The organism is Paraburkholderia sp. GAS199, from assembly GCF_050436585.1.
Classification (GTDB): Bacteria; Pseudomonadota; Gammaproteobacteria; order Burkholderiales; family Burkholderiaceae; genus Paraburkholderia.
This window is the reverse complement of the sequence record NZ_JBNDMM010000011.1, coordinates 171,284-275,158: the sequence shown is the minus strand read 5'-3', so window position 1 is coordinate 275,158 and position 103,875 is coordinate 171,284. Positions and strand designations below refer to the sequence as shown.

The 103,875-nt window shown below is 62.5% G+C and carries 87 protein-coding genes and 1 rRNA gene (1 of these 88 running past the window's edge); 55 read left to right on the top strand and 33 right to left on the bottom strand.

The window, feature by feature from the left end:
• Nucleotides 1-172 precede the first annotated feature (172 nt).
• Nucleotides 173-285, top strand: a 5S ribosomal RNA gene (rrf, locus tag P3T18_RS33410).
• A 100-nt stretch (nucleotides 286-385) separates the two neighbouring features.
• On the opposite strand, the gene P3T18_RS33405 is transcribed toward rrf, so the two are convergent.
• From P3T18_RS33405 to P3T18_RS33395, 3 genes are all read right to left on the bottom strand, one after another.
• Nucleotides 386-1,489 (bottom strand): lipocalin-like domain-containing protein, encoded by a 1,104-nt coding sequence (locus P3T18_RS33405; RefSeq protein WP_429304248.1) that lies wholly within the window; start codon nucleotides 1,487-1,489, stop codon nucleotides 386-388.
• A 125-nt stretch (nucleotides 1,490-1,614) separates the two neighbouring features.
• Entirely contained in the window at nucleotides 1,615-4,185 is a 2,571-nt protein-coding gene (locus P3T18_RS33400) for an FtsX-like permease family protein (RefSeq protein ID WP_429304247.1), read from the bottom strand.
• On the bottom strand, nucleotides 4,175-4,906 hold the full coding sequence (locus P3T18_RS33395; protein ID WP_429304246.1) for an ABC transporter ATP-binding protein: 732 nt from the start codon (nucleotides 4,904-4,906) through the stop codon (nucleotides 4,175-4,177). The genes P3T18_RS33400 and P3T18_RS33395 overlap by 11 nt, the downstream gene beginning before the upstream one ends.
• A gap of 671 nt (nucleotides 4,907-5,577) precedes the next feature.
• Between P3T18_RS33395 and P3T18_RS33390 the strand changes: the two genes are divergently transcribed.
• The 5 genes from P3T18_RS33390 (at nucleotide 5,578) to cyoD (ending at nucleotide 11,348) form a co-directional block, all read left to right on the top strand.
• Entirely contained in the window at nucleotides 5,578-7,131 is a 1,554-nt protein-coding gene (locus P3T18_RS33390; protein WP_429304245.1) for an NADH-quinone oxidoreductase subunit M, read from the top strand.
• A 370-nt stretch (nucleotides 7,132-7,501) separates the two neighbouring features.
• Nucleotides 7,502-8,401 carry a ubiquinol oxidase subunit II gene (gene cyoA / locus P3T18_RS33385; protein WP_429304244.1) on the top strand — a complete coding sequence of 300 codons (900 nt, stop codon included), beginning with the start codon at nucleotides 7,502-7,504 and terminating at the stop codon, nucleotides 8,399-8,401.
• Between the two features lie 2 nt (nucleotides 8,402-8,403).
• Nucleotides 8,404-10,389, top strand: coding sequence for a cytochrome o ubiquinol oxidase subunit I (gene cyoB, locus P3T18_RS33380; RefSeq protein WP_429304243.1), 1,986 nt, complete (start codon nucleotides 8,404-8,406; stop codon nucleotides 10,387-10,389).
• A complete protein-coding gene (cyoC, locus tag P3T18_RS33375; RefSeq protein WP_429304242.1) occupies nucleotides 10,389-11,006 on the top strand; it encodes a cytochrome o ubiquinol oxidase subunit III in 618 nt (205 codons plus the stop codon). Before cyoB ends, cyoC begins: the two co-directional genes overlap by 1 nt.
• Complete coding sequence (cyoD, locus tag P3T18_RS33370) at nucleotides 11,007-11,348, top strand: cytochrome o ubiquinol oxidase subunit IV (RefSeq protein WP_429304241.1); 342 nt, start codon at nucleotides 11,007-11,009, stop codon at nucleotides 11,346-11,348.
• Nucleotides 11,349-11,457: 109 nt separating this feature from the next.
• Here cyoD and P3T18_RS33365 read toward each other — a convergent pair whose 3' ends face one another.
• Nucleotides 11,458-11,718, bottom strand: a complete 261-nt coding sequence (locus tag P3T18_RS33365) for a hypothetical protein (protein WP_429304240.1) — start codon at nucleotides 11,716-11,718, stop codon at nucleotides 11,458-11,460.
• Between the two features lie 287 nt (nucleotides 11,719-12,005).
• On the opposite strand from P3T18_RS33365, the gene P3T18_RS33360 reads away from it, so the two are divergent.
• Complete coding sequence (locus tag P3T18_RS33360; RefSeq protein WP_429304239.1) at nucleotides 12,006-12,398, top strand: carboxymuconolactone decarboxylase family protein; 393 nt, start codon at nucleotides 12,006-12,008, stop codon at nucleotides 12,396-12,398.
• 89 nt (nucleotides 12,399-12,487) lie between these two features.
• Here P3T18_RS33360 and P3T18_RS33355 read toward each other — a convergent pair whose 3' ends face one another.
• The 5 genes from P3T18_RS33355 to P3T18_RS33335 all read right to left on the bottom strand — a co-directional run bounded on the left by P3T18_RS33355 (nucleotide 12,488) and on the right by P3T18_RS33335 (nucleotide 18,303).
• The gene (locus tag P3T18_RS33355) at nucleotides 12,488-13,174 is read right to left on the bottom strand and encodes an HAD family hydrolase (RefSeq protein WP_429304238.1); all 687 of its coding nucleotides are present in this window, start codon (nucleotides 13,172-13,174) and stop codon (nucleotides 12,488-12,490) included.
• Nucleotides 13,175-13,277: 103 nt separating this feature from the next.
• The gene (locus tag P3T18_RS33350) at nucleotides 13,278-14,615 is read right to left on the bottom strand and encodes a sensor domain-containing diguanylate cyclase (RefSeq protein ID WP_429304237.1); all 1,338 of its coding nucleotides are present in this window, start codon (nucleotides 14,613-14,615) and stop codon (nucleotides 13,278-13,280) included.
• A gap of 392 nt (nucleotides 14,616-15,007) precedes the next feature.
• Nucleotides 15,008-16,282 (bottom strand): MFS transporter, encoded by a 1,275-nt coding sequence (locus P3T18_RS33345; RefSeq protein WP_429304236.1) that lies wholly within the window; start codon nucleotides 16,280-16,282, stop codon nucleotides 15,008-15,010.
• A gap of 25 nt (nucleotides 16,283-16,307) precedes the next feature.
• Entirely contained in the window at nucleotides 16,308-16,862 is a 555-nt protein-coding gene (locus P3T18_RS33340; RefSeq protein WP_429304235.1) for a flavin reductase, read from the bottom strand.
• Between the two features lie 49 nt (nucleotides 16,863-16,911).
• Complete coding sequence (locus P3T18_RS33335) at nucleotides 16,912-18,303, bottom strand: LLM class flavin-dependent oxidoreductase (protein ID WP_429304234.1); 1,392 nt, start codon at nucleotides 18,301-18,303, stop codon at nucleotides 16,912-16,914.
• 288 nt (nucleotides 18,304-18,591) lie between these two features.
• Between P3T18_RS33335 and P3T18_RS33330 the strand changes: the two genes are divergently transcribed.
• Nucleotides 18,592-19,161: a helix-turn-helix domain-containing protein gene (locus tag P3T18_RS33330; protein WP_429304233.1), complete on the top strand. Its 570-nt coding sequence runs from the start codon at nucleotides 18,592-18,594 to the stop codon at nucleotides 19,159-19,161.
• A 60-nt stretch (nucleotides 19,162-19,221) separates the two neighbouring features.
• Here P3T18_RS33330 and P3T18_RS33325 read toward each other — a convergent pair whose 3' ends face one another.
• The gene (locus P3T18_RS33325) at nucleotides 19,222-19,590 is read right to left on the bottom strand and encodes a BON domain-containing protein (protein WP_429304232.1); all 369 of its coding nucleotides are present in this window, start codon (nucleotides 19,588-19,590) and stop codon (nucleotides 19,222-19,224) included.
• A 210-nt stretch (nucleotides 19,591-19,800) separates the two neighbouring features.
• On the opposite strand from P3T18_RS33325, the gene P3T18_RS33320 reads away from it, so the two are divergent.
• Entirely contained in the window at nucleotides 19,801-21,153 is a 1,353-nt protein-coding gene (locus P3T18_RS33320) for an MFS transporter (protein ID WP_429304231.1), read from the top strand.
• Between the two features lie 60 nt (nucleotides 21,154-21,213).
• On the opposite strand, the gene P3T18_RS33315 is transcribed toward P3T18_RS33320, so the two are convergent.
• The gene (locus tag P3T18_RS33315; RefSeq protein ID WP_429304230.1) at nucleotides 21,214-23,043 is read right to left on the bottom strand and encodes an acyl-CoA dehydrogenase; all 1,830 of its coding nucleotides are present in this window, start codon (nucleotides 23,041-23,043) and stop codon (nucleotides 21,214-21,216) included.
• A 266-nt stretch (nucleotides 23,044-23,309) separates the two neighbouring features.
• On the opposite strand from P3T18_RS33315, the gene P3T18_RS33310 reads away from it, so the two are divergent.
• From P3T18_RS33310 to P3T18_RS33280, 7 genes are all read left to right on the top strand, one after another.
• A complete protein-coding gene (locus P3T18_RS33310; protein ID WP_429304229.1) occupies nucleotides 23,310-24,083 on the top strand; it encodes an SDR family oxidoreductase in 774 nt (257 codons plus the stop codon).
• 65 nt (nucleotides 24,084-24,148) lie between these two features.
• Nucleotides 24,149-25,843 (top strand): long-chain fatty acid--CoA ligase, encoded by a 1,695-nt coding sequence (locus P3T18_RS33305; protein ID WP_429304228.1) that lies wholly within the window; start codon nucleotides 24,149-24,151, stop codon nucleotides 25,841-25,843.
• Between the two features lie 146 nt (nucleotides 25,844-25,989).
• A complete protein-coding gene (locus P3T18_RS33300; protein WP_429304227.1) occupies nucleotides 25,990-26,301 on the top strand; it encodes a hypothetical protein in 312 nt (103 codons plus the stop codon).
• Between the two features lie 443 nt (nucleotides 26,302-26,744).
• Nucleotides 26,745-27,923, top strand: a complete 1,179-nt coding sequence (locus P3T18_RS33295) for a quaternary amine ABC transporter ATP-binding protein (protein ID WP_429304226.1) — start codon at nucleotides 26,745-26,747, stop codon at nucleotides 27,921-27,923.
• The gene (choW, locus tag P3T18_RS33290; RefSeq protein ID WP_429304225.1) at nucleotides 27,916-28,818 is read left to right on the top strand and encodes a choline ABC transporter permease subunit; all 903 of its coding nucleotides are present in this window, start codon (nucleotides 27,916-27,918) and stop codon (nucleotides 28,816-28,818) included. The genes P3T18_RS33295 and choW overlap by 8 nt, the downstream gene beginning before the upstream one ends.
• A 7-nt stretch (nucleotides 28,819-28,825) precedes the next feature.
• Entirely contained in the window at nucleotides 28,826-29,833 is a 1,008-nt protein-coding gene (locus P3T18_RS33285; protein ID WP_429304224.1) for a GlxA family transcriptional regulator, read from the top strand.
• Between the two features lie 67 nt (nucleotides 29,834-29,900).
• The gene (locus P3T18_RS33280; protein ID WP_429304223.1) at nucleotides 29,901-30,836 is read left to right on the top strand and encodes a choline ABC transporter substrate-binding protein; all 936 of its coding nucleotides are present in this window, start codon (nucleotides 29,901-29,903) and stop codon (nucleotides 30,834-30,836) included.
• Between the two features lie 46 nt (nucleotides 30,837-30,882).
• On the opposite strand, the gene P3T18_RS33275 is transcribed toward P3T18_RS33280, so the two are convergent.
• The gene (locus tag P3T18_RS33275; RefSeq protein ID WP_429304222.1) at nucleotides 30,883-31,167 is read right to left on the bottom strand and encodes a hypothetical protein; all 285 of its coding nucleotides are present in this window, start codon (nucleotides 31,165-31,167) and stop codon (nucleotides 30,883-30,885) included.
• Nucleotides 31,168-31,187: 20 nt separating this feature from the next.
• On the opposite strand from P3T18_RS33275, the gene P3T18_RS33270 reads away from it, so the two are divergent.
• The gene (locus tag P3T18_RS33270) at nucleotides 31,188-31,688 is read left to right on the top strand and encodes a hypothetical protein (protein WP_429304221.1); all 501 of its coding nucleotides are present in this window, start codon (nucleotides 31,188-31,190) and stop codon (nucleotides 31,686-31,688) included.
• Between the two features lie 180 nt (nucleotides 31,689-31,868).
• Here P3T18_RS33270 and P3T18_RS33265 read toward each other — a convergent pair whose 3' ends face one another.
• Nucleotides 31,869-32,951: a GlxA family transcriptional regulator gene (locus P3T18_RS33265; RefSeq protein WP_429304220.1), complete on the bottom strand. Its 1,083-nt coding sequence runs from the start codon at nucleotides 32,949-32,951 to the stop codon at nucleotides 31,869-31,871.
• Nucleotides 32,952-33,258: 307 nt separating this feature from the next.
• Here P3T18_RS33265 and P3T18_RS33260 point away from each other — a divergent pair, with 307 nt between their 5' ends.
• From P3T18_RS33260 to P3T18_RS33230, 7 genes are all read left to right on the top strand, one after another.
• Nucleotides 33,259-34,671: an L-serine ammonia-lyase gene (locus tag P3T18_RS33260; RefSeq protein ID WP_429304219.1), complete on the top strand. Its 1,413-nt coding sequence runs from the start codon at nucleotides 33,259-33,261 to the stop codon at nucleotides 34,669-34,671.
• A gap of 73 nt (nucleotides 34,672-34,744) precedes the next feature.
• The gene (locus P3T18_RS33255; RefSeq protein ID WP_429304218.1) at nucleotides 34,745-35,989 is read left to right on the top strand and encodes a sarcosine oxidase subunit beta family protein; all 1,245 of its coding nucleotides are present in this window, start codon (nucleotides 34,745-34,747) and stop codon (nucleotides 35,987-35,989) included.
• A gap of 28 nt (nucleotides 35,990-36,017) precedes the next feature.
• Entirely contained in the window at nucleotides 36,018-36,332 is a 315-nt protein-coding gene (locus tag P3T18_RS33250; protein ID WP_429304217.1) for a sarcosine oxidase subunit delta, read from the top strand.
• Nucleotides 36,329-39,331 carry a sarcosine oxidase subunit alpha family protein gene (locus tag P3T18_RS33245; protein ID WP_429304216.1) on the top strand — a complete coding sequence of 1,001 codons (3,003 nt, stop codon included), beginning with the start codon at nucleotides 36,329-36,331 and terminating at the stop codon, nucleotides 39,329-39,331. The genes P3T18_RS33250 and P3T18_RS33245 overlap by 4 nt, the downstream gene beginning before the upstream one ends.
• Nucleotides 39,321-39,977: a sarcosine oxidase subunit gamma gene (locus P3T18_RS33240; protein WP_429304215.1), complete on the top strand. Its 657-nt coding sequence runs from the start codon at nucleotides 39,321-39,323 to the stop codon at nucleotides 39,975-39,977. The genes P3T18_RS33245 and P3T18_RS33240 overlap by 11 nt, the downstream gene beginning before the upstream one ends.
• A gap of 82 nt (nucleotides 39,978-40,059) precedes the next feature.
• A complete protein-coding gene (locus tag P3T18_RS33235; protein WP_429304214.1) occupies nucleotides 40,060-40,323 on the top strand; it encodes a hypothetical protein in 264 nt (87 codons plus the stop codon).
• Between the two features lie 170 nt (nucleotides 40,324-40,493).
• On the top strand, nucleotides 40,494-41,912 hold the full coding sequence (locus P3T18_RS33230) for an MFS transporter (protein ID WP_429304213.1): 1,419 nt from the start codon (nucleotides 40,494-40,496) through the stop codon (nucleotides 41,910-41,912).
• A gap of 93 nt (nucleotides 41,913-42,005) precedes the next feature.
• Here the strand turns inward: P3T18_RS33230 and betA are convergent, their stop codons facing one another.
• Genes betA through betI form a run of 3 tightly spaced genes read right to left on the bottom strand, consistent with a single transcriptional unit; the run spans nucleotide 42,006 to nucleotide 45,817 of the window.
• Nucleotides 42,006-43,703: a choline dehydrogenase gene (betA, locus tag P3T18_RS33225; protein ID WP_429304212.1), complete on the bottom strand. Its 1,698-nt coding sequence runs from the start codon at nucleotides 43,701-43,703 to the stop codon at nucleotides 42,006-42,008.
• An 11-nt stretch (nucleotides 43,704-43,714) separates the two neighbouring features.
• Nucleotides 43,715-45,184: a betaine-aldehyde dehydrogenase gene (gene betB / locus P3T18_RS33220; protein ID WP_429304211.1), complete on the bottom strand. Its 1,470-nt coding sequence runs from the start codon at nucleotides 45,182-45,184 to the stop codon at nucleotides 43,715-43,717.
• A gap of 48 nt (nucleotides 45,185-45,232) precedes the next feature.
• Nucleotides 45,233-45,817 carry a transcriptional regulator BetI gene (gene betI, locus P3T18_RS33215; RefSeq protein ID WP_429304210.1) on the bottom strand — a complete coding sequence of 195 codons (585 nt, stop codon included), beginning with the start codon at nucleotides 45,815-45,817 and terminating at the stop codon, nucleotides 45,233-45,235.
• 254 nt (nucleotides 45,818-46,071) lie between these two features.
• Here betI and fdhA point away from each other — a divergent pair, with 254 nt between their 5' ends.
• A complete protein-coding gene (fdhA, locus tag P3T18_RS33210; RefSeq protein ID WP_429304209.1) occupies nucleotides 46,072-47,271 on the top strand; it encodes a formaldehyde dehydrogenase, glutathione-independent in 1,200 nt (399 codons plus the stop codon).
• 76 nt (nucleotides 47,272-47,347) lie between these two features.
• On the opposite strand, the gene P3T18_RS33205 is transcribed toward fdhA, so the two are convergent.
• Nucleotides 47,348-48,355: a GlxA family transcriptional regulator gene (locus P3T18_RS33205; RefSeq protein WP_429304208.1), complete on the bottom strand. Its 1,008-nt coding sequence runs from the start codon at nucleotides 48,353-48,355 to the stop codon at nucleotides 47,348-47,350.
• 435 nt (nucleotides 48,356-48,790) lie between these two features.
• Here P3T18_RS33205 and P3T18_RS33200 point away from each other — a divergent pair, with 435 nt between their 5' ends.
• The 10 genes from P3T18_RS33200 (at nucleotide 48,791) to P3T18_RS33155 (ending at nucleotide 61,353) form a co-directional block, all read left to right on the top strand.
• A complete protein-coding gene (locus tag P3T18_RS33200) occupies nucleotides 48,791-50,065 on the top strand; it encodes a serine hydroxymethyltransferase (RefSeq protein WP_429304207.1) in 1,275 nt (424 codons plus the stop codon).
• A 49-nt stretch (nucleotides 50,066-50,114) separates the two neighbouring features.
• Nucleotides 50,115-51,086, top strand: a complete 972-nt coding sequence (locus tag P3T18_RS33195) for a dipeptidase (protein WP_429304206.1) — start codon at nucleotides 50,115-50,117, stop codon at nucleotides 51,084-51,086.
• Between the two features lie 45 nt (nucleotides 51,087-51,131).
• Nucleotides 51,132-51,668 carry a DUF5943 domain-containing protein gene (locus P3T18_RS33190; RefSeq protein WP_429304205.1) on the top strand — a complete coding sequence of 179 codons (537 nt, stop codon included), beginning with the start codon at nucleotides 51,132-51,134 and terminating at the stop codon, nucleotides 51,666-51,668.
• A gap of 45 nt (nucleotides 51,669-51,713) precedes the next feature.
• Nucleotides 51,714-53,777, top strand: coding sequence for an FAD-dependent oxidoreductase (locus tag P3T18_RS33185; protein WP_429304204.1), 2,064 nt, complete (start codon nucleotides 51,714-51,716; stop codon nucleotides 53,775-53,777).
• Nucleotides 53,778-53,779: 2 nt separating this feature from the next.
• Nucleotides 53,780-55,693 carry a (Fe-S)-binding protein gene (locus tag P3T18_RS33180; RefSeq protein ID WP_429304203.1) on the top strand — a complete coding sequence of 638 codons (1,914 nt, stop codon included), beginning with the start codon at nucleotides 53,780-53,782 and terminating at the stop codon, nucleotides 55,691-55,693.
• 4 nt (nucleotides 55,694-55,697) lie between these two features.
• On the top strand, nucleotides 55,698-56,906 hold the full coding sequence (locus tag P3T18_RS33175) for an electron transfer flavoprotein subunit alpha/FixB family protein (protein WP_429304202.1): 1,209 nt from the start codon (nucleotides 55,698-55,700) through the stop codon (nucleotides 56,904-56,906).
• Nucleotides 56,903-57,691: an electron transfer flavoprotein subunit beta/FixA family protein gene (locus P3T18_RS33170; RefSeq protein ID WP_429304201.1), complete on the top strand. Its 789-nt coding sequence runs from the start codon at nucleotides 56,903-56,905 to the stop codon at nucleotides 57,689-57,691. The genes P3T18_RS33175 and P3T18_RS33170 overlap by 4 nt, the downstream gene beginning before the upstream one ends.
• A 73-nt stretch (nucleotides 57,692-57,764) precedes the next feature.
• Entirely contained in the window at nucleotides 57,765-59,075 is a 1,311-nt protein-coding gene (locus tag P3T18_RS33165) for an aromatic ring-hydroxylating oxygenase subunit alpha (protein WP_429304200.1), read from the top strand.
• Between the two features lie 33 nt (nucleotides 59,076-59,108).
• On the top strand, nucleotides 59,109-60,344 hold the full coding sequence (locus P3T18_RS33160) for an FAD-binding oxidoreductase (RefSeq protein ID WP_429304199.1): 1,236 nt from the start codon (nucleotides 59,109-59,111) through the stop codon (nucleotides 60,342-60,344).
• Nucleotides 60,345-60,495: 151 nt separating this feature from the next.
• Nucleotides 60,496-61,353 (top strand): glycine betaine ABC transporter substrate-binding protein, encoded by an 858-nt coding sequence (locus tag P3T18_RS33155; protein ID WP_429304198.1) that lies wholly within the window; start codon nucleotides 60,496-60,498, stop codon nucleotides 61,351-61,353.
• 78 nt (nucleotides 61,354-61,431) lie between these two features.
• Here P3T18_RS33155 and purU read toward each other — a convergent pair whose 3' ends face one another.
• Nucleotides 61,432-62,307: a formyltetrahydrofolate deformylase gene (purU, locus tag P3T18_RS33150; protein ID WP_429304197.1), complete on the bottom strand. Its 876-nt coding sequence runs from the start codon at nucleotides 62,305-62,307 to the stop codon at nucleotides 61,432-61,434.
• Between the two features lie 168 nt (nucleotides 62,308-62,475).
• A complete protein-coding gene (locus P3T18_RS33145; protein WP_429304196.1) occupies nucleotides 62,476-63,390 on the bottom strand; it encodes a choline sulfate utilization transcriptional regulator in 915 nt (304 codons plus the stop codon).
• A 156-nt stretch (nucleotides 63,391-63,546) separates the two neighbouring features.
• Here P3T18_RS33145 and betC point away from each other — a divergent pair, with 156 nt between their 5' ends.
• The 5 genes from betC to P3T18_RS33120 all read left to right on the top strand — a co-directional run bounded on the left by betC (nucleotide 63,547) and on the right by P3T18_RS33120 (nucleotide 68,485).
• A complete protein-coding gene (gene betC, locus P3T18_RS33140; protein ID WP_429304195.1) occupies nucleotides 63,547-65,085 on the top strand; it encodes a choline-sulfatase in 1,539 nt (512 codons plus the stop codon).
• A 42-nt stretch (nucleotides 65,086-65,127) separates the two neighbouring features.
• The gene (locus P3T18_RS33135; RefSeq protein ID WP_429304194.1) at nucleotides 65,128-66,078 is read left to right on the top strand and encodes a choline ABC transporter substrate-binding protein; all 951 of its coding nucleotides are present in this window, start codon (nucleotides 65,128-65,130) and stop codon (nucleotides 66,076-66,078) included.
• Nucleotides 66,079-66,387: 309 nt separating this feature from the next.
• Entirely contained in the window at nucleotides 66,388-67,536 is a 1,149-nt protein-coding gene (locus tag P3T18_RS33130; protein ID WP_429304193.1) for a porin, read from the top strand.
• Nucleotides 67,537-67,640: 104 nt separating this feature from the next.
• Nucleotides 67,641-67,979: a YbjQ family protein gene (locus P3T18_RS33125; protein ID WP_429304192.1), complete on the top strand. Its 339-nt coding sequence runs from the start codon at nucleotides 67,641-67,643 to the stop codon at nucleotides 67,977-67,979.
• Nucleotides 67,976-68,485 (top strand): DUF1697 domain-containing protein, encoded by a 510-nt coding sequence (locus P3T18_RS33120; RefSeq protein WP_429304191.1) that lies wholly within the window; start codon nucleotides 67,976-67,978, stop codon nucleotides 68,483-68,485. The genes P3T18_RS33125 and P3T18_RS33120 overlap by 4 nt, the downstream gene beginning before the upstream one ends.
• Nucleotides 68,486-68,489: 4 nt before the next feature.
• On the opposite strand, the gene P3T18_RS33115 is transcribed toward P3T18_RS33120, so the two are convergent.
• Together P3T18_RS33115 and P3T18_RS33110 are read right to left on the bottom strand one after the other, a co-directional pair.
• Nucleotides 68,490-69,758 carry a glycosyltransferase WbuB gene (locus tag P3T18_RS33115; protein ID WP_429304190.1) on the bottom strand — a complete coding sequence of 423 codons (1,269 nt, stop codon included), beginning with the start codon at nucleotides 69,756-69,758 and terminating at the stop codon, nucleotides 68,490-68,492.
• A 143-nt stretch (nucleotides 69,759-69,901) separates the two neighbouring features.
• Nucleotides 69,902-70,636 carry a hypothetical protein gene (locus P3T18_RS33110; protein WP_429304189.1) on the bottom strand — a complete coding sequence of 245 codons (735 nt, stop codon included), beginning with the start codon at nucleotides 70,634-70,636 and terminating at the stop codon, nucleotides 69,902-69,904.
• A gap of 956 nt (nucleotides 70,637-71,592) precedes the next feature.
• Between P3T18_RS33110 and P3T18_RS33105 the strand changes: the two genes are divergently transcribed.
• From P3T18_RS33105 to P3T18_RS33065, 9 genes are all read left to right on the top strand, one after another.
• Complete coding sequence (locus P3T18_RS33105; protein ID WP_429304255.1) at nucleotides 71,593-73,032, top strand: mannose-1-phosphate guanylyltransferase/mannose-6-phosphate isomerase; 1,440 nt, start codon at nucleotides 71,593-71,595, stop codon at nucleotides 73,030-73,032.
• Nucleotides 73,033-73,056: 24 nt separating this feature from the next.
• Nucleotides 73,057-74,469, top strand: a complete 1,413-nt coding sequence (locus P3T18_RS33100) for an undecaprenyl-phosphate glucose phosphotransferase (protein WP_429304188.1) — start codon at nucleotides 73,057-73,059, stop codon at nucleotides 74,467-74,469.
• A 77-nt stretch (nucleotides 74,470-74,546) separates the two neighbouring features.
• Nucleotides 74,547-76,766, top strand: coding sequence for a polysaccharide biosynthesis tyrosine autokinase (locus tag P3T18_RS33095; protein ID WP_429304187.1), 2,220 nt, complete (start codon nucleotides 74,547-74,549; stop codon nucleotides 76,764-76,766).
• Between the two features lie 91 nt (nucleotides 76,767-76,857).
• On the top strand, nucleotides 76,858-77,826 hold the full coding sequence (locus tag P3T18_RS33090; protein ID WP_429304186.1) for a hypothetical protein: 969 nt from the start codon (nucleotides 76,858-76,860) through the stop codon (nucleotides 77,824-77,826).
• A gap of 79 nt (nucleotides 77,827-77,905) precedes the next feature.
• Nucleotides 77,906-79,087: a glycosyltransferase family 4 protein gene (locus P3T18_RS33085; protein ID WP_429304185.1), complete on the top strand. Its 1,182-nt coding sequence runs from the start codon at nucleotides 77,906-77,908 to the stop codon at nucleotides 79,085-79,087.
• Entirely contained in the window at nucleotides 79,084-80,445 is a 1,362-nt protein-coding gene (locus P3T18_RS33080) for a hypothetical protein (protein ID WP_429304184.1), read from the top strand. Before P3T18_RS33085 ends, P3T18_RS33080 begins: the two co-directional genes overlap by 4 nt.
• Nucleotides 80,442-81,545 carry a glycosyltransferase family 4 protein gene (locus tag P3T18_RS33075; RefSeq protein ID WP_429304183.1) on the top strand — a complete coding sequence of 368 codons (1,104 nt, stop codon included), beginning with the start codon at nucleotides 80,442-80,444 and terminating at the stop codon, nucleotides 81,543-81,545. Before P3T18_RS33080 ends, P3T18_RS33075 begins: the two co-directional genes overlap by 4 nt.
• A 190-nt stretch (nucleotides 81,546-81,735) precedes the next feature.
• The gene (locus tag P3T18_RS33070) at nucleotides 81,736-83,049 is read left to right on the top strand and encodes a lipopolysaccharide biosynthesis protein (protein ID WP_429304182.1); all 1,314 of its coding nucleotides are present in this window, start codon (nucleotides 81,736-81,738) and stop codon (nucleotides 83,047-83,049) included.
• A 49-nt stretch (nucleotides 83,050-83,098) separates the two neighbouring features.
• On the top strand, nucleotides 83,099-86,566 hold the full coding sequence (locus tag P3T18_RS33065; RefSeq protein WP_429304181.1) for a hypothetical protein: 3,468 nt from the start codon (nucleotides 83,099-83,101) through the stop codon (nucleotides 86,564-86,566).
• Between the two features lie 10 nt (nucleotides 86,567-86,576).
• On the opposite strand, the gene P3T18_RS33060 is transcribed toward P3T18_RS33065, so the two are convergent.
• The gene (locus P3T18_RS33060) at nucleotides 86,577-87,617 is read right to left on the bottom strand and encodes an acyltransferase family protein (protein ID WP_429304180.1); all 1,041 of its coding nucleotides are present in this window, start codon (nucleotides 87,615-87,617) and stop codon (nucleotides 86,577-86,579) included.
• Nucleotides 87,618-87,712: 95 nt separating this feature from the next.
• A complete protein-coding gene (locus tag P3T18_RS33055) occupies nucleotides 87,713-88,918 on the bottom strand; it encodes an acyltransferase family protein (RefSeq protein ID WP_429304179.1) in 1,206 nt (401 codons plus the stop codon).
• Between the two features lie 271 nt (nucleotides 88,919-89,189).
• Between P3T18_RS33055 and P3T18_RS33050 the strand changes: the two genes are divergently transcribed.
• Complete coding sequence (locus P3T18_RS33050; RefSeq protein WP_429304178.1) at nucleotides 89,190-89,627, top strand: hypothetical protein; 438 nt, start codon at nucleotides 89,190-89,192, stop codon at nucleotides 89,625-89,627.
• A 24-nt stretch (nucleotides 89,628-89,651) separates the two neighbouring features.
• On the opposite strand, the gene P3T18_RS33045 is transcribed toward P3T18_RS33050, so the two are convergent.
• Together P3T18_RS33045 and P3T18_RS33040 are read right to left on the bottom strand one after the other, a co-directional pair.
• On the bottom strand, nucleotides 89,652-90,512 hold the full coding sequence (locus tag P3T18_RS33045) for a transporter substrate-binding domain-containing protein (RefSeq protein ID WP_429304177.1): 861 nt from the start codon (nucleotides 90,510-90,512) through the stop codon (nucleotides 89,652-89,654).
• A gap of 52 nt (nucleotides 90,513-90,564) precedes the next feature.
• Nucleotides 90,565-91,353, bottom strand: a complete 789-nt coding sequence (locus tag P3T18_RS33040) for a HalD/BesD family halogenase (protein ID WP_429304176.1) — start codon at nucleotides 91,351-91,353, stop codon at nucleotides 90,565-90,567.
• A gap of 122 nt (nucleotides 91,354-91,475) precedes the next feature.
• Here P3T18_RS33040 and P3T18_RS33035 point away from each other — a divergent pair, with 122 nt between their 5' ends.
• A complete protein-coding gene (locus tag P3T18_RS33035; protein ID WP_429304175.1) occupies nucleotides 91,476-92,396 on the top strand; it encodes a LysR substrate-binding domain-containing protein in 921 nt (306 codons plus the stop codon).
• Between the two features lie 31 nt (nucleotides 92,397-92,427).
• Here P3T18_RS33035 and P3T18_RS33030 read toward each other — a convergent pair whose 3' ends face one another.
• The 5 genes from P3T18_RS33030 to P3T18_RS33010 form a co-directional block, all read right to left on the bottom strand.
• A complete protein-coding gene (locus P3T18_RS33030; RefSeq protein ID WP_429304174.1) occupies nucleotides 92,428-93,162 on the bottom strand; it encodes an SDR family NAD(P)-dependent oxidoreductase in 735 nt (244 codons plus the stop codon).
• A 95-nt stretch (nucleotides 93,163-93,257) separates the two neighbouring features.
• Nucleotides 93,258-94,052, bottom strand: coding sequence for a type 1 glutamine amidotransferase domain-containing protein (locus tag P3T18_RS33025; protein WP_429304173.1), 795 nt, complete (start codon nucleotides 94,050-94,052; stop codon nucleotides 93,258-93,260).
• Between the two features lie 158 nt (nucleotides 94,053-94,210).
• Entirely contained in the window at nucleotides 94,211-95,008 is a 798-nt protein-coding gene (locus tag P3T18_RS33020) for an SDR family NAD(P)-dependent oxidoreductase (RefSeq protein WP_429304172.1), read from the bottom strand.
• A gap of 145 nt (nucleotides 95,009-95,153) precedes the next feature.
• Nucleotides 95,154-96,068, bottom strand: coding sequence for a LysR family transcriptional regulator (locus P3T18_RS33015; RefSeq protein WP_429304171.1), 915 nt, complete (start codon nucleotides 96,066-96,068; stop codon nucleotides 95,154-95,156).
• A gap of 93 nt (nucleotides 96,069-96,161) precedes the next feature.
• Complete coding sequence (locus P3T18_RS33010) at nucleotides 96,162-97,091, bottom strand: LysR family transcriptional regulator (RefSeq protein ID WP_429304170.1); 930 nt, start codon at nucleotides 97,089-97,091, stop codon at nucleotides 96,162-96,164.
• 292 nt (nucleotides 97,092-97,383) lie between these two features.
• Between P3T18_RS33010 and P3T18_RS33005 the strand changes: the two genes are divergently transcribed.
• Both P3T18_RS33005 and P3T18_RS33000 read left to right on the top strand, forming a co-directional pair.
• Complete coding sequence (locus tag P3T18_RS33005) at nucleotides 97,384-98,355, top strand: GlxA family transcriptional regulator (RefSeq protein WP_429304169.1); 972 nt, start codon at nucleotides 97,384-97,386, stop codon at nucleotides 98,353-98,355.
• A 203-nt stretch (nucleotides 98,356-98,558) separates the two neighbouring features.
• Nucleotides 98,559-99,935 carry an NAD-dependent succinate-semialdehyde dehydrogenase gene (locus P3T18_RS33000; RefSeq protein WP_429304168.1) on the top strand — a complete coding sequence of 459 codons (1,377 nt, stop codon included), beginning with the start codon at nucleotides 98,559-98,561 and terminating at the stop codon, nucleotides 99,933-99,935.
• Nucleotides 99,936-100,000: 65 nt separating this feature from the next.
• On the opposite strand, the gene P3T18_RS32995 is transcribed toward P3T18_RS33000, so the two are convergent.
• Both P3T18_RS32995 and P3T18_RS32990 read right to left on the bottom strand, forming a co-directional pair.
• Nucleotides 100,001-100,699 carry a flavin reductase family protein gene (locus P3T18_RS32995; RefSeq protein ID WP_429304167.1) on the bottom strand — a complete coding sequence of 233 codons (699 nt, stop codon included), beginning with the start codon at nucleotides 100,697-100,699 and terminating at the stop codon, nucleotides 100,001-100,003.
• Nucleotides 100,700-100,803: 104 nt separating this feature from the next.
• Nucleotides 100,804-101,664, bottom strand: coding sequence for an NAD(P)-dependent oxidoreductase (locus tag P3T18_RS32990; RefSeq protein WP_429304166.1), 861 nt, complete (start codon nucleotides 101,662-101,664; stop codon nucleotides 100,804-100,806).
• Between the two features lie 204 nt (nucleotides 101,665-101,868).
• Here P3T18_RS32990 and P3T18_RS32985 point away from each other — a divergent pair, with 204 nt between their 5' ends.
• Entirely contained in the window at nucleotides 101,869-102,420 is a 552-nt protein-coding gene (locus P3T18_RS32985) for a TlpA disulfide reductase family protein (protein ID WP_429304165.1), read from the top strand.
• Between the two features lie 41 nt (nucleotides 102,421-102,461).
• On the opposite strand, the gene P3T18_RS32980 is transcribed toward P3T18_RS32985, so the two are convergent.
• Nucleotides 102,462-103,508, bottom strand: a complete 1,047-nt coding sequence (locus tag P3T18_RS32980; RefSeq protein ID WP_429304164.1) for a LacI family DNA-binding transcriptional regulator — start codon at nucleotides 103,506-103,508, stop codon at nucleotides 102,462-102,464.
• A 190-nt stretch (nucleotides 103,509-103,698) separates the two neighbouring features.
• On the opposite strand from P3T18_RS32980, the gene hisD reads away from it, so the two are divergent.
• Nucleotides 103,699-103,875, top strand: the start of a protein-coding gene (gene hisD / locus P3T18_RS32975) for a histidinol dehydrogenase (RefSeq protein ID WP_429304163.1). Its footprint extends 1,137 nt past the window's final position; the window shows 177 of its 1,314 coding nt (coding positions 1-177); the start codon lies at nucleotides 103,699-103,701; its stop codon lies off the right edge, out of view.

Genomic DNA, 103,875 nt, shown 5'->3' with positions numbered 1-103,875 from the left:
TTAGTGCTTCAGCACTTACTCAGGTCAACCCCCGAAGGGGGCAGGAAACACGCACGGTTGAGATCAGTGTTGTGCCTCGAACAACACAACCCCCCCTCTGGTGAGCATCACCAGAAACTACTTCTTCCAGATTGGTCGTACTGCTCCTTGAGCACTGCGGCAACAAGTCATGCCTGATGACCATAGCGAGTCGGTCCCACCCCTTCCCATCCCGAACAGGACCGTGAAACGACTCCACGCCGATGATAGTGCGGATTCCCGTGTGAAAGTAGGTAATCGTCAGGCTCCCTAGCAGCAAACAGAAACCCCGCCCTAAAAGGCGGGGTTTTTGCGTTTGGGCGTCAGAAAAAAACAGCTCAAAAAAGTGTTCGATCTATCAGCAGATTCACCGTCCCACACCCATCCGCAGCTTATCCGCATATCCAGTCAGTTCCAGATACGCACGCCCTAGCTCCGCGCCGTCGCGGCTCACGCGTACGGCGCCTTCCCAGTAAACCGCGCCGGTCGATTGCCGCGAATCGAGTTCCTGGTCATCGATCAACGGATCGAGCCGCCATGTCTGCGAACCGGTTCTAACGGTCATCGAGACCGGATACGAAGTGTTCGTGCGAGGCGAGCGCCATGTGCGAACCGGCGTGAAGCTGACCTGGTCCGGGCTGAATGTCGTCACGTTACCCGCCGCATTTCTCAGGGCGGCATGCGCCCATACCGCGTGTCCGTCACGGCTACGCACCTTGAATGCCATCAAGGCCGAGCCGTCGTCGAGGTTGGCGCCGAGCCAGTCCCAGCCCGCTGCGTCACGATCGAGCAGCGTGCTCGACCATTCGTGATCGAGCCACGCTTCGCCGGTGACGTCGCTTTCTCCTGTCGATTTCGCACCCGCCGTAGCCGGTCGGACGACGCTGCCCGTCACGCGTAAATGCGGCTCGCTGTAGTAGTAGCTCGCCTGTTCGGGCCGTGGACCTTTGCGGGAATAGCCGTGCTCGCCCTGAACGAGCGGCACTTGCGTCGGCGTCAGCTGGAGATGCAGTGCGAAGCCGGCGGCGTCGGCGGTCACATCGTAGTGACCATCCGCGGCACGGACAATTTTCCATGCGTCGAGTTTGACGTCGGTATTGTTCTGCCGCGCGTAGGCCAGCCCGAAACCTTCGCGTGCAATGCGCTGATCGTGGACGAGGTGGCCGAAGGCGGGATCGCTCAGCGCCGCGTGCGCAATGATCAACTGCGACGGCGCAAATGCGCCCGGGTCCGCGGGATCGTGTCCCGTGGCGGAGCGGAAAAAGGTGATCTGAAAACCCAGTGGCCGCTTGTCCGGTGTGGTGAGCCAGCCCGTGGCGTACCACCATTCGGTGCGAAACTCGGGATGGGCGCCACTGTCTTGCGGAAGCTGCACCGGATGGTCTGGCGTCACCACGGCAAACTCGGGCGAACTCGCGGACGCAGCCGAAACCAGACCGCCGAACAGGCTGAACGCACTGAACGCACTCAATAAGCCCAAAGCGCCTGCGCGAAAACGCACACGAAGTATGCGGCCGATTCGGGGCGCGCGCGCCTTGCGCCGCGATCCGTCGACCGCGCGAACCGCAGACGCCTGCAACGACAGAGTCACGCGCATCACCAGTCCTCCTTCACGGCGCGTACCGCGTCGACAGAAACCGCGCCGCGTCCCGCGATCACGGCCGTCGAGCACGATGAGACGAGCATGATCGACGCCACGCTCATCAGCACGGTCCATGGAATGTGCAAGGCCATGCTCCAGTGAAACGACTGCGGATTGACGACGAATACCAGAATCAGACTGATCGCGAATCCGAGAATGAAGCCGAGCGCGACGCCGCACGCCGTCAGCATGCCGCCCTCGAGCGCGAGGATTGCGAGAATCTGCGTGCGTGTGACGCCGACATGCCGCAGCATGCCGAACTCGCGTGCGCGCGCGAGCGTCTGCGCGGAAAACGTTGCGGCCACACCGAACAGCCCGATCACGATGGCGACCGCTTCGAGCAGATACGTGACGGCAAAGCTGCGATCGAAAATAGTCAGCGTGCGCGAACGGATCTCGCCGGGTTGCGACAGATCGAGTGTCGCGCCGAACGAAAGCGCGCGAATTCCCGACATGACGCTTTCCACGCTGACTTCTGGCTGCACGGTGATGGCGACATCGGTGGCGCTCGTGTCGGAGGTCAGACGCCGGTAGTCGGCGAGGCGCATCTGAATGGCGCCGCTTTGCCGCACGTAATCGCGCCACACACCGGCCACGATGAAGCGCTGACTCTCCGCGCCGATCGGCAATCGCACGCGCTGACCGACTCGATAGCCATACAGGTCGACCATTGCTTCGGACACCCAAACAGGTAAATCGCCGCCATGAAAATCCGCGGGCGGCAGAACGGGACCTGTCATCTGCAGATTCGCGCCGGGGTCCGCCGCGTCGATTTCCCGCGCAAGGATGGCAACGTCGGGGCGAGCCGGATCGAGCGTGATATGCGAGGTCCGCGCAAAAGCGCCGTGCCGGATGCCGGGCACGCGTGCGAGTTGCGCCTGTTCTTCGGGCTGCAAACCGCCGGTGTCGCCGTTCGGTGCGACGCGCACGTAGAGGTCGGCGGAAAGCAGATGGCCCAGCCAGTCTTCGACGGAGACGCGGAAACTGGCCACCATGATCGCCATCGCGACGATCAGCGCGAAGCTCGACAACACGCCGCCCATCGCGATCGAAGCGTGGCCGGGCGCGTTGGCAAGCCGTGCGAGCGCGAGCGTGACGACGGCGTTGGCGCGACGTCGCATGTGCAGCGTGCGCCCGGCGGCGCCGAATACCAGAGCCGTGACGCCGGGCATCAACGCAATGCCGCCGACTAGCAGGAGCGCGACCGCGAGATAGCCGCCGATGGGCGCATCGAAAATCGGCGGCAATTGCGTGAGCGCCGCGGCGACGAGCAGGCAGCCCAGCGCCGGCCACGGCGTGGCGAGCCGCGCCAGCGCGGCTTCTTCGGCGCCGGCCTTGAGCGCTGCCGCAGGCCGCGCGCGAGCGGCTTCGAGTGCGGGCGCGAGGCTGCCGAGCACGGCAACAGCGGTCCCTAGCGCGAGAAATATCGCGGTGGGGAGCGGCTCGAAACCGACCTGCGGTTGCACGCCGGGAAAGTAGCCGCCGCCCAGATCGCTGCCGAAGAAACGCAGTGCGCCGCCTGCCAGCGCATAGCCGAGTGCGAGTCCGGCGAGCGACCCGAGCCCACCCAGCACCGCGCCTTCGAGCAGGATCTGCCGCAGCAGACGGCCGCGGGTGAGTCCGAGCACGCGCAGCATCGCGAATTGCGCGCGGCGTCGCACGACACTCAGCGCTTGCGTCGAGAACACGAGGAAGGCGCCCGTGAACAGCGCGACCAGCGCCAGCACGTTCATGTTGATTCGATACGCGCGCGACAACCGGTCCGTGCGGCTTTCGGCGTCGCCGGCGCCCGCGATCACCCATGCGCGGCCCAGGCGTGCCTGCAAGTCGCGCCTGAAACGCTCGCGGTCGACACCGCGTTCGAGTTGCAGGTCGACGCGCGATAGCTTGCCCAGCGCGCCGAATTTCCACTGCGCGGTGGCGATGTCCATCACCGCGAGCCGTTGTCCCGGACGCGCCCGTACGATGCCGCCCGCGACCCGCAGTCGCACGATGCCGGTGCCATTGCGCAGCGCGATCGTGTCGCCGGTTTTCACGTTCAGCCATGCCTCGGCCGCCGGCGAGAGAAAGACGGTGTCGGCGGCGAGCGTGTCGAACGGCCGGTCCGCTGCCGGCACGCCGACCAGATCCGGCGCGATGCGACTCGCCTTGAAGACGTCGATGCCCAGCACCGGCAGTGCGGTGTTGCGATCGGGCATGGTGGCGTCGAACGAAAGAACCGGGCTCGCGATCGCCACGCCGGGTTCGGTTGCGAGGCGAGGGTAGATGGCGTCGTCGAACAGCGGTTGGGCGCCGCGCACCTGCAGGTCCGCCTGACCGGACAGGCTGCGGGTCGCTGCCGAGAATTCGTTGAATGCGGCGCTGTTGATCAACTGGACCGCGTAGCCGAGCGCCACACCGAGCGCGATCGTCGCGATGGCGACCAGCGCGCGGCCGCGGCGGCTGCGCCATTCGGCGCTCAGCAGCCAGCGCGTGAGCGTACGGTGGCCGCCCGCATGCGGCAGCGAGCGCGGCTTAGCCGACATCCTGGCTGGAACGCGCGGTTGAACGGTCAGTGACGCGCGTCGACGTGCTCGCGTGCAGGCCGCCGTCGCTCAGAATCAGAATGCGGTCGGCGACTGCGGCCGCCGCTTCGGAGTGCGTCACCATGATGGTCGCCGCGCCGGTCGCCTTGCTTTGCGCGCGGAACAGGCTGAGCACGTCGTGAGCCGTGTCGGGATCGAGATTGCCGGTGGGTTCGTCGGCGAGAATCAGCTTGGGACGATGCACGAGCGCGCGGGCGATGGCGACGCGCTGCAATTCGCCGCCCGAGAGTTGCCGTGGGAAGTCGTCGCCGCGGCCGCCCAGGCCGACCGCTGCCAGCATGTCGAGCGCGGCGGACGCGGGCTGGTCGTTCAGCAGCAGCGGCAGCGCGACGTTCTGCGCGAGCGAGAGATGCGGCAGCACATGGAACGCCTGGAACACGAAGCCGAGCTTCTGCCGGCGCAGGCGCGTCGCCGCGTCGTCATCGAGACGCGAGACGAGGCTGCCGTCGATGACGACATCGCCGCTATCGGCGATGTCGAGTCCGGCGATCAGATTCAGCAGCGTCGATTTGCCGACGCCGGAGTCGCCCATGATCGCGACGAATTCGCCCGCGCCGAGCGTGAAATCGAGGTGCGCGAGGACGACGCGACCGGAACCATACGACTTACTCAGGCTGCGGCATTCGAGCGCAGGAACGGCACCTTCGACGCCAGGCTGCATGCGTGTTCCGAAAAAGTTGAAGGGTAGTGCATTCAGTGACCGGTCGATCTGCGGTCCTGTTCGCTGCCCGGCTGACGAAAGTCCATTTGGCTTCTGTAAGGTTCACCGGGGCCGAAACCGGTTGGCGAGACGATAAGGCTCGCGATTCACGCCGACGGCAGAAACCCAGTTTACAGGCTGCGGAACCTTGCCTCTTTAGAGTGCCGGATCAAAAATTTTTTTCGCCCGGACGCACACGAAAATTTTGCGGCCGGCAAGAAACCGTCCCCATTCGGCTCAGGAAACGAGCATGAACCATTCCTGTGCACGAGGCGATCCGCGCGAAGTCGGCAAAATCATTTAAGTTGACTGCAATCTTATTCTTCGTCGGCGAAAATTGGCGTCTAAATGGCTGCGCACGGCTGCTTGTGCAGGCGCACATATTTATCCATTTCGCAAGGGCAAATGTGGCAACAATACATTGTTAAGGGCGTTGCAGCGTTGTTGCGCTGCAAAAGTATTCTTATCTTGGTAATCTCCCACCCTTGGTCATTCGACTGCGGGTAAACGTGAAGCGGGCGCCACCGTTTCAACGTCGATTTCAGCGAAATCCAACTTACATATCCATTTCAATGCTTTCGGTCTGGAGGCGTTGATGCGGCGTTTTGTACTTCAAGTTTTCTACAGAGCACATGTCATTGCCTCCGCTTCTTAGCCTACTCATCTGGATCCCTATTGTCGCTGGCCTTGTCGTTTTGCGTGCCGGATCAGACGCGGCACGTAGTCGCACCCGCTGGCTTGCGCTGGTCGGCGCGGTCGCCGGATTTCTGCCCGTCATTCCGCTGGTCTCGAATTTCCGCAACGACGTGACCACGATGCAGTTCGTCGAGAACGTGCGCTGGTCGCCGACCTTCGACATCGCATGGCATGTCGGTGTGGATGGCATTTCGTTGTGGCTCGTCGCGCTGACGGCGCTGACCACGATCATCATCGTGGTCGCTTCGTGGGAATCGATCACCGAGCGCACCGCGCAATACTTCGGCGCGTTCCTGATGCTGTCGGGCTTCATGCAGGGCGTGTTCACCTCGCTCGACGGCATGCTGTTCTTCATCTCGTTCGAAGCGACGCTGATTCCGCTGTATCTGCTGATCGGCACGTGGGGCAATTCGAACCGCACGTATGCCGCGGTGAAGTTCTTCTTCGTCTCGTTCCTCGGCTCGCTGATGATGCTGATGTCGATGCTGTATCTCTACAGCCAGACGCACAGCTTCGATCTCGCGTTGTGGCGTGAGACGCATCTCGGCACCTGGCCGCAAGTGCTGATCTTCCTCGGTTTCCTCGCCGCGTTCGGCGTAAAGGTGCCGATGTGGCCGCTGCACACGTGGCTGCCCGACGTCCACCTCGACGGCCCGACCGGTGCCGCCGTGATGATCGGTATGCTCAAGCTCGGCGGATATGGTCTGTTGCGTTTCGCTTTGCCGATCGCACCGCAGGCCAGCCACTTCTTCGCGCCGATGATGATCACGCTCTCGCTCGTCGCGGTGATCTACTCGAGCCTGCTTGCGCTCGTGCAAACCGACATGCGCCGCTTGCTGGCGTATTCGACGGTGGCGCACATGGGCCTCGTCACGCTGGGTCTGTTCGTCTTCAATCGCATCGGCCAGGCCGGCGCGATCGTGCAGATGCTCTCGTACGGCGTGGTGTCCGGCGCGATGCTGTTGTGCACGGGCATGCTCTACGACCGTACCAAGACTGCTTCCATTTCCGAATACGGCGGTGTGGCCAACACCATGCCGCGCTTCGCTGCCTTCGTGATGCTCTTCTCGATGGCCAACATCGGCTTGCCGGGCACGTCGGGTTTCGTCGGCGAATTCATGGTGCTGATGGGCGCGATCCGCTTCAACTTCTGGATCGGTGCAATCGCCGCGACCACGTTGATTCTGAGCGCGGCTTACACGCTGTGGATGTACAAGCGCGTGATCTTCGGCGCGATCGCCAACGCGCGCGTCGCGAAACTCAAAGACCTCGGCAAGCGCGAATTCGTGCTGCTCGGCGCGATGGCGCTGCTGGTGCTCGCAATCGGTATCAATCCGAAACCGTTCACGGATGCAATCGATCCTTCGGTCGGCGTGCTGCTCGCGCAATCCGAACGTACGGTGCATCCGTCGGATACGGCTCCGGCCGACGGCGGCGAACACATGCAGGCGGCCGTGCCGGCGGTGGTGGCAACCCGCTCGCCGGGCTGAGGAGGGCGACAGGCGTTACGCATGTGCAGCATGGCGGCCGCTGTCGGAGCCGCACTGCCGCCCAGGCTGTCGCGCCTGCCGATCCGGTAGGACTCGAGGATTTGCGAGGTGCGCGGCGCCGCCATTCTGGCCGTGCCGCGTATTTACGCCTGCTCCCGGGGAATGTATGATGCGCGCGCTCGGCATGAAAGCGTTGCGAAACGCCCGTCCTGCGCGGGTGTGCGGCAATGTGTCGCACGTGCTGCGGCGCAATAGATCTTTGCTGAATCGAGGGTTTATTACGCCTTGACGTGCCCCTATTATGCGAGCGCTTACTAATGGAGAGCGGTCTAATGACGTTCGTAGAAGACGTAAATAAAAGGCAATGGATATGAAAGGAAAGACTCTCCGTGGGTCGATCAGTTCCGCATCCATCGGCCTCGCGTTGTTGCTTTCGGGTTGCAGCAACCTCGATATTCTGAATCCGAAAGGCAGTGTGGGACTGGCCGAACGTGACCTCATCGCCACGTCGACCTGGGCCATGCTGATCGTGGTCATTCCGGTCATCGCACTGACGCTGCTGTTCGCCTGGCGCTATCGCGCGTCGAACCGCAGCGCCGAGTACCGTCCGGGCTGGGTGCACTCGACCGGCATCGAAATCGCCATCTGGACGATTCCGACGCTGATCATTCTGTTCCTCGCCGTGCTCACGTGGAAAACCACGCACGAGCTCGACCCGTACAAGCCGCTCGAATCGCAGGTCAAGCCGATCAACGTCGAAGTCGTCGCGCTCGACTGGAAGTGGCTCTTCATCTATCCGGACCTCGGCATCGCTTCGGTGAACCAGCTGGCGATCCCGGTCGGCACGCCGGTGAACTTCACGATCACGTCGGACACGGTGATGAACTCGTTCTTCATCCCGCAACTCGGCGGCCAGATCTACGCCATGGCCGGTATGCAAACGCGTCTGCATCTGATCGCGGACGAGCCCGGCAATTTCGCGGGCGCTTCGGCGAACTTCAGCGGCAAGGGCTTCTCGGACATGAAGTTCCGCACGCTCGCAACGTCGCCGGAAGAGTTCAACGCATGGGTGGCGAAGGTGCGCGCATCGTCGGACAACCTCAGCATGGACCGTTACCACGCGGTATCGGCGCCGAGCGAAAAGGACCCGGTGCAGTACTTCTCGACCGTCGATCCGAAGCTCTTTTTCAACATCATTGCCCGGTACAACAACGGTAACGTCATGGATACCCTGAACGACGCCAACTGTGCACCAAAGGGTAAGGGATAAGCATGTTCGGAAAACTTTCACTAGACTCGATTCCGTACCACGAGCCGATCATCATGGTGACGGCTGCCGGTATCGCCATCGGCGGTGCGCTGGTTCTGGGTCTGATCACCTATTTCGGCAAGTGGCGTTACCTGTGGACCGAATGGCTCACCTCGGTCGACCACAAGAAGCTCGGCGTGATGTACATCGTCGTTGCGCTCATCATGCTGTTCCGCGGCTTCGCGGACGCAATCATGATGCGTACCCAGCTGGCGCTGTCGTATAACTCGCCCGGCGTTCTGCCACCGCATCACTACGACCAGATCTTTACCGCGCACGGCGTCATCATGATTTTCTTCATGGCGATGGCGTTCATGGTCGGCCTGATGAACATCATCGTGCCGCTGCAGATCGGTGCCCGCGACGTGGCGTTCCCGTTCCTGAATTCGTTGAGCTTCTGGATGACCGCGATCAGCGCCATCCTGATCAACATTTCGCTGGTGATCGGTGAGTTCGCGCAAACGGGCTGGCTGGCTTATCCGCCGCTGTCCGAGTTGCAGTTCAGTCCAGGTGTCGGGGTCGATTACTACCTGTGGAGCTTGCAGCTCTCGGGTATCGGTACCTTGCTGACCGGCGTCAACTTCTTCGTGACCATCGTCAAGATGCGCGCGCCGGGCATGACGTTCATGAAGATGCCGGTGTTCACGTGGACCGCGCTGTGCACGAACGTGCTGATCATGGCTGCGTTCCCGATCCTGACCGTCACGCTCGCGCTGCTCGGTCTGGACCGTTACCTCGGCATGCACTTCTTCACGAACGATGCCGGCGGCAACGCCATGATGTACCTGAACCTGATCTGGGCCTGGGGTCACCCCGAGGTGTACATCCTGATCCTGCCGGCCTTCGGTATTTTCTCGGAAGTCGTGGCCACCTTCGCCAAGAAGCCGCTGTTCGGCTACAAGACGATGGTGTGGGCAACCTGCGCGATCATGGTGCTGTCGTTCCTCGTGTGGCTGCATCACTTCTTCACGATGGGTTCGGGCGCCGACGTCAACTCGTTCTTCGGTATTGCGACGATGGTCATTGCGATTCCGACGGGCGTGAAGGTGTTCAACTGGCTGTTCACGATCTACAAGGGCCGTCTGAAGTTCACGACGCCGATCCTGTGGACCATCGGCTTCATGGTCACCTTCACCATCGGCGGCATGACCGGCGTGATGATGGCGATTCCTGGCGCCGACTTCATGCTGCACAACAGCCTGTTCCTGATCGCTCACTTCCACAACGTGATCATCGGTGGCGTGCTGTTCGGCTATCTGGCCGGCTTCAACTACTGGTTCCCGAAGGCGTTCGGTTTCAAGCTGAACGAAAAGCTGGGCAAGGCCGCGTTCTGGTTCTGGCAGATCGGCTTCTGGGTCGCGTTCACGCCGCTGTACGTGCTGGGCTTCATGGGCATGACGCGTCGTCTGAACCACTACGACAATCCGGCGTGGCATCCGTGGCTGCAACTCGCCTGGGTCGGCGCAGTGCTGATCGCTATCGGTATTGCCTGCCAGGTGCTGCAACTGGTCGTGAGTATCCGCGACCGCAACAAGCCTGAAAACCGCGACCTGTCGGGCGATCCGTGGGACGCGCACACGCTGGAATGGGCGACGAGCTCGCCGCCGGCGTCGTACAACTTCGCGATCATCCCGGACGTGCGTGAACTCGACGCATTCGCAGAAATGAAGTCGCGCAAGGATCAGCCGAAGCCTGTGTACCGCGACATTCACATGCCGTCGAACACGTCGGCAGGCCTGGTCGTGGCGGTGTTCTCGCTGGTGCTCGGTTTTGCGGCTGTCTGGCACATCTGGTGGCTCGCCATCGTCGGTCTGGTCGGCTCGATCGCGACAGTGATCGTGTACAGCTTCCAGAAGAACGAAGGCTTTTACATCCCGGCCGCCACGGTTGCGGCGATTGAAGAGAAGCGCTCGGGCGCCGGTGCGCAGGTCGCGTTGGAGGTTGATTGATGTCAAACAACACGCTTACGGCGGATCCGCATCATCACGATGCGCATCACGCCGATCACCCGCCGTCGCATTCGGTATTCGGCTTCTGGCTGTACCTGATGACCGACTGCATCATCTTCGCGTCGCTGTTCGCAGTGTTCGCGGTGATGAGCCACCAGTTCGCGGGCGGTCCGAGCGGTAAGGACCTGTTCGAGATTCCGGGTGTCGCGCTCGAAACCACGATGCTGCTGCTCAGCAGTATCACGTACGGTTTCGCGATGCTCGGCGCGCACAAGAACCGCAAGGGCGTGCTGCTCTTCTGGCTCGGCGTGACGTTCCTGCTCGGTCTCGCGTTCCTCGTGCTGGAACTGCGCGAGTTCTCGCACCTGATCGCCGAAGGCGCGGGTCCGGACCGCAGCGCATTCCTGTCGTCGTTCTTCACGCTGGTCGGCACGCACGGCCTGCACGTGACGTGCGGTCTGATCTGGATGGTGGTGCTGGCGGTACAGGTGCTGCGTCACAAGGATCTGACCGAACGCGACATGATTCGCCTGACGTGCCTGAGCCTTTTCTGGCACTTTCTGGATGTCGTGTGGATCGGCGTCTTCACCTTTGTCTATCTTGCGAGCGTGATCTAAATGGACCATAGCCATCACGGACATTCGGAACACTCCGGCGAAAGCCACGGCAGCCTCGGCAGCTATGCGACCGGCTTCATCCTGTCGGTCATCCTGACTGTCGCGGCTTTCGGCCTCGTCATGAACGGTACGCTGACGGGCGAGAACGCCTTGATCGCCATCGCCGGTCTCGCACTCGTGCAGATCGTCGTGCATCTGGTGTTCTTCCTGCACATGAATACCTCGTCCGCGCAACGCTGGAACGTGACGGCATTTGCCTTCACGGTGCTGACCGCGGTCATCGTGGTCGGCGGTACGTTGTGGGTCATGCACAACGTCAGCATGAACATGATGTCCCGCTAAGCGACGGCATTGTCCGGTCGTACGAAGCCCCGCAAGGTGTCGAGCCTTGCGGGGCTTTTTTCATGGACCGGCGGCAACGGGCGTCCAGGGACGCGGACCCGCCGTGTGATCAAAGCGGCACGACCACGGGACCGCAATGCGACGGTTGCTGCGGCGCGCAGGGTTCATACACGGGGCCGCAGCCCTGACGGACCGGCGGCAGACATTGCGGCTGGTTCCAGCCGCAATGCACGAGCACCGGCATGGTGGCGACGCCCGGACACGACGGCGCTTCGCGCTGGAAGCAGCCGTAGCCTCCGCGAATGGATTGGGTGGCCGAGCGGTCGAGTTCATCGAGGCGGGACAGGTCGTTGAGAACGAGCGATTTCATGGCGAATCTCCGGCAGAGTGAAGGCATCGGGAAGTTGGCGAGCCCGGACAGCGCCGCGCTCACGCCTTCTTTTGCACACTCCATGCCATCCGCGTGTCTGCGCCGCCCACGGGCGCGCTCGCGGCCGTCGCGGCCGGAGACTGACTGCGCGAAGCCAACAGGCTCGCGCAACGGTGTCGGCGGGTAACCCACAGCTCACGCCGCCTGACGGTTGTGGGCGACAATGATCGCCCGCACGCGGTTTCGCGCATGAAGCGCGCAGACGCGTCTGCCAACCAGGAGGACGTATGAGTCAGTTGAAAGCCGTCGAATATGCCGTGGCGCCGTCTGAAGTCAAAGCGGTGTTCGACGACATCAAGCAAACCCGTCAGGTCGACGACGTCAATAATTTCTGGAAGTTCATCGCCAACCATCCGCCGACGCTCGCGCGTACCTGGGACAGCCTGAAAGAGGTCATGTCGCCCGGTGCGCTGGACCCGTTGGTCAAGGAATTGCTGTACGTCGCGGTGAGCGTCACGAACAACTGCGGCTATTGCATCGCGAGCCATACAGCGGCCGCGCGCCGCGCCGGCATGAGCGACGAAATGTTCGGTGAACTGATGGCGGTGGTCGGCATGGCGAACGAAACCAATCGTCTGGCCGTGGGCTATCGCATTCCCATCGACCCCGCGTTCGAATAAGCGCAGGTCGCGGCGCCGGAGAATCGACCTTCAGCGCCGGCGTTCAGGGTTTGGCGCTCAGAGGCTCAAACACTCAGAGCGTCAGACGCTCAAACCCCGCGCCAGCCGGCGAGCAGCGCCGGCAATTCGGTCATGTCGCGGAACACGTGCACGGCGCCCGCGCCGTGCAGGGCCGTCGCGCTGCTGTGTCCGAGTTCCTTCGGACAGTAGCCGAATACCGTTGCGCCCGCGGCCACACCGGCTGTCGCGCCCGTCACCGTGTCTTCGATCACGGCGCAGCGTGCCGGATCGACACCGAGCCCGGCGGCCGCGGCGAGGTACACGTCGGGAAACGGCTTGCTGCGCGGCATTTCGTGTCCGCTGAAAATGCGGCCTTCGAAGCAGTCGAGAATGCCGGCTTTGTCGAGTTGCAGTTCCACCTTGACGCGGTCCGCGCCCGACCCCACCGCAATGCGCGCATCGAGCGCAGCGTGCAGCGCGCGCACGGCGGCGACCGCGCCCGGAATGGCGACGAGTTCGACGTCGAGCGCGGCATTGCGGCGCGCGCGGAATTGCAGGAGCCAGTCGGTGGTGATGGCAAAACCGGTGCGTGCTTCGATCAGCGCGGCTTCGTCCCTGACGGCCTTGCCGACGAAGATACGCATGGTCTCTTCGACGCTCAGATGCCAGCCGAGCTCGCCGAGCATTTCGGTCAGCACGCGATTGGTGATGGGTTCGGAGTCGACGAGCACGCCGTCGCAATCGAAGAGTACGGCGTCGAAGGGAAAATCGGCCATCGGTCAGGAAGCGGTGTGAGTGAGCAAGCGCAAAGCATACCGCACGTGACGCAATGAGCCGGTCCACGTGGGCTGATTGCCCAACGGACAAGCGCATCCCGTCTCACACCGCCACGCAATCCCGGCCTGCTTCCTTCGCACGATAAAGCGCCGCATCGGCCTGCGCGAGCAGCGTGCCCGACGAAGCCGCGCAACTCGCCGCCGTCGTCGCCACGCCCACCGACACGGTGACGTAACCCGCCGGCGTGAAGGGCGCCGCCACGGCGCGCACGGCCACCGCCGCGCGCAGCCGTTCGGCGAGCACCGCCGCGAGTTGCGCGTCGCATTCGGGCAGCACCACGACGAACTCTTCACCGCCGTAACGCGCGACGAACTCGCCGGCCACGCGCCGCACGTTCGTCCGCAGGACGTCGGCGACGGCCGTCAGCGTGTCGTCGCCGTGCAGATGACCGAGTGTGTCGTTAAAGCGCTTGAAGTGATCGATGTCGACCATCATCAGTGAGAGCGGTCGCCCGCTGGCATGCGCGAGCGCGAGCACCTGCGGATAGCGTTCGTCGAAATAGCGGCGGTTATAGAGCCCGGTGAGTCCGTCGCGCGCGGCAAACTCGCTGAGCCGCGCGTTGGCGGCATGCAGTTCGCGATACAGATGACTGATCTCCCAGATCAGCACGCCGAGCACGGTGCTCGACGCCAGCAGCGAAGCGAGCCGCGCGACGTACCAGCCGATGCTGTAACGCGAGTTCGCCATCAACGTGACGGTGATGTCGCCGAGGCCGGCCAGCATGGCCACGCCGAGCCACAGATCGAGCAGCGTCCGCAGACGCGTCGCGGTGACGAGCCAGATCAAGGCGAGCGCGCTGATGAACGCAACGCCGATGCCGCTCGGTCCCTGCAACACGCGCTGATACGACTGGCCGTCGATCAGTTCGGGCAGCCAGCGCGTGCCGTGAATCGACAGACAGCAGAGCAGCCCGGACAGCACGAGCGGGCCGATGAAGAGGGCCGCGCCCATACGCGTGGTCGCGCCGCCGGGCGGTAGCGGCACCGGCAGCCGCCGCCGCACCAGCAAGGCGGCGATCACCAGCAGCGGCGAGCCGATATGCCAGTAAGCCCACATCCACACAGCCGACTGCGCGTTCGCGCCGAGCAGACCCGTGCTCGAAAAGACGCCGGGAAACACCAGCAATTGCATGGCCACCATGAATGCCGTGTACGCGTAGGCACCGGCGAGCGCCGCGAGAAACGCAAAGCGCGTGATCATGAACTGCGTCCACAGCAGATAGGCCGTGAGACTTTCCGTGGCGAACACGGCCATCGTGAAGAGCGGCAGAAACGGCACGACGACCGGCGCGGGACGCGCCGCGAGCGGCATGACCGACAGCACCACGCACAGGATCGAACCCGCGACGGCGAGTGCGGCAACGCGGTGACGTCGATTCACCGCCAAACTCATGATGCTGCTTTGCATGCGTCGCGTAATCGGAAGGGGGGAATTGCAAGGAGTGCGAAAGCTGTTGCCCGTTCTATCCGGGTCGGCGCTCGTCGCGGCATCGCGCATTCTATCGGCGGATCGGCAATCCGGCACCTATGAGCGTGAAGAATCGGCAACACAAAGCATCATGGGATGACGCCGCGCGTGATCGTAGCTGCATGTGTCTGCGCTTACTGCTCGAAGCCGCGCGTCATGGCGGTCGCATGGACGTGCGCGCTTCGTTTATAGCGCTTTGCTAACCGCGCTTTGTCTGGCGCGCTTCGCCTACGCTTTGCTAACCACGCTTTGCTAACCACGCTTTGCTACTGCGGTTCGCTACCACGCTTCGCTACCACGCACTACTACCGCTTACCACCCGCCAGCCGGCGCGCATCGGGCAGGGCGCGCAGACGCGCCATCGCGATACAGCCGAGCAGTGGACCCACGGCCAGCATGCCGAACGCGCCGCGCCAGCCGGCCAGTCGCACGACATCCGGGACGAGATGGATGCTCGCGAGCGTCAGCAGAAAACCCGCGCAGGTCTGCGCGGTCAGCAAGGTGCCGATCGACGCCGGCTCGGCCAGTTCCGCGATGCTGGCCGAGAACTGCGCGGAGTCGGCAATGACCGAGACGCCCCAGCAAAGCGCGACGCAGGCCACCAGCCACGCAGGCGCGCCGAGCAGCCAGCCCATCGACGCGGCGCAGACACCGCTCACGGCCATTGCGCCAATCGTCACGGTGGTGCGGCCGACGCGATCCGCCAGCGCGCCGCCGAGCCACGCGCCGAATGCGCCGGTCGCGACCGCGCCGAAGGTCAGCCATTCGGCGGCTTCGCGCGCGTGCGGCATGCCTCGCGCGGCAAAGCTCGTCTGCAGGAACACGGCAAGCCACGCCCACATGGCGTAAAGCTCCCACATGTGTCCGAGATAACCGAGATTGGCGAGTCGCAGCGCACGGTTGCGCCAGGCGCCGGCGAGCGCCGACCATTCGATGCGTGTCGCGCGCGCCATGTTCGGCCCGATGCCGCAGGTGAGAATGGCCACGCCCGCGAGCAGTGCGCAACATGCCGATATGCCGTAGACCGCGCGCCAGTTCGATCCGCCGAGCGCTGCCAGCAGATGCGGGCTCGCCGAACCGAAAGTCAGCGCGCCGACCAGCAGACCGATCAGCAGACCGAGATCGCCTTTCGCCCAGGTCGCCGCGAGCCGCATGCCGACCGGATACACGCCGGCCATGCACATGCCGGTGACGAAACGCAAAGCGATGGCGAGCGGACTGGCGGGCGCGAGCAACAGCAGGCTGGCAGTCGCGGCGGCCGCCGTCAACGCGCTCATCATGAACAGCCGGCGCGGATCGTAGCGGTCGGCAAGTGAAAGCAGGGCGCTCGTCACCGTGCCCGCGACGAAGCCGGCCTGCACCGCGCTCGTCAGCAAGGTAGCCTGTAACGCCGACACGTGTTGCGCCTCGCGGATCATCGCCACCACCGCCGACGACGAAAACCACACGCTCATCGCGCCGACCTGACACAGCAGCAGGATGACGAGCGACGCGCCTTTTCCGAGTTGCTCACTCGAGTTTCCCGACCTCGGCGACGCAGGCGAGGACGACGACGACGGTTTGACGGACACGTCCTTCATGACGAAAAGGATAAGCGGCGCGGCATCATGATGCCGCGGTTTCGACGGCGGCCGGCGCGCTGTTCGCGACCTTCGTCGCATGCGTGTCGTGCATGGATGCCGCGCCGACGCGATGATAGCGACGCCCGTAGTAGATCAGCGCGTCGCCGCCGCGTTGCGTATGCACGGCCGTGACCGCGCAGAAGAATACCGTGTGCGTGCCGACCTCCGTCACCGATTCGATTTCGCAGTCGAGCGAGGCCAGCGCGCCATGCAGAACCGGCGCGCCGGTGGCGAGCGTGTCCCACTGCGCGGCGGCGAAACGTTCGTCCGCCGACAGGGACGGCGTCGCGAAGTGCGCCGCGAGCGACTGCTGTTCCGCGCTCAACACGTTGACGCACAGCTTGCCGTTGGCGCGAAACGCCGCGTTGTTGCGGCTGCCGCGGTTGATGCAGACGAGCAGGGTCGGCGGTTCGTCGCTCACACCGCAGACAGCCGAAGCCGTGCATCCGGCGCGTCCCGCTGCGCCGTCGCTGGTGATGATGTTGACGGCGGCGCCGAGGCCCGCCATCGCGTCGCGGAAAGTGTGCTTGTCTAGCATGGTGCCTCTGTGCGAAAGCGTCGATTGGCAGAGCGCGTCCGAACGCATCTTAAGTTGCTGCATCGGCGGATGCGGCGGCGCAGGCCGGATCGCGAAAGCGCGCCGCCGTGTGACTCGCGGGCAGACGCGCATGACCGAACAGTTTGTCGCGCAACGTGCCCTCGCGATAGGCGCGCTTGTAGGCGCCGCGCTCCTGCAGGATCGGCACGACCAGTTCGATGAAATCACTGAAACATTCCGGCGCGACCGTGCGCGACAGGTTGAAGCCGTCCACGCCGGTCTCTTCGGTCCACGCAATCAGTTCGCTTGCAATCCGTTCCGCCGACCCGACGAGCGGCGCCTGCCGGCTGCCGAGCACCATCTGTTCGAGCAGTTTGCGTTTGGTCCATTGCGGACCCGCGCTGCGCGTCATGGCTTCCACGTTCGACACGATAGCCTGGCTCTTGCCGGTCTCGATCGGTTCGTCGAGGTCGTAGCGCGCGAAGTCGATACCGAGCGACGCCGCCGCGTGCACGAGCGCCGCTTCCGAATTCACGTAGCGTCGATACTCGGCGAACTTTTCCTCGGCTTCGGCTTCCGTGCGTCCGGTGATGACGGTCTGGCCGAGCAGCACCTTGATGTCGTCCGCCGCGCGGCCGCGTGCCAGCGCATGGGCGCGAATATCGTCGACGATGGTTTTGACCGCGCCTTTGGCCTGACCGTTGACGAACACGCACTCGGCGTGCGCCGCGGCGAACTGCTTGCCGCGTGCCGACGAACCCGCCTGGTACAACACCGGCGTGCGTTGCGGCGACGGCTCGCTCAGATGCATCGCGTCGACACGGTACTGCTTGCCGTGATGGTGAATCACGTGGACTTTCGACGCGTCCGCGTAGATTCCTTGCGAGCGGTCGCGCAGTACGGCACCGTCTTCCCAACTGCATTCCCACAGTTTGTAGACCAGTTCCATATATTCGTCGGCCAGGTCGTAGCGATCGTCGTGCGCCATCTGGCCGGTCAGTCCGATCGCGCGCGAAGCGCTGTCCAGATAGCCGGTGACGATGTTCCAGCCCACGCGGCCACGTGTCAGATGATCGAGCGTCGACATGCGCCGCGCGAAGAGATAGGGCTGCTCGACCGAGAGATTGGACGTGACGCCGAACGAGAGATGGCGCGTGACGGCCGCCATGGCCGGAATCAGCAAGGTGGGATCGTTGACCGGCACCTGCACCGCGCCGCGAATGGCGGCATCCGGATTGCCGCCGTAGACGTCGTACACGCCGGCCACGTCGGCGAAGAAAATGCCGTCGAAGAGGCCGGCCTCGAGCATGCGGGCGTAGCCGGTCCAGTACTCGAGATCGGTGTAACGCGACGACTGGTCGCGCGGGTGAGTCCACATGCCTTGCTGGATGTGGCCGACGCAGTTCATGTCAAAAGCGTTGAGGACGATTTCCTTCGGCATGGTGTGTTCCGGCTGAGATGGACGGATGCGCCCGGTTCACGGCAGTTGCAGGGCACGTGCGTAAAATATAGTGGACAAAAAATCACTATGCAAGACAATGATGACGAACGGCGCTTGCTGCGAATGCGTTGATCCGTACACGGCGTGGCCGATGCCGCCGGGTCCCGATTCCGCTTCCAGTCGGCGTGTAGCGGCCTTTTAGCCGTCTTTTAGCTGCCTTTTGACGTGCCGGCCGCCGCGCTATACATTGGCGCGGCCACCCGAATTTCCTTCGACTCCAACGCTCTCATGTCCGATTCCACTGCCGTCGATCTGACCTTGGCCATTTCCTCACGCGTGAAAGCCGAACGCGAGGCGCGCAACTGGTCGTTGGGCGAACTGGCCGAGCGCTCGGGCGTGTCCAAGGCGATGATCAGCAAGATCGAGCGTGGCGAGGCGAGCCCGACCGCGACCGTGCTGGGACGCCTGTCGGGCGCGTTCGGCCTGACGCTCTCGACCTTGCTGGCGCTCGCGGAACAAACCGGCGAGCGGCTCGCTCGCCATGAGCGGCAAAGCGTCTGGCAGGACCCCGAAACAGGTTATACGCGCCGGCGAATTTCACCGCCCACGGGCGGCGTGCTCGAACTGCTCGAAATCGAATTGCCGGCTGGTGTGCGCGTGCCGTATCCACCGGATGCATTCGTCTTCCAGCATCAGCAGATCTGGGTCATGGAAGGAACGTTGACTTTCCGCGAGGGGCAGCAGGTGTATGCGTTGAGCAAGGGAGACTGCTTGCAGCTCGGCGCGCCGGTGGAATGCGAGTTCTTCAATGGCGAAGCCGGCGTGTGCCGCTATCTGATCGGACTCGTGCGGCGCTGAGCACGGGCGCCGTCCGCGAAATTGTGCTGGCGGACGGCGTGCCGGTTAGTGGGCGAAGCCTTAGCCTCCGCCGCCGCCTTGCGTGCCGATCGTGAGCTTGTTGCTCACCGATTTCACGCCGGGGACGCCCTTGGCCACTTCTTCCGCTTGCGGAATCTGCGCGCCGTCAGGCACCGAGCCGGTTATCACGACCGCACCGCCGCGGGCACGGACAAACACGTTCGACACATCGAAACCTTGCGCCTTCGACAAAGCCTTGCGCACGTCGAGTCCCAGCTTGCGATCCGTCTTCTTGACCGTTTTGGGACTGGGCGCGGCAGCGGCCGCGTCGGGCGCCGACATCGCGTCGCTTGCCTGGGCATAGGCGCTGGACGCCGTCGCCACACACAACGCAAGACCGAGCGCCTTCAAAAGATTGACTGTTTTCACGGTTTCTCCATTCCTCGAAAAGTTGATGTCGCTTCGTTGCATGCAAAAAACCACGCGCCTGCGAGCCTGTCGCCGCCCGCCGGGCGCACCCTGTCTTGTAGAAGAGTGACGTTGTGGTGCACCCAGCGCGCTTAAACAATACTCCAGCAAACGGCGCGATGCTCGAAAAACTGTCCTGACCCGCTTCCACTTCGCGCGGGCGATTCGCCTATGATGGCGGCTTCCATCATCGAAGGCGCACTGCAGATGTCCGATGGCGTACGCGATCCGCTTCAGAAGCAGACTCAGAAACCGGCTTTGAAACCGCTTCATGAGCGAGGCGCGCAACCGGCCTTGCCGTCGCTCGATTACGGCTTGTGGGCGCTGACCTTCAGCTATGTGCTGAGCCAGTTTTTCCGCAGCTACATCGCCGTGATCGCCACCCAGCTGATCGGCGATTTCCATTTTTCGCCGCAGATGTTCGGCTGGTTCGCCGGCTCCTTCTTCCTCGTATTCGCGCTCGCGCAACTGCCCGTCGGTCTGATGTTCGACCGCTTCGGCGTGCGCGGACCCACCGCCGCGTTGATGGCCGTCGGCGGTGTCAGCGCGGGGCTGCTCGCCGTGACGCACAGCGCGGGCAGCGCGTTGCTCGCGCAGGCCGGCATCGGTCTCGGCTGCGCGCCGATTTTCATGGGACTGCTCAACCATGTGTTGCATGGCGGCCACGGCACGCGCAACGTGCGCGCCGTCACGACCGCGAGCGCGATCGGCATGGCGGGCGCCTTGCTCGCGGCTTATCCGCTGAGCCGCGCGACCGCCGGCTTCGGCTGGCGTCCCGTGATGATGGTCGCGGCACTGGCGATGGCGTGTGCGACGCTCGGCGTGGTCTGCTTCGTGAAGCGCCGCGATGTTCAGGCGCATCGGGCGAATCTCGCTGCGTCGCAGCAAGCGCAGCGAGCCGCGCATGGCGAGCCGACGCGTGCCGGTCTGTGGAGCGGCCTGTGGACGCTGATGCCGGCTTGCCTGGCGCTGTCGGTGGGCAGCACCTTCCGCACGTCGTGGGGCGGCCCGTATCTCGCCGACGTCTTCGGCTTCGACGTGCTCGCGCGCGGCAACGCGATGACCGTCACCAGCGTGGTCGCGATCGGCGCGTCGTTCTGCATTCCGCTGCTGGTGAGGTTCTGGTCGCCGAAGCGGATCGCGCTCGTGTGGCTCGTCGGCGGCATGCTGGCGGCGCTCGTCCTTGCGCTGATGCCGGCCCGCGATCCGGTCGTGAGCGTCGCGCTGATCTGCGTGTTGTTCTCGGTCGGCTCGATCCACCCGCTGGTAATGTCGCAGGCGCGCGCGATCATCGCGCCGCAACGACTCGGGCTGGGTCTGGGGCTGCTCAACAGCCTCGTGTTTCTTGGGATCGCGCTGGCAAGCAGTTGTTTCGGATGGATTGCGGGCGTCGCCAGACAGGCGGATTTCACGACTGCCGGCATTTATGCCGCGCTGTTCGGCGTGACCGTCGCGCCGCTCGCGATCGGCGCCGTGGTGTATGTTTTCAGTCCGGTCGCGGCTGCATCGCGCGAGGCCCGCTAGCATTTTCCGTGACGCGGACTGCTTGCGCTACCGCGTATTCGCGCGAAGCCGGCGAGCGGGTTAGAACCACTGCGGCGCCATCGTCAGCGTGGTGTCGTCGAGACTGCGCAAGGTGCTGAGCATGAGCGCCACGCGCGGCAATTCCCAACGGAAGAACCATTGGCACGCATGCAGTTTGCCGCGATAGAAGTCGTGCCCGGCGTCGGCGTCTGCCGGTGAGTGATTGTCGGGCGGCGTCGCGCCAAGCGCGGCGCTCGCCACGATCGCCTGACGCAGCCATGTCCACGCAATCACGACGTGGCCGAACGCTTCGAGAAACGCATTCGCATTGGCGAGCGCCCGTTCGCTGTCCTGAGCGAGTGTGGGCAGCAAAGCTTCGACCGTGCCGGTGATGTCGCGCCATGCCGCGAGCAGGGCGTCGGCGTGCGCGCGCAGTTCGGGATGCACATGAGCCGCTTCGGCGGTGCGCCGGATTTCGCCTTCCAGTCGACGCAGCGCCGCACCCTGTTTCATCACGACTTTACGGCCGAGCAGATCGAGCGCCTGAATGCCGTGTGTGCCTTCGTGAATCATGTTCAGGCGGTTGTCGCGATAGAACTGCTCGACGGGATATTCGCGCGTGTAGCCGTAGCCGCCGTGAATCTGGATGGCGAGACTGTTGGCTTCCAGACACCATTGCGACGGCCACGATTTGACGACCGGTGTGAGCAGATCGAGCAGCAGGCCGGCTTCGGCGCGCGCCGCCTCGCTCCCGCCGGTGTTCTGTTCGTCCACCAGACGCGCGGCATACAGGCAGAGCGCGTAGGCGCCTTCCACGTAGGCCTTTTGCGCGAGCAGCATGCGGCGCACGTCCGCGTGTTCGATCAGCGGCAATGGCGGGGCGAGCGGGTCCTTGTTGTCCGGACGTCGCCCTTGCGGCCGTTCGCGCGCGTAATCGAGCGAAGCCAGATAGCCGCGATAGCCGAGCATGACCGCGCCGAGGCCGACGCCGATACGCGCCTCGTTCATCATGTGGAACATGGTGGCGAGCCCTTGATGCGGCTCGCCGACCAGCTCGCCGATGCACTCGCCATGTTCGCCGAACGACAGCATGGTGGAGGTCGTGCCGCGCCAGCCCATCTTGTGGATCAGTCCGGCCAGCGCGACATCGTTGCGCGCGCCACGTTTGCCGTTTTCGTCGACGTGAAACTTCGGCACCGTGAAGAGCGAAATGCCTTTGACGCCGGGCGGGCCGCCGGGAATGCGCGCCAGCACGAGATGCACGATGTTCTCGCTCAGATCGTGGTCGCCGCCCGAAATGAAAATCTTGTTGCCGCGGATCGAATAGGTGCCGTCCGGGTTCGGCGTTGCGCTGGTGACGAGATCGGACAAACTCGAACCCGCCTGAGGTTCGGTAAGCGCCATCGTGCCGAATGCGCGGCCTTCGAAAAGTGCCTGCAGGTACTTGCGCTTTTGCGCGTCGCTGCCGAAGCGTTCGATCACGTTCGCGTTCGCCGAGGTGAGCATGGCGTACGAGGCAGTGGCGATGTTGGCGCTCTTGAACAGCGACAGGCACGCAAACGAAATGAGCGACGGCAACTGCATGCCGCCGTAATCGTAGTCTTTGGTCGCGGCGAGAAAACCTGTGGCGCGCAAGGCGTCGAGTGCGTCTTTCACTTCGGCGGGCATCGTGACGCGCTCGCCGTCGAAGTGCGGCTCGTGTTCGTCCGAGAGACGGTTATGCGTGGCGAACTTTTCCACGGCCACCACATGCGCGGTATCGAGCGCCGCGTTGAAGGTTTCGCGGCTGTGGTCGGCATGACGCGCGCGCTGCGTGAGCGCCTCGGCGTCGAGTACTTCGAACAGCTGGAATTCCAGATCACGCGAGTTGATGATCAGTGCATCTTGCATGAAGACGACCCGTTCAGAAGTGCGGCCGCCACGCGAAACAGCCGCACGTTTTCACACGCGGACGCGAGGCTGGGGCCTGTTTGAAAGGCACGATGAACGACGCGATGCGGGTTAATCCCGATGCTTCGCTCACCGACGATACGCGTCAGTTTATATCGAAAGTGAATGATCGTGCTTTTATTTACAGGCCCCATCGCGGCACGTATGATGGTCGAAAAATCGGTGTGCAAATCTGCATGGCGGAACAACCTGGAGGGAGACGACGCATGTCTGTGAAAGACCTGTTTCAACTGGACGGCAAGGTTGCCTTGATCACCGGCGGTTCGCGCGGACTCGGCTTGCAGATGGCCGAAGCGCTCGGCGAAATGGGCTGCCGTGTCGCCATCACCGCGCGCAAGGCCGACGAACTCGCGGAAGCGAAAACGCATTTGCAGAGCCTCGGTATCGACGTGCAGACCTTCGTCAACGATCTGCAGCAGTTCGAAGGAATTCCGGCACTGGTGAGCGACGTGCTCGGCCAGCATGGCCGCATCGATATTCTCGTGAACAACGCGGGCGCAACGTGGGGCGCGCCCGCCGAAGACTATCCCGACGAAGCGTGGCACAAGGTCATGAACCTGAACGTCAACGCGCCGTTTTTTCTCGCCCGCGAAGTCGGCAAACGCAGCATGATTCCGCGTCGCGCCGGCAAGATCATCAACATCGCTTCGGTGGCCGGTCTGAAGGGTTCGCCGCCCGGCATGAACACGATTGCGTACAACACGTCGAAAGCCGCGGCAATCAATTTCACACGCGCGCTCGCCGCGGAATGGGGCAAGTACAACATCAACGTCAACGCCATCTGCCCGGGCTTTTTCCCGTCGAAAATGTCGGCCGGATTGCTCGACAAACTGGGCGGCGCCATCATCGCGCAGACGCCGTTGCAGCGTCTGGGCGGCGACGAAGACATGAAGGGACCGGCCGTGTTTCTCGCGAGCGAAGCATCGCGTCACATCACGGGTCAGTACTTCGCGGTGGACGGTGGCGCGATCAGCGCCTGAACAATGGCAAGACATAACGGGCGCATCGCGAGCCCGCAATAAGCCGTATCACGCAGGAGACACGTATGAACGAACGCCATCGCGCGCATTGGCCGCCGCAACTGCCGTTTCATCTGACGCTGCCTGAAACGAATCTCTTCTATAACGCCGAAGTCTCGGCCACGCGCTTTCCCAACAAGCCGTTCATCGTCTTCTACGACACGCCCGTTACCTTCGCCGAATTCAAGGACGAAGCCGAGCGTATCGCGGGATTCCTGCAGCAGGAATGTCACGTCAAGGCCGGCGATCGCGTGCTGCTCTACATGCAGAACAGCCCGCAATGGATACTCGCGTACTACGGCATTCTGCGCGCGAATGCCGTGGTGGTGCCGGTCAACCCGATGAACATGACCACCGAGTTGCGGCACTACGTGGAAGACAGCGGCGCGACCACGATCATCGCGCCGCAATGCCTGTTCGCGAACGTCGAGCCGCTGCTGGGAAAATCCGCGGGGCAGGGCCTCGAACACGTTATCGTCGCGACGTATAGCGATTATCTGAAGCGGCCCGCGCCGTTCGAGGTGCCGGAATTCGTCGCGGCGCCGCGTCGAAGCTTCGATCTGAAAGGCGTCACGGCCTGGCGCGATGTGCTGGAACGCCGTCACGTACCAGGGCCGCTCACCGCCGGTCCCGACGATCTCTGCGTGATGCCGTACACCTCCGGCACCACCGGCAAGCCGAAGGGCTGCATGCACACGCATCGCAGCGTCATGAGCACCGCGCTCGGCGGCTGCGTGTGGTTTTCGTCGCCGGCCGACGGCGTGTTTCTTTCCGTGCTGCCACTCTTTCACGTCACCGGCATGCAGGGCGGCATGAATAGCGCGATGTTCTCGGGTGCCACCATCGTGCTGCTGCCGCGCTGGGATCGCGACGCCGCCGCCATCTGCATGCAGAAATATCGCGTCACGGCCTGGCAGTCGATCACCGCGATGATGGTCGACTTTCTCTCCAATCCGAAGCTCGCCGACTACGACCTGTCGAGTCTGAGCGGCGCGCGCGGCGGCGGTGCGGCGATGCCCGACGCGATCGCCCGGAAGCTCAAGACGCTCACCGGCCTCGATTACGTCGAAGGCTACGGCATGTCGGAGACGATCGCGGGCACGCACATCAATCCGCCGCATCGGCCCAAGCCGCAATGCCTCGGCATTCCGGTCTTCGACGTCGACTCGCGCGTGATCGACCCGGTCACGCTCGAGGAGTTGCCTCAGGGCGAAACCGGCGAGATCGTCACCCATGCACCGCAGGTCATGCTCGGCTACTGGAACGATCCGAAGGGTACGCAGGCGGCCTTTATCGAACTCGACGGCAAACGTTTCCTGCGCACCGGCGACCTCGGCCATATCGACGAGGACGGTTACTTCTTCATGACCGATCGTCTCAAACGGATGATCAATGCGTCGGGCTACAAGGTCTGGCCCGCCGAAGTCGAGGCGCTGATGTACCGGCATCCGGGCATTCACGAGGTGTGCGTGATCGGCGTGAAGGACGCGAAGCGCGGCGAGACCGTCAAGGCGCTGGTGGTGCCGGCGGCGGCGCAGGCCGGCACACTCAGCGAGCAGGCGATCATCGACTGGGCGCGCGAGCAGATGGCCGCGTACAAGGCGCCGCGCATCGTGGAGTTCGTCGCCGCGTTGCCCAAGTCGGGCAGCGGCAAGATTCTCTGGCGCAAACTGCAGGAAGACGAGGAAGCAAAACGCGAAGCCGGTCAGGGCGTGCAATAGAGTCACCCAACAGACGCGCGAAGGCGGTTTGGCTGTAAGCTACGTATAGCGGATCCGCTCGGGCACCGTGCGCGATTCGCCGTGAACCAGAAAAGTAGCTGTTTGACTTCGACGCCAATGCCAACTATCCAGAGGGGATATCACACATGAAGTTCGTTGCCTTGAAACAGGTCGTGCTCGGGCTGGCAGTCACGGCCATCGTTGCCGGCAGTATTCCGCTTGCCGCGGCACAGAGCGCCAGCGGCGCGGCCGCGGTCAGTCCCGACGCGACCACCACCGCCAAGCCGACCAAGGCTGAGCGCAAAGCGGCACGCAAGCAGGCGCGCGCCAAGAAGAACGCCGAGCTGAAGAAGCTGGAAGACGCCGGCTACCAGCCTTCGCGCAACGACCCGAACTATCCGACCGACCTGCAGAACGCGCAGAAGAAGGCGGGCATCGGCGCGGGCGCGAGCCAGTAAGTGGGCTGGTAAGCGCACGCAACGCTGCACGATCCGGCAACTCGACGAAGCCGGCGGGAAAATCTCCCGCCGGCTTTTTTTATCTGCTAGGCAAGGCGCGCGTGCGGCATGCTGCAGCGCGCCAGAGCGCGAAACCGGTTTTCAAACGCCATTTTTCTTCGTTCGCGTGACTCGACTTGCTCTAACGCGACACCGCCTCGCGAGCCTTCGAGCTCTTCGCAAACCCTTGCCCAGAAAGGCTTTCGCCGAAATCCGCCAGAATGCGCGCGACACGGGTGTCGCATTTCCACACGTGGTTGTCGCAATTAGTCGGCTAGGCGTACTTTTTTCTGGCAACTATGTATGCACAGCGCGGACGGACGTCCGCCACTGCCGCAATTGTCGTGCATGGGACCGGAGTAAGCGCTCAAGCGCTCACGCCGGTCGACATAGGAGAGCATTCAATGAATTCCCCCAAGGTCGTTGTCGAAGGGCTGTGCAAGGTGTTCGGCACTAACCCGAAACAGGCGATCGGCATGCTGGCCGGCGGCGCGACGAAAGAAGAAGTGTTCGCGCGCACCGGTCAGATTGTCGGCGTGCATAACGTGTCGTTCGAAGTGAAGGAAGGCGAGATCTTCGTGTTGATGGGCCTGTCGGGTTCCGGCAAGTCGACACTGATTCGCCTGATCAATCGGCTGGTCGAGCCGAGCGCGGGCAAGGTGCTGATCGATGGGCGCGACGTGGCCGGTGTGCCGCGTTCGGAACTGACGGCGCTGCGCCGCAAGGACATGAGCATGGTGTTCCAGTCTTTCGCGCTGATGCCGCAGCGCACGGTGTTGTCCAACGCCGCGTTCGGGCTGGAAGTGGCCGGCGTGGGCAAGAAGGAGCGCGAGAAGCGGGCCATGACCGTGCTGGAGCAGGTCGGTCTCGCGCCGTTCTCGGAGAAGCTGCCGGCGCAACTTTCCGGCGGCATGCAGCAGCGGGTCGGGCTGGCGCGTGCGCTGGCGGTCAACCCGTCGCTGATGATCATGGACGAAGCGTTTTCCGCGCTCGATCCGCTCAAGCGCAAGGAAATGCAGAACGTGCTGCTGGATCTGCAACGCGAACAGCAGCGCACCATCCTGTTCGTGTCGCACGATCTGGAAGAGGCGATGCGCATCGGTACGCGCATCGCGATCATGGAGGGCGGCCGCGTCGTGCAGGTCGGCACGCCGCAGGAAATCATCACCAATCCCGCCGACGATTACGTGCGCGCCTTCTTCGACGGCATCGACACCAGCCGTTATCTGACGGCGGGCGATCTGATGCAGACCGACGCCGTGCCGCTGATGGCGCATTCGCCGCAGATCGACGCGTCGAGTGTCGCCGCCACGCTCAACGGCAGCGCCGACTACGCCTTCGTGCTCGACAGCGAGCGCAAGATTCGCGGCTTCGTCTGCCGCGATGCGGCGGGCAGCGCTTCGCCGCAACTGAACCACATCGAGTGCATCAGCCGCGGCACGCCGCTCGACGCGGTGGTCGAACGCGTGGTGGCAAGCCGCGCGCCGCTGCCGGTCGTCGAAGCGGACGGCTCCTACTGCGGTTCGGTCAACAAGACGAACGTGCTGAACGTTCTCACGCGCCATCGGAGTTCCCATGTCTGAAGTCATTCCACTTGGCGCCTGGGTCGATCACGGCGTTCACTACCTGCTCGATCACGACGCCAAAACCTTCGACTCCATCGGCAAGGTGATCGAGAGCTTTGCCGCACTCGTCGAACATGGCCTGCAGGCCGTGCCGATGTGGGCGCTGATGGCCTTCTTCGTCGGCATCGGTTTGTGGCGGGTGGGCTGGCGCTTCGCGCTGTTCACCTTGCTCGCCATGCTGCTGATCTACGGCACCGGCTTCTGGGATCAGATGGTGATCACGCTCGGCCTGACGCTGTCTTCCACGCTCATCAGCCTGCTGCTCGGCGTGCCGCTCGGCATCTGGACCGCCAAGAGCCGCTACGTCGAAATGGTGGTGCGCCCCGTACTCGATCTGATGCAGACCATGCCGGCCTTCGTGTACCTGATTCCGGCCGCGATGCTGTTCGGTCTCGGCCGCGTGCCCGGCATTCTCTCCACCGTGATCTTCGCGATGCCGCCGGCGGTGCGTCTCACGTCGCTCGGCATCAAGCACGTGAACCGCGAGATCGTCGAGGCCGGGCAGGCGTTCGGTTGCACGCCGTGGCAACTGCTCTACAAGGTGCAGTTTCCCAACGCGCTGCCGTCGATCATGACCGGCGTGAACCAGACCATCATGATGGCGCTCTCGATGGTGATCATCGCCTCGATGGTTGGCGCGGGCGGTCTGGGTAACGACGTGCTGGCGAGTATTCAGCGCCTCGATATCGGACTCGGTTTCGAAAGCGGTCTTTCGGTGGTGATGCTCGCGATCATTCTCGACCGCATCACGGAGAGCTTCGGCCGCTCGCCGGGCATGGCACGCGCACCGTTGCTCTCGGGACTGCGCAGCGTGATGAAGGTGCGCCGCGAGCCGGCGGCGCAACACGGCTGAGCCGCCGATGAAGCGCGACGCGATCACGCCCATCGAGGCCCGCCCGGAAGCGCCGGCGTCGCCGCTGTCAGGCCTCGCGCACGTCGGCTTTCTGACCTTGCCGAACTTTTCGATGATCGCCTTCACCAGCGCCGTCGAAGTGCTGCGCATGGCCAACTACGTGGGGCGCGCGCAGCACTACACGTGGTCGGTGATCTCGACGGACGGTGAGCCCGCGCGTGCCAGCAACGGCATCACCGTCAAGCCGACCACCACGCTCGCCGAAGTGGGCATGCCGGACGTGCTGATCGTCTGCGCAGGCTGGCACGTGCGCGATTATGTCGACGATACGGTGATCGCGCTGCTGCGCGACGTGGCCGCGCGAGGCATTCCGCTCGGCGGCATCTGCACGGGCCCCTACGCGCTGCTCGCGGCCGGGCTGCTCGACGGGTATCGCTGCACGGTGCACTGGGAAGACATGTCGCCCTTGCACAAGAGCTACCCGCACGTGCGTTTCGCCGACGAACTCTTCGTGATCGACCGCGACCGGCTGACCTGCACCGGCGGCACCGCGCCGCTCGACCTGATGCTGAACCTCGTGAGCATGCGCCTCGGCGCGCCGGTGGCCGCGCAGGTGTCCGAGCAGTTCATCGTCGAGCGGATTCGCGGCTCGACCGATTACCAGCATATTCCCGTCGACGCGCGCGTCGGTTTCTCGCGCGCCGAGTTGATCGAAGTGGTGCGGCTGATGGAGGCGAACATCGAGGAGCCTTTGTCGCTCGACGAACTCGCGCGGCTCGTGCATCTGTCACAGCGGCACTTGCAGCGCATGTTCAAGATGTTTCTCAGCGTGTCGCCCACGCATTACTACCTCACCCTGCGTTTGCGCCGCGCGCGCGAACTGCTGCGCAACACCGACGCGTCGATCGCGCGCGTCACCGCCGTTTGCGGTTTTCATTCGCCGTGTCATTTCAGCAAGGCGTATCGGGCGCAGTTCGGCCACGCGCCGAGCATCGAGCGGCGTCTGTCGGCATAGCGGCCGGTCGCGGACAGCGTCCGCGCCGACCGCCAATCCATCACCATCACTACTCCGAGGGAACGCCATGAAACGTTCGTGGGCCGTGTCGTTGTGCGCGCTGTCGATGTCGTCCGTGTTTGCCGCTGAACCCGCCACCTGCCGCGACGTGCGGTTCGCCGATGTCGGCTGGACCGATATCGCCGCGACGACCGGGCTGGCGTCGACCGTGCTCGAAGGGCTCGGCTACAAGCCGACCAAAACCATCGCCTCCGTGCCGATCACGTTTGCGGGTGTGAAGAGCAAGCAGATCGACGTGTTTCTCGGCTACTGGTCGCCCACCATGGACCCGATGATCGACCCGTTCAAAAAGGCCGGCCAGCTCACCGTGCTCGCCACGCCGAACCTGACCGGCGCGAAATACACGCTGGCCGTGCCGGATTACGCGTACCAGTCCGGCATCAGGACATTCGCCGACATCGCGAAGAACTACGACAAGCTCGACGGCAAGATCTACGGGATCGAGCCGGGCAACGACGGCAACGCGTTGATCAAGAAGATGATCGACGGCAATCAGTACGGTCTCGGCAAGTTCAAGCTGGTGGAATCGAGCGAGGCGGGCATGCTGGTCGAAGTGAACCGCGCGATCCGCGATAAAAAGCCGATCGTGTTTCTCGGCTGGGAACCGCATCCGATGAACGTGCAGATGAAGATCGATTATCTGTCCGGCGGCGACGACGTATTCGGCCCGAACTACGGCGAAGCCAGGGTGCTGACCGTGACGCCCAACGATTATTCGGCCCGCTGCCCGAACGTCGCGAAGCTGGTGGCGAACCTGCATTTCACGACCGACATCGAGAATCACGTCATGCTGCCGATCATGAACAAGACCGACCCGAACAAGGCCGCGCGCGAGTGGCTGAAGGCGAATCCGGCGGTGCTGGATCAATGGCTCGCGGGCGTGAAGACGTTCGATGGGAAGGACGGCTTGCCGGCGGTGAAGGCTTATGTGGCGGGGAAGTAGGGGGGAAGTTGGGGCGCGTGTTTGCGTCGCGCCTGTCGACGGGCTCTTAGGATGATGCGGGGTTGATGCACATCAACTGAAACGCAAGCAGTAAGGCTTTTAGGAGTTGTCGGATTTTTCCTGTGTCGGGGTCTTTATAGGGTGCTTGGGCTTTTACCTGAGTACAACCAATAAGGATAACGATGACAGGAAACAGATTTGAAAAGACCGCGGCCGGCATGATAGGCCGGTTGCTGGCCGTGGTCATGCTGCTGACGATTGCCTTTGGCGCAAACGCAGCCGATTGCAATGCTGTATGGTCGGCGACCGGCGCAAAGCCGGGCTCGCCCACTTGCTTCGTTGTGGCAACTAATGCGCAATATTGATTACATCCACGAGCGGGAGATATTCGCGCCGCTTTGGCAGCGCGCCCGTGATTGTTCTAGCCGCATTGCAACTGCCCCAGCCGGGAGTCTGTTGCATTGGGACTCTTCTAACCTCGCTACGCAGGTTTTTCTCGACCTCACTCGCAGCATTGCAGCGCTCGATGGGAACGGCGAGTTCGCGGTGGTCGTGCTGGATCCCGATCCGTTCGACTATTTTCACGTGCATTTTGGAAAATATCCCGGATTCATCGTCAGTCCGCAGCATAGCGACGAAGATTTTTTCGACATACTGATGAGGGATCCCGGCGACAGTCTTGCCGATGCGATCGGCGTCTACTCGGAAAAGTATGCGGTCTTGCCGATTTCGGGCAACTGGTTCATGTACGCCGATCGGGGGTGGAAAACGGGAACAGGTGTTCTAGGCGGACCGCCTGACGTCATGCAGTTTGCCCGTGAGCGATTCAGGTTTTACGAAAACCCTCACTGAGCTTTTGTTTTGCCGCTGGTTTTTCATGTGTCCGCGACGCTCATAGGCTGTGACGCGCGGACACCATGGTTGGATCGCCGGCGGCGGGCATTTTATTGGGTTGTCTTTTACGGCCGCGCGTGGGTGTCCGTCATTCCTGACGGACCCAGTGCAACACGGAAGCGCAAGCTTCCATCCCCCTCAAATCGCCTGCGCCCGCCCCGGAAACGTCTCGTCGTAACTCCCGCTGTCTTCCACTTCTTCCGCCGTGCCGCGCTGCTCGCGGTACATCATCGGCGGCAGGCCGAACTGCTTGCGGAATTCGCGTCCCAGATGCGATGCGTCTGAAAACCCGCAACTCGACGCGATATCCGCCACCGTTTTGTCCGAACTCGTGAGCAGCCACGCGGCCGTGCGCAAGCGGACCTGCTTGGCATACGCCTGCGGCGCCTTGCCGGTTTCGGCCTTGAAAAGCCGCTCCAGTTGACGCGGCGACAGATCGAGCTTGCGCGCCAGTTCGTCGAGCGGCAGCGAACGCCCCACGTGCTGTTCCATCAGCAGGATCGCGCGCTTGACCTTGGGATGCGTGGCCGGCGCGAGGCCAGGCGGATGCGGTTGCGGCGCGTTGCCTTTCTGCATGTCGTCGACCAGCAGGATGCGCAGCGCCTTCTGCACCGTGGCGGTCTCGAAGTGCCGCAGCAGGATCGCGGCGGCCACGTCGATCGATGCGCGTCCGCCCGAGCAGGTAATGCGCCGCCGGTCGATCACGAACAGACGGTCGGCGACCAGCGCTTCTTCGTTGACGGTGGGAAAGCGCTCGATGAAATCCCAGTAGTGAAACCAGCTCACGCAGATCCGGTGGCCTTCCAGCACGCCCGCGCGCATCAGCGAAAACACGCCGGTACACATGCCGACGAGCGTCGCATCGGTGGCGGCGGCGCGCCGGATGAAGGCGAGCGTGGCGTCGTTGGTGGCCGGCCCGGCATGCAGCAGGCCGCCCACCACCACCACGTAGTCGAACGGTTCGGCGCTCTCGAAGGTCTCCCAGGGCGTGATCTGGATTCCGCAACTGGCGCGCACCGGAGCAAGGGTTTCCCCTATGACGCTCCAGGAGCAGCGCACGGGTTTGCTGAAGTCGCCCTCGTCGGCGGACAGGCGCAGCAGGTCGACGAAACCCGCGAACGCGGTCAGCGTGAAGTTCGGCAACAGGATGATGCCGAAGCGGATGCGCTGTTTCGGGGTGCCGTCGATCGATTGAAGGGGAAGCGGTTCAGGGGGATTCATGCACGCAATGGCTTGGAGGAATGAGCAGACGCAAAAAGCAAAAAACTTAACGCCGGATAGGGCTTGAATCAAGCATAGCACTGCGGCGAGCATCGCCAGCCGTAAGGGCGGTGCCTGTCGGAAATGCGTCAGAAGTCTTCGGAAATCCGCCGCGGCGCTTTGCAGGCGGCCGGCTTGACGCCACTATCCCAGCGTGATGCCGTTTTTATTCTATCGGTTCAATTTGACGTGCGGTGCAATAGCAGCCAGTTCAGAGCAGAACCGGCAACCCCGCCAATTTAGCGCCACGCAACAGAAAAGGCATGTCATGAACGTCAGCGTTTTCGATCTGTTCAAGATCGGTATCGGTCCTTCGAGCTCGCATACGGTCGGGCCGATGATCGCCGCATGCCGCTTCGCTTCGCATATCGAAGACGCCAATCTGCTCGGTTTCGTGCGCCGGGTGAAGGTGGAACTGTTCGGCTCGCTCGGCGCGACCGGCAAGGGTCACGGCACGGACAAGGCGGTGCTGCTCGGGCTCGAAGGCAATCTGCCGGACCAGATCGACCCGGACATCATCGAGCCGCGTCTGCGGGCGATTCGCGAAACGAAGCAGCTGGTGCTGCTCGGCAAGCATCCCGTGCAATTCGAGGAGCGCGAGCAACTCGGCTTCTTTCGCAAGCTGATGCCCGGCACGCCGGGTACGGCCGGTGTCTCGGGCACGAGCTTCGTGCATCCGAACGGCATGCGCTTTCAGGCCTTCGACGAGAACGCGCAGTTGCTGGTGGAGAAAGAGTATTACTCGATCGGCGGCGGCTTCGTGGTGAACCGCGAGGGCGATCGTGTGAACGGCTTGCGCGCGGGCGCCGAAGTGCCGCATCCGTTTCGCACCGGCGACGATCTGATGCGCGTGTGCCGCGAAACCGGGCTGTCGATCGCCGAGGTGGCGCTGAAAAACGAATGCGCGTCGCGCAGCGAACAGGAAGTGCGCGACGGCCTGCTGGCGATCTGGCGCGCGATGTCCGCCTGCGTGGAGCGCGGCTGCAAGGTACGCGGCGAGTTGCCCGGCCCGATGCACGTGAAGCGGCGCGCGGCCGATCTGTGCGGCCAGTTGCGCGCGCGTTCGGAAGAGTCGTTGCGCGATCCGCTCTCCATGCTCGACTGGGTCAATCTCTACGCGATGGCCGTGAACGAGGAAAACGCCGCGGGCGGGCGCGTGGTCACGGCGCCGACCAACGGCGCGGCCGGCGTGATCCCCGCCGTGCTGCATTACTACGTGAAGTTCATGCATGCGTCGAACGACGAAGGCATCGTGACCTTCCTGCTGACGGCCGCGGCCATCGGCATCATCTACAAGGAAACGGCGTCGATTTCGGGCGCCGAAGTGGGCTGCCAGGGCGAGGTGGGCGTGGCCTGCTCGATGGCCGCCGCGGCGCTCGCCGCCGTGATGGGCGGCACGCCGACGCAGGTCGAGAACGCCGCCGAAATCGGCATGGAACACAACCTAGGCATGACCTGCGATCCGGTGGGCGGCCTCGTGCAGATTCCCTGCATCGAACGCAACGCGATGGGCGCGATCAAGGCGCTGAACGCCGCGCGCATGGCGATGAAGGGCGACGGCCAGCACTACGTGTCGCTCGACAACGTCATCAAGACGATGCGCGAAACCGGTGCCGACATGAAGACGAAATACAAGGAGACGTCGCGCGGTGGTCTCGCCGTGAACGTCATCGAATGCTGAAGCGCCCAGGCGCCGCACGAGTTACGAAGCAACAGTACCGCCAGTACGGCAAAAGCACCAACAAGGACCCAAGATGAGCCGCTATTCGATATTCAGCCTGCTGCGCAACGGGATGTCGTATCACGAGAACTGGGAGCGACAGTGGAAAAGTCCCGAGCCCAAACGTGAATACGACGTCGTGATCGTCGGCGGCGGTGGGCATGGTCTCGCCACCGCGTATTACCTCGCGAAAGAGCACGGCGTGCGCAATATCGCGGTGCTGGAAAAAGGCTGGATCGGCGGCGGCAATACGGCGCGCAATACGACGATCGTGCGATCGAACTATCTGTGGGACGAATCGGCCGCGCTCTACGAGAAGGCGATGAAGTTGTGGGAAGGTCTGTCGCAGGACCTGAACTACAACGTCATGTTCAGCCAGCGCGGCGTGATGAATCTCGCGCACACCTTGCAGGACGTGCGCGACACCGAGCGCCGCGTGAACGCGAACCGTCTGAACGGCGTCGACGCGGAATTTCTCACGCCCGCGCAGATCAAGGAGATCGAGCCGACCATCAATCTGAACAGCCGTTATCCGGTGCTGGGCGCCTCGATCCAGCGGCGCGGCGGCGTGGCGCGCCACGACGCGGTGGCCTGGGGCTTCGCGCGCGGCGCGGACCAGGCCGGCGTGGACATCGTGCAGAACTGCCAGGTGGTGGGCATTCGTCGTGACGGCAGCCAGGTGACCGGCGTGGACACCACGAAGGGATTCATCAAGGCGAAGAAAGTGGCGATCGTCGCGGCGGGCAATACGTCCACGCTCGCCGACATGGCTGGCGTGCGTCTGCCGCTGGAAAGCCACCCGCTACAGGCGCTCGTGTCCGAGCCGATCAAACCGGTGGTCAACACGGTCGTGATGTCGAACGCGGTGCACGCGTACATCAGCCAGTCCGACAAGGGCGACCTGGTGATCGGCGCGGGTGTCGATCAATACACGGGCTTCGGTCAGCGCGGCAGTTTCCAGATCATCGAAGGCACGCTCGAAGCCATCGTCGAAATGTTCCCGGTGTTCTCGCGCGTGCGCATGAACCGTCAGTGGGGCGGCATCGTGGACGTCTCGCCGGACGCCTGCCCGATCATCAGCAAGACCGACGTGAAGGGCCTGTACTTCAACTGCGGCTGGGGCACGGGCGGCTTCAAGGCGACGCCGGGTTCGGGCTGGGCCTACGCGCACACCATCGCGAAGGACGAGCCGCATGCGCTGAACGCGCCGTTCTCGCTGGACCGCTTCTATACCGGTCATCTGATCGACGAACACGGCGCGGCCGCCGTCGCCCACTAATGCACTGTCAATGTACTGAGAGACACCCATGCTGCTGATCGAATGCCCATGGTGCGGGCCACGCGCCGAAACCGAATTCTCCTGCGGCGGCGAAGCGGATATCGCGCGTCCGCTCGACACCGAAAAACTCACCGACAAAGAGTGGGGCGACTACCTGTTCATGCGCAAGAACCCGCGCGGCGTGCATCGCGAGCAATGGCTGCACACGCAGGGCTGCCGCCGCTGGTTCAAGGCGCAACGCGACACGGTGAGCTACGAGATTCAGGGTTACGAGACGTTCGATCGTCCGCAACTCGCATTGGATGGTAACGAGAGCAAGGCACAAGAGGGCAAGGCATCATGAGCCAGAAAGACCGACTCCCCAGCGGCGGGCGCATCAATCGCGCGATCGTGCTGACATTCACGTTCAACGGCCGCAAATACCAGGGTTATCAGGGCGACACGCTCGCCTCGGCGCTGCTCGCCAACGGCCTGCACTTCGTGGCGCGCAGCTGGAAATACCACCGTCCGCGCGGCATCGTCACGGCGGGCGTGGAAGAACCGAATGCCGTGGTGCAACTCGAAACCGGCGCTTACACGGTGCCGAATGCGCGTGCCACGGAAATCGAGTTGTATCAGGGGCTCGTTGCGAACAGCGTGAACGCGAAGCCGAGCATCGAGAAGGATCGCATGGCGGTGAACCAGAAGATCGCGCGTTTCATTCCGGCGGGCTTCTACTACAAGACCTTCATGTGGCCGCGCAAATTCTGGCCCAAGTACGAAGAGGTGATTCGCGACGCCGCCGGTCTCGGCAAGGCGCCCGAGCAGACCGACGCGGACCGCTACGACAAGTGCTTTGCGCATTGCGACGTGCTGGTGGTGGGCGGCGGCCCCACGGGTCTCGCGGCCGCGCACGCGGCGGCGCTCTCGGGTGCGCGCGTCACGCTGGTGGACGACCAGCCGGAACTCGGCGGCTCGTTGCTGTCGTGCCGCACGGACATCGACGGCAAACCGGCCTTGCAATGGGTGCAGAAAATCGAGGACGAACTGCGCCAGATGCCCGACGTGAAGATTCTGTCGCGCAGCACGGCCTTCGGCTATCAGGACCACAATCTCGTCACCGTGACGCAGCGCCTCACCGAGCATCTGCCGGTCACGCAGCGCAAGGGGACGCGCGAACTGATGTGGAAGATCCGCGCGAAGCGCGTGATTCTCGCCACCGGCGCGCACGAACGTCCGATCGTGTTCGGCAACAACGATCTGCCCGGCGTGATGCTGGCCTCGGCGGTGTCGACCTATCTGCATCGCTATGCGGTGCTGCCGGGCCGCAACGCGGTCGTGTTCACGAATAACGACGACGGCTATCAATGCGCGCTCGACCTCAAGGCGGCCGGCGCACAGGTCACCGTGGTCGATCCGCGAGGCGGCGAGTCGAAGGGCAGCTTGCCCGCGCTGGCACGCCGTCATGGCGTCAAGGTGCTGAGCGGCGCGGCGATCACGGCTGCGCACGGCAAATTGCGCGTGGCGTCGGTCGAGGTGGCGTCGTATTCGAACGGACAGGTCGGCGCGAAACAGGCCGATTTGCCGTGCGATCTGCTCGCCATGTCGGGCGGCTGGAGTCCCGTGCTGCACCTGTTCGCGCAATCGGGCGGCAAGGCGCACTGGAACGACGAGAAGGCCTGCTTCGTGCCGGGCAAGGCGATGCAGGCGGAAACCAGCGTCGGCGCCTGCGCGGGCGACTTCACGCTCGGCCAGGGCATTCGTTTCGCGGTCGACGCAGGTGTCGAGGCGGCGCGTGCCGCCGGCCATATCGTCGCGCGGCCGAATCCGGTGCAGGTCGCGGAACTCGCGGAAACGAAAATGCAGCCGCTGTGGCTCGTCGGCGGACGCGAACTCGCCGCGCGCGGCCCGAAGCAGTTCGTCGACTTCCAGAACGACGTCTCGGCCGCGGATATCTTTCTGGCGGCGCGTGAAGGCTTCGAATCCGTCGAACACGTCAAGCGCTATACGGCGATGGGTTTCGGCACGGATCAGGGCAAGCTCGGCAACATCAACGGCATGGCGATTCTCGCGCAGGCGCTCGGCAAGACGATTCCCGAAACCGGCACGACCACGTTCCGCCCGAATTACACGCCGGTCACGTTCGGCACTTTTGCGGGCCGCGAACTCGGCGAGTTTCTCGATCCGGTGCGCAAGACGGCCGTGCACGAATGGCACGTGGAAAACGGCGCCGCCTTCGAAGACGTCGGCAACTGGAAACGTCCATGGTATTTCGCCAAATCGGGCGAGGACATGCACGCCGCCGTGGCGCGCGAATCGCTCGCGGTGCGCACGAGCGTCGGCATCCTCGACGCCTCGACGCTCGGCAAAATCGACATCCAGGGTCCCGATTCGGCGAAGCTGCTGAACTGGGTCTACACGAATCCGTGGAGCAAGCTCGAAGTCGGAAAATGCCGCTATGGCCTGATGCTCGACGAGAACGGCATGATCTTCGACGACGGCGTGACCGTGCGTCTCGCCGACCAGCATTACATGATGACCACCACCACCGGCGGCGCGGCACGCGTGCTGACGTGGCTCGAACGCTGGCTGCAAACCGAATGGCCCGACATGCGCGTGCGCCTCGCCTCCGTGACGGATCACTGGGCGACCTTCGCGGTAGTCGGCCCGAACAGCCGCAAGGTACTGCAGAAGGTGTGTCACGACATCGACTTCGCGAACGCGGCGTTCCCGTTCATGAGCTATCGCGAAGGCACCGTGGCCGGTGCGGCTTCACGCGTGATGCGCATCAGCTTCTCGGGTGAACTCGCCTATGAAGTGAACGTGCCGGCGAACGTCGGCCGCGCGGTGTGGGAAGCGATCATGGCCGCGGGCGCCGAATACGACATCACGCCGTACGGCACGGAAACCATGCACGTGCTGCGCGCGGAGAAGGGCTACATCATCGTCGGCCAGGATACCGACGGCTCCATGACGCCGTACGATCTCGGCATGGGCGGTCTCGTGGCGAAGTCGAAAGACTTTCTCGGCAAGCGCTCGCTGACGCGCTCGGACACCGCCAAGGCCGGCCGCAAGCAACTGGTCGGTCTGCTGGCGGACGATCCCTCGTTCGTGATTCCGGAAGGCTCGCAGATCGTCGCCGGCCCGTTCCAGGGCGAGACGGCAACGATGCTCGGACACGTCACGTCCAGCTATTTCAGCCCTATCCTGAAGCGCTCGATTGCAATGGCCGTGGTGAAGGGCGGCCTCGACAAGATGGGCGAAACGGTCACGATCCCGCTCTCGAGCGGCAAACAGATTGCAGCGAAGATCACCAGTTCGGTGTTCTACGACAGCGAAGGAGCGCGTCAACATGTGGAATGAAACGAGAGGCACGGTGTCGGCGGTGGATCGCGCGGTCGGCAAGCAAACGGGCGTGTGGCAGGAGTCGCCGCTGGTCGGTGCGGACGCGCTGCTGAAAAAACATCAGGCCGGCGCGAACGCCGCGTTCCGGCTCGGCGAACGGCCGTTCCTGGAACTCGTGATCGTGCGTGGCGACACGCGCGACGCCGCCTTCGTGCAGGCAATCGAAAGCGTGCTGGGGTGTGCCTTGCCGCAGAAGCCGAACACCATCGCGCAGGGCAAGGGCTATGACGTCCTGTGGCTCGGTCCCGACGAATGGCTGGTGCGTTCCGCGCAATCGCACGACGCTTCGCGCACCGCACCGCTGCAGGGCCGACTCGGCGCGGCGTTTGCCGGCGTGTTTGCGTCGGCGGTGGATATCGGCAGCGGCTACACCGTGCTCGAAATCAGCGGCACGCGCGCACGCGAAGTGCTCACGCGCGGCTGTCCGCTCGATCTGCATCCGAAGCTGTTCGGACCGGGACAATGCGCGCAGAGCCATTACTTCAAGGCTTCGATGACGCTGATTCCCACCGGCGCGGAGAGTTTCGATATCGTCGTGCGCCGCAGCTTCGCGGATTACTTCGTGAAGATCATGCTCGACGCGGCCGAGCCGTTGATGTCGTGAAGTGGCGGCGGCACGTGCATAACGTGATGTTCGTGGTTCGCGCGAATTACTCTGTGCACGGCCGCCCGCGCTTCCCGTCGACATGACCACCACCCGACTCGCCATCGCGCGTCTCACCGAACGCGCCTGTCAGCAGGGCGACGCGCACGCCGCGCTTGCCTTGCTCGACCAGAGTATCGCCCTGCGGCATCGGCGCATTGCGCTGATCCGCTATCTCCTCGCGCAGCAGCTCGGCGCGGCGCTGCAACCGCGCCATCATCAATACGTCCAGAAGATCGCCGAACGCCTCAGCGAAGAAGCGCTCGCGCGCATTGCGAACGCCGCGCGTGCGCGCCGGCGCGCCTGATATCGCGCACCGCGCGAGCGTGCCGCGACGGCGCGCCCATTCCATCCCGATGACGTATTTCTTCTATGTGGGCGATTTATGTCGGCGTCTACTGAAAACGTTGCCGGACTGATCGCTCGCGTCCGGGTCCGACATCCACGCGGCCCTGTCCGCATCAACGAGGGGATGACATGTCTACTGCTTTTCAGCCTCGCGCAAGCGCCGCCGCCCGCCTGGAACGGCTGCCGTTCTCCAGTTATCACCGCACCATCTTCATCATCATCGCCGTCGCGTTCTTTTTCGATTCCGTCGATCTGGGCACGATGACCTTCGTGCTCGGCTCGATCAAAAGCGAGTTTCATCTGTCCAGCGCGACAGCGGGTCTGGTCGCCAGTGCGAGTTTCTTCGGCATGGTGATCGGCGCGGCCATCGCCGGCTTGCTGGCGGATCGCTTCGGACGGCGTCCGGTGTTCCAGTGGAGCATGGTGCTGTGGGGCATTGCCTCGTATCTCTGCTCGACGGCGCAGAGCGTCGAGGCCTTGATCTTCTATCGCGTGCTGCTCGGTTTCGGCATGGGCATGGAGTTTCCGATTGCGCAGACGCTGTTGTCCGAATTCGTGCCAGCGGCTTCGCGCGGCCGTCTGATTGCGCTGATGGACGGCTTCTGGCCGCTCGGTTTTATCGCCTCGGGCGTGGTGTCGTACTTCGTGCTGCCCACTTTCGGCTGGCGCACCGAGTTCGCATTGCTGGCGATTCCCGCGGTGTTCGTGCTGATCGTGCGCCGCGTCGTGCCCGAATCGCCGCGCTGGCTCGAACATCGCGGACGTCTCGCCGACGCCGACAAGGTGCTCGCCGAAGTCGAAGTCAAGGTGATGAAGGCCGCGGGACTGAGCCAGTTGCGCGCGCCGGTCATGCTGACCGAGCCGCCCGCGGCAAAAGGCGCCGGCGCGTTCCCCGAAATCTGGAGCGCCGCGTACCGCCGCCGCACCATCATGGTGTGGACTTTGTGGTTCTTCGCCTTGCTCGGCTTTTACGGCCTGACGTCATGGCTCGGCGCGCTGATGCAGCAGGCCGGCTTTGCGGTGACGAAATCCGTGCTGTACACCGTGCTGATTTCGCTGGGCGGCATTCCGGGCTTTCTCTGTGCGGCGTGGCTGGTGGAGCGTTGGGGCCGCAAGCCGACTTGCATCGCGTCGCTGGCGGGCAGTGCGGTCATGGCCTACGTGTACGGACAAACCGCGCTGCACGCGCAGACACCGACGCTGCTGATCTGCGCGGGTCTCGCCATGCAGTTCTTCCTGTTCGCGATGTGGGCCGTGCTCTACACCTACACGCCGGAGTTGTACGGCACGGGCGCGCGTGCCACCGGTTCGGGGTTCGCCTCGGCGATCGGTCGCGTGGGCTCGCTGATCGGACCGTACGTCGTGGGTGTGGTATTGCCGATGTTCGGCCAGGGTGGCGTGTTCTCGCTCGGCGCAATGTGTTTCGTGATCGCCGCGGCGGCCGTGTGGATCATGGGGATCGAGACGCGCGGACTGGCGCTCGAAACGCTCGTGTCCGAAGCGGTGGAATCGGATGCACACGGCGTGCTGAGTCCGGCGCGGGAGTGAGATCGTTTTTGCGTCGTTCTGCTTTTTAAGCCATGGAAAAGCCGCGAATGTTTCGCGGCTTTTTTTCGAACGGTGCGTCTGGCTCGGCGCGATCTAGACGATGGCCTTCTTGCGCTGGCTCGCCACCACGCCCTTCGCCACGCCGTTCGCCACGAAGTAGGGCGTATCGACGCGCGCCAGGGCCGGCCGTCCGCGAATCCGGTCGGCGATCTTTTCGGCGAGCATGATGGTCGGCGCGTTCAGATTGCCGGTGGTGATCTGCGGCATGATCGACGCATCGACCACGCGCAATCCGGTGAGACCGTGCACGCGGCCTTCGTTGTCGACCACCGCCATGTCGTCGTAACCCATCTTGCACGAGCACGACGGGTGAAACGCGGTCTCGGCGCGGTTGCGCACGAAGTCGTCGAGTTGCGCGTCGGTGGAAAGCTCGGCGCCCGGATTCAGTTCGCGTCCGCGATAACGGTCCAGCGCGGGTTGCCGCATGATCTCGCGCGTGATGCGGATGCCATCGCGGAATTCACGCCAGTCGAGCGGATCGGACATGTAGTTGAAAAGAATGCTCGGGTGCGCCGCCGGATCGCGTGACACGAGCTTGACGCGGCCACGGCTCGGCGAGCGCATCGAGCCGACATGTGCCTGAAAGCCGTGCATCCTGATCGCGTTCGAGCCGTTGTAATTGATCGCCACCGGCAGGAAGTGATACTGGATGTTCGGCCACACATCGTCGTCGCGGGTTCGGATGAAGCCGCCCGCTTCGAACTGGTTGCTCGCGCCGATACCGGTGCCCTTCATCATCCATTCGAGTCCGATGCCCGGCTGATTCCACCATTGCAGCGCCGGATATAACGACACCGGCTCCTTGCACTCGTACTGGATATACATCTCCAGATGGTCCTGCAGATTTTCGCCGACGCCGGGCAGATCGTGAACGAGCGGTATGCCGAGTTCGCGCAGCCAGTCCGGGCGGCCCACGCCCGAGCGCTGCAATAACTGCGGCGATGCGATCGCGCCGCTGCAGACCAGTACTTCGCGCCGCGCATGCGCGACTTTTTGCGCACCGTCGTGCAGATAAGCCACGCCGATTGCGCGTTGGCCCGAGAACAGCACGCGATCGCTCAGCGCATGCGTGACAATAGTCAGATTGGCGCGCGCTTTGGCGCGGTCCAGATAGCCGCGCGCCGTGCTCGCGCGCCGCCCGTTCGGCGTGACCGTGCGATCCATCGGGCCGAAGCCTTCCTGCTGATAGCCGTTGAGGTCGTCGGTGCGTGGGAAGCCGGCCTGCACGCCGGCTTCCACCATTGCCGCGAACAGCGGGTTGTTGCCGGGCTTGCTGGTGGTGACATGCACCGGACCGTCGCCGCCGTGATACGGATTGGCACCCACGTCGCGTGTTTCCGCCTTGCGGAAGTAGGGCAGGCAATCGAGGTAGGTCCAGTTTTCCAGACCTTCGCGCGCGGCCCAGTTGTCGTAATCCAGCGCATTGCCGCGGATATAACACATGCCGTTGATGAGCGACGAACCGCCCAGCCCCTTGCCGCGCCCGCATTCCATGCGGCGGTTGTTCATGTGCGGCTCGGGATCGGTTTCGTATGCCCAGTTATAGCGCCGCCCTTGCAGCGGATACGCCAGTGCCGCCGGCATCTGCGTGCGGAAATCGAAACGGTAGTCGGGGCCGCCCGCTTCGAGCAGCAGCACGCTCACGTCCGCGTCTTCGCTCAGGCGCGACGCCAGCACGTTGCCCGCCGAACCCGCGCCGACGATGATGTAGTCGTATTCCTTCGTAGCCATTTTTGCTCCCTTCAGAAAACAGGCTGATAGGGTCCAAGCTCGACCTGCACGGACTTGATGCGCGTGTAGTGTTCGAGTGTCGTCAGTCCGTTTTCGCGGCCCACGCCCGATTGTTTGTAGCCGCCCACCGGCATTTCCGCCGGCGACTCGCCCCACGTGTTGATCCAGCAGATGCCCGCTTCGAGTCGATGAATCACGCGATGCGCGCGCGAAAGATTTTCGGTGACCACACCGGCCGCAAGACCATAAGCCGTGTGATTGGCACGCGCGACGGCTTCGTCTTCATCGTCGAAAACGAGAATACTCATGACAGGTCCGAAGATTTCTTCGCGCACGATACGCATGTCGTCGCGGCAGTCTGTAAAAACGGTGGGCTCGACATATTGCCCCTGACCGAAATGGCCTTCGCTCAGACGTTTGCCGCCTGCGAGCAGGCGTGCGCCTTCCTGAACGCCGCTTTCGATGTAGCCGAGTACTTTCTGCAATTGCGCCGCGCTCGCGAGTGGACCGAAGTTCGTGCGGGGATCGCTGGGCGCCCCCACGCGAATGCGCTTCACGCGTTCCTGGATCAGCGCTTCGAATCGGTCGAGCACCGCACGTTGCACGAAAACGCGCGTGCCGTTGGTACATACCTGGCCGGAGCTGAAGAAGTTCGCGCTCATCGCGATGTCGGCGGCGCGTTCGAGGTCGGCGTCGTCGAAAACCAGCAGCGGCGACTTGCCGCCGAGTTCCATGGTCACTTCTTTCAGCGACGATGCCCCCGCGAGCGACATCACTTTCTTGCCGGTTTCCACGCCGCCCGTAAAGGAGATTTTCTCGATGCCGGGGTGCGCGGCGAGCAGGGCGCCCACGCGGCCGTCGCCTTGCACCACGTTGAACACACCGGGCGGCACGCCGGCCTCGGTATAGATCTCCGCGAGTTTCAGCGCGGACAGCGGGGTGATTTCGCTCGGCTTGAAGATCATCGCATTGCCCGCCGCGAGCGCGGGCGCCGACTTCCAGCAGGCGATCTGAATCGGGTAGTTCCATGCCCCGATGCCCGCGCAGACACCGAGCGGCTCGCGCCGCGTATAAACGAAGGACGACGCCCGCAGCGGAATCTGCTGTCCCTCGATGGCGGTCGCGAGCCCCGCGTAATACTCGATCACGTCCGCACCGGTCACGATATCCACCGCCTGCGTTTCGGCAATCGGCTTGCCGGTGTCGCGCGTCTCCAGTGCGGCGAGTTCATCGTTACGCTCGCGCAGCAGATCGACGGCGCGGCGCAAAACTCGTGAGCGCTGCATGGCGGTGAGCGCGGCCCATTCGCGCTGACCTTCACGCGCCGATTGCACGGCGCGGTCCACGTCCGCCGACGAAGCCTGCTGCACCGTGGCGAGCAATTCGCCGGTGGCGGGGTCGCGCGTGTCGAAAGTTTCGCCGCCGGTGGCGTCGGCATAGGCGCCGTGCAGGTAGAGACGTTGCGTTGCGAATGCCGGCATGAGCGGGCTCCTTGCGGTAAGAGAGATTCGGTGGCTCGGTTGGGCGCGCTACGCGCCGGCGAGCAGCATGTCGATGTAGTCGTTGGCGGTGCGCAATGCCGCTTTGGTGTCGAACGGTTCGCCGGACAAGGCGCCGCGCAGCCACAGGCCGTCGATCAGCGCGGCGAGGCCGCTTGCCGCGCGTCGTGCGGCAGGGCGCGGCAATGCCTTGGAGAAATCGGCGCAGAGATTGGAGTTCAGGCGGCGCGTATTCACGTATTGCAAGCGCCGTAGCTGCGGCTTGTGCATGCTTTCCGACCAGAACGCGAGCCAGGTTTTCATGACGGGACCGCTGGTCTGTTCGGCGTCGAAATTGGCCGCGACCACCGCGCGCAGTTTCGAGCGCGGGTCGGCTCTGGCTGCGCGCCGCCGCCGCGAGGTGGCCTGCCACAGATCGCGCAGCACGTGACGCATGGTGGCTTCGAGCAGACCGTCCTTGTCGCCGAAATAGTGACTGACGATGCCGGTGGAAATGCTCGCGCGCTGCGCCACCGAGGCGAGCGTGGCGCCGGCGAGACCGGTCTGGTCGATGGTGAGCAAGGTGGCGTCGATCAGCTGGGCGCGGCGGATTTCGCGCATTCCGAGTTTGGGCATGACGTGTCGCGGAAGAATCAACCGGTTCATGGTAGTTTTTTTATATTGAACGGTCAATCAATAAAAGGTCGGGGTGTGTGGGTTGGTGCGTGAGATTTCAGGCGTGTCGGTTCCAGCCAAACCGGCGTCGCGTTCGAACCAGGTCTTTCGTTGCGGCGAGCGCTACGCTCGTTGAACGGTGCGCGAGGGCCGCGAGACCCCTCTGGTCCGACGGCTAACCCCGCGCGCCGTTCACAAGACATGGAGACAAGCCAATGAGCAGCAATCGCGGCGTCGTATATCTGGGCCAGGGCAAGGTGGAAGTGCAGTCGATCGACTATCCGAAGATGGTCGATCCGCGTGGCCGCGCCATCGGCCATGGCGTAATTCTGAAAGTGGTCAGCACGAACATTTGCGGCTCCGACCAGCACATGGTGCGCGGGCGCACCACGGCCGAAGTCGGTCTCGTGCTCGGCCACGAGATTACCGGCGAGGTGATCGAGATCGGCCGCGATGTCGAGACGCTGAAAATCGGCGACCTGGTGTCGGTGCCGTTCAACGTAGCCTGCGGACGTTGCCCCACCTGCAAGTCGCAGCACACCGGCGTGTGCCTGAACGTGAATCCGTCACGCGCGGGCGGCGCATATGGGTACGTGGATATGGGCGGCTGGATCGGCGGCCAGGCCGAATACGTGCTGGTGCCGTACGCGGACTTCAATCTGCTGAAATTCCCGGACTACGCGCAGGCCATGTCGAAGATTCGCGACCTGACCTGTTTGTCCGACATTTTGCCGACCGGCTACCACGGTGCGGTGATGGCGGGCGTCAAGCCGGGTTCGACGGTGTATATCGCGGGTGCGGGTCCGGTCGGGATGGCGGCGGCAGCGTCGGCACGACTGCTCGGCGCGGCGTGCACGATCGTCGGCGACATGAACGAGGCGCGCCTCGCGCATGCGCGCAAGATGGGCTTCCAGACGGTCGATCTGTCGAAAGACGCGACGCTCGGCGAGCAGATCGAGCAGATACTCGGCAAGCCCGAAGTGGATTGCGCGGTGGACTGCGTCGGCTTCGAGGCACACGGTCACGGCAGCAGCGGCGCGCAGGAAGAAGCGCCCGCCACGGTGCTCAATTCGCTGATGGAAATCACGCGGGCCGCGGGCGCGATCGGTATTCCGGGCCTCTATGTGACCGATGATCCGGGCGCGGTGGACGCCGCTGCGCGCAAGGGCAGTTTGAGCATCCGTTTCGGCCTCGGCTGGGCCAAGTCGCATTCCTTCCATACGGGCCAGACGCCGGTCATGAAGTACAACCACAACCTCATGCAGGCCATTCTGTGGGACCGCTTGCCGATCGCGGATATCGTCAACGTCACCGTGGTATCGCTCGACGAAGCGCCGGACGGCTATCGCCAGTTCGATGGCGGTGCGCCGAAGAAGTTCGTACTCGATCCGCACGGCTTGCTGAAAGCCGCTTGAGCGAGGTGAACTGAAGTAGCGGTGATTACCGGCAAGGAACGCGGCGCGCACGGAATTCCGGCGCGCCGCTTTGCTGTCAGGCGGCCATGACCGGTGTACCCGGATGAAGCGCGGCCAGCGAAGGCGCCTGCTTGCGGCGTTCGCGGGTGGGCGCCGTGCCGAATGCGTCGCGATAGCTTTTAGAGAAGTGACACGCCGACTGGAAACCGCATGCCATGGTGATGTGCATGATCGACATATCGGTTTGCAGCAGCAGTTCGCGCGCGCGGCGCAAACGCAAGGTCAGATAGTAATGCGTCGGCGTCATGCCGAGATGTTCGCGGAAGAGGCGCTGCAACTGGCGTTGCGACATGCCGGCAAGCCGCGAGAGTTCTTCGCGTGACAAAGGCTCTTCGATATTGTTCTCCATCAGCGAGATCACTTCGAAGAGCGACTTGTTGGCCGAACCGAGCCGCGCCACCAGCGGCATTTTCTGTTGCGCGCTGGTATCGCGCACGTGTTCGACGATGAACTGCTCGGCGATCTGCGTGACCCGTGCCGTGCCGACGCGCGGCGCAATCAGGTTCAGCATCATGTCGAGCGGTGCGACGCCGCCCGTGCAGGTGACGCGATCGCGATCGATCACGAACAGTTCTTTCAGAAAGCGCGTGTCGGGAAACTCTTCCTTGAGCGCCGACATGTTCTCCCAGTGAATCGCACAAGCGTAGCCCGCCAGCAAACCGGCGCGCGCGAGCGCATAGGTGCCGGTGCACAGGCTGCCGAGCACGCTGCCCATGCGGGCAAAGCGGCGCAGCGCGGAAAGATGGTTGGGCGTCGTGGCGCGTTGCACGTCGATACCGCCGACCACGAACACGATATCGGGTTGACCCACGCATTCGACCGGACCCGTGTCGACCGAAAGTCCATTGCTTGCCGTGACCGGGCCGCCTTCGGGGCTCACGATCGACCAGCGGTAAAGCGTTTGTCCTGTCAGGTAATTCGCCATGCGGAGAACTTCGATCGCATTGGTGAAAGCGATCATCGTGAAGTTCGGAAGCGGCATGAACGCGAAGTGCGAGAGCGCCGCAGTGCGATCGGTGGACATGTGAGGAATGATTCCTTCGAATCTGTAATGTCGCGTCGTCGTGGGGGGCGACGACTCATGCAATTTTGAGGAGGATTGCAACTACCGTGCCATCAGGCTAAACCCTCGGTTGCAGATAAAACAGCTTGGATAGCTAAACAACCGGCACCAGAAACGCGCCGCGCCCACCATGAGACGCACCTGTTCGGCGCATGACGTTCAGCCGCAGTGCAGCAATAGAACGGCCGTGCGTAGCAGGTCCTCGATGAGCGACTTGTCGAAAATGGACGTGCATGGCGGAAAAGGCAAAGAACGCGTCTGAATTCGTAAATTGGCGTGAGAGCCGAGCGTCAAGAATAGAACGCAATGCAGACGGTAGCGGCAGGCCCTGAACGCCGCGTGTGGCCCGCCCTCTGGTTTCATCAGCGGCCTGTTTCCCGAACTCACGGACCTTTCATGTCGAACCCGAATCCTTTCTTCGAAGAGCCGCTCGCGACCCGCGATACGGCAGTGCGCGGCGCCATTCTGAAAGAACTCGAGCGTCAGCAGTCGCAAGTCGAGCTGATCGCGTCGGAAAACATCGTGTCGCGCGCGGTGCTCGAAGCGCAAGGCTCGGTGCTGACCAACAAATATGCCGAAGGTTATCCCGGCAAGCGTTACTACGGCGGTTGCGAATACGTGGACGTGATCGAGACGCTGGCGCTCGATCGCATCAAGCAACTCTTCAACGCGAAGTTCGCCAACGTGCAGCCGCATTCCGGCGCGCAGGCCAACGGCGCGGTGATGCTGGCACTCATCAAGCCGGGCGATACGGTGCTGGGCATGTCGCTCGACGCGGGCGGCCACCTGACGCACGGCGCGAAGCCGGCGCTGTCGGGCAAGTGGTTCAACGCAGTGCAATACGGTGTGAATCGCGACACGATGCTGATCGATTACGAGCAGATCGAGGAACTCGCGCAGCAGCACAAACCGGCGCTGCTGATCGCCGGCTTCTCCGCCTATCCGCGTGCGCTCGACTTCGCGCGGCTGCGTGCAATCGCCGATAGCGTCGGTGCAAAGCTGATGGTGGACATGGCGCACATCGCCGGCGTGATCGCGGCGGGCCGTCACCAGAATCCGGTCGAGCATGCGCATGTGGTGACCTCGACCACGCACAAGACCTTGCGCGGACCGCGCGGCGGCTTCGTGCTGACCAACGACGAAGAGATCGCCAAAAAGATCAATTCGGCGGTGTTCCCGGGCCTGCAAGGCGGCCCGCTGATGCATGTGATCGCCGGCAAGGCGGTGGCGTTCGGCGAGGCGCTGCAACCCGGTTTCAAGACTTATATCGACTCGGTTCTCGCGAATGCGCAGGCGCTGGGCGAAGTGTTGAAGGCCGGTGGCGTGGACCTCGTCACGGGCGGCACGGACAACCATCTGCTGCTGGTCGATCTGCGCCCGAAGGGCCTCAAGGGCAATCAGGTCGAGCAGGCGCTGGAGCGCGCGGGCATCACCTGCAACAAGAATGGCATTCCCTTCGACACCGAGAAGCCGACGGTCACCTCCGGCGTTCGTCTCGGTACGCCGGCAGGCACGACGCGCGGCTTCGGCATCAGCGAATTCCGCGACGTGGGCCGCCTGATCGTGGAAGTACTCGACGCGCTGCGCGACCACCCGGAAGGCGACGCCGCGACGGAACAGCGCGTGCGCCGCGAGATTTTCGCGCTATGCGAGCGCTTTCCCATTTACTGAACACGTCATACCACATCAACACACGCGAATAGCACGCCTGGAGCAAACGATGAGCACATTGCACGACAACAGCATCATCATCGACGGTCTGAACATTTCCAAATTCGAGCGCTCGGTGTTCGAAGACATGCGCAAGGGCGGCGTGACCGCGGTGAATTGCACGGTCTCGGTCTGGGAGAGCTTTCAGAAGACCGTCGACAACATTGCCGAGATGAAGCAGCAGATTCGCGAGTACGGCGAGATCCTGACGCTCGTGCGCACCACGGACGACATTCTCCGCGCGAAGAAAGAGAATAAGACCGGCATCATTTTCGGTTTCCAGAACGCGCATGCCTTCGAGGACAACCTCGGCTATATCGAAGCGTTCAAGGATCTCGGCGTGAACGTGGTTCAGCTTTGCTACAACACGCAGAACCTGGTGGGCACGGGCTGCTATGAACGCGACGGCGGACTCTCGGGCTACGGCCGCGAAGTGATTCAGGAAATGAATCGCGTCGGCATCATGGTCGATCTTTCGCACGTGGGCGGCAAGACTTCCTCGGAAGCGATCGCGGCGTCGAACAAACCCGTGTGCTACTCGCATTGCTGCCCGTCGGGACTGAAAGAACATCCGCGCAACAAGAGCGACGAACAGCTCAAGGAGATCGCCGACGCAGGCGGTTTCGTCGGCGTGACGATGTTCGCGCCGTTCCTCAAGCGCGGCGCGGACGCCACCGTCGAAGACTATATCGAAGCAATCGAGTACGTCGTGAATCTGATCGGCGAAGACCAGGTCGGGATCGGCACGGACTTCACGCAAGGCTACAGCACCGAGTTCTTCGACTGGATCACGCACGACAAGGGCCGTTATCGTCAGCTGACGAATTTCGGCAAGGTGGTGAATCCGGAAGGCATTCGCACCATCGGCGAGTTTCCGAATCTGACGGCCGCCATGGAGCGCGCCGGCTGGAGCGAAACGCGCATCCGCAAGATCATGGGCGAGAACTGGGTCCGCGTATTCGGCGAAGTGTGGAACGTCTGATTTCACCGCCCCGCACGATCCCCTTATAAAAAACGGAGTTTCCACATGCAACCTCAACTGCCTATCGACGTCGATCCGAAAACCGGCGTCTGGACCACCGACGCACTACCGATGCTGTACGTGCCGCGTCACTTCTTCACCAACAATCACACGGCCGTTGAAGAAGCGCTCGGCCTCGACACGTACGCAGAGATTCTCTACAAGGCCGGCTACAAGTCCGCCTATTTCTGGTGCGACAAGGAAGCGAAGCAGCACGGCATTGCCGGCATGGCGGTATTCGAGCATTACCTGAACCGTCTGTCGCAACGCGGCTGGGGCATCTTCACCATCACCGAATCCGATCCGGCGACCTCGCACGCGCGCATCGAATTGCACAACTCGTCGTTCGTGCTCGCGCAACCGGGCAAGGAAGGCAAGCTCTGCTACATGTTCGCCGGCTGGTTCGCGGGTGCAATGGACTGGGTCAACGACACCGCGCCGGACGGCGCGCGCAAAGGTCCGCCGTCGCATTCGAAAGAAGCGCGCTGCGCCGCCGAAGGGCACGACCACTGCGTCTTCGAAGTGTCGCCGCTTTCCGCCTGACACGCCTGACACCGCACACAGCCTATCAATCCGAGGTCGATCGCGATGCGTTACCCGAACCTTTTCAAGCCTCTCACGCTGAACAAGCTGACTCTGCGCAATCGCATCGTCAGCACTGCGCACGCGGAGGTGTACGCGGAGCCGGGCGGTTTGCCCGGCGATCGTTATATCCGTTACTACGAGGAGAAGGCGAAGGGCGGCGTCGGTCTGGCCGTGTGCGGCGGATCGAGTCCGGTGTCGATCGACAGCCCGCAAGGCTGGTGGAAGTCGGTGAATCTGTCCACCGACAAGATCATCGACCCGCTCTCGCGGCTTGCCGAAGCGATGCACCAGCACGGCGCGAAGATCATGATTCAGGCCACCCACATGGGCCGCCGTTCGGCATTTCACGGTGAGCACTGGCCGCATCTGATGTCGCCTTCCGGTGTGCGCGAACCGGTGCACCGCGGCAACGCGAAGATCATCGAAGTGGAAGAGATTCGGCGCATCATCGCCGACTTTGCGGCCGCGGCGAAACGCGTGAAAGACGCGGGCATGGACGGCGTGGAAATCTCGGCCGCGCACCAGCATCTGATCGATCAGTTCTGGAGTCCGCGCACCAACTTCCGTACCGACGAATGGGGCGGCTCGCTCGAAAACCGCCTGCGTTTCGGCACCGAAGTGCTGAAAGCCGTGCGCGAAGCCGTGGGCGCGGACTTCTGCGTCGGCCTGCGCATGTGCGGCGACGAATTCCACGAAGACGGTCTCGATCACGAGCAACTGAAAGAAATCGCTCAGGCGATGAGCGAAACCGGTCTCATCGACTACCTCGGCGTGATCGGTTCCGGCGCGGATACGCACAACACGCTCGCCAACTGCATGCCGCCGATGGCGCTGCCGCCCGAGCCGTTCGTGCATCTCGCGGCCGGCATCAAGTCGGTGGTGAAGCTGCCGGTGATGCACGCGCAGAGCATTCGCGACGCCGGCCAGGCCGAACGGCTGCTGGCGAGCGGCATGGTTGATCTGGTGGGGATGACGCGCGCGCAGATCGCCGATCCGCACATGGTCATCAAGATCCGCGACGGCCGCGAAGACGAAATCAAGCAGTGCGTCGGCGCGAATTACTGTATCGACCGTCAATACAACGGTCATGACGTGCTGTGCGTGCAGAACGCCGCGACCTCGCGTGAAGCCACCATGCCGCATGTGATCGCGAAGACGCGCGGACCGAAACGCAAGGTGGTGGTGGTCGGCGCCGGTCCTGCTGGCCTCGAAGCGGCGCGCGTGGCGAAATCGCGTGGCCACGACGTGGTGCTGTTCGAAAAGAACGACTACGTGGGCGGCCAGATCATGCTCGCGGCCAAGGCGCCGCAGCGCGAGCAGATGGCGGGCATCGTGCGCTGGTTCGACATGGAAACGAAGCGCCTCGGCGTGGATCGACGGCTCGGTGTCGCCGCCGACGAAAAAGCCATCATGGCCGAGAAGCCGGACATCGTCGTGCTGGCGACGGGCGGCTCGTCGTTCACCTCGCAGGTGGCGGCGTGGGGCGTGGACGAAGGGCTGGCGGTCAGTTCATGGGACGTGCTGTCGGGCAAGGTCGAGCCCGGCAAGAACGTGCTGGTGTACGACGGCGTGAGCACGCATGCGGGTGCCGGTGTCGCCGACTTCATGTCGAGCCGCGGCTCGAACGTGGAGATCGTGACGCCGGACGTGAAAGTGGCCGACGACGTCGGCGGCACCACGTTCCCGATTTTCTATCGCCGCCTCTACGCGCAAGGCGTGATTCATACGCCGAACTACTGGCTCGACAAGGTCTACGAGGAAGACGGGAAGAAGATTGCCGTGATCCGCAACGAGTACACCGAAGAGCAGGAAGAGCGCGCGGTGGATCAGGTGGTGATCGAAAACGGCAGCACGCCGAACGACGAACTCTACTGGAAGCTCAAGCCGGAGTCGCTCAATCGCGGTCAGGTGGACGTGCACAAGCTGTTCGCTTCGGAGCCGCAGCCTTCCTTGAGCGAAGAACTGGGCAACGGCCGCTTCCTGCTGTTTCGCGTCGGCGATTGCATTTCCATGCACAACATTCACGGCGCGATTTACGACGCGCTGCGCCTTTGCAAGGATTTCTGACGATGAGCCCCGTGTTTGTCATCACCGTCCTGCTGTGGCTCTCGGTCGCCGGTCTGGCGTTCGCGCTCGCCAAACGCGCGGCGTACTGGCGCGAAGGGCGCGCCACGGCGGCGGGCGCCTACGGCTGGATCAATCTGCTGTCGATCCCCAAGCGCTATTTCGTCGATCTGCATCACGTCGTGGCACGCGACCCGTACATCGCGAAGACGCACGTCGCCACTGCCGGCGGCGCGATTCTCGCGATGGCGCTCGTGTTCGTCAACTACGGTCTCGCGATCTACTCGCCGTGGCTCGACAAACTGATCTTTCTCGCCGCACTCGTGATGCTGGTGGGCGCGGTGTTCGTCTGGCGCCGCCGGCACGGCGCGAAAGCGGTGCCGGCACGGCTCTCGCGCGGCCCCTGGGATCATTTGCCCTTGCTGCTGGGTTCGTTCGCACTCGGACTGGCGCTCTTCATCGCGCTGCCCGCTGCGGCCATGTCCGGCGCGCTGGCCATCATCGTCGCGCTGCTGATCGCGGCCGGTGCCTTCACGATGACGTTCGGCGCCGCGCGTGGCGGGCCGATGAAGCACGCCATGGCGGGTCTGCTGCATCTGGCGTTTCACCCGCGCCAGGAGCGTTTTGCCGAGCGCAACGACAACGACGTGGTGCCGCCCACGGCGCTGAAAGTGCCGCTGCTCGATGCGAAAGAGTATGGCGTGGGCAAGCCGGTGGAGTTCCGCTGGAACCAGTTGCTGAGTTTCGACGCCTGCGTGCAGTGCGGCAAGTGTGAAGCGGCGTGTCCCGCGTTCGCCGCCGGTCAGCCGCTCAATCCGAAGAAACTGATTCAGGACCTGGTGACGGGCATGGTGGGCGGCACGGACGCGGCCTACGCAGGCAGTCCCACGCCGGGCATCCCGGTCGGCAAACATAGTGGCGCGCCGGGCAAGCCGCTCGTGTCGAGCCTGATCGAGACCGATACGCTCTGGTCCTGCACCACCTGCCGCGCCTGCGTGCAGGAGTGCCCGATGCTGATCGAGCACGTCGATGCGATCGTCGACATGAGGCGCAACCAGACACTGGTGGAAGGCAATGTGCCGGGCAAAGGTCCGATCACGCTGGCGAATCTGCGTGAGACGGGCAGCGCGAACGGCTACGACATCGGCGCGCGTTACGACTGGGCCGTCGATCTGCAGGTGCAGGTCGCGCAGCCGGGGCGTCCGGTCGACGTCCTGCTGATTGCCGGCGAAGGCGCGTTCGACATGCGCTATCAACGTACGCTGCGCGCGCTGGTCAAGGTACTCAACCGCGCCGGAATCGACTACGCGGTGCTGGGCGGCGTCGAAACCGATACGGGCGACACGGCACGGCGTCTCGGCGACGAAGCCACTTTCCAGCAACTCGCGGGCAAGCTGATCGGCACGCTTTCGCAGTACTCGTTCCGCAAGATCGTCACGGCCGACCCGCACGTCTTGCACAGCCTGCGCAACGAATATCGCGCACTGGGCGGCTTTTACGAAGTGCAGCATCACACGGCGCTGATCGAGGAACTCGTATCGGGCGGCAAGCTCGCGCCGAAAGCCGTCGCGGCTTTCGCGGACCGCAAGATCACCTATCACGACCCGTGCTATCTGGGCCGCTATAACGGCGAGACGGAAGCGCCGCGCCGTCTGTTGAAATCGATCGGTATCAAGGTCGTGGAGATGGAGCGCAACGGTATGCGCGGACGGTGCTGCGGCGGTGGCGGCGGTGCGCCGTTGACCGATATTCCCGGCAAGAAGCGCATTCCCGATATCCGCATCGACGACGCCCGCAGTATCGGCGCCGAGATCGTGGCGGTGGGTTGCCCGAATTGCACGGCCATGCTCGAAGGCGTAGTCGGCGCGCGTCCGGAAGTACTCGACGTGGCCGAACTGGTCGCCGCTGCGCTGGAGTAACGCGATGAATACGCTCAAACGAATCGACCCGCGCAGGCCGTTCACGATCACGGCGGACGGACTGCGGCGCATTACGCTCGGTGAAACCGGCGCCTTGGGCGCTGGTGTTGCAGCGTCCGGCCTGGAGACCGCCACGCACGGCGCGGCACATCGCGAGCAGGCCAGACCTCGCCGCACCACGGCGACGCCTGCACGCGTGTTTCTCGTCGCTGCGCACGCCGACCGTGGCGCGCTCGACGAACACACGCGTCAGACGCTCGCCGCCGCTGCGCTGATTGCCGATGCGCAAACGGAAATCGTGCTGCTGGTCTTAGGCGAATACACGGCGGATTCCGCTATGGTCGCCGCGCTTGGCGCCGACAAGCTGATCGAATTGCCGATGTTCGATCGGCGCGCCTATGCGCCCGTCGACGAACTCAATGCGCTGAGCGCATGCATCGCGGCCTACGCGCCCGTGCACGTCTTTCTGCCCGATAACGCAACCGGCGACGGCGATCTCGGCCGTCGCTATGCCGCCGCCGCCAATGCGAGCGTCGCGACCCACGTGGTCGAGATCGACGCGAAACACGTGGCGACTTACGCGCAGGCCAACGCGTCCTACGCCGTGCGTGCGCTGCCCGAAATCGTGCTGCTCGCACCGAATGCGGTCGACCCGAAGCTGCCGTTCGTCGGCGCGGGCGAACGGGTGGCGTGGCGCTTCGATGTCGAATCGAGTGCGGCGTCGGGTACGGCGTCGGGTGCGGTTCGGGATCTGGGTATCGAAGAAATCGACGCCGCGCAGCTCGCGCTGGAAGAAGCGGATTTCATCGTTTCCGCCGGCAACGGCGTGAGCGACGTAGCCGCGTTCGAACGTCTTGCGGGCACGTTGGGCGCGGCGATCGGCGCCAGCCGCGTTGCCGTAGACGACGGCAAGTTCACGCGCGACAAGCAGATCGGCGCGACCGGCAAGACAGTCGAAGCCAGCGTGTACATCGCGTTCGGTATTTCCGGCGCCGTGCAGCATTTGCAGGGCATCAAGGATTGCCGTCACGTGATCGCGGTGAATCTCGACGCCAGCGCGCCGATTGCCAAGCGCGCGAATCTGACCGTGATTGCCGACACGCAGGAAACCATCGCAGCCTTGACCGAAGCAGCCGCGGCCGCGCGCAGCGCACGCGGCACGGGTGCGGCATTGCTTAATTCAGCAGCCGTTGCGGAAGGAGCGCTCGTATGAAGATTGCCGTACTCGTTTCCGTGGGACGTCATCCAGTGAGCGGCGCGGCACGATACAGCCGCAACGACGCCGCCGCGCTGACCATGGCGCTCGACCTGGCTCGCGCACAAAACGCGACGGTCGACGTGTTGCATGCGGGCGATCCGTCGAATCCCGCGCTCAACGACTATCTCGCGCTCGGAGCACGCAGCGTGGAAGTGCTCGATCTGTCTGCCACACCCGGCGCCCGGAACGACACGCAAAACGACGCCGCAGGGCCGCTGGCGGCGCGTCTCGCGGGCTACGACCTGATTCTCACCGGCACGCGCGCCGAAGGCGCATTCGACACCGGCATGCTGCCGTATCGCGTGGCGGCGGCGCTCGGCATGCCGCTCGTCGGCGCAGCGGTAGACCTGAGCGTGCATGACGCCCGCGCGCAAGTGCGCCAGTTCATGCCGAAGGGTCTGCGCCGTCGCGTGGAAGTGAATTTGCCGGCCCTGATCGCGGTGCATCCGCTCGCGAACGTCGCGCCGAAATACGCCTACGCGCGCTTACGCGAGGGCACGGTGCGTGCCGTTGCGACAGCGTCTGCGGGGAGTCCCGACGACCACGCCTGGAGCCTGCGCCCGGCCACCGCGAAACCCGTGCGCCTCGCCGCGGCGGAGAAGCGTTCCGGCCATGCCCGCATGTTGTCGGCCACCACCACCGAAAGCCGTGGCGGCAGCGTCGTAATTGAAGGGAGTTCCGTCGAAAAAGCACAAGTGATTCTCGCGTATTTGCGCGAGCATCAACTCGTGGATTACTGATTTCCGGTTCGGGCCAGCACGCGACCAGGAGGGCCTGGTGCGGCGCCAGACGTGACATGCAACGGAGCACACAATGAAAGTTTCGGCAGACGTTCGCGCAATGATCGAACGCCGCAAAAAGAATTACACGCTGGAAGCGCCGTTCTATACGAGCGAGTCTATTTTCGCGCTCGATATGGAAGCGATTTTCCGCAAGCACTGGATTCAGGTGGCGGTCGAGCCGGACGTGCCCGAGCCGGGCGATTACATCACCGTGGAACTCGGTCACGATTCGATTCTGATCGTGCGCGACGACGACATGCAGGTCCGCGCGTTTCACAACGTGTGCCGGCATCGCGGCGCGCGCCTGTGCAACAACGAGAAGGGCTCGCTCGGCAATATCGTCTGCCCTTATCACAGCTGGACGTACAACCTGAATGGCGACCTGATGTTCGCCGAGCACATGGGCGACCAGTTCGACCGCTGCAAGCACAGCCTGAAAGCGGTGCACGTGCAGAATCTGGCCGGCCTCATTTTCATCTGTCTCGCCGAGACGCCGCCGGCCGACTTTTCAGTCGTACGTGCCGCCATGGAGCCGTATCTGTTGCCCCACGATCTGGCCAATTGCAAGATCGCGGCTTCGATCGACATTATCGAGGAAGGCAACTGGAAGCTCACGATGGAGAACAACCGCGAGTGCTATCACTGCGTGGCAAACCATCCCGAGCTGACGATTTCGCTCTACGAATACGGTTTCGGCTATCAGCGCACGCCGGACAACGAGGAAGGCATGGCCGCCTTCGAAGCAACCGTGGCGCGTCGCACCGCGCAATGGGAAGCGATGAAGCTGCCTTCGGCGGAAATCGATCGTCTGGCCGATCTCGTGACGGGTTTCCGTACGCAACGCCTGCCGCTCGATCGCGACGGCGAATCGCAAACGCTGGACGCGCGGGTGGCATCGAAAAAATTGCTGGGCGGGTTCGAGCAGGCCGATCTCGGTGGCCTGTCGTTCTGGACGCAGCCTAATTCATGGCATCACTTCATGAGCGACCATATCGTCAGCTTCTCGGTGATCCCGCTTTCGGCCGGTAAAACGCTGGTTCGTACCAAGTGGCTCGTGCACAAGGACGCCCGTGAAGGCATCGATTACGACGTCGACAATCTCACGGCAGTCTGGCGCGCGACCAACGATCAGGACCGCGCGCTGGTCGAATACTCGCAACGCGGTGCGACCAGCAGCGCGTACGAGCCAGGCCCGTATTCGCCCTTTACCGAAGGCCTCGTCGAGAAGTTCTGCGAGTGGTATATCGGCCGCCTTGCCGACTACGACAATGCACCCCAAACACACGACGCCGGCACGACGCCGGCTTCGCACGGCGAAAAAGTCGTGTCTTTCATGCGCTGAGCGCGTTGCCGGAACCAGGAGCGGGAGAAAACAATGATGCGCGATCAGGCGACGTTTCAGATCGGGCCCGAGGTGGAATCAGATCGCGCAGCGAGCCGCGTGACGCGGCCGCGTTTCTGGGAAGCCCTGCCGGCACGCTGGGACAGCGATAGCGACGAGACGCTGGTGTGCTGCCAGGTTCGTCAGGAAACGCACGACGTAAAGAGCTTTTTCTTTCGCGCGCCTTCCGAGCGGGCGTTCGTCTTCGAGCCGGGGCAGTTCATCACGCTGGAGCTGGAGATCGACGGCGAATCGGTGAATCGCTGCTACACGATTTCTTCGCCGCCCACCCGACCGCACACCATCTCCATCACGGTGAAGCGTGTGCCGGGCGGCAAGGTCTCGAACTGGCTGCACGACAATCTGCAGGCGGGCATGCCGGTTCGCGTGCTCGGGCCGGCAGGCGAATTCACCTGCGCACGGCATCCGGCGCGCAAGTTCCTGTTTCTCTCGGCGGGCTCCGGTATTACGCCGCTCATGTCGATGAGCCGCGCGCATCACGAACTCGGTGAAGACAGCGATATTGTTTTCGTGCACAGTGCGCGCACACCGGACGACATTATCTTCGCCCGCGAACTCGATCTGATTGCGTCGAATCAGGCGCATTTCCGCACGGCGTTCGTCTGCGAAAGAGTGGGGGCGCGCACCAACTGGCCAGGCGTGACGGGTTTTCTGACTTTGCCGCTGCTGAAACTGATCGCGCCGGATTTCATGGAGCGCGAGATATTCACCTGCGGACCGGCACCGTATATGGAAGCCGTGCGCAAACTGCTGGACGAGGGCGGCTTCGATCGCAGTCATTATCACGAGGAAAGTTTCTCGTTCGAGACCATCGGCGAAGTGGCCGCGCAACTGGCCACGGCGCACGTGGCGGATGCATTGAACAGCGTGGACAGCTTCGTCGAGGCGCGTGAACAGGCGGCCGGATTCGCGCCCGAAGCGCTGCCCATTGCCGTGGAAACCGAGACGAAGTTCAAGGTGAGTTTTGCGCGCAGCAATCGGGAGATCGAATGCGGCAGCGGCCAGCATGTACTCGATGCGGCCAAAAAAGCCGGTGTGCGTCTGCCCGCGTCGTGCACGCAGGGCATGTGCGGCACGTGCAAGGTCAAGCTGGTGTCCGGTGAAGTGGCGATGAAGCACGCGGGCGGGATTCGTCAGCGGGAAATCGATCAGGGCATGGTGTTGCTGTGTTGCAGCAAGCCGCTGACCGATCTGGTGGTGGATAAGTAAGACGAGAGCTTTGGCGCGGCGTATGCCCCGAATGGGCCGAAGTCGCGCGTAGACAACTGCATGTCGTAAAACAACGCTACCCGGCAATTCTGGCTGGCGATTCTAAATGCTCAATGAGTGGTTTTGTGGACGGCGAACGGGAGAACTGGCGATGAGACTGATCAAAAAGATAGGGCTGTTGAGCGCGATGAGCGTGGCGCTGGCGGCGAGCAGCGTGAGTGTATCGGCCGATACGAAACCGACCATCAAGATCGGTTACGTGGAAGGCTGGGACGATAGCGTCGCGACCTCGAACGTGGCTGCGCGCGTGATCGAAAAGCGCCTCGGCTATCAGGTGCAACTCGTGCCGGTTGCGGCCGGTGTGATGTGGCAAGGCGTGGCGCGCGGCGACCTCGACGCGACGCTTTCGGCGTGGCTGCCGGTCACGCACGGCGCGTACTGGAATAACTTCAAGGAGAAGGTGGTCGATCTCGGACCGAACTTCAACGACGCGAAAATCGGCCTGATCGTGCCGGAAAACGCAGACGTGAAGACCGTGGGCGATCTCGAAGCGAAGAAAACGGAATTCGGTTCGCGTATCGTCGGTATCGATGCCGGCGCGGGCGTGATGCAGAAAACCAGCGAAGCCATCAAGGCTTACGGTCTCGATTATCAGTTGATGCCGAGTTCGGGCAGCGCGATGACGGCGGAACTGGCGCGTTCGGAAGCGGCAAGCAAGCCGATCATCGTGACGGGCTGGAAGCCGCACTGGATGTTCGCGAAGTACAAGCTCAAATTCCTCGACGACCCGAAGAAAGTATTCGGTGAATCGGAGCACGTGGATAGCGTGGTGAATCCGGAACTCGAAAAGAAGGCGCCGCCGGTCGTCGCGTTCCTGAAGAAATTCCAATGGAAACCGGGTGAAATCGACAGCGTGATGCTGGCCACGCAGAACGGCGAAAAGCCGACCGCTGCGGCCGATGCATGGATCAGCGCGCATGGTGACCGGGTGGACAGCTGGGTGAAGTAATACCGCAAGGCACCGCAAAGGCAAAGCATCAGCCTGTAAAGAACGCCGCTTTTCAGCGGCGTTTTTTATTTCCGAGGCTTATTGCAGGACCACCGTACGGTCTCCATTGATGAAAACGCGGCGTTCGATGAACGCTTTTACCGCGCGCGCGAGCGTAATGCACTCGACGTCGCGTCCCGTCGCGAGCAGCCGTTCCGGGCTGTACGAGTGATCCACGCGTTCGACCACCTGTTCGATGATCGGACCTTCGTCGAGATCGTCGGTGACGAAGTGCGCCGTCGCGCCGATGAGCTTCACGCCGCGCGTATGCGCCTGGTGATAAGGCTTCGCGCCCTTGAAGCCGGGCAGGAACGAGTGGTGAATATTGATGGCGCGTGCGGCCAGCGCGCGGCTCGTCTCGCCGGAGAGGATCTGCATGTAGCGCGCCAGAATCATGAGCTCCGCGCCCGATGTCTCGAACAGATCGAGCAAACGTGCTTCCTGCTGCGGCTTGGTGTCGGCGGTGATGGGCAGGTGATGGAACGGCAGGCCATGCTGTTGCGCGAGCGGTTCGAGATCGCGATGGTTCGAGCCGATGCCGACGATGTCCATTTTCAGCTCGCCCATGCGCCAGCGGAACAGCAGGTCGGCGAGACAGTGTTCCAGCTTCGACACCATGATGAGCACCTTGGGCCGCGTGGCGACCTCGTGCATGGCCCAGGTCATCTGGAAGCGATCGGCGATCGGCACGAATTCCTGACGCAGGGCCGCGAGGTGCAGCGTTTCCTCGCCGGGTACGCCATGAAACACGCAGCGCACGAAAAAGCGCTCGCTGAGGTCGTCGTCGAACACGGTGAGTTCGTCGATGTAGCAATGATGCCGGTCGAGAAAGCCGACGACGGCGGCAACCTGACCCGCCGCGCTAGGGCAGGCGACACTCAGAACCAGTTGATCGGGACGGGAATCGACGGACATGCGCTCTCCACTTGAAGTGCCGTAAGTACCATGAGGACCACGCCGCGAACGCGGCATGCATGGTCGCAGTAGAGCAAATCGGAGAGCAGGGTGGATAGAAGCTAACCGCCGTCGCGCTGGAACGGGGGCGTCAGCGGCGGGTGTCCTGATGGCCGTGCGTGGGCGCGTTCATTCGGCGTCGAGACCGCATTCGCCCAGCAACCACTGACGAAATGCGCTGACGGCCGGTGTGGCGGCCCGTTGCGCGACGAGCAGGTAGCCGCGTGCGGTCAGAACCGGCGTGTCGAACGGCTCGACCAGTTGTCCGGTGGCAAGCAGTTCGTCGACCAGCGGCGCCCAGCCCAGCGCCACGCCCTGGCCCATGATGGCGGCGTGCGCCACCAGCGTGAAGCTGTTGAAGGTCATGCCGCGGTGCGCTGCAGGCGCGTCGAGCCCTTGCGCGGCGAACCAGTCGCTCCAGGAAAGCCAGCGGGCCGGCTGGGTGGGTTCGAGGTGCAGCAAGGGCAGATTGCGCAGATCGGCCGCGTGCTGCAATTCCGGATGCGCAGCGAGAAAGCCGGGGCTGCAGACGGGCGTGACCCTTTCTGGAAAGAGCTTGACCGCGCCGCGCGCGGTCCAGTCCGAATCGGCGTCGCCAAACGCAATGGCGATGTCGGCCTGATCGTGGGATGGGTCGAAGACGCTTTGCGACGTGACGATTTTCACGTCCACGTCGGGCATCAGCGCCTTGAATTGCGAAAGACGCGGCATCAGCCAATAAGTGGCGAAACCGAAATCGGTAGATAGCGTGAGCGTTTGCGGCGTGCGTCGCGCGCGAATTTCCGCGGTGGCGAGGCGAATGGTGTCGAGTGCATGGCGCACCGCCTTGAACAGATGTTCGCCGTCTTCGGTGAGCGTGACGCCGCGATGGCCGCGTTCGAATAGCGGCGTGCCGAGCGTTTCTTCGAGTTGCACGACGCGCTGGCTGACCGCCGGCTGCGTCGAGCCGAGTTCGCGCGCGGCGGCGGTGAAGCTCGCCAGCCGTGCCGCGGACTCGAACATGGTCAACGCCTGCATGGGCGGCAAGCGGTCTTGCCTGGACATAACAGCTCCTTATAGGCACATAACGAATTGCCGTCTTCACAGTGCGTATTTGGACGGCAATAGTGGTGTTCATGCGGGGCTCACGAGCAGGTAGATGTGAGCCCCTCTGCAACGATATACGCACCCACTTTGCGATTCTATTCGAGGCGCGCTCCAATGCTTGAACCGAAGCAGAACATTCTCATTCTAATGGCCGACCAGATGACTCCGTTTGCACTTGCTGCCTACGGACATCGCCTGACCCGCACACCCAATCTCGACCGTCTCGCCGCGCAGGGGGTGGTATTCGAGTCCGCTTATTGCGCGAGCCCATTGTGCGCGCCGTCGCGCTTTTCGCTGTTGTCCGGCAAGCTGCCGTCCGCTATCGGCGCATACGACAATGCAGCGGAATTTCCGTCGCAAACGCTGACGTTCGCGCATTATCTTCGAGCCGAAGGTTATCGCACCATTCTCTCGGGCAAAATGCATTTTTGCGGCGCGGACCAACTGCATGGTTTCGAAGAGCGGCTGACTACCGACATCTATCCCGCCGATTTCGGCTGGACCCCCGACTGGAGCGATTTCAACACACGGCCCAGCTGGTATCACAACATGAGTTCGGTGATCGACGCCGGCCCCTGCGTGCGAACCAATCAGCTCGATTTCGACGACGAGGTCACGTTCACCACGCGTCAGAAGCTGTTCGATATCGCGCGCGAAGCCAACGCCGGAAAAGATCAACGGCCGTTCTGCCTGGTGGCGTCACTCACGCATCCACACGACCCTTACGCAATTCCGCAAAAGTACTGGGACATGTATCGCGACGAAGATATCGAACTGCCCGTCCACCGCGATTCGCTGGATCAGGCCGACCCGCACTCGAAGCGTTTGCGCCACGTGTGCGAAACCGATCGCACGCCGCCCACCGATCAGCAGATCCGCAATGCGCGCCGCGCCTATTACGGCGCCATCTCTTACGTGGACGACCAGTTCGGCGCGATCCTCGATGCCCTGGAGCAAGCGGGGCTCGCCGGGAATACGACCATTGTGGTGACGTCCGATCATGGCGAGATGCTCGGCGAGCGCGGCCTCTGGTACAAGATGACCTTCTTCGAAGGCGGCTGCCGCGTACCGTTGATCGTCCATGCGCCGAAGCAGTTCGACGCGCATCGTGTGAGCGCGAATGTCTCGCACCTCGACCTGTTGCCGACGCTCGTCGAGATCGCGCGCGGCACGCTGCCTTCCAGTTGGCCCGACTCGCTCGACGGTCAAAGCCTCGTGCCGCATTTGCGCGGCGTGTCAGGCGGTCACGACGAAGCGGTGGGCGAATATCTGGCGGAAGGCGCAATCGCGCCGATCGTCATGCTGCGGCGCGGTCGCTTCAAGTTCATTCACACGTCGGTCGACCCCGATCAACTCTACGACGTCGAGGCCGATCCTCTGGAGCGCAACAATCTCGCCGCGAATCCGGCTTACGCCGCTGAAGTCGACACGTTTCGCGCGCAGATCGCGGCGCGCTGGAATCTTGCGGCACTGCACGAAGAAGTACTGAGCAGCCAGCGTCGCCGTCATTTTCATTTTGCGGCGACCACGCAGGGCACGGTCGCCTCATGGGACTGGCAGCCGCTCGTGGATGCGAGCCAGCGCTATATGCGCAATCACATCGATCTGGATACGCTCGAAGCGATGGCGCGTTTTCCTGCCGTCGTTCGCTGAGATTGGACGCTACCGAATCACTTCACCCACAGGAAAGCCGAGATGAAAAAGCTGATCAGACAGGCTGTATCCGGCGTCGCGTTGTTGTGCGCGGCGGCCTCACTTGCGGTGGCCGCCGAACCGCAGTCGTGCATGAAGGTCAATATGGCGGGGCCGGGATGGACCGACATCGACGCGACCAATGCCATGACCGGCGTGTTGCTGAAAGCACTCGGCTATCAGCAGAACATCGCGAATCTGTCGGTGCCGATCACGTATCAGGGGTTGAAGAAAGGCCAGATCGACGTGTTTCTTGGCAACTGGATGCCGGCGCAGGCGCCGGTGGTCAAGCCGTTCGAAGACGAAAAAACCATCGAGGTCGTGCATCCGAATCTGAGCAACGCAAAGTTCACGCTGGCCGTACCCGATTACGTGGCCGCGGCGGGCGTCCATTCTTTCGCGGATCTCGCGCGTAACGCGGACAAATTCGACGGCAAGATCTACGGTATCGAACCCGGTGCACCCGCGAACCAGAACATCAAGAGAATGGTGGACGACAAGGCCTATGGGCTCGGAAGCTGGAAGGTGGTCGAGTCGAGTGAAACGGGCATGCTTACGCAGGTGGAGCGCGCGGTGCGCGATAAAAAATGGATCGTGTTCCTCGCATGGGAACCGCATCTGATGAACACGAAATTCAAGCTGAGCTATCTCGACGGCGGCGACAAGTACTTCGGGCCGAATTACGGCGGCGCCACCGTCAATACCGTGGCACGCACCGGATACGAGGAGCAGTGCCCGAATGTCGGCAAACTTTTCAGGCAACTGACCTTTAATGTCGACCTCGAAAACGGCGTGATTACCGAAGTACTCGAGAAGAAAACCGGCGTGGACGCTGCTGCCACCGACGCGCTTCGACGTCATCCGGAATTGCTGAAATCCTGGCTCGACGGCGTCAATACGGCGAGTGGTGCAAATGGATTGCAAGCGGTACAGACCGCGCTCGGCGTGAAATAGGTCTGGTTTATTCGTCGGGAGGTCGCAGTGCGGCAGATTCATGTCGCTTGCGGTCGAATCGCCGCGAATCTGGACCCGTATTCTTGTTCCGTATCGTGATCCGTCGAAACAGACGTTTGCGCCATACCTGCAAAGATCGAGTCGTCATTCACTCCGCTGAATCACAGCGTCAGCCTTAAAAAGCCGTATCGAGTTGCATCGATCGGCTTCGAACTGCCCGTCATGCGAGAAGCGCTGCGCGTTCCCACGCGCGCGGCAGGGACCGCTTTATCCAACGAAACATGCAGGCACAGAGCAGGGGATAAGCAGATGAAGAAGAACAACGCCGCCAGCCTATCGGGACTCGCCATTGCAGCGTGTGCAGCATGCGCACCCGCCACGGTTCACGCGCAGAGCAGCATTACCTTGTACGGGATACTCGACGCCGGCATTACCTACGTCAATAACGCGGGCGGTGCGCATCAATTCAAGTTCGACGACGGTATTTCATACGGCAATCGTATCGGCTTCAAAGGTGTCGAAGATCTGGGCGGCGGCTTGCAGGCGGTCTTCACGCTGGAGTCGGGCTTCCATCTCGGCAATGGTCAGTATGCATTCGGCGGCGCCGAATTCGGCCGGCAGGCCTATGTCGGCCTTAAAAATTCGTGGGGCACGCTCTCGTTCGGCAATCAGCTCGATATGACCGAGGAGTTCGTCTATCTGTACAACATTTCCGCGTGGGCGAGCGGCTATGCGATTCACCAGGGCGACTTCGACCGGATGAATGGCGACCGCTTACCGAATTCGGTCAAGTTCCTCTCCAGCGACTTTGCGGGCTTCACCTTCGGCGGCATGTACTCGTTCGGCAACACCGCCGGCGATTTTCATCAGAAGAGCGCGTGGAGCGTGGGCGCGCACTACGATCACGGGCCGTTCAACATGGGTGCGGCCTATACGCAACTGAACAACCCGTTCGGCATCTACGCATTCGATCCCTATGCGATGATCGGCACGCACAGTTTCCTGGGGCAGCCGACCGTCACGGTCGACCCCGCCACCGGCGCCGTCACCGATCTGTATAGCTCGAGTTCGTTTCCCGTCGACCGGCAAGGTGCATTTGCGGTAGGCGCGGCCTACACGCTCGGCAAGCTGATGCTGACCGGCGACTTCACCTATACGACGATCAAGGGATTCGGCCAGACCTCGCACATGCAGGTCTACGAAGGGGGCGCCTCGTATAACTTCACGCCGGCGCTGGCGCTGTATGGCGGCTATCAGCACACCAGCTTCGAGGGGAATCACTGGAATCAGGGCTCGCTCGGTCTGCACTATCTGCTCTCCAAGCGCACCGATGTCTATGTTTCTGGCGACTACCTGCGTGCTTCGAACGGCGTGAATGCGGTAATCGGGTATAGCTTTACGCCTTCGTCCTCGAATACGCAGAGTGACGTACGGATCGGCATGAAACACGCGTTCTGACGCATTGCAAAAAGCGTCGCCGGATGCTCGCGATATCATCGGTGTTTCTGCAGAGGCCGACGGACACGTCGCCTCTGCTGCTTTCAATCCACACCGAGGTATCGATGATAGATCGCAGCATGGTGACGACCGCTTTCGACCTTCCGGGCTACCGCACAGAACGCGCGCTCGGCGTTGCGCGAGGCATTATCGTGAGGTCGCGCTCGGTCGTCGGGTCGATCGGCGCGTCTTTGCAAACACTGTTCGGTGGCAATATCACGCTGTATACGTCGCTATGCGAGCGAGCGCGTGAAGACGCATTCGAGCGCATGATGCGCGAAGCCGACGGCCTTGGCGCGAATGCCATTGTCGGCATGCGCTACGACGCCACGGAGATCGCCGCCGGCATCACCGAAGTACTCTGCTACGGGACGGCCGTACGCGCGGTCAGGGAGCTGGCATGACTGTCTACGCCGCTTTTCTGCGCGCCGTCAACGTGGGCGGCACCGGCAAACTACCGATGGCCGAACTGCGTGCCATGTGCGAATCGCTCGGCTTTTCCGACGTACGAACCTACATCGCAAGCGGCAACGTCGTATTCGGGAGCAGGCTGAAGGAAGCGACCGTTAAATCGCGGCTGGAGCAGAGTCTTCAGGCATACGCGGGCAAGCCGGTGGGCGTTCTCGTACGCAGCGCGACGGAACTGGCCGCCGTGCTTGCAGACAATCCCTTCAAACAGGCCGCGCCGAATCGCACCGTTGCGATTTTTCTCGACGTACCGCCGCCCGCCACGACGCTCGCTAATGTGAGCGGACAGCATGACGAGGAAATCGCACTCGGCACGCGCGAAATCTACGTGCATTACGGGCAGGGCATGGCGAAGTCGAAGCTTCGAATTCCCGATGCAAGCGCGGGCACGGCCCGCAATATGAACACCATTGCCACGCTCGTGGAATGGACGTCGTCCTGATGGCTCACGACGACTCGCGCTCCTGCTGCAGAGGTTGCACGCCGCTCTGACGGGCCGCGTCGAGCGCATTCATACGTGCCGCGAGCGCGCCGAACGCCGCTTCGCGCGATAGCGACGCCAGCGCGAACTCGCGGCCCGCATGACCGAGCCGCGTCCGTTCGGGCGCATCGTCGGCGAGACGGCGTATCGCGTCGGCAAGCAGACGTGCATTGCCTGCCGGAACCACCACCCCGCGCGGCGCAACCGAGTCGAATAACTCCGTGCCCGGCTCGGCCATCGCAATGACGGCGCGACCGCTGGCGAACATGCCGGTGAGCTTCGATGGCATGACCAGGTCGGCGGCATCGGCTCGCTGCGGCAACACGTGGATGTCAGCGAGATTGAGCAACTCGTTCAGTTCTTCGACGGGACGTAGGTCGATAATGCGGCAATTCGGCATCGCGCCGCAGGCGTCCTGAACGACGCGGCGAGCGGGACCGTCGCCGCAAAATACGAATGCCAGGTCGGTGTGGTCTTTCAATTCGAGCGCCGCCGCCGCGAGTACGTCGAGTCCCTGTTTGGCGCCCATGTTGCCGGAATAGAGCACGACCACCGCTTCGGGTGCGAGACCCAGCAGTTCTTTCAGACGGCTCGTTCGCGCGAGCGGATAAATCAGACTGGTGTCGGCCCAATTGGGAAACCGCACGAGTCGCGCCGGCGCAATACCTTTTTCCGAGGCGCGTTCCAGCATCTTGTTCGAGATCGTCGAGACGGTATCGAAGCGTTTCATCAAGGCGCGTTCCGCCGCCAGCGCGGTGCGTTTCAGAAACGAGCCTTGCAGGATGCCGAGTTTGAACGCAGCGTCGACTTCGAAATCCTGGATGTGCAGCCAGGCGTGAGCGCGCGAGAGGCGCGCGACGGCCCAGCCGGCCGGCGCATTCAGCAGACTCGGCGCCACGCAGAAAACGATATCCGGTCGCCAGAACGCGTCACGCACCATCAAGGGCAGGCTCGACAGCGCGAAACTTGCAAGATGGAACAGGCGGCTGATCCCCTTCGGGCGGCCCGGCACCCACAAAGGCGCGCGCGAGACGCGAACGCCGTCGCGCAACTCGCTCGCGTAGCGGCGCGACGAAAATCCTTGCGGAATACGCCACTCGGGATAATAGGGTGGCGCGCATACCACGCGAACTTCATGCGACTGAGCGGCCATGGCTGCCGCCATCTCGGCGGTGTATTTGCCGATCCCTGTCATTTCCGGGGCGTAATTGATGCCGTATATCAAGATTCTCACAAAGCCTCCGGGCGGCCGGCGATCCACGTCGCACGACATGGGCGATCGAGTCCGGCCGCGAGGCCGGATGTGCCAGTGAAATTAAAACATCGGATACCGAATCAATCGTCGAATCGGGCGTCGTTACATAAGTTCCCGAGTCTTCAAACCATGCCGGCCAGCCGGTCGCGCAACAAGCGGAAAGAGCGCGTCACCGACCGCGCACCGGCCGTGAGGCCCGCGTCGTAGTGGTGAATGATCAGCATGCGCCGCTCGCCTACGGTCACGTCCAGATTGTGATGCAGGGTGATCAGGCCGTTAAAGACGTAGATGTTGCCGGGGCTGCACTCGATTCTCTGCGAGTGCGCTCTCGACAGATCACGCGTGGCCAGAACACGGCGAATAAAGAAGGGCAAACCATGCTCGAAGAACAGATAACTTTTGGTGAGCAGGTTGGCTATCGTCGAATTCGCCTTGCGCTGAAACGCGTGCATGATCAGATCGCCATTGCGCTCGCCGTCGGGCGCGAGTTGCAAAGGCACGAGGATGGTTAGCAGGTGCGAGTCGAAGTGGCGCAAATAGCTTTGCGAATCCGCATCCGGCCCGACACAACGCAATACATGTAGTGGCTTGTCTGAAACTTCGCGCTTTAGAACCGTCCTGGCCCAGGTGTCGGCCGCCGCGCAAACCTGTGATTCGATAGCCTGAAAACAGGCATTTTCACGCAAGAGAGTCGCGAAGCTATTCGCCATCACAGACTCGCGGCGTCCGTCCGCGGGACTCCAGTCGTGGCGTGTTCCGTCGATGGTGGCGTTCAGTGTTTCGATGACTTTCAGGGGTACGACATTGAAGTAGATATCGAGCAGGCTGCCATGTGGTCCTTCTTGCTTCCCATTCATGTTGGGCCTCGTTTCTCGGGAGGCGTTGCTTGTTAGTTAGAAATCTTTGGCAGGTCGGCCACACGCCGTTGCTCTGCCTTAGGCCCTTGCAGTGCTCTGTCTGACGTTTCGATGAAACGATAGCGCGTATGGTGCAGTGAACAATGGACAAGCTTTACGCGCTATCGGCCAACACGTTATCGAAAGCAAGTCGATAGGGAGTTTCGCGCCCCATGATGGAGAGGCCTTCACCGAAAGCGGTTGAAACGGCTTGTTATTGGGGCGTGTGGAATTTTGACCTGTTCCAGAATGGTGCCGATGACAGCTCGACGTAAAAAGAACCGGGGTGGATTGTCAGACGCTTGTCAGGCGGTCGTAGCGGGACAAAAATCGCGATTAGCGTTTTATATAAGCTGGTCTGGATGACGAATTAATGTCGTGAACAAAATTAAAAGCAATCTTTGAATCATCGCGTTTGATCGGTTCAATACAGATAATTTTTCAGCCCCCAGCACTTCCGCCAACATGTCGTGAATAACGGCCAGGCAATATGGCCGACAGAATGCGATGCCTATGATGCAGTGCGGCACAACCAATGGCGTCGAGATTCGCTATGCGGCGCCGCGCAGGACCGATGCACGAACAAACGCAATGCGATCGACTTCCGCATTCGCCCTGAACGGCGAGTGCTTTGCCAGACAGGCGAGAGTTGCGGCAAAAAAGACCGTAGCCCGCGTCTTCATTCTGCAAGCTTGTTGATGTGAGTGGGCAGTACCCGAATGAACCGCGATATTCGCGGGTCAGGGGAAAGGTTTGCCCGACGATTCAATGAACTGAGAGCGTAGGAGTGCAATGCGATGAGCGACAATGTGCAGGAAGTTCAAGGTACGGCTCTTTCCAATGTGCAGGAACCCGTCTCTACGGGTGACGCCATAGCGGCAATTGCACTGGCGTCGGCGACCCTCTCCGCGCCCGTCATGCGGCTCGCACCAGTCATTCTGGCGGGCGGCGCAGGGACGCGATTGTGGCCGATGTCACGCGAACAGTTTCCGAAGCAGCTCATCGGTCTGCTGGGCCAGGACTCCCTGTTACAGGCCACCGTGCAGCGTCTGCGAGGCTTCCCCGGTCCGTGGGAACTGATGCGCGAACCCATCGTGGTGTGCGGCGAAGAACATCGTTTCATCACGGCTGAACAGATGCGTGCAAGCGGCATCGACGCCCGTATTCTGGTCGAACCGATGCGCCGCGATACGGCGCCCGCATTGACGCTTGCCGCTGCGGCCGCATGCGCCGACGGCGAAGACGCCATCATCGTGGCGATGCCAGCCGACCACGCCATTGCCGATATTCCCGCATTCCAGCAAGCCATCGGTCTCGCCGCGCGCCAGGCCGAAGCGGGCGCGATCGCGACGCTCGGTGTGCCGCCGACGCGTCCCGATACTGGTTTCGGCTACATCCGTCTCGGCGAATCGATTCCCGGCGACGCGCACCGCATCGAGCGTTTCGTCGAAAAGCCGGCGGCGGAACTCGCCGCGCACTATGTCGAGTCCGGCAACTACTGGTGGAATAGCGGCATCTTCGTCGTGCGCGCAACGGTGTGGCTCGACGCGGTCAAACAGTTGCAACCTGCGGTCTATGAGGCCTGCGTGTCGGCATACGCGGCCGGTAAAAGCGACGACATCTTCTATCGTCCGAATAGCGAAAAGTTCGCCGCGTCCCCGTCCGACTCCGTCGACTACGCGATCATGGAACGCCTCGGTTCCAATGATTCGCTGCCGCATGGCGTCGTGGTCGAACTGGATGCGGGCTGGTCCGATCTGGGATCGTGGGACGCCGTGTGGGATGCGCTCGACAAGGACGCCGACGGCAACGTCGCGCGCGGTCGCGTGGTGCTGGACAGTTCGACATCGAGCCTCGTTCACTCCGAAGGCCGGCTCGTGGTGTGTCTCGGCATGGACAACGTGGTGGTAGTCGAAACCGACGACGCCGTGCTGGTGGCCGACCGTTCACACGTGCAGGACATCAAGGGCGTGGTGGCACGCATCAAGGCGCAACGCGCGCCCGAAGCGAATGCGCACCGCAAGGTACGGCGCCCCTGGGGCTACTACGATTCGATCGACCACGGCGGCCGTTTCCAGGTCAAGCGGATCGTCGTGTATCCCGGCGCGCAACTGTCGTTGCAATTGCATCATCATCGCGCGGAACACTGGATTGTCGTGAGCGGCACGGCGCTCGTCACTTGCGGCAACGAAAAGTTTTTGCTGACTGAGAACCAGTCGACGTTTATCCCGCTCGGCAACACGCACAGGCTCGAAAATCCAGGCAAATTGCCGCTAGAGATCATCGAGGTGCAGTCGGGCTCCTATCTGGGTGAAGACGACATCGTGCGTTTCGACGATACGTACGGACGTGCCTGAAGACGGACTCACTGGGAGAGCGCCATGAGCAGTATCGAGTTCGCTCCGGAAACGCCGGCGTTCGGGACTCACGAACTGGCCGTGCGTGTGCTGGACGTCGTGTGGATAGTCGTGTGCGCGCGGATCGCGTCACTGCTGCGGTTCGACGAACTGTCGCCGCAAGCGGTGGATACGGCGCTGGTCACGTTCGCCGCGGCCTTTACGCTGGTGGTCTTTCCGGTGTTCGGTATTTACCAGTCGTGGCGCGGCCGTTCCATTCTGCGCCTCGTGGCACAGGTGATATTCGCGTGGGTCGCGGTGCAATTGTGCGTGCTGGTGTTGCTGTTCGGTTTGCATCGCACCGATTCGATCTCGCGCCTCTGGTTCGTCACGTGGTCGGGGCTAACCGCACTCAGTCTCATCAGTACACGCGTGGTGGTGCGCTCGGTCCTCTCGCATGCTCGAAATGCCGGGCTCAATTTGCGGCATGTCGCGATAGTGGGTTGCGGCAGTCATTGTGAAGATATCGTTCGCAATATCCGCCGCTCGCCGAGTACCGGATTTCGCGCGCTGGCCGCGTTCGATGCGCGACCGAGTCATAGCGTGTCGCGCGCCAGAGTGCCGACCTTCGACAACTTCGAAGGATTCGTCGGCTTCGTGCGCCGCAATGGCGTACGCGAAATCTGGCTGGCGCTGCCGCTCAGCGAGGAGCAAACCATTCTCCGCTTCGTCAACGAGTTCCGCGACGACTTCGTGAACGTGCGCTTCATTCCCGACGTGCGCAGTCTCGCGCTGTTCGACAGCGGCGTAACCGACATGCTCGGCATGCCAGCGATCAGCCTCGTCGGCTCGCCGCTGCCCGCGCATGCCTTGATGAAGAAAGAGATTTTCGACCGTATTTTTGCGGCGCTCGCGCTCCTCGCGTTGTTGCCGATACTGGTGGCCGTGGCGATAGCGGTGAAATTGTCGTCACCGGGACCGGTTTTCTTCACGCAGAAGCGCAAAGGCGCGGACGGCCGCGTGTTCAACATCTACAAATTCCGCTCGATGCGACTGCATACGGAGCAAGCCGGCGAACTCAAACAGGCGACGCGTGGCGACCCGCGCATCACACGCGTGGGTGCGCTGCTCAGACGCACGAGTCTGGACGAACTGCCGCAGTTCTACAACGTGCTGCGCGGCGATATGTCGGTGGTCGGGCCGCGTCCGCATGCATTGGAACACGACGAACTGTATCGCAAGATCGTCAGCGGCTATCTCCAACGCTATCGGATCAAACCCGGCATTACCGGCTGGGCCCAGGTGAACGGTCATCGCGGCGAGACCGATCGGGTTGAAAAGATGGAGCGTCGCGTGGAGCACGATCTGTATTACCTGCGGCACTGGTCGTTCGCGCTCGATATGCGGATCGTCGCGGCGACGGTTCTGCACGGCCTGGTCAATCGCAACGCGTATTGAAGAGTGGATGTTGCTGAAAGCAGGTCGGGCCGCGCGCGGCTCGAATGGCCTTAACCGGAAGTGTCGACTGGTACCTTATGAGCACTATTTTCGAGAATGAACCGACGGGGTCGCAACGGACCGGAGGCGCTTCGCTGGCCTCGTATCTCTCTCAGGTGGCGGAAAGCTGGCGCCTGATCGCGGGCGCGACGGTTGTCGCGCTCGCGCTCGGTCTGGCGTACGCCTTCGTAGCCAAGCCGGTGTATCAGGCCGATGCCATGATTCAGGTCGAAGATAGCGAATCTTCTTCGAAAGCGAAGGAAGGGCTGGGCGAACTCGCGGCAATTTTCAACAAGGGCGGCACGACGGCAGCCGAGATGGAGTTGCTACGCTCCGATCTCGTGATCGAACAGGCGGTTCAGCAACAGCATCTCGACATTCGCGCGGAACCGCGCTATTTCCCCGTGATCGGCGCGGCGCTGGCGCGGCGTGTGCCGCGCGGCGAACTGGCCTCGCCACGCTTCGGGTTGCCGAAGTTCGCGTGGGGCGGCGAGCGCATTTCGATCAGCAAGCTCGATCTGCCGAGCTCGCTCGCGGCTGAAGGCGTGACGCTCACGGCGGAAAGCGCGGACGGTTATCTGTTGTCGACGAAATCGGGCGCGCCGGTCTTGCGCGGGCGCGTCGGCGAACTCGCGTCGGCTACCTTCGGCGGCATACCCGTCGCCATTCAGGTGGACCACCTCGTCGCGAATCCCGACACGGAATTCAGCGTGACGAAGATTTCCTCACAACAGGCCGTGGAAGCGTTGAAACGCTCGCTCACGGTGGCCGAAAAAGCCAAGCAGTCGGGCATGATCGGCGTGAGCCTGACCGGCGAGCACAGCGAGCGCACCGCCGACATTCTCAATGCCATTACCCAGCAATACGTGAAGCAGAATGTCGACCGGAAATCGGCCGAGGCAGAACATACGCTCGCGTTTCTCGATCAGCAATTGCCGCAATTGCGCGCGGAACTCGAAACCGCCGAGCAGAAATACAACCAGTTCCGCAACGAAAACGGCACCATCGATCAGGACGAAGAAAGCCGTCTGCTGCTCGAACAGATTTCGCAGACGCAAGTGAAGCTGATGGATCTGCAACAGCAACGCACCGATCTCGCGCAGCGCTTTACGGCGGGCCATACGGTGATCGCGTCGCTGGATGCGCAGATTGCCGGCTTGCAGGAAAAGCAGGGCGAACTGAACCAGCGTGTGCAGAAGTTGCCGTCCACGCAGCAGACCGCGTTGACGCTGCTGCGCGACGTGCGGGTCGATACGCAGCTTTACACCGATCTGCTCAATAGCGCTCAGCAATTGCGGGTTCTCAAGGCCGGGCAGGTGGGTGACGTGCGCATCGTCAATCGGGCCATGCCGCCGGATGCGCCGATCCGCCCGAACCTGTCGATCATTCTGCTGGGCGCCGCCATTCTCGGCGCGACGGCGGGCATCGTGATGGCGTTGAGCAAAAAGATGGTGTTCGGTGGCATCGAGAACTCCGATGAGATCGAACGTGCACTCGGCATTCCGGTCTTTGCCGTAGTGCCGCGCAGCGCGGCACGCATGCGTCTCGAAGAAACCACCAAACGCGGCAATCGTGGCGAATATCTGCTTGGTGGCACCGCTTCGTATGACGTGGCCGTGGAAGGTATCCGCAATCTGCGCACCGCGTTTCACTTCGGCATGCTCGACGCGGGCAGCAACGTCATTGCGGTAACTGGCACGGGCGTCAAGGTGGGCAAGTCGTTCGTGTCGATCAATTTCGCTACCGTCATGGCGCTCGGCGGCAAGCGCGTCATTCTGGTGGACGGCGACATGCGACGCGGCGACGTGCACGAGTATCTGAACATCAAGAATCAGCCCGGGTTGTCGGACGCGATTTCCGGCGTCGATCTGGATCGCGCGATCGTCAAGAGCGTGTTGCCTGGACTCGACGTGCTGCCGCAGGGCACGATCCCGTCCAACCCGTCCGAGCTCTTGATGAGCGAACGGTTTCGCAGCCTGATGGACGAGTTGTCGCGCCGCTACGACGTGGTGGTGGTCGATACACCGCCGGCGCTCGCGGTCACCGACGCAGCGATTATCGGCAAGTGCGCGGGCGCAACGCTGCTGGTGGTACGTCACGGTAAAGACCAGTTGCCCGGCATCAACGAAGCGGTGCGGCGCCTGCGTCATTCGGGTATTGCCGTCAAAGGCGTGGTGTTTACGGATGTGCCGCGTGGACCGCTCAGCTACGGCTCCTATATCCCGGACTACGACGCGAAGAGTGCCGGTGTCCACTAGTCATGCTCGTGCAGAACCCACGGAACTGTCATTTGAAACCATGCTGAGTTTTCGGATCGTCCAGCCCCAAGTCAAGGCAAGTGGATGTGGCGTGACCGACCACTCGAGCGTTCTGCTTCAGTGTCTGCGCGAACGGGATATGCGGGTCGAGCGCTACTCCGTCCCGGACCGGCATGCGGCAAGAGAAGTACCCGTGGTGCCGGGCGATATCTGGATTCTGCAAGTGTCGATTTACGGCTTCGACCGCAAGGGCGTGCCGCTCTGGCTGCCCGCATTTATCAAACGGGCGAAGCGTCGTGGATTGAAACTGATCGTCTATTTTCACGAGTTGTGGGTACTGGTTGCACCGCGATTGTCGTCGGCGTACTGGCTGGCGCCGTTGCAAAAAGGCATTTGCGAGCAACTGGTCGAACTGGCCGACTACGCATTTTTCAATACCGATTTCACTCACGCATGGGGCGTGACGAAAATCGGCGAACGGGCCATCTATTCGCCGACCTTCTCGAATGTAGGCGAACCGGGTCAGGTGAAGACCTGGAACGAACGCGCCGACACCGCCGTCGTTTTCGGATCGGAGCACGCGCGCAGGCAGGTTTACGAACAGATGGCGCCGGTGCTGGCCGCGCAGTTGGCGGGCAACGTGATCGAGCGCGTGGTGGATATCGGCGCGAAAGGCGCGTGGCTCGACGAGGTCGCGAAAGTACTGGGACCCGAACGGTTCGACATAGCGGGGTCGCTGGCGGCGTCCGAAGTGTCGGCCAGACTCGGTAACGCGAAGTGGGGCTTGTTCAACACGCCGTGGGGCCAGGCGTCGAAGTCCGGTGTATTTGCGGCGTATGCCACGCACGGCATGGCGCCGGTTTCGATTTTCGACGACGTCGGTGCGTATCCGGTGCCGACGCATTATCCGCTGCCGGACACGCATTTCGTGCGGCGAAGTTCGTTCGGCGCTACGGCGCGAGAACTCGACGAACTGTCGAAGGCAATCGGTCAGCGCGCATTTGCAGAGCACGTGCGCAGCAATCAGCTGGTGGAAAAGATTCTGGAGGTCACGTCATGAGTGGATTGTGCCGCTGTGTTGCGAAGTTGGACGCGCAAAAGTCCGGCCGTGCGGGCGTGGGTCGGGCTGGGGGCGAACAATGAGTTCGGTCGCGGTCTTCCATCCGGGTTTGCAACACGCGCATCAGCTGGCGTGGGGTCTCCACGAACGCGGCCTTCTGCAAACGTTCTGGTCGGGCGTGCCGTTGAGCGGCGCAGGCACGGCGCCTTCGCCGATCATTCCCGCGCGTTTTCGCGGCAAGATGCGCAGTACCGTGATTCCGCAAGGACTCAGACATCATCCCGTTTACTGGCAGGTTCTATTGCGTGCCCGCGCACTCGCGCGTTCGGCGCCTGCGCGTCATGACTACACGCATCGCGTGTTTCACTGGTTCGACTGGTGGGTGTCGCGCCAGGTGCGCGCGCTCAAGCCGCGCGCCGTGGTGGGCTACGAGAACTCCGCGTATCACACGTTCATGGCGGCACGCGAGGTGGGCGCGATCTGCATTCTCGACGCACCTTCGCTGCATCATCAGGACGCGAAACGGCTGATCGACGTGCCGTCGAACGGCTATATCGACGAAATCAATCGCCGTAAAGACAAAGAGGTCGAACTGGCGGATCTCGTCATTACGTGCTCCGACATGGCGCGCGATTCCTATCTGAATGCGGGTGTCAGCGCGAATAAGGTGAAATCGGTGCTGCTCGGCGCGGAATTGCCGGATGGCGTCGCGCGTCCTTCGGAAAGCAGCCGGCCGGTGCAGTTTATTTTTGCCGGCACGCTGTCATCGAGAAAATCGATCGATCTGATTCTCGACGCGTTTGCGCGCATCAATGCCGACGGTCATCGCGCCGATCTCACGCTGGTCGGCGGGTCGGAAGAAGCGCAATGGCTCACGCGCGCGCAGCAGATGCCGCACGTGCATCTCTCGCCGAACGTGCCGCAAGCGCAGCTCTATCAGCTTCTCGCGCAGGCGGATTGTTTGCTGTTGCCTTCGCGTTTCGACGCGTTCGGCATGGTCGTGGTCGAAGCGATGGCGACTGGCACGCCTGCCATCGTTTCCACCATGACCGGCGCGCGCGAAATCATCTCGCTGTTTCCCGAGAGCGGCTGGGTGGTCGAACCCACCGCGGAATCGATCTTTCACTGCATGGAAGACAAAGTGATCAATCGCCAGGCGATCCGCCATGCTTCGCCGTGCGCGCTGAAGGCCGCGGGACATTTCACGTGGCGCGCGTACAGGAGCCGTGTGTCGGACCTGATCGCCGGGACGCTGGCATGACGGCGCGGATTGCGGAAGCGTCGGTTGTTGCGCGTGCATCGAGCCAGCCGCTGAGTCTGGACTTCAAGCTGGTCGTTTTCGTCATTCTCGTGGCGGTGTGCGAGGGCGCGGTGCGCAAATGGTTCGTGCCGTCGCTGAGCAGCCCGCTGCTGGCCTTGCGCGATCTCGCGGCTATCGTGCTGGTGTTGCGTGCAGCCGCGCTTCATCGCTATAGCGCGATGCCGCTGCTCACACAATGTCTCGTGCTGTGGTCGTTCTGCGTGCTGATGTGGGGGGCGCTGCAACTCGTCGTCGTGCAGGGGCCGCTGGTGCTCTATTTTCTCGGCCTGAGGTTCTGGCTGCTCTATTTATGGTTCGCGCTCGCCATGGCGTGTTCCTTGTCCACCGGCGAAGTGGTGAAAGTGATCAGGCTGATGATCGCGCTGAGTGTGCTGATGTTGCCGCTCGCCGTGATGCAGCACTTCTCGGCGCCGTCTTCGCCGCTGAACGTGCAGCCGGATACGGACGAAGAGGAAATCTTCCGTGTTTCCGCGGACATCGTGCGTGTGAGCGGCACGTTCACCTTCACGATGGGCTACGCCTGCTTTATCGCGGCCGTGGCGCCGTTCGCGATGAGTACGGTGTGGAACGGCAAAGCACTGTACCGGCGCAAGTGGTTTGCCATGGTGGCTTTCTTCGCGGTGTCGGTCGGCACGCTGATCAGCGGATCGCGCGCGTCGATCATGTTCTTCGGCGCATTGCTGGCCATTCAGACCGTCGGCAGTTTTGCCGGTGCGAAGTCGGGCAAGGCGCTGGTGTTTGCCATTGCGAAGACGCTAATCGCCGTGCTCGCACTGTGCGCCACGCTGTTTATTTTCAGCGACGCACTGGTCGCCACGCAGGAGCGCTTCTCGGATGCCGCCGCCCAGGAGGACGTGATGGGGCGCATCGAGACGGAGCTGCTCGGCGAACCGGCTTCACGCAAGGACATCAATTTCATTGGTCACGGTCTCGGTGCGGGAACCAACGCGGGTTCCGTTCTGTTGACCGGCGAAAGAACTTTCGAACTCGCGGAGTCGGAGCCGGCGCGCGTGCTGCTGGAAATGGGTTTTGTCGGTTTTGCGTGGCTCCTGATCAAATGCACGATTTTCAGTCTGGGTCTGGCCAGAAGTGTCAGCCGCCTGACGCGGCTCGGTGAAACATTGCCGATGATGCTTTGGGCGACCGCGGCTTACGGCATGTCGTCCTGGCCCATCAGTGGTCAGGTGAGCGCCAATGCATTCGGCTACATCGTGCTTGGCCTCGCTTTGTGTTCCATTCGCCCGGCACTGCCCGCGCGGACCGTCGTCTATCGCCATGCAGGGGAGGTATCGAGATGAAGCTTCTACTAGTCGGAAATTATCCAGCGGATGACATCAAGAGCATGCAGGCCTATGCACAAATGCTCCTGAAAGGTTGCCGCGATGCCGGAATCGACGTCGAACTGACGGCGCCCAAATCCGTATTGCTGTCGCGATCGAAGAACCCGGTGGGCGTGGCGAAATGGGTGGCGTATGTCGACAAGTTCATCATTTTTCCGCTTTCGCTGAGCCGGCAGGCACGGCATTTCGACCGCACGCATATCTGCGATCACTCCAACGGCATGTATATGTTCTGGTTGCCGCGCAAGACGAGCAGCATTACGTGCCATGACGTAATTGCGATTCGCGCGGCGCGTGGCCTGATTGGCGGTTGGCGCACCAGCCCGACCGGCAAGGTGTTTCAGGCGCTGATTCTGCGCGGCATGGCGCGCGCGCGGAAGATCATTTGCGTGTCGGATTTCACGCGCTCCGATCTGATCGGGCTGCGTCCCGATCTGACCGAAAAGACCACCGTGATCCGTCAGGCACTGCATAGCAAGTTCGCCCGCGACCCGGCGTGGCGCGAAGTACTCGACTCGTACGGATTGAGTTTTCTCGACGGTAAGACGTACTTTCTTCACGTGGGCTCGGACCATCCGCGCAAGAATCGCACGGCCGTAGTACGCATTTTCGCCGAGCTTCTGAAAACGCCCGCGTTTGCCGACGCGCATCTGATGTTCGTCGGTCCGCCGCCGAATCCGGAAATGACGGACGTCATGACGCAAGGTGCGCTGCATGCGCGAGTCCATTCGTTCCAAAATGCGCCGATGGAATTGCTCAATGCGCTGTATTCGGGATCGCAGGGTTTTATCTTCACGTCGCGCAACGAAGGATTCGGCTGGCCCGTGATCGAAGCGCAGGCGTGCGGCTGTCCGGTGTTCGCTTCCGACGTCGGTCCGATGCAGGAAGTGGGCGGCACCGCCGCGCAATATATCGATCCGGACAATACCGTGGCCGCGGCCGAGACCATTGCTTCCGCCGATTTCGAAGGCATGCGTCGCGCAGGCCTCGAAAACGTTGGGCGATACAACCTCGATCGCATGATCCGGGAACTGATCGCGACCGTGGAGCAGGATTGACTGGCGCAGTGGTCCGCGCAGTAGAGCGCTTCGAACCGGTTCTCGGGAACACGGTGCGCGAGCGAACATTCGAAGCAGGCCGATCCAGGCGATCATGCCGGGTACTTCGGCACTCTGCCGGCTCCGGGTTTCAATGTGACCGGAGTAGTCGAATGTGTTCAATCCTGCTTCGTAGCGGAACTCCCTCTCTATGACTCAAACCCCTGACGTCGCCGCAGAAGCAGGGGCAGACGGCTTGCTCGCCGGGCGCCAACCCGCTGCCGGAAAAGCAGGCGGAATTTACGTTTTTCTCGCCAAGTTCTTTTCGCGCGAAGCATTGCTTCAGGGCATCAATTTTCTTTGCGGCATCTTCGTCATCAGAACGCTCTCGGTGCACGAATACGCGTGGTACACGATTGCCGTGACGCTGGTCGGCGCGGGCAGCGTGTTGTGCGATATCGGCGTGGGCGCCGCCCTGATGAGCGTGGCCGGCCGTTTGTGGCCCGATCGCGCCAAGATCAATAGCGTTTTTGCGGTCGCATTCCAGACGCGGACCCGTTTTTTCATCGTCTTCGGGCTCGTCATCTTTGCAGCCGGCCTGCTGCTGCTGAGCCGGTCGCAATCGACGTGGACGACGTCGTTGATCATCATGACGATCGTCGTGCTCATCACGTTCTTCCAGCTGAATTTCGATCTCATGGCGGTTCTGCCCAAACTCGAGCAGAACCTCGGCGCATTGCAGAAGATGACGATCTCCGGCGCGCTGCTGCGTCTCGTCGTTCTTTCGCTGATTCTCGTCTCTCCCCATGCGGCCACCGCATTGCTGGCCGCGCTCGCCGCGATGATTTTCCAGGCATACAGGGTGAGACGCCTTTATGGGTTGCAGGATAAGGACGAAGGCGTGGCGGTGGCGGAGGTCAGGCAGGAGTTCTCGAGAGTGGCGAGAAGACAGGCGCCGGCCTCCATCTATTTCTGCATTCAGGGGCAACTGAACGTCTTTCTATTGGGCTATTTCGGCAGTGCGGTGCAGGTGGCGCAACTCGGCGCATTAGGGCGCATTTCCGCCTTGCTGGTGGTCGCGCAATCGGTGTTCTCGAACATTCTCATGCCGCGTTTTTCCGTTCTGAAAGAGAAGGCGGAAATGCGGCGCATGTACCTGCTGTTCGTATCGCTGTTTCTGGTCATCATCGCACTCTTTCTCGGCACGGCGTTGCTGTTTCCCACCGCCATTCTGAGCATACTGGGCGGGAAATATAGTGGCCTGAATACGGAGTTATTGCTGATTCTCGGCTCGGCGTCGCTCTATGTGATCGAAGGCCTGCTGTATTCGCTGAACATGTCGAGAGCGTGGATTGCGCCTTCGTGGATTCAGGTCGTCGTGACGCTCGGCTGTCAGGCGATATTGCTGTGTTTCATGTCGATCGATTCCATTTCGCGCGTGGTGATTTTTTCCTCGATCAGTCCGGTCGTTTCGATCACGGTGTATGTGATCCTCGCTGTCATGCATTTCGGCAGAATGAAATGAGCGCTTGCTTGCCGCACTGTCATTTCACGCGGCATCTGCGCGGGCGCAGATGAAAGTGTTGCTGCGGCTATTCGCGCTGTGGCTGGGCGGCGTCCTGCTCACGCAAGGCCTTGCTGCGCAGACACAAAACCCCGCTGCGCATCCGCCTATCGCGATTCATTTCACGCTATCGCAACCGGGCTACGTGACGCTGGTCATCGAAAAGCAGGACGGGACGCGGGTTCGCAATCTGGTCAGCGAACAGCCTTTTCCGGCCGGCAACAATACCGCGTGGTGGGACGGGCTCGACGACCTGGGCCGCGACAACGATGCGGCCGCGCACGGGCAGTACCATATTCCCGGGCGCATCGTCGCGCCGGGTACGTATCGGGTAAGAGGACTCGTGCGTCCCGCGCTCAAGCTTCAATACGAACTCAATCCCTACGATGAAGGGCGCCCGCCGTGGAAAACCGCGGATCGCAGCAGCGAATGGCTCGCGAATCACTCCGCGCCTTCCACCGTACTTTTCGTGCCGCCCGGCGCCGCGCCAAAACGGCCCGGTCCTTCGGACGGTGCGCAGGGACAGGTACTCGTCGGCAGCTATGTGTCCGAGGGCGGCAGCGGGCTGGCCTGGCTCGATCTTTCCGGACGCAAGATCTGGGGGCAATTGTGGATTGGCGGTGTCTGGACGGGCGCCACGCAACTCGCGCGCGACACCGGACCGCATGCCGTGGCCGGCGTTTATGCGTACGCGGCGTCGTCGTGGAGCGGTGACCAGCATAACGACAAGACGGGCGAACTGAGGCTGAATGCCTTGATGTCTAAGGAGCGCCAGGCGCCTGCCGACAGTCGCCTGGGATCGGGCGAAGATACGCCGGTCATGCAGAAGCCGTATCAGATCGAGTTTCCCGCCGCGCCGCCGCGACCTGCCGCCGATCCTTCCTATCCCGAGCGCGCCGAAGCGGTGGCGGGTCTCGCCGCTTACAACGGACTCGTCGTGGTCGCGCTGCGCGGCGCGAATCAGCTTCTTTTCGTGGACGCAGAGCGTCATAGCGTTTTGCAAAGTCTGCCGCTGCGAGACCCGCGCGGACTCGCCTTCGATTCGCGCGGCCGGCTCCTCGCGCTATCGGGTCAGCAACTCGTGCGCATGGACGTGACGCGTAGCGACACGGTGCGGCTATCGTCGCCGCAAACCGTCATTGCCACCGGTCTCGAAGACCCGCACGGCATCACGCTCGACACCGCGGGCAACGTCTACATCAGCGACTGGGGACAAAGCCATCAGGTCAAGGTGTTCTCGGCGGACGGCAAACTCGTGCGCGCAATCGGGCAGCCCGGTGCACCGAAAACCGGTGTCTACGATCCGGCGCATATGAATCATCCCGCCGGAATCAGTATCGACGGCACCGGCAAACTCTGGGTTGCGGAGAACGACAAGACACCGAAACGCGTGAGCGTGTGGGATGCAACGACCGGCCGATTCGTTCGCGCGTTGTATGGGCCGCCGCAATACGGTGGCGGCGGCACGCTGGATCCGCGCGACAGTAGCCGCTTTTTTTACGCGGACGACGCAGGTGCAATGAGTTTCCGTTTGAACTGGCAGGCCGGCTCGAGCACACCGGACGCCATTCTTTACCGCACGGAGGACGACTCGACAGGGCTGAATGGCGTCGATACCGGCGGTATGCCTGAGTATCCCCTGTATCGCAACGGCCAGCTGTTTCTGACTAACGCGCACAGTGCCCAGGTGTCGGGACGCCCGAGTGTCATGCTGTGGCATGTCGGGAAGGATCAGACCGCGCGGCCGATTGCCGCGGCCGGCAGCACGCTCGACGCCACCGGCAAGCTGCTACCGGTCTTTCTGCAACCGGCCATGCGTTCGCGCATGCCTCGCGGCATCGATCCGCTCACCCGGCCGATGATCTTCGTCTGGCGCGATACGAACGGCAATGGACGCGTAGACCCCGACGAGGTCGCCTTCATTGCGCTAAAGAATTACGCCAAAGGGGACAAGACGTATGCGGGCAACGTGACCGTGCTCGACGATCTGTCTTTCGCGATCACGTATTACGGCGACACCGCCGCGGTGATTTCCGCAAGCGGACTCGGAGCGAACGGCGTCCCTCAGTACGACGTCGCGCATCCGAAGATACTGGCGACGAACATGCAGTTGCCGGTCAGCACGGGCGGCGGTCAGATGCTCGTGGGACGCGGCGGCTGGGCCGTGTTCACCACGCCGCCCGCGCCGTTTGCCGCCGAGAGCGTGGGCGGAACCCGCAACGGTAAGCCGATGTGGTCGTATCCGAGTGTGTGGCCTGGGCTGCACGCGTCGCATCAATCCGCGGTGCCGGAGTTTCCCGGCGAACTCGTCGGCACGACACGTGTGCTCGGCAATCCGATCGACGCGCCCGCGCCATCCGATGCGGGGCAATTGTGGGCAATCAACGGCAATCAGGGCAACCTGTACCTCTTCACCATCGACGGACTATTCGTCGCGACTCTTTTCAAGGACGCGCGTCTGGCGACTGCCGCGCCGCCGGTCACGGCAACGCGCGGCATGGACCTGAGTGCAATGAGTCTGCAATACGAGTGTTTTCATCCGATGCTGATGCGGACTGCGGACGGCAACGTCTATTTGCAGGCCGGCACCGGTTCACCGCTCATCAAGGTGGCGGGACTGGAGGGCATCAAGCGGCTGCCCGATTCTTCGTTGACGCTCAGTGCGAACGACCTGATCGCCGCACAGAAACAGGCAAGCAGTAGCTATCGTCCCGATGCGAAGACGACCACGCTGGACGTGGCGTATCGCGCGAGCTCGTCTAATGCGGGCGCCGTGCCAACCAATTGGCCGGACGCGACAACCCAGTGGGCAAAGATCGACACGCGCGACGTGCAGTCCGGCGATTGGGGGCATACCAGCGTGGAAACGCGCGCCGCGCTCGCGATAGCTGGCGACCGTCTGCTCATTGCCGTCAGAACCGACGACGCCAATCTGCTCAACAACAGCGGCGAGTCCTTGCAGAACCTGTTCACCACGGGCGGCGGCATCGACCTCATGCTCGCCACCGATCCGAAAGCCACGCCGGGGCGCACGACAGCGGCTGCGGGTGACGAACGGCTGGTGGTGTCGCGCGTGCGCGATCAGACGGTTGCGATGCTGTATCAGCCGGTTGCGTCATCGCGCGGCTCCACGCCGGCCACGTTCAGTTCGCCGCTACGTACGATCCATTTCGACCGGATGGACAATGTGAGTGACAAGGTCGCCGTCACGCTTACGCAGGAACCGGCGAAAAGCGACGGCACGCCGGCTCAGGCGCTCATCAGGATCGACGTGCCGCTCAAGGTGCTGAATCTTGCCGCAACCCCAGGCAGCACGATTTCCGGAGATATCGGCGTATTGCGCGGCAACGGATTCCAGACTCTGCAGCGCGCGTACTGGTCGAACAAGGCGAGTGGGCTACTCAGCGATTTGCCGGGCGAAGCCGAACTGACGCCGAACCTGTGGGGCCGTTTGCGGTTCGTCGCGGCACCGAAATAAGCGCGTCGGCTCAGTAAGTCACGCCGACGGGCGCGGGCCGTTCGGCGGTGCGGCGCTGCTTGACGAAGCGCTCGCGCACACGGCTGCACGGCCGGTCCACGTACTGCGTAATCGCGGCCGACAAGACAAAAGACAGGGCGACGACAGGCACGGTGACCAGCACTCGCGTCGGTGCAGGCAGGCCGCCCAATTGCGTGGCGTAATGCGAAAGAAAAAGCAGCGGCAACCAGTGAACCAGATAGAGCGAGTACGAGGCGTCGGAGAGAAAACGATCGAAGCGGCTGCTGCGAACCGACACCGTGGCGAATGCGAACGGCAGCGCAAGCACGGCCAGGCCGATATTGAGCAGCGGGTTGTAGTCCGCGTAAAGCGCAGAATGATGCGCGCCGCCGAACAGGACGGGCCGCAATGCGGGGACGGCGGCAAAGACGGCGATGGTGAGCAGGGTGACTGCACCGGAGCCCAAGGCGAGCGGTTTTGCGGGCTTCAGCGCAGGGTATTTCGCGGTGAGAATGCCGGCGACGAACCACGGCAGATAGGACATGAATGCGCGGTCGTAAAACAGCGTGATCGAGGCGGCGCTGACCGCGAGACATACGCCGACGGCGAGTGCGGGCCGCTTTTGCAATAGCACGATCACGAGCGGCGCGACGAAATAGAACTGCAATTCGATATCGAGCGACCAGGCAGGCGTGAGCGGCACGCCGCTCGCGGTGTTATAGCCGAGAATCAGCAGACTCGACACCCATGCACGGGCGTCGATCGTGGCGAAAGGAACTTGCGGTGTCACGATGAGCGGCAGGATCATCGTGATGGCCAGTGCGATGAAACTGCACAACAGAAAAACGGGTGCAAGGCGCCAGATGCGCGAGATCATGAAGGTAACGTACGGGTCGCGCGTGGACTCGTATTTGTGCGTCCACATCGAATAAACCCAATAGCCGCTCAGTGCAAAAAACAGATACACCGGCGTGTGTCCCACGCCGAAACTGCTGTAGTGAAAGACTAGTACTACGGTTGCAAGAAAAAAGCGGAATGCGCCTGGCGACATATCACCCTCCCAGGTGTGATGCGTGAGCGGCGACCGTCACGATGTTGGTTCGGGAAATCCGCCGGCTAAAAGCGGTGTGTTTCCGATGAAACTCATCACGCTTCCGGTGCGCGGGCGCGTGACAGTCCGCTGCGGGGCGACGCCCATGTCAGCAATGTGTCGAGTTTTCGCCTGACGTTCGGCGTATAACGTTCCGTTACCGTCGACATGGCGAAGCAGTAGAGGCAGGTGAGCAGAATCGCGCCCGTCAGATAGGCAATGCCCGCGCCGTCCGGCTGTTGCGCAAGCGGCCAGCCGGCCAGTTGATAAAGCGCGGCGCACAGAAGAACCAGCGCAGGCAGATGGAAGAGGTAAGTCGTATAGGAAAACTGCGCCAGTTCCTGATGCCAGCGCGCAAAACGCACCGACAGAACAGGCTGCTTCAGGCGGCTCGAACTGGCCAGTGCCACGCAATAGCAGAGGCCCAGCAGCAGATCGCGCAGGAATGCGCCGCTCAGGCTGTTTTCGATCGCCGCCACGTTGTGACTGATCCGCGAGACGACGAGCGCGGCGATAAAGCACGCGAAGCCGGCGAGCGGCGCGGGCCGCCACGCCGTCGAGCGGATCCAGCGGTGGGTGACAATGCCGAGCACCCAGATCGCGCCCCACAACACGATGGCGTAAGGCAATAGAAGCGCGATCAGCAAGGCCACGGCGCCATACGCGTAGCGCGTCCTCGTGGTGAGATTGCCGCGTCCTGTCATGGCCGCCGCGATGCCGGCGAAGATGCAGTAGTACCACCATTCGTAAGCGAGGCTCCACAATGCGCCATTACTGCCGAGTGGCGGCGTCAACGTGCCTTGCATCATGAAAAGATTGCCGAAGAAGGTCGGCAAGGTCATGGCCGAGTCGAGCGCGTAATTGATCGAGGCGATGTGATACGGCGAGACCGAACTGTAGAGCGCGCTAGCATTGACCCAGTGCGAGCCGATGAAATCGAGCGCCGCACCGACGAGCAGCGCGGGTATGAGCGTGGTGTAAATGCGGCTCGTGCGTGCCGACGCGTAGGAGCGCAGGTCCGGACCGCGCGCCTGCCAGCGGTCGAGCGTGAGACCGCCGACCAGGAACCCGCTGATGACGAAGAACACCACCACGGCTTCGTGGCCGAGGCCCGTGACGAGGTAAAGTGCCTTGTTGAAGAGGGTTTTGTTCTGCACTTCGCCGAAATCGGCGAGGATCAGGCTTCGTGCATGGTTTGCCACGACGAGCAGGGCGGCAACCCAGCGCGAGATGTCCATCACGGTCGAGACATTTTCTTTCATGGTGCCGTCGTGCTGTGAGTCGATGCGAAGTTCTGCGGCGCACCCCGAAGGGCGGGCAATCGGCTGTGAGCTACGCTAAGGCGCGCGGCATCGTGTGTGATCGATCTTAAGCGCTACAAAAAGGCAGGATGCGCCACTATCCATGCTTTCAGCGACACAGCACGAGCATGCAGAATGTCACTGTAGTGCGTGCATGCCGACTCCGCCCATTCGACGGTTTTCGTCGAATTGACGATAATGCCCCTTTGAAAACGATTGCAAAAAAGAAAACATGAGACAACTGTTGATTGCCTTGTTGACTGGTGCCTGCTTTATGCCTTCTTTTCAGGCTCATGCGCAAAGCAGTGCGGCGGGGCCGATCGCCACGTCGGCGGGAACGCTGCAATTCGAACACGCCGATCGTAATTTCGTCGGCAAACTCGACGATCTCGCTTTCGACCGTTTCGATTCCCGCACGCTCACGCATTTCGACGATATCGGCGATTCCGGTGAGCGCGTGAAACGGATGCTCGTGCAAACGGAGACCGGCCCCGTGCTCTACGATTTTCGTCAACGTCCGCCCGTGATTCAGCACATCGACAGGCGCATGACAGTCAAACGCGTGTTCTGGCAAGGCGACGAAGTGGTCATGCAGAGTTCGCAGGGCTGGTTCCGCTTCCAGCGTGGCGTGCTGACCCGGCTACAGGCTTCCACAACGACTTACCACTGACTTGCCGGGCCGCCGTGTTCGACTTTATGGCTGGATATCGGTCTTGAACCACTTCTGCGAGAGCTTTCGGACCGTGCCGTCGGCGAGCGCGCCGGAGAGCGCGGCGTCGAACTTCGATTTCAGTTCGGCGTCTTCCTTGCGGAACGCCAGTGCTTCTCCCGGGCCCCAGATCGAGCCGCCAATTTTGGGGCCGACGAAAACCAGCTTTTTGTTTTCAGGCTGATTGAGTACGGACGTGAAATACGTGACGTCGTCGAATGCGATGTCGACGCGGCCCATCAGCAGATCCATGTCCCGCTCCGGCGATTTCTTGTATTCGCGAACCGTCGCGATATCGCTGAAGTTCTTCTTGATGAAATCCGTGTAGGCGGTGCCGACCTGAATGCCGATTGTCTTTCCCTTCAACGCGACACGAAGTTGATCGACAAATGCCTTGTCGGCTTTCGGGTCTCCGGTGAGTTTCACCACGTTGCCATTGCCGCCGAGCGACGCAAGCAGGCGAGGATCGGTCGCAACGAAGGCGCCGGGTGTCGACGCATAAGGCCGCGTGAATGCAACTGCTCTTTCCCGCTCGGGCGTGACCATGATGGCGTCCATCAATACGTCGAATTTGCCCGCGCGAAGGCCCGGAATCATTCCGTCCCAGTCCTGCGCGGTGAGCTTGCATTCGAGCTTGATGCGCTCGCAAAGGTTCTGCATGAGTTCGGGCTCGAATCCGCTGATCTTGCCGCCAGGCAGTGTCATGTTCCAGGGTTCGTAGGCGGCCTCCGTTGCAATCGTGACGGAGGTCCAGTCTTTGGCGAAGACCGGTTCGGCAACCGTTCCGCTTACCGCCAGAACGGCGAAGCTGCAGACTGCGCGGGTAAAAGCACGCTTGAAGTTCATTCGATATCCCCGAAAAAGTTGTCCTGCGCTGGCGGTTATTTCAAAGCGTGATTCAGGCGGCACGGCCATAGAATCCGGTTCTCTCGTCGGCGGAGAACATGACGTCCGGCTTCTCGTAGTAAGAGAACACGGCAATCAGTCGGTCGGTATTGCCCTTGACCGTCGTGACGCGGTGCGCGGTGTTCTTCCCTCTAAAGACGTTCAGGTTGCCGGCTTTGAGCTTGAGGCGCTTCACCTGCGGATCGTTGCCTTCCAGCAGACGCGCCACGCCGTCGTAATTGGGATCGTCGTCGCCGCGCAGATCGGAGCGGTATTCGAATTCGCCGCCGGCCTCAGGGGCTTGCAGCAATAGCGTGGTGGTGAACTCAGAGCGGTCGAAATGCCAGTTCAGTGTTTCTCCTTCCCGGTATGACATCACGTTAGCCCGCGCCAATGGGTCTTTCATCACATAGAGCGCGCTCTTGCCCATTGCCGCGGCGAGAAAGCGCGCGAGGGGCCGGTATTCGTAGATGGCCAATACGATGCTTCCCGGAATCTGATCGCCGCAAAGCGTGTGACTCACGGTTTCGACCTGACGCAGCGCCGGATGACCTGCATAGAGTTCCGGAATCTCGGGCTTGAAATAGATGTTGTGCAGACGCTTGTGCTGATACGAACTCGCGGCCATGACCGGACGAATTTCGGCGGCAGCCATGTCGGCGACGCCGGGCCGCAGAAGATTGTCGAGGTTGAACATGCCGTTGGCAGCCAGTTCATGACTGCACCGTTCGACCAGTTGCTTCCACGCCGCGCTGTTTTCCTGGTCCAGCGGATAACGGTCAAGGTCGAGAATGTCTCGCATGTTTTTGCTCCTCACTGTTTTGTTTATCGAACTCGTGCAAGCAAATTAACGTGAAAAAAACTGTTCTTCAACGGTCTAAATTGTTAGGCTTGCCCTAGAAAATCTTCTGCTGGGACAACCCAATGTCGCGACTTCCCCCGTTGAATGCAGTCAAGGCCTTCGAAGTGGCAGCACGAACCGGAGGCTTCGCCGCGGCGGCCATCGAACTGGGCGTTTCTGCCGCTGCGGTTAGCCAGCAGATCCGCAACCTCGAAGACTTTCTCGGCAAGCAGCTATTCATACGGACCGGCAACCGGATCACGCTGACCGACGCGGGAAGGGCGATCTATCCGCAAACGTCGCGCGCGTTGAACGACATTGCGGCGATGACCGAGCGCATCGTCGAAGGGGAAATGCGCCTCCGGCTGGTGGTGAGCGCGCCTTTCTCGCTCGCCGACTCATGGCTCGCGCCGAAGCTCTCCGACTTGCTGCGCGTGTTTCCGCAAATGGCTATCGACGTGCGCGTCGAAGACGATCCCGTCGATATGGGCCGGCACGACATCGATGTCCGGGTCAGCTATGGCGCGTATCACTATCCGTCACTGCAGGTGACGCCGCTCGTCCACGATGAGGTCATGCCCGTTTGTGCGCCCGAGTTCTGGTACACGCATGGCAATGACGAGTTCGATCTTTCCCGGATTCACGAGAGCATGTTTATCCATACCAACTGGGGATCGAATTACGCGTCGCACCCGACATGGGGCGACTGGTTCGCCGCGACGGGCAGCGATTTTCAGCCGGATGCGTCACGCGGACGGCGCGTGGGCCTGTCGAGTCTCGCCATTTCCACCGCGCGCCTCGGCTGGGGCGTGGCGCTCGGCCAGCGCGTCATGGCGCGTGCCGATCTCGAAGCGGGACGACTCATCGCCTTGACGCCGACATCGGTTTCGCTAGGACATCCGTACTGCGCGTTCGTCTCGGCAGCGAAGGCGAATCGCGCGGACGTCAGGAAGTTGCTGGGCCTGCTGCGCGATGAGCACTACGGGCAGGAGGTGCCCGTCTGAGCGCGCCGAATGGGCGCGCGGTTGATGCGCGCTAGAACTGTTCCGCGAACGGGCGCAGATCCAGTTCCTGGGTCCATGCAGAGCGTTGTTGCGTGTGAATGAGCCAATAGGCGTCGGCGATGGCCTCGGGCCGCAGGAGTCCATCCTCGCCGCGTTCGGTCACGGCATTGGGATACATCGTTCTTAGCCGCTCACCGTCGATACCGCCGTCGACGAGAACGTGAGCAACGTGCAGACCTTGTGGGCCGTATTCCCGTGCCATGCTCTGCGAAAGCATGCGCACGCCGGCTTTCGATGCGGCGAAGTGGCCGAAGCCCGGTCTGCCTCTCAGGCTCGCCGAGGCGCCGGTAAAGATGAGTGTTCCCCGTCCAAGCGGCACGATCCGCCGCGCGACTTCGCGGCCGAGGAGAAATGCGCCGATCGGGCCAGTGCGCATGAAGCTCTCGAAATCCGCGAGCGACATTTCGCGGAAGTCGATCCGTCGATTGTTGCCGACGTTGTACACGACGAGGTCGGGCGCGTCGATCGGCGCGCCCGGTGCCATCACCTGATCGAAGAGGCTGACGACATCCTGCTCCTGAGTCACATCGGCGACGATGGCTTTCGCCTGACCGCCGGCGGACCGGATTGCCTGAGCGACCCCGTCGAGCCGTTCCTGGGTGCGGCCAACGACGAACACGTAATAGCCCCCGGCGGCAGCCCGTTTGCACAAGGCTCCACCAAGTCCGTTCTCCGGACCGACACCGATAATAACGGCACTCTTCATTTCGACCTCTCTCGGGGTTATTCAGGCGGCTGGCTGTCATTCACCGGCTACTTTGCCACTGTAGTAGCCGGCGTGTGACACCAGCCCGGATTTCGTTAGCGGCGAGCGTATTCGTCGAGCTTCGCCACCAGAGCGTCGCCGAATGCCGGTGCCGACATCGGCTGCTGTCCGGTGATCAGTTCGCGATCGACCACCACGTTGGGATGCCAGTTCGCGATGGTCTCGACGCGCGCGCCGGCCTCGGCCAATGCGTTGACGGGATAGTACTGGACGTGGCCGCCGAGACCGCTCGGGCCTTCGAGCGCCTGTTCCTCGCCGGTCGCGAAGACGGTCAGGCGGTAGCCGGCGTAAGGCCAGCCGGTGTTGAGCGAACTCGCCTTGCCGTCACCGGCGATCATCGACGCGATGAAGGCATCGGGATCCGCCAGAGCGGAAAGCAGCACGATCGGGCCGTGGCAGACAATGCCGGTCGGACGGCCGCTCTCGTGGAATTGCGTCAGAATCTTGCCGAGGTTTCTGTCCTTCAGCAGGTCGACCATCGGCGCGTGGCCGCCCGGAATGAACAGGCCGGCGTAGCCATCCGTGCCTTCCGCAAGCACCGCGGCCAGCGTTTTCGGACGCTCGAGCAGATCGAGGCCTTCCGCGAACTTGAGCGCGTCCGCGCGAGCCGAGTCGTCGCCGCCGAAGAACATGGCGTGATTGGAGTTGGCGTCCATCACCGGACGGTCGCCTTTCGGATTGGCGATAACCGGTTCATAACCGGCCGCGACCAGTTTGCGATACGGCACGACGAACTCGTTCAGGTAGTAGCCGGTCGAGTAGGTCTTGCCGTCTTTCAGATCGAGCGCATTGGCGCTGGACATCACGACGAGAACTTTGCCTTTGGACATGAGATCACCTTTTCATTGAGCATGCTGGAGCAGCGGCGCCTACGGGTACATGAGCTTGTGCATGAGCGCGCCGTTGCTTCTGCTGGAAAAATGGATTTGATTCGGGATTAACAGCGCTACCAGTCAGGCGACGCCTGGGTCACCTCGCAGGTCACCCGTCACGCAATCCGGTAGTGCGGCGCGGGTTTCGGGTTGCGGAATTTCGCGGACATGTCGCGTCGTTCCTGCTCCCAGCGAGTCCATGCCTCGGTTTCGTGAAGGCCTGGAATAGTCACCAGTTCGCCTGCGTCGAGACCGGCCAGCGCTGCGTCGACGAGATCCGCCGCCTGCATGGTGATCTCGGAGGTCTTCTGCGGCGCGTAGCCGGCAACGTCCCAGAACTCCGTCGCGGTGGCGCCGGGCAGAACGGTCTGAATGCGCACGCCCTTGTCGGCCAGATCTTTTTGCAGCGAATGGCCAAAGCTCAGGACATACGATTTCGACGCGCTGTAGACGCCGTTCAGGTTTTCCACGGCAATGCCCACCACCGAGGAAATATTGACGATGGTGCCTTTGCCGCGCGCCACGAAAGCGGGAGCGACCGCGTAGGTCAGACGCGTCAGAGCCGTGACGTTCAGCTCGATCATGGCCTGCATCTTGTCGACGTCGGCTTGCAGGATCGAGGCAACGGACCCGACGCCGGCATTGTTGACCAGCATCGTGATACTCGGGTCGTCGCGCAGCACCGCTTCGACTTTGGCGAGACCGGCCTTGTCGTTCAGATCGACCGGCAGCGGGGTTACCTGGACGCCGGTTTTAGCGCGCAACTGCGCGGCGGCCTCGTTCAGCCGCTGCTCGTTGCGAGCGACCAGGATCAGATCGTAACCACGTTTGGCGAGGCGATCGGCGTAGATCGCACCGATGCCGGCAGAGGCACCGGTAATCAGGGCGACGCCCTTGGAGGAGGGACTGCTCATCGTGTTTCTCCGTCGTGAGAGGCTCGTGATTGAGCCGATGGAGAGAAACTACGCTTGCAGCCCGCACTTTCAAATGTCGTATACGCCGCGATTCAGGACACGGCGCGCGCGCCCTGCGAGAGCGGGCGTTTTTGCTTCGTGTGCCTCAGGCTTCGGGCTCGTCGGAGGGCTTCCATTTCAGCCTGTCGACGAGTGCCCGCAAGGCAGGCGATACGTGCCGGCTCGGATAGTAGATATGCAGCCCGCCGAACGGCACGCACAAGTCCTTGAGCACGTGAACGAGTCGTCCGGCCGCCACGTGCGGCGCGGCCTGTTCTTCGAGCACCATGCCCAATCCGGCGCCCGCGAGAATCAGGGTGACCGCGAGATCGGGCGCATCGGCGATAACGAGTTGACCGTCGGCGCGGCCGCGAACTTCTTTGCCGTCGGCACGCTGAAGCGTCCACGGAAAAGTGCCGCCGCTGCTGACGTTGCGGTAGTTGATGCAATTGTGACGTTCCAGATCGGCGGGCGACTGCGGGCGCGGGTGCCGTTCGAAATAGTCCGGCGCGCCGACCATGATCAGGCGCGTGTTCGGCCCTATGCGGACAGCGACCATATCCTGCTCGACGATTTCTCCCCACCGTATTCCCGCATCGAAGCCGTCGCGAACGAGATCGGCGAGCCGGCCTTCAACGCAGATCTCGACGGTGATTCGCGGATTCTCGCGAAGGAACGCGGGCAGGGCAGGCGCCAGGATGTGATGGGCGGCATAGTGCGCTGTAGTGATTCTGATGGCGCCTGCCGGGTCGCCGCGCCACTGTCCCATCGCCCCAAGCCCGGACTCGACCTGTTCCAGAGCGGATTCGACGGATTCCAGCAAGCGCTCGCCTGCCGGCGTGGGCGCGACGCTTCTCGTTGTGCGCGCAAGCAGGCGCACCCCGAGGCGCGTCTCGAGAGATCGCATGGTATGGCTCAGCGCAGACGGTGAGACGTTGAGCTCGGCGGCCGCGCGCCTGAAACTGCGGACACGGGCGATCGTGGCGAACGCCAGGAGATCGTCGAGCTGACCTCGCTTCATTGCTGAACCTCGTTCCAGAGCCCTTGATGCGTGAATTATATTGGTCGCACACGCTGCGGCGCTGCGGGATACCGAACACCTTACCGAACACGTTTATTCGTCATCAGGATCGGGTTCGATGTCACAGGGGCGCACACTCCAGGGCGGCAACGGTGGATCGCGTTCTTTCAGTCTGAGTGCGTCGATCAGTGCCCGCAGTGCAGGCGTGACCTGCCGGCTGGGATAGTAGAGGTGCAAGCCCGGATGGGGCGGTGAGAACTCGTCGAGTACCTGGACGAGGCGCCCGGCGCTCAGGTAGGGCATGGCTTGCGGTTCGAGCATATAACCGAGGCCCACGCCGGCCAGAATCATGTCTTCTCCGAGCTCGCCGTCGTCGAGAATCAGCTGACCTTCCGTGCGAGGGCGAAGTTCTTTTCCCTCGTGCTCGAATTTCCACGGCAGATATCCGCCCGTGGACTTGAAACGGTAGTTGATGCAGTTGTGCTGTTCGAGATCGGTGGGGGTCTGCGGGCGCGGATGCCGCTCGAAATAGCAGGGCGCGCCAACGACGATCATGCGCGCGTCGGGACTGACGCGGACCGCGATCATATCCTGAGCGACCGACTTTCCCCAGCGTATTCCAGCGTCGAAACCGTCGCGGACGAGATCGGTCAGCCGCGTGTCGATGTCGACCTCGACGGAAACTCGCGGATTCTCGCGCAGGAACTTCGGCAGGACCGGCCCTAACACCGTGTAGGCGGCAAACTGGAAGGTGGTGATGCGCAGCGAGCCGGACGGGTCGCCGCGCCAGTCGCTCAACGCGTGAAGGCCGGTTTCGACTTCCCTGAGTGCGGGTTCGAGCGAGCGCAGCAGTCGTTCTCCTGCCGGCGTTGGCGCGACGCTTCGCGTCGTGCGCGCCAGCAACTGCACGCCCACGCGCACTTCCAGACCTCTGATGGCGTGGCTCAAGGCCGAGGGGGATACACCGAGATCTGCCGCTGCGCGCGTGAAGCTGCGCGTCCGGGCGATGGTTGCGAACGCCACCAGATCGTCGAACTCCCCTCGTTTCATTGCTGAACCTCGCTCAAGAGCCCTTGCGGGTTGAGATTATATTCGCCGGCAAGGTGAGGCGCTACATTACAGCCAGCGCTTCGCTCATCACCCCGACACTCCGGCGGACGCTTCACTTGCGCGGCAAAAATCGCTGTGCAAAACATCGCACGAAAGACGGCGCGAACATCTCGAAGCCGCACTCTTCAGATCATTAAACGGACGCGGTACGTCGACGTCCGGACAGAACATGCCATCGCGGTACACCTCTCGAGGAAACACGGTCATGCGTGACGTCGCGTTTGTGATCTACCCGGATTATTCGATCATGGCGCTCAGTATCGTCATGGCCTTCGAGGTTGCCAACACAGTCACCGAAACGCCACCTTACGCGCTTCATTTTATTTCGGAGACCGGAGGAAAAATAAAAACCTCCTGCGGCATGATGCTGGAAAGCAAGCCATTTTCGTCGACGCCGTTTCACACGCTGTTCGTCGGCGGCGCGACGATCCCGACAGCGTCGCCACCCGGCCTGATCGAGTACATTCGCGGCGCGCTGGCTTTGCATCGGCGGATTGCCGCGATTTCCACCGGCGCGTTCGTGCTGGCCGAAGCAGGGCTCCTCGACGGACGCAACGCTACCACGCACTGGATGCACGCGCCGCTGCTCCAGGCGCAGTATCCCGCGGTGAAGCTCGATCAGGATTGCATCTTCACGAACGACGGTCCGATCTGGACGACGGCCGGCGGTGCCGCGGGTCTCGACCTCAGCCTCGCGATGATCGAGAGCGACCTCGGTGTGGACGTTGCGAAGGCCGTGGCGCGCGAACTCGTTATCTATCATCGCCGCACGGGCGGTCAATCGCAGATATCCACGCTGCTGGAACTCGCGCCGAAATCCGACCGGATTCAGGCGGCGCTCACTTATGCGCGGGAAAATCTGCACCGGCCGCTTACCGTTGCCGAACTCGCCGAGGCGGCGCATTTGAGCCCGCGTCAGTTCAGCCGCGCCTTTCTCGCGGAGACGGGGCAATCGCCGGCTAAGGCAATCGAGACGCTCAGGGTCGAGGGCGCACGCGATCTCATGGAGCAGAGCCGGCATCCGATCGAAGTGGTGGCCCGTCAGACCGGATTCAGCGACCGTGACCAGATGCGGCGAGCCTTCCTGCGAGCATTCGGACAGCCGCCTCAGGTCCTGCGCCGTATGGCGCGGCTGGAAGCAAGGCCTCATGCAGACGCCGCCGAAGCGCTGGATTGAGTTGCTCACCGTGCGGCCTAAATCGCTGTTTATTTGACGTTTGAGACATCGCAGAAGAAGCCTACCTTTATCGGGCGGACGGATCGGGCGGGGACTTCCCCAGCATGTCCGTCACGTTCAGATCAACTTCGCCGAACCAGCCCGCGCCCGTCTTCGAATGGCGGCGTTGGGGGGTGTCTGCTCTCTTTCAGAAGGAAGCTGTCATGGCATATCAAACGGTCAACCCGACGACCAATAAACTGATCAAGACCTATCCCAATCACACCGAGGCCGACATCGAGGCGGCATTGTCCGCGGCCCACGCGCTCTACAAGTCGAGCTGGGCGCAGGGGCCGATCCAGCAGCGCGTGCAGGTGCTGGAACGCCTCGCCGATCTCATCGACGCGCGAGCCGAGGAACTCGCGAAAATCTGCGTACAGGAGATGGGCAAGCTGATCTCGGATGCACGAGATGAAGTGTGGATCATCGCTGAAATAGCGCGCTTCTACGCGCGCGAGGCCGAAGGTTTTCTGGCGCCGATCAGGATCGAGTCCGCGCTCGGTGAAGCCTGGATCGAGCATCATCCGCTTGGTGTGATGATGGTCGTGGAGCCGTGGAATTTCCCGTACTATCAGTTGATGCGGGTATTCGCGCCGAACTTCGCGGCCGGCAATCCGGTTGTTTCCAAGCACGCGAGCATCGTGCCGCATTGCGCCACGGTGTTCGAGGAACTGGTGAACGAGGCGGGCGCGCCCAAGGGCGCGTGGGCCAATCTGTTCATCACGTCGAGCCAGGTGGCGGACATCATCGCCGATGACCGGATCGTGGGCGCGGCGATGACCGGGTCCGAAGGCGCGGGCGCGGCCATCGCCACGCAGGCGGCCAAACACCTGAAAAAGTCGACGCTCGAAATGGGCGGCAACGATGTCTTCGTCGTGCTGGAAGACGCGAATATCGACAAGGCCGTCGAGGCCGGTGTGTTTTCGCGGCTGCACATAGCCGGCCAGGAGTGCATCTGCGCGAAGCGCTTCGTGCTTCATGAAAAAATCGCCGACGAGTTTCTGAACCGCTTCACCGAGGCCATGGCGAAGGTGAAGATCGGCGACCCGATGGAGGAGGAAACGAAGCTGGGGCCGCTTTCGTCGCCCGAAGCAAGCGCGGGTCTGGCCAAACAGGTCCAGCGCGCGGTCGATGCCGGTGCAACGCTGCATCTGGGCGGCAAGCCGATCGATCGTCCGGGCAACTTCTTCGAGCCCACTATCCTGACCAACGTGACGCGCGACAACCCGGCTTATTTCGAGGAATTCTTCGGGCCGGTCGCGCAGATTTACGTCGTCAAAAGCGACGACGAGATCGTGGAGCTGGCCAACGACTCGCACTTCGGCCTGGCCGGCGTGGTGTATTCCGCGAATATCGAGCGCGCCAGAGCCCTGGCCTCGCGTATCGAAACGGGCGCCGTCTGGATCAACAGCTTTGCGTCGACTGCGCCCGAGTTACCTTTTGGCGGCGTCAAACGCTCGGGCTACGGACGTGAATTGTCCCAACTCGGCATCAAGGAGTTCGTGAACCAGAAGCTCGTTCTCGTCAGCAACGCTTCGTGAGCGCAGGCCGTCGAGGGCTGGACCCGCTTCAGCCTTCGACGGCTTTTAGGCCTTCACGCAGTACATCAATCGGTCATTGTGGCCACTGAGCGTGACAGTGCCGCGCGGTCGATGTCGGGGCTCCGGTACGCGCGTTCCGGTATCTCGGCGAGTCGCGACGGATGCACCTGTCCGCTGAGTCCATAAAACTTCTGGAAGCTCATGATCAATGGCGACCACTTGTCCGGATCGATGCGATCGGCGTGACCTTCCATGAGCAGATCGGGATGGACGTGAACGCGTTGAATGCGCACTTCGATCAGACTGATAAAGCCGCGCAGTTCTTCATTGTCTTCGCCGATGCCGTGCACGGCCGCCACGACCGCTTCGAGCTGGATCGGACATTCGAGTGCGCGCGACGCGCCGACGGTATCGGACGCCAATTCTGTCATGCCCGCGCGGCCGAACTTGTCGGGTTCATAGACGTAGCCCATCGCCTTCCTGAATTCGGAAACGGGGTACGTGCCCGTGGTTCGCGCGATACGATCGACCGCGCCGACTTCGTTGATCGACGGCAGATTGAGCACACATTCGCCGGTGCGAAGCAGATTGCGGGTGGTCTGCGAGCCGGACGCAATGCCGAGCACGCCGCGCCATCCCAGCCAGAACACCGACGATATCGGCGCGAGATTATGCGTACCGTTTTCGTTGACGGTGCTGACCAGAACAACGGGCGTGCCGAGATAAAGGATATTGGGTTCGGTGACGACGTGCGGCGTATTCATGAGTTCCTTGCTCCGTGAGTGGATGATTCATGATGCGGTCCGTGCACGTTCTATACACTCCGAATCTTGCTGCTTAATTGCTCCTTAATCTTTATTCGGCTCTGTCACGTGAACAGCTTCACGACAGCCGTCATGTTGTCCTTGCCCAATCCCTTCTCGACGGCGTTGCGAAATACGTTGCGCGAGGCCGCGATGGTGGGCGCCGACGAATCCGAGCCCGCGGTCTGCAAGGTGTAGCCGAAGTCTTTCTCGATCAACTCGACGGGAAATTGCGGCGCAAAGTTGCCGGCAAGCATGGATGCGGAAACGCGCGCCGCCACGGCGCTCCATACCGGTGTCGTGCCGACCGCTTCCAGCACGCGCGCCACGTCTGCATTGGCATGCTTCAACATGCCGATCAATTCCGCGATGGCGGTGACGTGAATGCCGAGCAAGGTGTTGGTCGACAGCTTGGCCAACGCGCCATACCCCAAGGGCCCAACGTGAGTGATGGCCGAGCCCATCGCCTTGAGCACGGGCTCCGTGCGCGCAAAGGTGACGGCATCGCCGCCCGCGAAATAGATCAATTGCGCGGCCTCGGCCTGTGGCGTACTGCCCACCACCGGCGCTTCGAGTAGCGAGACGCCGCGCCCGGACATCTGCACACCCAGGTCGCGAATCCACTCCGCGGTCAGGGTAGAACTTTCGATGGCGACTGCCTTCGCGGACATACCCTCCAGTGCGCCGGTCTCCGCGTCGAGCCAGACTTGCCGCGAGGCTTCGTTGTCGCGCAACATGGCCACCACGAAATCCGCTCCGGCAGCGGCTTCTCTCGGCGTTTGCGCTGCCTTCGCGCCTGCGCCGACCAGCGCCGCAACGGCCTGCGGGCTCCGGTTCCACACGGTGACCTGGTGGCCGGCCTTGATGAGATTGGCCGCCATACGCGATCCCATCGCGCCCAAACCTAAAACTGAAACGTTTGCCATGATGTTGTTCCTGATGGTGTGCCTGATTTCGTGCTATGTATTGCCTGGCGATATTGCCTGTCGATCCGGATGGATCTTAGGCTTGGCGCACAGAAGAGGGCAACGTCGTAATTGCCACGTTTCGAGACATGCTCATCGAACAGCTTGTCGAACGGCTTCCAGTGGCGCGAAATGCATACGTATTCGACATGGACTGTGAGGTCGATGTCACTTAAGGTAAAGATCGCTGAAAGGAGAGTGAATGTGAATCGTCGAAAATTATGGCTGCCCGCGAGTTTGATCGGCGTGGCGGGTGCATTTCTGATTGGGCATCTGTTGCTGGCGAAGCCGGAAGTCCCCAATGCGACCTTTACCTTGCTCTCCGGTCAAAAGATCTCGACGACCGCCGATTTGAAGGGACGCGTCTTTCTCGTCAACTTCTGGGACACGAACTGTTCGAGTTGTATCGCGGAGATGCCCAGCCTCGAAAACACGTATCAGCGATTCCACGGGGCAGGGCTCGAACTCGTGTCCGTTGCCATGAGTTATACGCCGCGAGATTACGCGGTGAACTACGCGCGAACCCGCCGGCTTCCATTCATGCTCACGCTCGACGACGGAAGCCTCGCGCATGCATTCGGCGATGTTCAACTTACGCCGACGACCCTGGTGGTCGACCGGCACGGCAAAATTCTGAAGCGCTATGTCGGGCCGCCGGATTTCAGTCAACTCGATGCTGTCGTCGCGCAAGCGCTGCACGAGCCGTCGAATGGTTAAAGCCGCCTGATACGAAACACCCGCATGCGTCCATCACTCGATCAGCCTGCGGGTCCAGTCGTTTCGCGGCGCACCAGTTGAATCGGCAGGACGTCGTGGACCGGTGCGCCCATGCCGCCGGCTCGAATGCGTTCGACGAGACGCCGCGCGGCAGTTCGCGCCATCGCTTCGACCGGCTGGCGGATCGAGGTCAATGCCACCAGCGGGGACCCTGCCAGCGGCATGTCGTCGAAGCCGATCACCGAAAGTTGTTGTGGCACGGCGACGCCCTGTCGTTTGGCCGCTTCGAGCACGCCGAGCGCGATCGTGTCGTTGCCGGCGATGATGCCGGTCACGCGGTTGTCGTCGCTCAGCATTGAAATGGCGCTCGAATAGCCCGCTTCGCTGGTGTAATCGCAGAAAATCAGCGGCACGGATTCACGCGGGATGCCGGCTTCCGCCAGCCATTGAAGCGCGCCTTTGACGCGGTCCCGGCTCGTCGACGTGTTTTGTGCACCCATCACGAGCCCGATCCGGCGATGACCCAGCTGGTGCAGATGCTCGGCCGCGATGGTGCCGGCGTGTACGTTGTCGACCTCCACCGTGTCCACGCGAACATTGTCGACGGAGCGAACCACGAGTACCAGCGGGATACCTCTTCTTTGCATTTCGGCCACGACCGGCGAGTCGAGCGTGGCCGTGGCGAAGATCATTCCGTCGAGATAGCCGTCGATCAACGGCCGGAATGCAAGCAGGTTCTCGGGGTCGTTCATCGAGTCGATCATTAGCGTGATCTGATAATCGAACTCCAGCAAGGCATCGTGCAGGTGAGTCAGCAGCAGCGTCATGAAGCGGTTGTGCAGTGCGCCGACCACCACGCCGATGAGCTTGGTCGCGGATTTTCGCGTGGACCGTCCTTGCGACGGAATGCGGTAGCCCAGTTCGGCGGCGACGGTCTGCACCGCGCTACGCGTTTCGCTGCTGATGGCCGGATGCCCGGCGAGCGCGCGCGAAACCGTCGAGATGGATAGACCGAGGCGCTCGGCGACGTCTTCGAGACGGACTTTCGCGGGTTTCGCGCGGCCCTGTGTGGATTCATTCGTTTGCATAGATTTGCATAGAAAGTAGTGACGAAGAATGGTCGATGCCCCGCCAGAACCGTTCAGATTCGGGCGCGTAGGGTAAGTCTGGAGCATTTGCGCAAAGTTTGCATAAAAATTTGCGCTACATTTGCAACCATACCGCAAGCGCTTCGCATCAGACAGCCTGCTCCCGTCACCCGCAAACAAGGAAATGCAAATGGCAATCCAGTATCTGAAGAACGGTCGTAGCGTAGAAGACTCTTCGCAAGACGCGGCCAAGGTCCGTGATGTCGTCACGGGTATTCTTGCCGACGTTGCATCGCGCGGCGACGCGGCGGTCGCTGAACTCTCGGCGAAGTTCGACAACTGGTCGCCCGAGAGCTTCCGTCTGTCG

Bases quoted from the DNA above. Each gene is read 5' to 3' on its own strand.
- P3T18_RS33295 (WP_429304226.1), top strand. From the start codon at position 26,745: ATGAATTCCCCCAAGGTCGTTGTCGAAGGGCTGTGCAAGGTGTTCGGC.
- P3T18_RS33165 (WP_429304200.1), top strand. From the start codon at position 57,765: ATGAAAGTTTCGGCAGACGTTCGCGCAATGATCGAACGCCGCAAAAAG.
- P3T18_RS33300 (WP_429304227.1), top strand. From the start codon at position 25,990: ATGAAGTTCGTTGCCTTGAAACAGGTCGTGCTCGGGCTGGCAGTCACG.
- P3T18_RS33145 (WP_429304196.1), bottom strand. From the start codon at position 63,390: ATGTCCAGGCAAGACCGCTTGCCGCCCATGCAGGCGTTGACCATGTTC.
- P3T18_RS32985 (WP_429304165.1), top strand. From the start codon at position 101,869: ATGTCACTTAAGGTAAAGATCGCTGAAAGGAGAGTGAATGTGAATCGT.
- P3T18_RS33170 (WP_429304201.1), top strand. From the start codon at position 56,903: ATGAAGATTGCCGTACTCGTTTCCGTGGGACGTCATCCAGTGAGCGGC.
- P3T18_RS32990 (WP_429304166.1), bottom strand. From the start codon at position 101,664: ATGGCAAACGTTTCAGTTTTAGGTTTGGGCGCGATGGGATCGCGTATG.
- P3T18_RS33075 (WP_429304183.1), top strand. From the start codon at position 80,442: ATGAAGCTTCTACTAGTCGGAAATTATCCAGCGGATGACATCAAGAGC.
- P3T18_RS33130 (WP_429304193.1), top strand. From the start codon at position 66,388: ATGAAGAAGAACAACGCCGCCAGCCTATCGGGACTCGCCATTGCAGCG.
- P3T18_RS33395 (WP_429304246.1), bottom strand. From the start codon at position 4,906: ATGCAGCCTGGCGTCGAAGGTGCCGTTCCTGCGCTCGAATGCCGCAGC.
- betI (WP_429304210.1), bottom strand. From the start codon at position 45,817: ATGCCCAAACTCGGAATGCGCGAAATCCGCCGCGCCCAGCTGATCGAC.
- P3T18_RS33255 (WP_429304218.1), top strand. From the start codon at position 34,745: ATGAGCCGCTATTCGATATTCAGCCTGCTGCGCAACGGGATGTCGTAT.
- P3T18_RS33045 (WP_429304177.1), bottom strand. From the start codon at position 90,512: ATGAACTTCAAGCGTGCTTTTACCCGCGCAGTCTGCAGCTTCGCCGTT.
- P3T18_RS33195 (WP_429304206.1), top strand. From the start codon at position 50,115: ATGAGCACATTGCACGACAACAGCATCATCATCGACGGTCTGAACATT.
- P3T18_RS33105 (WP_429304255.1), top strand. From the start codon at position 71,593: ATGCGGCTCGCACCAGTCATTCTGGCGGGCGGCGCAGGGACGCGATTG.
- cyoD (WP_429304241.1), top strand. From the start codon at position 11,007: ATGGACCATAGCCATCACGGACATTCGGAACACTCCGGCGAAAGCCAC.
- P3T18_RS33000 (WP_429304168.1), top strand. From the start codon at position 98,559: ATGGCATATCAAACGGTCAACCCGACGACCAATAAACTGATCAAGACC.
- P3T18_RS33085 (WP_429304185.1), top strand. From the start codon at position 77,906: ATGAGTTCGGTCGCGGTCTTCCATCCGGGTTTGCAACACGCGCATCAG.
- purU (WP_429304197.1), bottom strand. From the start codon at position 62,307: ATGTCCGTCGATTCCCGTCCCGATCAACTGGTTCTGAGTGTCGCCTGC.
- P3T18_RS33100 (WP_429304188.1), top strand. From the start codon at position 73,057: ATGAGCAGTATCGAGTTCGCTCCGGAAACGCCGGCGTTCGGGACTCAC.
- P3T18_RS33230 (WP_429304213.1), top strand. From the start codon at position 40,494: ATGTCTACTGCTTTTCAGCCTCGCGCAAGCGCCGCCGCCCGCCTGGAA.
- P3T18_RS33110 (WP_429304189.1), bottom strand. From the start codon at position 70,636: ATGAATGGGAAGCAAGAAGGACCACATGGCAGCCTGCTCGATATCTAC.
- P3T18_RS33305 (WP_429304228.1), top strand. From the start codon at position 24,149: ATGAACGAACGCCATCGCGCGCATTGGCCGCCGCAACTGCCGTTTCAT.
- P3T18_RS33265 (WP_429304220.1), bottom strand. From the start codon at position 32,951: ATGAATCCCCCTGAACCGCTTCCCCTTCAATCGATCGACGGCACCCCG.
- P3T18_RS33240 (WP_429304215.1), top strand. From the start codon at position 39,321: ATGTGGAATGAAACGAGAGGCACGGTGTCGGCGGTGGATCGCGCGGTC.
- P3T18_RS33030 (WP_429304174.1), bottom strand. From the start codon at position 93,162: ATGAAGAGTGCCGTTATTATCGGTGTCGGTCCGGAGAACGGACTTGGT.
- betB (WP_429304211.1), bottom strand. From the start codon at position 45,184: ATGCCGGCATTCGCAACGCAACGTCTCTACCTGCACGGCGCCTATGCC.
- P3T18_RS33260 (WP_429304219.1), top strand. From the start codon at position 33,259: ATGAACGTCAGCGTTTTCGATCTGTTCAAGATCGGTATCGGTCCTTCG.
- P3T18_RS33050 (WP_429304178.1), top strand. From the start codon at position 89,190: ATGAGACAACTGTTGATTGCCTTGTTGACTGGTGCCTGCTTTATGCCT.
- P3T18_RS33190 (WP_429304205.1), top strand. From the start codon at position 51,132: ATGCAACCTCAACTGCCTATCGACGTCGATCCGAAAACCGGCGTCTGG.
- P3T18_RS33400 (WP_429304247.1), bottom strand. From the start codon at position 4,185: ATGTCGGCTAAGCCGCGCTCGCTGCCGCATGCGGGCGGCCACCGTACG.
- P3T18_RS33160 (WP_429304199.1), top strand. From the start codon at position 59,109: ATGATGCGCGATCAGGCGACGTTTCAGATCGGGCCCGAGGTGGAATCA.
- cyoB (WP_429304243.1), top strand. From the start codon at position 8,404: ATGTTCGGAAAACTTTCACTAGACTCGATTCCGTACCACGAGCCGATC.
- P3T18_RS33360 (WP_429304239.1), top strand. From the start codon at position 12,006: ATGAGTCAGTTGAAAGCCGTCGAATATGCCGTGGCGCCGTCTGAAGTC.
- betA (WP_429304212.1), bottom strand. From the start codon at position 43,703: ATGGCTACGAAGGAATACGACTACATCATCGTCGGCGCGGGTTCGGCG.
- P3T18_RS33245 (WP_429304216.1), top strand. From the start codon at position 36,329: ATGAGCCAGAAAGACCGACTCCCCAGCGGCGGGCGCATCAATCGCGCG.
- P3T18_RS33200 (WP_429304207.1), top strand. From the start codon at position 48,791: ATGTCGAACCCGAATCCTTTCTTCGAAGAGCCGCTCGCGACCCGCGAT.
- fdhA (WP_429304209.1), top strand. From the start codon at position 46,072: ATGAGCAGCAATCGCGGCGTCGTATATCTGGGCCAGGGCAAGGTGGAA.
- P3T18_RS32980 (WP_429304164.1), bottom strand. From the start codon at position 103,508: ATGCAAACGAATGAATCCACACAGGGCCGCGCGAAACCCGCGAAAGTC.
- P3T18_RS33035 (WP_429304175.1), top strand. From the start codon at position 91,476: ATGTCGCGACTTCCCCCGTTGAATGCAGTCAAGGCCTTCGAAGTGGCA.
- P3T18_RS33065 (WP_429304181.1), top strand. From the start codon at position 83,099: ATGAAAGTGTTGCTGCGGCTATTCGCGCTGTGGCTGGGCGGCGTCCTG.
- P3T18_RS33235 (WP_429304214.1), top strand. From the start codon at position 40,060: ATGACCACCACCCGACTCGCCATCGCGCGTCTCACCGAACGCGCCTGT.
- cyoA (WP_429304244.1), top strand. From the start codon at position 7,502: ATGAAAGGAAAGACTCTCCGTGGGTCGATCAGTTCCGCATCCATCGGC.
- P3T18_RS33320 (WP_429304231.1), top strand. From the start codon at position 19,801: ATGATGGCGGCTTCCATCATCGAAGGCGCACTGCAGATGTCCGATGGC.
- P3T18_RS33080 (WP_429304184.1), top strand. From the start codon at position 79,084: ATGACGGCGCGGATTGCGGAAGCGTCGGTTGTTGCGCGTGCATCGAGC.
- P3T18_RS33340 (WP_429304235.1), bottom strand. From the start codon at position 16,862: ATGCTAGACAAGCACACTTTCCGCGACGCGATGGCGGGCCTCGGCGCC.
- P3T18_RS33205 (WP_429304208.1), bottom strand. From the start codon at position 48,355: ATGTCCACCGATCGCACTGCGGCGCTCTCGCACTTCGCGTTCATGCCG.
- P3T18_RS33180 (WP_429304203.1), top strand. From the start codon at position 53,780: ATGAGCCCCGTGTTTGTCATCACCGTCCTGCTGTGGCTCTCGGTCGCC.
- P3T18_RS33020 (WP_429304172.1), bottom strand. From the start codon at position 95,008: ATGAGCAGTCCCTCCTCCAAGGGCGTCGCCCTGATTACCGGTGCCTCT.
- P3T18_RS33345 (WP_429304236.1), bottom strand. From the start codon at position 16,282: ATGAAGGACGTGTCCGTCAAACCGTCGTCGTCGTCCTCGCCTGCGTCG.
- P3T18_RS33015 (WP_429304171.1), bottom strand. From the start codon at position 96,068: ATGAAGCGAGGTCAGCTCGACGATCTCCTGGCGTTCGCCACGATCGCC.
- P3T18_RS33285 (WP_429304224.1), top strand. From the start codon at position 28,826: ATGAAGCGCGACGCGATCACGCCCATCGAGGCCCGCCCGGAAGCGCCG.
- betC (WP_429304195.1), top strand. From the start codon at position 63,547: ATGCTTGAACCGAAGCAGAACATTCTCATTCTAATGGCCGACCAGATG.
- P3T18_RS33355 (WP_429304238.1), bottom strand. From the start codon at position 13,174: ATGGCCGATTTTCCCTTCGACGCCGTACTCTTCGATTGCGACGGCGTG.
- P3T18_RS33185 (WP_429304204.1), top strand. From the start codon at position 51,714: ATGCGTTACCCGAACCTTTTCAAGCCTCTCACGCTGAACAAGCTGACT.
- P3T18_RS33390 (WP_429304245.1), top strand. From the start codon at position 5,578: ATGTCATTGCCTCCGCTTCTTAGCCTACTCATCTGGATCCCTATTGTC.
- P3T18_RS33155 (WP_429304198.1), top strand. From the start codon at position 60,496: ATGAGACTGATCAAAAAGATAGGGCTGTTGAGCGCGATGAGCGTGGCG.
- P3T18_RS33095 (WP_429304187.1), top strand. From the start codon at position 74,547: ATGAGCACTATTTTCGAGAATGAACCGACGGGGTCGCAACGGACCGGA.
- P3T18_RS33310 (WP_429304229.1), top strand. From the start codon at position 23,310: ATGTCTGTGAAAGACCTGTTTCAACTGGACGGCAAGGTTGCCTTGATC.
- P3T18_RS33335 (WP_429304234.1), bottom strand. From the start codon at position 18,303: ATGCCGAAGGAAATCGTCCTCAACGCTTTTGACATGAACTGCGTCGGC.
- cyoC (WP_429304242.1), top strand. From the start codon at position 10,389: ATGTCAAACAACACGCTTACGGCGGATCCGCATCATCACGATGCGCAT.
- P3T18_RS33330 (WP_429304233.1), top strand. From the start codon at position 18,592: ATGTCCGATTCCACTGCCGTCGATCTGACCTTGGCCATTTCCTCACGC.
- P3T18_RS33280 (WP_429304223.1), top strand. From the start codon at position 29,901: ATGAAACGTTCGTGGGCCGTGTCGTTGTGCGCGCTGTCGATGTCGTCC.
- P3T18_RS33175 (WP_429304202.1), top strand. From the start codon at position 55,698: ATGAATACGCTCAAACGAATCGACCCGCGCAGGCCGTTCACGATCACG.
- P3T18_RS33070 (WP_429304182.1), top strand. From the start codon at position 81,736: ATGACTCAAACCCCTGACGTCGCCGCAGAAGCAGGGGCAGACGGCTTG.
- P3T18_RS33270 (WP_429304221.1), top strand. From the start codon at position 31,188: ATGCGCAATATTGATTACATCCACGAGCGGGAGATATTCGCGCCGCTT.
- P3T18_RS33135 (WP_429304194.1), top strand. From the start codon at position 65,128: ATGAAAAAGCTGATCAGACAGGCTGTATCCGGCGTCGCGTTGTTGTGC.
- P3T18_RS33250 (WP_429304217.1), top strand. From the start codon at position 36,018: ATGCTGCTGATCGAATGCCCATGGTGCGGGCCACGCGCCGAAACCGAA.
- P3T18_RS33025 (WP_429304173.1), bottom strand. From the start codon at position 94,052: ATGTCCAAAGGCAAAGTTCTCGTCGTGATGTCCAGCGCCAATGCGCTC.
- choW (WP_429304225.1), top strand. From the start codon at position 27,916: ATGTCTGAAGTCATTCCACTTGGCGCCTGGGTCGATCACGGCGTTCAC.
- P3T18_RS32995 (WP_429304167.1), bottom strand. From the start codon at position 100,699: ATGAATACGCCGCACGTCGTCACCGAACCCAATATCCTTTATCTCGGC.
- P3T18_RS33315 (WP_429304230.1), bottom strand. From the start codon at position 23,043: ATGCAAGATGCACTGATCATCAACTCGCGTGATCTGGAATTCCAGCTG.
- P3T18_RS33365 (WP_429304240.1), bottom strand. From the start codon at position 11,718: ATGAAATCGCTCGTTCTCAACGACCTGTCCCGCCTCGATGAACTCGAC.
- P3T18_RS33060 (WP_429304180.1), bottom strand. From the start codon at position 87,617: ATGTCGCCAGGCGCATTCCGCTTTTTTCTTGCAACCGTAGTACTAGTC.
- P3T18_RS33005 (WP_429304169.1), top strand. From the start codon at position 97,384: ATGCGTGACGTCGCGTTTGTGATCTACCCGGATTATTCGATCATGGCG.
- P3T18_RS33125 (WP_429304192.1), top strand. From the start codon at position 67,641: ATGATAGATCGCAGCATGGTGACGACCGCTTTCGACCTTCCGGGCTAC.
- P3T18_RS33120 (WP_429304191.1), top strand. From the start codon at position 67,976: ATGACTGTCTACGCCGCTTTTCTGCGCGCCGTCAACGTGGGCGGCACC.
- P3T18_RS33055 (WP_429304179.1), bottom strand. From the start codon at position 88,918: ATGAAAGAAAATGTCTCGACCGTGATGGACATCTCGCGCTGGGTTGCC.
- P3T18_RS33040 (WP_429304176.1), bottom strand. From the start codon at position 91,353: ATGCGAGACATTCTCGACCTTGACCGTTATCCGCTGGACCAGGAAAAC.